This is a genomic window from Pseudomonas sp. NPDC089743 (assembly GCF_044748785.1).
Classification (GTDB): domain Bacteria; phylum Pseudomonadota; class Gammaproteobacteria; order Pseudomonadales; family Pseudomonadaceae; genus Aquipseudomonas; species Aquipseudomonas putida_X.
Genome location: NZ_JBIVGS010000012.1, coordinates 1 through 114,029 on the forward strand (window position 1 = coordinate 1; position 114,029 = coordinate 114,029).

Here is a 114,029-nt window from a genome sequence, read left to right on the forward strand (position 1 = left end):
TTATTGGCCTGATAACTGGCCACCCAGCGTCGAAGCAGACTGAAATCGATACCGAAGTGTTTAGCCACCTTTCGGAAACCGTTGCTGCCATCCAGGTAGGCTGTAATCGCTGTGAGCTTGAATTGCTCGGTGTACTTACCCATAGATCCCCCAAGGGTTGGATTGGTGTCCAACTTCTTGGGGGCAGTCCAAATACGGCGCAAGCCTCAAGAACTGCCGCGGCCCAGTGGGAGCCGGCTTGCCGGCGATTGGGCCGCGAAGCGGCCCCGTCGATCGATCAGGCTGGCACAGCTTCCCGCTCCAGCATCGCCTCGCGGCAACGGGCCAGCTCTGCGATGGTCAGCACTGGCAGGTTGTACTGGCGGGCATACACCGCCACCTGCTCGCCGCGGGCCATGCTGCCGTCGGGGTTCATCAGCTCGCACAGCACCGCTGCCGGGCGCAGGCCCGCCAGGCGAGCCAGGTCCACCGAGCCCTCGGTATGGCCGCGACGGGTCAGCACCCCGCCATCACGCGCCCGCAGCGGGAATACGTGGCCGGGGCTGACGATATGCCGTTGCTCGGCCGTCGAGCGCAAGGCTGCTTCGATGGTGGTGATACGGTCCTGCGCGCTGACGCCGGTGCTCACCCCCTCAGCCGCTTCGATGGTCACGGTGAAGCCAGTGCCGTGGCGAGCCTGGTTGTTCGGCACCATCGGTGCCAGTTGCAGGGCATCGACCGTGGCTTCGTCCAGGCACAGGCAGACGATGCCGCTGCAATCGCGAATCATCATGGCCATGGTCTGCAGCGACAGGTTTTCGGCGGCGGCAACGATGTCTGCTTCGTCCTCGCGGTCGTCATCGTCGAGCAGCAGTACGGGACGGCCGGCCTGGAAGGCGGCGACGGCAGCGGACACATTGGGGAATTGCTGGTGATGCTTGGGGGACATGAAACGCTCCTCGTGAATGATCGATGAACGTCTCGGGGCGAACAAAATGCGCGCGCAAGGGCGCCCTGATGGCCCTTGCCTGACGCCTTCTTTCATCCGGACTATGACCGTCGGCTCTGGAGTTGCACCAGATCTGCTGACCCCCGGCATGGCCGGGGCGCTCGCGGGCTCATCTTTCGATTTACCGCCGGTGGGGACTTTCACCCCGCCCTGAAGACCGGGCAAGCATACCGCACAGTGCTACCCTGCTGACAAGCCGATGATCTGCGACCTTCGGCGTATCAGGGGTGATCGGCTCATGCAACGGCTTCGAGGATATGCCCCAGATTGCCGGCGGCAAGCCCGCCATTACTGATGCGGCGAGGGTGCCGTGCAGGCTTAGCGAGACATATCCTCGATTACGCGTTGCAATGAAGCCGGCAGCATCGGCCCATGCCCAACCCCCGTCAATCGCTCGAAACGCACCTGCAACCCCGGCACCTTGGCCAGGTCCGCCGCCAGCTCTCGCATCGGCCGCTCCACATCGCCTTGCAGCGGTGCCCGCGGGCTCACCGGCTCCTCGCTGCCGCGCATCAGCAAGAGCGTCGGGTGGTTATCACCCATGCGCTCCTGCAAGTTCAGCGCTTGGCGAACGATCGCCCCGTCGTGCCACCATAACGATGGGCTGGCTGCCACATAGTGGCTGAACGCTCCAGGCCGGGTGAACACTGCATGCAACACTGCCAAACCGCCATACGAGTGCCCCCACAGGGTCTGCTGCTGCGGGTCGATGGGCGCTGCGCCGGCCACCATCGGGCGCATGCGTTCGGTAAGCAAATCCAGGAATGCATCCGCGCCACCGCTGGGCAGGTGGGTCAGCGGGTCGCGCTGTTCTGCAAGCCCGGGGATGGCCGGTGTGTAGTCGTAGGTACGGCCTGTTCGCTCGATGCGCTGCTCGGTCTGGTACCCAACCGCCACCAGTAGCGGTGCCTGGCCCGCTGCGAGTCTGCCCAGTAACGCACTGTCCAGGGCACCGAGTGCGGCATTGCCGTCGAGCATCCACAACACCGGGTAACCTGCGGCGGGTGCCGGGCGCTGCGGCTTGCCGATCCATAAGCGGTAATGGCGCTGGCCATCGGCCGAGTCCAGGTCCAGGTGGCTGAAGCGGTAGGCCAGGTCTTGGCGCTGCAGCAGTGAAGTGTCCATCTGCTGCTCGCGCTGCGGCTGTGCCAGGGCAACCGGGGCGGTAAGGGCCAGCGCCAATGCCAGGGACAGGGTGATCTTGCTCATCAGGCGCCTCATCAATGCTTTGCAAGGAGCGCAAGGCGGAAGGGCTCAGATGATAATCAGTCCTGATTGAGCGTAAAGCGCATTAACTTTCTAAACATTGCGAAGCAGCCGGCAGCAACAGGTGCAGGCAAAGCCCGGGGTGACCATTGCTGGCCCACAGCCTGCCGCCTTGCAGTTCGACCGCGCGGCGGGCGATGGCAAGCCCCAGGCCGAAACCTGCGCCGCTGTCGGGCAAGCGCTGGTAAGGCTTGAAGATGCGTTCGAGTTCAGCGTGAGGCACGCCGGGGCCTTGGTCACTCAGGCGCAGGTGCCAGCAGTCGCCCTCGCGCCAGCCATCGAGGCTGACCCGACCATCGGCAGGCGAATGGCGGATGGCATTGCGCATGAGGTTTTCCAGTGCCTGGGCCAGGCTGTCCAGATGGGCCTGCACCACGCATTCCACGCCGAGCGAGCAGGGTAGCCGTGCACGGTCCCAGCCGCTTTCGAAGCAGGCGTCCTGGCATAAGGCTTCCCACACGGAAAGCATCAGTACCGGTTCGGTGCGTAACTGTGGTTGCTCAGTGTCCATCCAGGCGAGGTCCAGGGTGTCCTCGAGCAGCTTCTGCATGTCGTTGACCTCGTGCCCCAGGCGCGCGCGCAACTGCGCGGGCGACAAATCACTGTCGTGGGCGATGCGCAGCCGCGCCAGGGGCGTACGCAGTTCGTGCGACAGGGTACGCAGCAGCAGGCGTTGCTGCTCCAGGCTTTGGCGCAGGCGCCCGGCCATGTGTTCAAAGGCCTGCGCCAGTTCGCCCAATTCATCGCGGCGATCCTGCAGGGGCAGGCCGGGGCTGTCCAGGTCGTCTGCGCGTAAGGCGTCGGCGCGGTCGCGCAAGCGGTTGAGCGGTGCCACCAGATGCCGATAGATCGCCAGGCCCAGTAACAGCGCCAGCAGTGTGGGTGCTACGCCGTGAGTGATGACGTGGGTCCAGGGGGTCAGGCCGGTGGGTAACAGGCGCTCGGGCAGTTGCATTACCAGGCGGCCGCGCTCTGGATGCAGCGGGAACTCGATGCTGACGTAGGGCAGCTCATCCTGCAGGCGCCGGCTCATCGGCCAGTCAGGCTTGCGCATGAAGGTCAGGCGGCTGGCCTCGTCGGCATCCAACGGCGTGGTGCCGAGGCTTTGCAGGTGCGGCCCGATCAGTGCTGCCCAGGTGTTCTCGGCGTGCTGCAGGTGTTTGCGAAAGGCCTCGGCCCCGCTCGCCCCCCCTTGCTGCCAGGCCTGTTCAGCCTGCTGCGCATAGCGCGCCAGATAGTCCTGGTCGGCCTGGGACAGAAAATAACTGCTGCGCTCCACCGACAGGCCCCAGGTCCAGATAAGCCAGGTCAGTAACAGGCAGAAGCTGACTTGCAGCGCGGCCAGCTTCCACAGCAAGGGGTGGCGGCGCATCACAGGCGTTCCGTGTCGACCAGGATGTACCCTTGGCCACGCACGGCCTGTATCTGTACATGCTGGGCACCGATGTCTGCCAGCTTGCGGCGCAGGTTGCACACATGTACGTCCAGCCCGCGGTCCAGGCGGGTGTAGGCGCGGTGCAGTACGGTCTGGTAGAGAAAGGCTTTGCTCAACGCCTCGCCGGGGTGGGCGCTCAAGGTGGCCAGCAAGCGAAACTCAGAGCCCGTGAGGCCGGCAGCCTTGCCGTGGTGAACGACATCCTGATGGTCATGGTCGAGCATCACCTCGCCGGCGTCGGTTGCTGCTACCGGCCTGCGGTCAAAGGCCACCCGGCGCATCAGGGCATCGACCCGCGCGTCCAGTTCCGCCAGGCTGAAGGGCTTGGGCAGGTAGTCGTCCGCGCCCCGGGTAAAGCCACTGATGCGGTCCTGCTCGGCGCCCAGTGCCGACATCAGCATCACCGGCACTGCCTGCTGGCGGCGCAATTCGTCGAGCAGGCTAAGACCGTCCAGGCCAGGCAGCATGATGTCCAGCAATACCAGATCGAAGCCATCGTGTTGCACCGCGTTCAACGCCTGCGGGCCGGTGGCGCAGGCGTTGACCAGAAAGCCCCGCTTCAGGAAGTGGCGCTGGAGGTCCTCACGCAGGCGTGGGTCATCTTCGACGAGCAGGAGTGAGGTTGGCATGGGCGGTCTTTAATGAGAATTCGTATCAGTTGGCGATCATCCCATTGCATGCAGGCTAAGGGCAATCACCCCGTGGCGGGTGCATGTGTTAAGAAGGTTAATCCTGCTGCACCCCCCGTTTTCGTCCGGTATCGTTCGCAAAAAGCAACGTATGTCGTTTGCGATTCAATATCATTTGGGCGAAGGTGTGCCATGAGCAGTTTCAAAGGTGTGGGGAGCCCGCGACGGGCGCGGGGCTGGCTGATGCTGGGGTTGTTGGCGCCGTTTTCATTCTCGGCATTGGCCGAAACGGTAGCCAATGAGGTCGCTGCGGACAGCTCGCTCGACCTGCCGGCACTGACCATCGAAGGCAACCGCCTGTACGACATGCTGCCTTCGGAAGAAACCGGCGGTTACAGCGTCGACGCTGCCACCGTCGGCACCAAGACCCCCGCGTCGCTCAAGGAAATACCGCAGTCGGTCACTGTCTACACCCAGGACTACGTCAAAGACCGCCAGTTCGTGCACCTCGATGACCTGGCCAAGTACACCGCTGGGCTGCGCACCCTGACAAACGATAGCGGGCGCTCGTCGATCTATGCCCGTGGCTACGAGTACAGCGAGTTCAACATCGACGGCCTGCCGGCGCCCATGGCCAGTATTTTCGGCACCGTGCCGTCGCTGGCGGCCTTCGATCGTGTGGAGATCATGCGCGGCCCGGCGGGGTTGTTCAGCAGCACCAGCGAGCTTGGCGGTATCGTCAACATGGTGCGCAAGCGCCCGACCGCCGAATTCCAGGGCCACGTCGAGGCCAGCTACGGCACCTGGGACACCAACCACGAAGAAATCGACCTGGGCGGGCCGCTGGATGATGCAGGCCGGGTGCGTGGGCGCTTCGTGGCCTCGCGGGATGACACCAATGGCGAGGTGGACTACAACGCCAACACCAGCAACAGCTACTACGGCGCGCTGGATATCGACCTTGATGACGACACCCAGCTGTCATTCGGCCTGATTCACGAGGTGAAGAACATCACCCCGCACAACGGCTACCCGGCAACCCTGTCTGGTGAGGTGCCGGATTTCAGCCATTCGAAGTTCCTCGGCGCTGACTGGAACTACTTCGATGGCAAGACCACCGACCTGGTTGCCGAGTTGACGCACCGCTTCGACAACGGTGGTTATGGCCGTATCGCCGCACGTGGCTCGCACCGCGACACGGACTACCTCTATGCCTTTACCGCCACCAATGCCACCACCGGTGCCAACTCCGAGCGTGCCAGTGCCCGGGACTTCACCCAAGACACCTACTCGCTGGACGCCAGCTACAGCCAGCCGTTCGAAACCTTCGGCCAGGTCAGCGAATTCGTGGTGGGTACCGACTACAAGAACTACGACACCGAGTACCTCAACGGCACCACCAACCTGGGGGGCATCAACGTCGGCAGCTACTCGCCGACCCAGTTCGCCAAGCCGTCGCCGAACTACAGCACCGAAACCGGCATGCAGGAGGAAGAGTACGGGCTGTACTCCAAGGTCACCTTCCGCCCGGTCGAGCGTTTGGCGCTGATTGCTGGTGGCCGCTTCAGCTGGTATCGCGGTGATTTCTACACCACTACCCTGAGCACGGGTTCGACTGTCGATGATAACAAGCGCGTGGATGGGCGCTTCACGCCGTACGGTGGCGTCGTCTACGACCTGACCGATACCCATGCGCTGTATGCCAGCTATTCGCAGGTATTCAAGCCGCAATCAGACACCGACAGCAGTGGCCGGGTGCTCAAACCGCGTGAAGGCGAGCAGTATGAGTTTGGCCTCAAGAGCAGTTACTTTGGCGGCGACCTCAATACCCGCGTCTCGGTATTCCGTTTGACCGACGAGAACCGCGCCAGCACCGACTATGACGAGGATGGCGTAGACACCGGGTTTTCTGTCGCATCGGGCAAGACGCGGGTGAAGGGTGCCGAAGTGGAAGTCAGCGGCAAGCTGACGCCGAACTGGGAGGTGCTGGCGGGCTACACCTGGATGGAAACCGAAACCCTCGACGGTGATGCCGAAACCACCTTCTTCATCATGCCGCGCAACCAGGCGTCGCTGTGGAGCAAGTACACCATCAGCCAAGGGCCTTTGACCGGGCTGGCCATTGGTGGTGGCGTCTCGGCGATGAGCAACTTCCATTCCGAGAACGGCGGCGTGCGCATCGATGCGCCGGGGTACGCCACGGTGGATGCGATGCTGTCGTACCCGGTTACCTCGAAGCTGACGGCCACCTTTAACGTCAACAACCTGTTGGACCGTGATTACCTGTCGCGGGTGGGGTCGACGTCGACGTTCAACTTCTATGGGCCTTCGCGCAGCATGATGGTTGGCGCGCGTTATGATTTCTGACGTATTTTCCAGGAAATTGTCAGATTTTTACCGTTGCTTGTAGTCCATTTCTGAAATAGCTTGTTCCCGCCTTTTCGGCATTGCGGTGCTTTTCTCTGCGGCCTAGTCTGGGCCCGTCGTTGCCAAATCAGCGACCGGGCCTGCAAGCCCGCAGACGATTCAGCGCTATCCGGAGTGCCGCGTGTCGGCAGCTTCGGCCAATGGTGGCTGCGTGCTGGAGATCTTCGGATCTGCCGGTTTTCGTCTGTCCGGTCTTGCAGCCTGCACGCAGCCGCCACCCATCAAATGCAAGTGATGTCGTGGTGGTCCATGAGGACACAGACGAGATTACATCATGCTAAAAATTGTCCCCGATCCGCCCCGCGATTCCCATTCCCTTGAAGACACCCTGATCCAGGCCACGGACTATGCGCTGTGCGCCACGACCGTTGTGCACCAGGCACTGCTGCTGCATCCCAAGTCACCGGCATCGGTTTTGATGATGACCTCGCTGCATGAAATGGAGGCGTTACGGGTTTTGCTCGAGTCGGCGCTGATCCAGGTGCAGATGCCCACAGGCCCTCGGACCTTGCATTAGGGCTTGGAAGATTTGCCGCTTGCACCGGCCTCATCGCCGGCTTGCCGGCGATGAGGCCGGGCCGGCCAGCGCAAATTTTAAGGAGATTGAAGAATGACCACTGGCACAACCAGGTTCGACCATAATCGGCCTGATGGATGAGAAACCCATGATGATCTGGGCTTCGCATTACCTCAGTGCCATGGCCAAGGCGCTGATGGATGATGCCGAGCTGGGCATGAAGCATTAAGAGCAGGCATTAAAAAGCCGGCTTGTGGCCGGCTTCTCGGGGACGCTTCCGGCTAATTTATGGTAAGCCGCAACCGCCTTAACTGGATGGCCATCAAAGGCCTGAAAAAGATGGCGAACGTTCGTGTGAAACGTTGCCGAGCCCTCTGGCCTGCGGCTTGCGCCGGTCGGGGCTGAATGTGGCGCGTAGCATACAAGGGCCTGCTCAGGATGCCCAGCAAAAAATGGCACAGTGTGTTTCATTCAGGGCGTTGCCGGCAAAAATGCGACCAGTGGAACACCCAGCCGAGTATCTCCAAGTGCTGTGCCTGGCGCTGGGCCGGGGTGAAGCGTTCCACGGTGTAGTTGCGCCTGTCGTGACTGTGCAGGCACAGGATGCCGTTGTGGCCGAGGCTGAGGCTGTTCACCCGGAGGGTGCCATTGTGCAGCAGGGCATAGGTTTCACCGTCCTTGACCCGGGTCTGGCTGACGTCAATGGCCACTATCGCGTCGGATGGAACCCACGGCGCCATGTTTTGGCTTGGCATGGCCAGGCAAACGACACTATCCATTCCAACGCCCAAGGCCTGCAGCGCTTCAAGCGGCAGTTGCAGGTACTTGCCCTCCAGCGCGACGAGCTTGCCGTCGTGCACTTGCTGAAATGGCACCTGCAACAGCCGGGTAGCCTGGGTCGACAGCAAGGAGAGCGCATTACCAGTATCAGAGGCGGGCTGCAGGGCGCGGCTGCGCAGGATCGAACTGGGGTGTTTGGGGCCTTCGCCACAGCGCAGCCAGCGCCGATGTACGCAGAACAGGTCGGCAAGTTCGTCCAGGCGAGCCAGGGGAATGCCGCGCTTGAACCAGTTGTTCACGTGCTGGGCCGTCAAACCACGCTGGGCGGCGAGATCGGCAGGGGTCAAGCCACACTCGTGGAGGAGGGCCTTGAGGCGGTCACCGGAGGTTTTCATGCACCGGAGTGTACCGGCGGTGTGCCAGTAGGGATACGAACCAGGTGTTGACGTGACGTGTACGAAAATCGCCTAGGTGTAGGATCCTGGATTAGGACCTTGTAGGATTTTTTGCCACTGCGGCACGCACAAAAAACCCCGCCGAAGCGGGGCTTGATGCAAACGGTATCAGCCCTTGTAGGCAGCAACCGATTTGGTGATCGCGGCGCGGGCGGCGTCGGCGCCTTCCCAGCCCTCGATCTTGACCCACTTGCCCTTCTCGAGATCTTTGTAGTTCGCGAAGAAGTGCTCGATCTGCTGGATCAGCAGTGCTGGCAGGTCGGTGTATTCCTTGACGTCGACATACAGCTGCGACAGCTTGTCGTGCGGCACAGCGATGACCTTGGCGTCGCCGCCGCCGTCGTCGGTCATGTTCAGAACGCCGACCGGGCGGGCACGGATGACCGAACCAGGGGCGACCGGGTAAGGGGTAACCACCAGCACGTCCAGCGGATCACCGTCGTCGGCCAGGGTGTTTGGAATGAAGCCGTAGTTGGCCGGGTAGAACATCGGGGTCGCCATGAAGCGATCGACGAACAGGGTATCGCTATCTTTGTCGATTTCGTACTTGATCGGCGCGTGGTTGGCCGGGATCTCGATGGCGACGTAGATGTCGTTCGGCAGGTCTTTGCCAGCCGGAATCTTGCTGTAGCTCATTGGGCAGTGCCCCCGTGTTTGATCAAAAAAGTGGCGGCGATTATAGGCACATTCGGCCAGGGCATGCCACGTCCCACCTGATGCGCGGGCGCATCAGGTGGGGCTTTGGCGATAGTCAGGGTGTTCGTCCTGCAACCGCGTCAGGCGCGCCAGAGGGTCCTGGCGGTAGAACAGCGACAGTTGCCGGTACACCTGTGGATAAGCTTGCTGCAAAAGGTCGGGCGCGCTGAAGAAGTACTCGCTGGTGACGGCGAAGAACTCTGCCGGGTTTTCGGCCGCATAAGGGTCGATGGCCGTTTGCGCTTCAGGGTCGGCGTCCAGCTGGCGGTTGAGGTCGTCATACGCCTGCTGCATGGCCGTGGCCCAGGCTTCGACCTGCATGTCGCTGTGCAGCGGTGGCAGGCCATTGGCATCGCCATTGAGCATGTCGAGCTTGTGCGCCAGCTCGTGGATCACCAGGTTGTAGGCTTCCCAGCCGCCGCTGGCCAGCACCCCGGCCCAGGCCATGATCACCGGGCCCTGCTGCCACGCCTCGCCGCTGTGTTCACCATCCCAGACATGCTCCACGCCACTGGCGTCGCGGTGGCGCTGGGGGCTTTTGAAGTCGTCCGGGTAGAGGATGATCTCGTGAAAGCCCTGGTACCAGTTGAGGTCCCCCAGGTGCAACAGCGGTAGTTGAGCCTGGGCAGCCAGGAACAGGCGTTGCTGATCATCCAGCTCGACGCCGGGCAGGGTGGTCAGGTGCTTGTCGAGCAGGAACAGGATGCACGCATCACGGAGCCGACGGTCTTCATCGTCGCTGATGCCATCGAGCATCGGCAGGCGTTCACGGATCGCCTGCCATTGCTGTGGGTCGACCGGGTAGCGCGCCAGGGTTCGCTTGCGCCGCCAGGCGCTGAAGGACCACATGGCGTTGGTCAGTGTGCCTTGGCGGTGCGGCCCAGGCGCCCGCGCAGCAGGCCTAGGACCATGGGCACCAGCGACAGGAAGATGATGCCGACCACCATCAGCGAGAGGTGCTGCTTGATGAATGGCACGTTGCCGAAGAAGTAGCCGAGGGTCACCAGGCCGCCGACCCACAGCAGCGAGCCTGCAACGCTGAAGGCCAGGAAACGCGGGTAGTGCATGTGGGCGATGCCAGCGACGAACGGTGCGAAGGTACGCAGGATTGGCAAGAAGCGTGCGAGGGTCACGGTTTTGCCACCATGGCGTTCATAGAACTCATGGGTGCGCTGCAGGTAGTCACGGCGGAAGATTTTCGAATTGGGTTTGTTGAACAGCCGTTCACCTGCCGTTCGCCCGATCACGTAGTTGGTACTGTCACCCATGATTGCCGCGGCCATCAGCAGGCCGGCCAGCAGTACCGGGTCCATGCCGCCACCGGCGGCCACAGCGCCGGCGATGAACAGCAGGGAATCACCCGGCAGGAAGGGCATCACCACCAGCCCGGTCTCGCAGAAAATCACGGTGAACAGGATCGCGTAGATCCAGGGGCCGTAATTGGTGACCAGCAGATCAAGGTAGGCATCGAGATGCAGGATGAGGTCCAGCGGGTTGAAATCCATGTACAGCACCTGTGTTCTTGACCCGCAGCGACGGGCGAGCGGACGAGCGGTAGGGTAAATTTTCAGACATGCCAGGAGCGGGCATTATACGGCCAAGTGGCGAGGATGCCCGGAGAGTTTGTAGCGGGGGGTTACTGAGGCGGCCTTTACTGGCCCGATCGCCGGCCAGCCGGCGCTCGGGCCAGTACGGGTCAGTCTTGGCTGATCGGCAAAATGTAGCTTTCGAACTCGGTATCTTTGCGAAAACCGATGGATTCATAGGTCCTCTGCGCTACCTCGTTGTTGGCGCTGGTCGAAACCCGCATGCGCACGGCCTGGGTGTCCTTGGCCATCTTCTTGGCCTCACGGATCAGATGGTCGGCCACCAGCATGCGCCGTGAGTCTTCGGCCACATAGATGTCGTTGAGAATCCACACCCGCTTGAGCGACAGCGACGAGAAGCTCGGGTACAACTGGCAGAAGCCCAGCAGTTTGGCATCGTCATCGTCCGGCAGTGCCAGATAGATGACCGATTCGTCGCGTTTGAGGCGCGTTTCCAGGAATTTGCGCGAGCTGTCCGGGTAGGGCAGTTGCCCATAGAACTCACGGTATCGGACGAACAGCGGGGTGAGCAGGTCGAGGTGTTCCAGGGTTGCCTTGATGATGCGCATGTGCGGCCCTCAGAGTCCATTTGGGAAATAGCGAAATGCCAGCAGCTTTCAATAGCATGCTGCCCAATGCAGGCTAGAAGCGCAATCCGCCGTCCGTGACATGTTTTTTACCCTTCACCGAGTAGGAAATTACCTTTTTGGCCAGGGGTGTTTTCACTGTCGAGGGTATGGACCTGCGCTTCGTCCTTTAAATTCACACCAGACAGCTGTCGGCGGCAGGCCTCGCGCATCAGGTATAGCAGGCGGTGGGCGGCCATGCCGTAGCTCAGGCCTTCGAGGCGAACGTTGGAGATGCAGTTGCGGTAAGCGTCGGTCAGGCCCACCTTTGGCGCGTAGGTGAAATACAAGCCCAGGCTGTCGGGTGAACTGAGCCCGGGGCGCTCACCGATCAGCACCACCGTCATGCGCGCCCCCAGCAGTTGGCCCACTTCGTCGGCCACGGCCACCCGGCCTTGCTCCACCAGCACCACCGGTGCGCTGGTCCAGCCATCGGCGGCGGCCTGCTCCTCGAAACGGGCCAGGAACGGCAAGGTATGGCGATGCACGGCCAGTGCCGAGAGGCCGTCGGCCACCACGATGGCAAGGTCGCAGCCGCCAGGGTTGGCCTGGGCGTGCTGGCGCAACTGTTCCACCGAGTGCTCGTTCAGGCGCCGCCCCAGGTCGGGGCGTTGCAGGTACTGGTGGCGGTCGCTGGCAGCGCTGTGCAATACCAGGCTGTCACGGCCGCGCTGCTTCAATTGTTCGGCCAGGGAACAGTGGTCGAACGCCAGGTGCACGGCATCGCGGGCCTGGGCGTGGGCGAACTGGAAGTCCAGCTGGGCGTCGGTTGGCAGGCTGATGCCGCTGCGGCCCAGGGCGATACGCGCCGGGGTCAGGTTGCGCAGGGCCAGCCAAGGGTTTTCGGGGGTGAGTGTCTGATCCATGGTCACCTCTATGACAGTTGCGCCAAGGCCTGGCGGAACGCCGGTGGCAGGTTGTCGCCAAAGCGCACCCGGCCATCGGCCTGGGTGAAGATGCCGGTGCGCTGCAACCATGCCTCGAACTCAGGCCCAGGTTTGAGGCCCAGGGTCTGGCGCGCATACAGCGCGTCATGGAACGAGGTGGTCTGGTAATTGAGCATGATGTCGTCGGAGCCGGGGATGCCCATGATGAAGTTGATCCCGGCCACACCCAGCAGGGTCAGCAGGGTGTCCATGTCGTCCTGATCGGCCTCGGCATGGTTGGTGTAGCAGATGTCGCACCCCATCGGCACGCCCAGCAGTTTGCCGCAGAAGTGGTCCTCCAGGCCGGCACGGATGATCTGCTTGCCGTTGTACAGGTACTCGGGGCCGATGAAACCGACCACGGTGTTGACCAGAAACGGCTTGAAGTGACGGGCCACGGCATAGGCGCGGGTTTCACAGGTTTGCTGATCGACGCCGTGGTGAGCGTTGGCCGACAGGGCGCTGCCCTGGCCGGTTTCGAAATACATGAGGTTCTGCCCGAGGGTGCCGCGCTTGAGCGACAGCCCGGCTTCGTAACCTTCCTGAAGCACGTTGAGGTTGATGCCAAAGCCGGCGTTAGCTGCCTCGGTGCCGGCAATCGACTGGAACACCAGGTCCAGCGGCACGCCGCGGTTGATTGCCTCTATGGAGGTGGTGACGTGGGTCAGTACACAGGCCTGGGTGGGAATGTCATAGCGCTGGATGATGGCGTCGAGCATTTCCAGCATCGCGCAGATCGAGGCGGTGCTGTCGGTGGCCGGGTTGATGCCGATCATGGCGTCGCCGTTGCCGTACAGCAAGCCATCGAGAATGCTGGCGGCAATCCCGGCCGGCTCGTCGGTAGGGTGGTTGGGCTGCAAGCGGGTCGACAGGCGCCCGCGCAAGCCCATGGTGCCGCGAAAACGGGTGACCACACGGATTTTCTGCGCCACCAGCACCAGGTCCTGTACGCGCATGATCTTCGAGACTGCAGCGGCCATTTCCGGGGTCAGGCCTGGCGCCAGGGCGCGCAGGCTGTCTTCGTTGGCTTCGTCGCTGAGCAGCCAGTCACGCAGGCCACCGACGGTGAGGTGGCTGACCGGGGCGAAGGCCTGGGCGTCGTGAGTGTCGATGATCAGACGGGTCACTTCATCCTGCTCGTAAGGGATCAGCGCTTCGCTGAGGAAGTGGCTGAGTGGGATATTGGCCAGTGCCATCTGCGCCGCCACCCGCTCGCCATCGTTGGCGGCGGCAACGCCAGCCAGGTAATCCCCGGAGCGTGCGGGGCTGGCTTTGGCCATCACGTCCTTGAGGCTGTCGAAACGGTAGACCAGGTGGCCTACCGTGTGTACGAAACTTGCCATACAGAATCTCCAGAGTGCCGCGGGCGTGCCCGCGGCAGGTGTCGGCGATCAGTGCAGGGCCTCTTCGGCCTTCTGGATCGCGGCGAATTCCTCTTCCGGTGTGCCCGCTACCAAGTGGTGGCGGCTGTAGAACGCAAAGTAGGCAATCAATACTGCATAGATCACTGCAGCGCCAATCACCACCCGTGGGTCGACCAGGAAGCCTGCGACCACGGCGATACAGCCCAGCACCAGGGCTACCCCTGAGGTGAAGATGCCACCCGGGGTGCGATAGGGGCGTTCCATCTTGGGCCGGCGGATGCGCAGGGTGATGTGCGCGGCCATCATCAGTACATAAGACAGCGTTGCGCCGAACACCGCAACCAGGATCAGCAGGTCGCCCTGGCCGGTCAGTGACAGGGCGAAGCCAATGATGCCGGGGATGATCAGGGCCAGTACCGGTGCCTTGCTCTTGTTGGTTTCAGACAGTTTGCGCGGCAGGTAGCCCGCGCGGGAAAGGGCGAAGATCTGCCGCGAATAGGCATAGATGATGGAGAAGAAGCTGGCAATCAGGCCGGCCAGGCCAACCAGGTTGACGAAGCCGCCCATCCAGGTGGAGCCGCCATACGCCTTGGACAGCGCTTCTACCAGTGGGTTACCGGAGGCTTTGAGCGCTTCGGAGCCCGCACCGCCCGGGCCTACCACGAGGATCAGCAGGGCAAAGGCCAGCAACACCAGCATGGCGCCAATCAGGCCACGGGGCAGGTCACGTTTCGGGTTCTTGGTTTCCTCGGCTGCCAGCGGCACGCCTTCTACCGCCAGGAAGAACCAGATCGCGTAAGGGATTGCCGCCCACACGCCGACATAACCGAACGGCAGGAAGCTGCTGGCGCCAACCGCGTCGGTCTGGGCGATGTCGAACAGGTTGGCTGCATCAAAATGGGGCACCATGCCCACAAGGAAGACAGCCAGGGCGATGGCGGCGATGGCGGTGATGATGAACATCAGTTTCAGCGCTTCACCCACACCGAAGATGTGGATGCCGATAAAGACGATGTAGAACGCCAGGTAGATCATCCAGCCGCCAATGCCGAACAGGGACTGGCAGTAGGCGCCGATGAACACCGCGATGGCTGCCGGCGCGATGGCGTACTCGATGAGGATCGCCGTGCCTGTCAAAAAGCCGCCCCACGGGCCGAAGGCACTACGGGCAAAGCCATAGCCGCCCCCGGCGGTTGGGATCATCGAGGACAGTTCGGCGAGCGAGAAGCACATGCACAAGTACATGGTGGCCATCAGCAGGGTGGCCAGGAACATGCCACCCCAGCCGCCTTGGGCAAGACCGAAGTTCCAGCCGGCATAGTCGCCGGAGATCACGTAAGCGACGCCCAGGCCCACCAGCAGGACCCAGCCGGCAGCCCCTTTTTTCAGTTCACGCTGCTGGAAGTAGTCCGAACCGACTTTTTCAAAATCGACGGAAGCACCTGCCGGTGTGCCGGAAGATTGATCGCTTGGCATAGTTTCACCTGTTCTTTTTCTTGGTGGCCGGAAGGGTTCCGGCCCTTGGTGATGGGTACTGCAGGAAGCGAGCCATGGGGCTTCAAGCTTCAAGCTTCAAGCTGCAAGCCTCAAGAAAAAGCAGGTCGGCGGTGTACTCGCTTTTTCTTGCAGCTTGCAGCTTGCAGCTTGCAGCTTGCAGCTTGCGGCTTAGAAAAAGCAGGTCGGCGGTGTACTCGCTTTTTCTTGCAGCTTGCAGCTTGCAGCTTGCCGCTTAGAAGAAGCCCAGCGGGTTGATGTCGTAGCTCACCAGCAGGTTCTTGGTTTGCTGGTAGTGGTCGAGCATCATTTTGTGGGTTTCACGGCCTACGCCGGACTTCTTGTAACCGCCGAACGCGGCGTGTGCCGGGTACAGGTGGTAGCAATTGGTCCATACGCGGCCCGCCTTGATGCCACGGCCCATGCGGTAGGCGCGGTTGATGTCGCGGGTCCATACACCGGCGCCCAGGCCGAACTCGGTGTCGTTGGCGATGGCCAGTGCTTCAGCTTCGTCCTTGAAAGTGGTGACGCTGACCACCGGGCCGAAGATTTCTTCCTGGAACACCCGCATCTTGTTGGTGCCTTTGAGCAGTGTCGGCTGGATGTAGTAACCCGTGGCCAGCGCCCCCTCCAGCTTCTCCACCTTGCCGCCGGTCAGCAGCTCGGCGCCCTCGTCCTGGGCAATCTGCAGGTACGACAGGATTTTTTCGAACTGCTGTTGCGACGCCTGGGCGCCGACCATGGTGTCGGTGTCGAGCGGGTCGCCGCGTTTGATCTGCAGCACCTTCTTCATCACCACTTCCATGAACTGCGGGTAAATCGACTCTTGCACCAGTGCGCGTGACGGGCAGGTGCAGACCTCGCCCTGGTTGAAGAACGCCAGCACCATGCCTTCGGCAGCCTTGTCGATGAAGCTCGGCTCAGCCTGCATGATGTCTTCGAAGTACACGTTCGGCGATTTGCCGCCCAGCTCGACAGTCGACGGGATGATGTTCTCGGCGGCGCATTTCATGATGTGCGAGCCAACCGGGGTAGAGCCGGTGAAGGCGATCTTGGCGATGCGCTTGCTGGTGGCCAGCGCCTCGCCAGCCTCGCGGCCATAGCCCTGGACGACGTTGAGCACGCCGGGCGGCAGCAGGTCGCCAATCAGCTCGACCAGCACGGTGATGCCCAGCGGCGTCTGCTCGGCGGGTTTGAGCACCACGCAGTTGCCAGCGGCCAGGGCCGGTGCCAGTTTCCAGGCGGCCATCAGGATCGGGAAGTTCCACGGGATGATCTGCCCGACCACGCCCAGTGGCTCATGAATGTGATAGGCCACGGTGTTTTCGTTGATCTCGGCGGCACCGCCCTCCTGGGCGCGTATGCAGCCGGCGAAATAGCGGAAATGATCGACCGCCAGCGGGATGTCGGCGTTGAGGGTTTCGCGGACCGGCTTGCCGTTGTCCCAGGTTTCGGTGATGGCCAGCACTTCAAGGTTTTGCTCGATGCGGTCGGCGATCTTCAGCAGAACGTTGGAGCGGTCCTGTACCGACGTGCGGCCCCAGGCATCGGCGGCAGCGTGGGCGGCGTCGAGGGCCTTGTCGATGTCTTCGGCAGTGGAGCGGGGGAATTCAGCGATCAGCTTGCCATTGACCGGGGAGGTGTTGTCGAAATACTGCCCCTTGACCGGAGCTACGAATTCACCACCGATGTAGTTGCCGTAGCGGCTCTTGAAGGAAACCTTCGCGCCCTCGGTACCGGGATGTGCATAACGCATGGTGTGTCTCCTGGTTAATTGTGTTTGTTGAGGAGTTGGAAAGCGTAGAGCAAAGGTTGGGCCAGCGTGGGGAGGGCTAGTTGAATCAATGGCTTGCGCGATTTCTTGATGGGCCTGAAGCGGGCGCTGTACCGGGAACGGCACGCGCTGGGTGACACTTTGTACCGTTTGCGACACGCTTGATTGCGGCACATTGCAAAGCCCGGGCGGGTGGAGGATGCTGGCAGGACGCTCTATCTGCGGAGAACAAAAACCCATGCAGAGCCACCACCTCAGTCGTCATGCCCAGCAAGTGCATACCGTTGCCCACGGCGAAGCCGGGGGGGCCGGCAGCGATCCGTCCATTGCCCGCTCCTGGCTGCGATGCCTGGAGGACTACCATCTGGATCCCGAGGTGCTTGCCGCGCCGGTCGTGCTGGAGCACGGCCGCTTGCTCGAAAGCCGTGAGCGCCTGAACCAGGTGCTGAAAATCGCCGACAGTGAAATGAACAGCCTGCACCAGCAGTTATCCGGTGCCGGGCATGCGGTGCTGCTGACCGATGCGCGCGGTGTCATCCTCAACTGTGTCACTGCACCCAGCGAGCGGCGCATCTTCGAACGTGCGGGGTTGTGGTTGGGCGCTGACTGGAGCGAAGCGCGCGAGGGCACCAACGGCATCGGCACCTGCCTGGTGGAGCGCCAGGCCCTGACCATCCATCAGAACGAACACTTTCGCGGCCGGCACACCGGGCTGACCTGTTCGGCCAGCCCGGTGTTCGACCCTCACGGCGAACTGCTGGCAGTGCTTGATGTGTCATCGGCGAGGCCGGATGTTTCGCGCCAAAGCCAGTTTCATACCATGGCGCTGGTCAACCTTTCGGCAAAGATGATCGAGAGCTGTTACTTCCTGCGCCACTTCGAGCAGCAATGGCTGCTGCGCTTTCACCTGCAGGCCGAGTCGGTGGGGTTGTTCAGCGAAGGGCTGCTGGCGTTCGGCGCCGATGGCCGTATCTGCGCGGCCAACCAGAGCGCCCTCAACCTGTTGGGCACTGTCCGGGGCGGGGTACTGGGCAAGCCGTTGGACATGTTCTTTGCCTGTAACCCTGATGAGCTCTTCAGCCGCGCCATGCCCACGGGCAGCCCGGCCTGGCCGCTGTATACACGAGATGGTCGCCAGGTATTTGCCAGCTTGCGCGGGCAGGCTAAGGCGCCGGTGTGGGCGGTGCCGGCTGGTTTGCCCGAAGCCCGGCCCGAGGCCGCCCCGGGCATTTGCCTGATGGACCCGGCGCTGCAGGGTGATTTCCAGCGGGCGCTGCGGGTGTTCGAGCGTGATGTGCCACTGCTGGTGTCGGGCGAGACCGGTTGTGGCAAGGAAGCCTTTGCCCAGGCCGTGCACCAGGCTAGCCAACGGCGCGGCAAACCGTTCGTGGCAGTCAACTGCGCATCGATTCCCGAAAGCCTGATAGAGAGCGAGCTGTTCGGTTACCGCGGCGGCAGTTTTACCGGAGCGCGCAAGGAAGGCATGCGCGGCAAGCTGCTGCAGGCCGATGGCGGCACCTTGTTGCTCGACGAGATCGGTGACATGCCGCTGGCGCTGCAGACCCGTCTGCTACGGGTGCTGGAAGAACGTCAGGTGGTGCCGATCGGTGGTGAGCCGCAAGCGGTCGATGTGCGGATCGTCAGTGCTACCCACCGAGATTTGCTGGAGCGGGTGGAGCTAGGCACCTTCCGCGAGGACCTGTATTACCGGCTCAACGGCCTGGAAGTGGCAATGCCGGCGGTGCGTGAGCGCAGTGACAAGGCTCAGTTGCTGGATGTCCTGTTGCGCCAGGAAGCGCAAGGCCAGGCCATCGAAATCGACCCAAGCGCCCGCCAGGCGCTGCTGGATTATGCCTGGCCGGGCAATGTGCGCCAGATGCGCAATGTGCTGCGTACGCTGGTGGCATTGTGTGAGCACGGGCGTATCGAGTGTGGCGAGCTTCCCGCCGTCATCCTCAAAAAAGCAGGCAAAAGCTGTAGCGCCCCCCAAGAGTCTGGCACCACCCACAAGGTTGGCACCACCCAACAGGCTGGCACCACCCAAGAGGCTGGCACTCCCCCTGTGGGAGCCGGCTTGCCGGCGATGAGGCCGGCACGGTTGGAGGATGCCGAGCGCCAAGCCCTGTTATCCACACTGGAGGCAAACCGCTGGCACCTGACCCGTGTCGCCGAGCAATTGAATATCAGCCGCAATACCTTGTATCGAAAACTGCGCAAACACGGCATCGCCAGGGGCGTCTGAGCGAAACAGCGGGTGCGATTTCCCGCGCCCTGGGCTACCCTGCCTCGAAGTTTTGCGAGGTCGACCATGCACATTCATATTCTCGGTATTTGCGGCACTTTCATGGGTTCGCTGGCGGTGCTGGCCAAGGAGCTTGGCCACCGTGTGACCGGTTCGGACGCCAACGTCTATCCACCGATGAGTACCCAGCTCCAGGCCCAGGGCATCGAGCTGACCCAGGGCTACGACCCGGCCCAGCTGGACCCGGCACCTGACCTGGTAGTGATCGGCAACGCCATGTCGCGGGGCAACCCTGCAGTGGAGTATGTGCTCAACAAGGGCCTGCCTTACGTCTCCGGCCCTCAGTGGCTGGCCGACCATGTGCTGCAGGGGCGTTGGGTGCTGGCCGTGGCCGGTACTCACGGCAAGACCACCACCAGCAGCATGCTGGCCTGGGTCCTGGAGCATGCCGGCATGAGCCCTGGCTTCCTGATCGGCGGCGTGCCGCAGAACTTCTCGGTCTCGGCACGTTTGGGCGATACGCCGTTCTTCGTGGTGGAAGCCGACGAATACGACAGCGCCTTCTTCGACAAACGCTCGAAATTCGTGCACTACCATCCGCGCACAGCCATTCTCAACAACCTAGAGTTCGACCACGCGGACATTTTCCCGGACCTGGCCTCCATCGAGCGGCAGTTCCATCACCTGGTGCGCACCATCCCGAGCGAAGGCTTGGTGATCCACCCGACCACAGAGCAGGCGCTGGAGCGGGTAATCGGCATGGGCTGCTGGACGCCAGTGCAGACCACCGGCGAGGGTGGCCAATGGCAGGCGCGCCTGCTCAGTGCCGACGGCTCGCGCTTTGAAGTGCTGTTCGAGGGCCAGGCACAAGGCATCGTGGACTGGGCCCTGACTGGCCAGCACAACGTTGCCAACGCGTTGGCAACCTTGGCCGCTGCCCGTCATGTGGGGGTCGTGCCGGCCATGGGCATCGATGGCCTGAGCGCGTTCAAGAGCGTCAAGCGGCGCATGGAGAAGGTCGCAGAAGTGCAGGGCGTGACCATCTACGACGACTTCGCTCATCATCCGACGGCCATCGCCACTACCCTGGACGGGCTGCGCAAGCGGGTGGGCGAGGCGCCGGTAATCGCCATCATCGAGCCTCGTTCCAACTCCATGAAGCTCGGCGCGCACCGTGACGGCCTGCCAGAAAGCGTCAATGATGCCGACCAGGTAGTCTGGTATGCGCCCGCCAACCTGGGCTGGGACCTGGCAGCGACCGCAGCGCAGTGCAAGGTACCAAGCGTGGTCGCCGACAGCCTCGAGGCGATCATCGAGCGGGTCAAGGGTCAGGCGCGGCCGGGCACGCATGTGGTGATCATGAGTAACGGCGGCTTTGGCGGCCTGCACGGCAAGCTGGCCGAGGCCCTGAAATGAGCGGGCCGGAACGCATCACCCTGGCCATGACCGGCGCCTCCGGTGCGCAGTATGGCTTGCGCCTGCTCGATTGCCTGGTGCGCGAAGACCGTGAGGTGCACTTTCTCATCTCCAAGGCCGCGCAATTGGTGATGTCCACCGAGACTGACGTACTACTGCCACCCAAGCCGCAGGCCATGCAGGCCTTTCTCACCGAGTACACCGGCGCTGCCGATGGGCAGATCCGCGTATATGGCAAGGAGGACTGGATGTCGCCGGTGGCCTCGGGTTCCGGCGCACCGGCGGCCATGGTTGTGGTGCCGTGCTCGACCGGCACCCTGTCGGCCATCGCCACCGGGGCCTGCAACAACCTGATCGAACGTGCCGCCGACGTAACCCTCAAGGAACGTCGCCAGCTGATCCTGGTGCCGCGGGAGGCGCCATTTTCGACCATCCATCTGGAGAACATGCTCAAACTCTCGCAGATGGGGGCAGTGATCTTGCCGGCGGCGCCGGGCTTCTATCACCAGCCACAAACCATCGATGACCTGGTCGACTTCGTCGTGGCGCGCATTCTCAACCTGCTGAACATCCCACAGGACATGTTGCCGCGCTGGGGCGAACATCATCTTGGGGCGGACGATTGAGGCGGGCTTTGCCTGCCGTGCTGGCCGTCCTGCTGCTCGACGGCTGCGCCACGGTGCGGACGCTGGATGCCAACAAGCCGGGCGCCCCGGTGGTGTATGCCGGCACCCGGCTGGATTTGTACGTGATCAACGGTGGGTGTTGCCCAGAGGACCATTTCGGGGCTCATGCGCCGGCGTATCCACGGTTGGACCTGCCAGGGAGCATGCTGCTCGATACCCTGCTCCTGCCATTATCGTTGCTGACGGCTGCCGGGATCGGTTTCCAGGCCACTGGCGGTCTGTAATGGCCCCAGCACCGGCTTGCCGGTGACAGGGCCTTACAGGCGGGCGCTATTTCTTGCCCAATCTACGCAGTTCATCCGACTCGACAACCCGAATCCCGTCCTCTTCTTCCAGCGCCAGGCGCCACAGCGCCCGCGCCAATGTGCAGGCTTCGATCCCCCGATACTTGCCCGGCATCAACCGCGCAAACGGCGACGCCAGGCGCTCTCCCAGGCGCGGGGCGATACGCTCGCCCAGCAACAGCGAGGGCCTGACAATCGTCAGTTGTGGCCAATCCTGCGCTTTGAGTGCCTCTTCCATCTCGCCTTTGACCCGGTTGTAGAAGATCGACGATTTGGGGTCGGCGCCGATCGCGCTGACCACCAGCAGGTGGCGCGCCCCCATCTCCCGGGCCCGCTTGCTGAAGGCCACCACCATGTCCAGGTCGACGGCGCGAAACGCCTGTTCGGAGCCGGCCTGCTTGAGGGTAGTCCCCAGGCAGCAGTAAGCGATGTCCACGCGCCCGGCCAACTGCGGTAAAAACACCGCAGGGTCGCCGACCGGGTTTTCCAGGTGTGGATGTTCGGCCAAGGGGCGGCGGGTGGGTGCCAGAACGCGGCTGATGGTGGGCTCGTTGAGCAGGCGGTCAAGCAGGTGTTCACCCGTCAGGCCCGTGGCTCCGGCAAGCAGGACATGCTGAGGCGTCAAGTACATGATGTCTCTCCTGTGTTACACACAAGTCTAGTGCGGGGTGGGCCTTTTTTCCTGCCCCTGCGAAGTCGCTTGTGCGGCATTGCGTAAGGCTTTTTCAGCTTGCTGCTGGCGCAGGCGTTGCCAATGTGCCAGTACGGTTGGCGGTGCCCAGATCTGTGGCTCGGAGGCTTCGAAACCTTCCCGCTTCTCCCGTTCGGCAACACTGCTGCGCGCCAGTTCAAACGCTTGTTCGAGGTCGTCGGTCTGGTTCAGCGCCTGGGCGAACAGAGCCTCGCCGAAATAGGTGAAATCAGCCTCTTCCGAGCAGCCGAATGACACCCTGTCGGCCCGAGCGGCCGTCATGATGATTGTCCGCTCATCTTTGAGCGGGGCGATGTAACCCCCGGAATAGCAGGCGGAGATGACGATTACCTTGTCGCGTTCCTTGAGCGGCGCCAGGGCGCTGGCCAGTTCGTCGGCGGACAGGTCGGCCAGCTGCAGGCGTGGCTGGTCGAAGACCAACTGGTGGTCCTGGCTGCCATGGCTGGTCAGGTAGATGAACACCAGGTCCTGCGGGCCGGTGCGCTCGGCCAGTGTGCGGGCGGCACGGGTAAGGTTCTCGCGGGTTGCCATGGGCCTTGAGGACATCTGGTCGCGGTGGTTGACCAGGGTGATCTGGCCATGGGCGCCGAACCGCACCTTCAACAGATTGCTGACGTAATCGGCCTCGCGCAGAAACACACTCTGTTGGCCGTCACCCGCGACCACCAGGCTATACAGCTCAATCGGCGGCGTGGAGCGCGGTACGCGGGCCAGCGCCTGCTCCAGCAGCTTGCCCTGATTGAGCAGCGCCAGTTCCAGCGGGTCGGGAAGCAATTTGCCGTTGTGGTCGCGAACACGCACACCATTGACCCAGTAACCGCTTTGCACCTTGCCACTGGCCAGGGTCAGTTTGCCCCGGCCCTGGTAGGCATCGTTTTCGAAGCCGCCGACATAGTGGCTGCCATCGGGCAGTTGCAGGCTGCCCTGGCCGGCCAGGCGCCAGTCGACGAAGCTGCCCTTGTAGTGACTGCCATCGCTGCCGAGCATTTCCCCTTCGCCAAGCAGCGAGCCGTCCTTGAACTCGCCAATCCACACATCGCCTTCGGCGTTTTCATAGCGGCCACGACCTTCCAGGCGATTGTCCTTGAACTCGCCGATATATTGCTCGCCATCGACGCTTTCGTAGGTGCCGCTGCCCTGCAACAGACCGTCGACGAAGCGGCCGCTGAACTGATTGCCGCTGGCATCGCTGCGTACGCCGGCACCGTTGGGCTTGCCTCTGGCGAACACGCCCTGATAACGGCTGCCATCGGCGAGTTCGAGTTCGCCCGCGCCATGGTACTGATCGTCCTTGAATTGGCCGCGGTAGGTCTGGTCGGCCTGCTTGAGCGTGCCTTCGCCGTCACGTCGGCCGTGGCTGAAGGTGCCGGCGTAATGGCTGCCGGGGGTGGTCAGATCGCCCATGCCCTGGAACAGGCCGGCAGCGAACTGGCCACGATAGATTTCGCCATTGCTGCCATGCCACTCGCCTTGACCATGCCACTGGCCATCCTTGAAGCCGCCGGCGTACCAGCTGCCGTTGGGGTAGTCGATGCGCCCTTCGCCTTGCAGCAGGCCGTCGACCACCTGGCCCCTGTAGCGGCCGCCGTCGGGCAGGCGCGCGTCCGGTGGCAACAGCGATTCGCCATCGCCACAGGCAGCGAGCATCAGGGTAAGGGTGAGAGGTAACAGAGCACGCATGGCCGAATCCGGGCAAAAGTTATGCCGAGTATGCCGCACAATGGGGCGGATGAGACAGCCATGGCAGGGGCCGCGTGGCGGCCCCGAAAACGATCAGACGAAGCAGAGCGAAAGCGGCTCGGCGATATAGGCCGGCTTGTCCTCACCTTCGATCTCCAGTGTCGCGGTGGCCTTGAGCAACCACTGCCCAGGTTTCTTCTCGATCACCTCACCCAGGTCCACCTTCAGGCGCACCTTGCTGTCGACTTTCACCGGCTGAATGAACCGCACGCTGTCGAGCCCATAGTTGACGACCATCTTCAGGCCTTCAGGCAGCACCAGAATGTCTTCCATCAGCTTCGGAATCAGCGACAAGGTCAGGAAACCGTGGGCAATGGTGCAGCCGAACGGTGTCTTGGCCGCTTTGTCAGGGTCGACATGGATGAACTGAAAATCGCCCGTGGCCTCGGCGAACAGGTTGATGCGTTGCTGGTCGATCTTCAGCCAGTCGGAACGTCCCAGTTCCTTTCCAACGTACTGCGAAAGCTCGGTAACCGGTACATAGGGCATCACGACTCTCCAGGTTGTCATTTGGTACGAGAGTGCAAGATCAGCACGGTGCGCAATGACAGTCAAGTTGCCAGCATCGTGGCGAATGCCTGCCCATAGGCTTGCGCGTGCTTATAATGGCCGGCATGCCCAAAGGAGATCCTTATGCTGCTGCGTGGTTTGACCTGGCTGGTGCTGTTCCAGCTGCTGGGTACGGCGCTCAATCATCTGTTGGTGCCGATACTGCCCGGGCCGATCATTGGTCTGTTGCTCTTGTTGTTGTTCCTCATGGCCCGCGGTGAGGTCGGCAAACCCTTGAACGAGGCAGCGAGCAGCCTGTTGCGCTACCTGCCGCTACTGTTGGTACCGCCAGCAGTCGGTGTGATGGTGTATGCCAAGGCTATCGCTGCAGACTTCTGGGCCATCGCCGGCGCTCTTCTGATCTCCTGCCTGGCCACCTTGGTGTTTGTTGGTGTATTGATGCAGAAACTCATGCATCGCCAGGGCAAGCGCGGGGAGCAGCCATGATCCTCGACTGGCAGGGCGCGCTCGATGCGGTTGTCCACCATCCGCTGTTTGGCATTGGTATCACGCTGGGGGCCTACCAGCTCGTGCTGGCCGCCTACGAGAAAACACGCTGGATTTTCCTGCAGCCGGTACTCGTGTCGATGGTCTTGGTGATCGGTGTATTGCTGGTCTGTGGTATCGACTACCGCGAGTACCGCAAGAGCACCGAGATCATGAACATCCTGCTGGGGCCGGCCACGGTGGCGTTGGCCGTGCCGCTCTACCTGAACCTGCGGCGTATCCGTCAGCTGTTCTGGCCGACATTTACTACGCTGGTAATCGGAGGCCTGTTCGCTACGCTCTGCTGCCTGTTGCTGGGCTGGTGGTTCGGCGCTGAACATATGATCCTGATGACCATGGCGCCGAAATCGGTGACCTCACCGATTGCCATGCTCGTGGCCGAGCAAATGGGTGGTGTGGCGGCGCTGGCGGCGGTGTTCGTGTTGATCACCGGAGTGATCGGGGCCATCTTCGGCCCGGCGTTGTTGAGCCGTTTTGGCGTGCATAGCCCCGAGGCGCGTGGCATGTCCCTGGGCGTGACCGCGCATGCCGTGGGTACCTCGGTGGCCTTGCAGGAAAGTGACGAGTGTGGCGCGTTTGCCGCACTGGCGATGAGCCTGATGGGGGTGGCCACGGCGGTGTTCCTGCCGTTGGCGGTCAGCCTGGTGGCTTGAGGAGTTGTGATGACGCTACCGCTGTTTCCCCTCAATACTGTGTTGTTTCCCGGTTGCCTGCTGGATCTGCAGATATTCGAAGCCCGCTACCTGGACATGATTGGCCGCTGCATGAAGCAGGGCACAGGCTTTGGTGTGGTGTGCATCGTCGAAGGCGAGCAGGTCGGCAAGGCGCCACCTGTGGTGGCATCGATCGGGTGCGAGGCGCTGATCCGTGATTTTGTTCAGCAGGACAATGGTCTGCTGGGTATTCGGGTCGAAGGTGTGCGGCGCTTCGAACTGAGCCAGACCGAAGTGCAGAAGGACCAGTTGCTGCTGGGCGAGGTGAATTGGCTGGCGGAGCAGGCGGACAGCCCGCTGACCGATCAGGACGATGACCTGCTGGCCCTGCTGGTGGCGTTGGGTGAGCACCCGATGGTCGAGGCACTGGACATGCCTCGTGATGTCGCGGGGCGCCAGGCACTGGCCAATCAGCTGGCTTATCTGCTGCCGTTCATGGAGGAGGACAAGCTGGACTTGCTGGCGATCGACTCGCCGTCGGAGCGGCTGGCGGAAATCCAGAGGCTGCTGGAGCGGATTCAGGGGGAGTTGTTTGCCTGATCGAGGCTGGTTGCTTTCATGGCCCTATCGCCGGCAAGCCGGCTCCCACCACGACCGCGCAGCTCTTCGGGCCTGCGCTTTACCTGTGGCAGCGACTGGCTTGCTCAACTTCCAAGAGCTGGCGCGATCCCGGTGGGAGCCGGCTTGCCGGCGATAGGGCCGTCCAGCCAATGTCAGTATTGATAACGCTCCAGGGCCAGCGGCAACGCGTGTAGGGCAAAAAAAGCCAACAGCGCGATACACGCCGGTAATACCAGCCACCACACCCGCTGTGGCAATGCATTGAGCGGCTGGCGATGTTGCACCAGCGTCAGGCTGAGCGCGCAGACGCAGCAGGCCAGCAAGGCCCCGGCCAGAATGTCGGTCGGCCAATGCGCTCCCAGGTACACGCGCGACAGGGCTATCGCCAGCGCCGGAATGCACCCCAGCATCACCCAGGTCAGGCGCAAGCGTGGCGGCTGGCCCCGCCCGGCCAGCACGGCCATTACCAGAAAGAACGCAAACGAGGCCGAGCTGTGCCCGCTGGGCATGCTGTAACTGGTCAAGGGGTCGGTCAGTACCTCCGGTCGCGCCCGCGCGAACAGCCATTTCAGCGAGCCATTGGCAATGGCCGTACCCATCAAGGCGCCCCCGGCGAACAGTGCGTGCCGCCACTGCCGGGCGAGCAGCAGCAGGCCGGTGAGCAGCCCGCCCAGGAAAAACTGGGTGCGGAAATCGCCCAAGCGGGTCACCAGCACCACGGTGCCGTCCACCGCTTGGCTGCGATGCTCCTGCACCAGGGTCATCACGCCCTGGTCGAACTCGTGAAAATACGGCCATCCCAGAAACACGCCGGCCAACGCCAAAAAGCTCAAGCCGGCGATCAGCCGCGTTCCGTGGCGCTGGTCGCGTACGCTGCTGTTCAGGCTCAGCCCGATCAGTACCGCCAGGGAGCCTGCGATGATGCCTGCATCCAGCCAGAACCCTTCCGGCAATGGCAGGCGCATGGCCGCCCCGGTGGCCCAGCCCGGCAACAGGTAGGCGACCGACCAGCCGGCACCGGCCAGCACGCTGACCGCGATGAAACGCGGCAACGGCATGTCGAACATGCCCGCGACCATCGGCAGCATCGGCCGCAGCGGGCCGATGAAACGGCCAACCAGCAAGCTGGCGATGCCGTAGCGCTGGAAGTAGGTTTCAGCGCTGCCGATCCATTCCGGGTGGTGGCGTAACAGGGGTAGGCGGCGGATGTTCTGGTGGAAGTACTTGCCGATCGTGTACGACAGGGCGTCACCGAGCAGGCCACCGAGGAACCCCAGCAGCAATGTTTCGCCCAGGCTGAAAGTCCCGCTGCCGGCCAATACTGCGACGGCAAACAGCAGTACCGTACCCGGCACGATGATGCCCGCGATGGCCAGGCATTCGATGCAGGCCACCAGGAAAATTGCCACGCCAAGCCACTGCGGGTTGGCGCTGAGCCAGCCGGTCAGGCTGTCGAGCCATTGGCCCATGGTTCAGCTTCCTTGTTCGAGAATGAAATAGTCTTGCCCTTCGACTTGGCCCCGGCGCAGCGGGTTCCGGGTGCAGAAGCGGGTGTATTCGGCGTCGATGAAACGGTACGGCAGGTGCTCATCGCGGCCATGGGGGATACCCAGGCGCGCGGCCTGGACCACTTTGGGTACGGCGATCGCACAATCCTCCACGTACAGGCGTTCAGGGTCGAAGCGCTGGCCATCCCACTGCGGCACCTTCAGGCCCAAGGCCCGGCACAGCAATGTCTGGCCGGCGCACAGGCGTTCGGCTGGGCGCAGCTTGCCGCTGGCGTCGGGGTTGTTCAACTGCATTTGCGCCAGGCTGTTGGCATCGGAAAGGGCGTCCACCCAGGGGTAGGCCGACTTGATGAGCACTGCATTGCCCGGGCCGTGTGCGCTGAAATTGAGCGAGTCGCCTCCGCGGGCGTAATACATGTAGATATGCCCGCCATCGAGAAACAGCGCCCGGCGTTTCTCTGTGTAGCCAAGCGAGGCATGGCTGCCCTTGTCCGACAGGTAATACGCCTCGGTTTCAATGATCCGAGCGGCCAGCCACAGGTCGCCGTGCCGATGGCGGATGACCTTGCCGAGCAGGGCTTTGGCCAAGACCTGGGCGTCCCGGTCGAAGAAGCTGTCGGGCAAGGCGCGGGCAGGGCAGGAGGGCGTGTCTGGCATGCTGGCGATTCGTGGTGGTGTGGGCGCGGATGATAGCAATGATTGGCTTAATCGAGGCTGAACCAAGACAGTTCGATAAGAGCGGTTACATCTTTCCTACAGATTCTTGTCTGCCATTTTCTACCATCCGCCACCCGCCGCTGGGCGTATACCTGCGCGGCAGTTATAATCAGCCGATTTCCCCTTCGCCAAGACACCGAACCCATGACTGAGTCCGTTCTTGACTACATGACCCGTTTGGGTCGCGCCGCTCGCCAGGCCTCCCGGGTGATCGCCCGCGCCAGCACTGCGCAGAAAAACCGCGCCCTGCAGGCTGCTGCCGATGCACTGGACGCTGCGCGTGCCGAGCTTGCCGCAGCCAACGAACAGGACCTGGCCGCCGGCCGTGCCAATGGTCTGGAGCCTGCCCTGCTCGACCGCCTGGCCCTGACCCCTGCGCGTATCGACGGCATGATCACCGGCCTGCGCCAGGTGGCCAGCCTGCCGGACCCGGTCGGCGCCATCCGCGACATGAGCTATCGCCCGTCGGGTATCCAGGTCGGCAAGATGCGCGTGCCACTGGGGGTGATCGGAATCATCTACGAGTCGCGCCCCAATGTGACCATCGACGCCGCCAGCCTGTGCCTGAAGTCTGGCAATGCCACCATCCTGCGCGGCGGATCCGAGGCCATTCACTCCAACCGCGCCATCGCCACCTGCATTCAGCGTGGCCTGGCAGAGGCCGGCCTGCCGGCCGCCGTGGTGCAGGTGGTCGAGACCACCGACCGTGAGGCGGTTGGCGCGCTGATCAGCATGCCTGAGTTCGTCGATGTCATCGTGCCCCGGGGTGGCCGCGGCCTGATTGAACGCATCAGCCGCGATGCCCGCGTGCCCGTGATCAAGCACCTGGACGGTATCTGCCACATCTACGTCGCCGAGCATGCCGACCTGGACAAGGGCTGGCGTGTCGCTTTCAACGCCAAGACGTACCGTTACGGTATTTGCGGTGCGATGGAAACCTTGCTGGTCGACCAGCGTGTGGCTGAAGGCTTCTTGCCGGAAATGGCCCGCCGCTTCCAGGAAAAAGGCGTCGAACTGCGCGGCTGCGCGCGTACCCGTGAGCTGATCGCGGCCAAGCCGGCCAGCGAAGACGATTGGCACACCGAGTACCTCGACGCCGTGTTGTCGATTCGGGTGGTCGACGGGCTGGAGCAGGCGATCGAGCACATCAACCACTATGGCTCGCACCACACAGATTCGATCATTACCGAACACCAGGGCCAAGCCCGCCAGTTCATGGCCGAGGTGGACTCGGCTTCGGTGATGCTCAACACCCCGACCTGCTTTGCCGACGGCTTCGAGTACGGTTTGGGCGCGGAAATCGGCATTTCCACCGACAAGCTGCATGCCCGCGGGCCGGTCGGCCTGGAAGGCCTGACGTGCGAGAAGTACGTAGTGATCGGCGATGGCCAGCTGCGCGGCCAGGAGTCCTGCTGAGTTGAGCAAGGCCCAGGCAGTCCGGCGCATCGGCATTCTTGGCGGTACTTTCGACCCCGTGCACATCGGCCACCTGCGCAGCGCGCTCGAGGTCGCCGAGTTCATGGGGCTGGAAGAGCTGCGCCTGTTGCCCAATGCCCGGCCGCCGCACCGCGACACCCCGCAAGTGGCCGCCGAAGACCGCCTGGCGATGGTGCGTGAGGCCGTGCAAGGTGTCGAGCGCCTGAGCGTCGATGCCCGTGAGCTTGAGCGCGACAAACCGTCCTATACCATCGACACGCTGGAGTCGGTCCGCGCCGAACTGGGCGCGGAGGACCAGCTGTTTCTGGTGCTGGGCTGGGATGCCTTCTGCGGCTTGCCTGGCTGGCACCGCTGGGAAGAGTTGCTGCAACACTGTCACATCCTGGTACTGCAACGCCCGGATGCTGACGTTGAACCCCCTGACGAGCTGCGCAACCTGTTGGCCGCGCGCTCGGAGAGCGATCCCACCGCCATGTCCGGCCCGGCGGGTAGTATTTCGTTCGTCTGGCAGACACCGCTTGCGGTGTCGGCTACACAGATCCGACAGCTGCTGGCCAGCGGCAGGTCGGTGAGGTTCCTGGTGCCGGACGCCGTACTGGCCTACATCGAGGCGCATGAACTGTATCGTGCGCCTAACTGACGGTGCCCTGTGGGCGCCTCATCCAACGAGTTGAACGAGTTTTATATGAGCAAGCAGAAAATCAACGGCGAAGAACTGGTCAAGCTGACCATCAGCGCGCTGGAAGACGTCAAGGCCCAGGATATCCAGGTCATCGACGTTCGCGACAAACACAGCCTGACCGACTACATGATCATTGCCACAGGTACCTCCAATCGCCAGATCAACGCGATGCTGGAAAAGGTCCGTGAAACGGTCAAGAAAGAAGGTGCACAGCCGCTGGGCGAAGAAGGCAAGGGCGACAGCGACTGGGTACTGCTGGACCTGAACGACGTCATCGTGCATATGATGACCGCCGCTGCCCGCCAGTTCTACGACCTGGAGCGCCTGTGGCTGGGTGCCGAGCAGAGCCGTGCCGCCGATGCCAAGCACCACAGCCCGGAAAACGCCAGCGACTACTTCACCGACAAGCTCAAAGACCGGGAATAAGGAAGCGTCGTGCGTCTGCGCCTGATCGCGGTCGGCTCGCGCATGCCCAAGTGGGTCGAGGAAGGCTGGCATGAATATGCCAAGCGCCTGCCCCAGGAGCTGTCGCTGGAGCTGGTGGAAATTCCGCTCAATACCCGAGGCAAGAATGCCGACGTCGCCCGCCTGATTCGTCAGGAGGGTGAGGCCATGCTGAGCAAGGTGCAGCCGGGGGAGCGCATCGTTACCCTCGAGGTTCACGGCAAGCCCTGGAGTACCGAGCAACTGGCTACCGAGCTGGACCGCTGGCGGCTGGACTCGCGTACGGTGAATTTGATGGTGGGCGGCCCGGAAGGGCTGGCGCCTGAGGTTTGTGCGCGCGCCGAGCAACGCTGGTCGCTGTCGCCGCTGACCTTGCCGCACCCGTTGGTAAGGATACTCATCGGCGAGCAGATCTACCGCGCCTGGACCGTGTTGTCCGGGCACCCTTACCACAAATGAGCCATTAAGCAGTCCGATGTCGCAGCCGATCCGCCTCAAGGACCACGAGAAAGACGCCCGCCTGGTGCGTAACCGCGTCGTGGTCGGCGCCGTGGCGGTCATGCTGCTTGTCTGCGTGTTGATCGCACGCCTGTACTACCTGCAGATCATCCAGTACGACTACCACTCGACGCTGTCGGAAAACAACCGGGTGCACGTGCAACCGATCCCGCCGACTCGCGGGCTGATTTTCGATCGCAACGGGGTGATCATCGCCGACAACAGGCCCAGCTTCAGCTTGTCGATGACCCGCGAACGTGCCGGCAATTGGCAGCAAGTGCTGGATACGATCGTCGAAGTGCTGGAGCTGACAGCCGACGATCGTGCGCTGTTCGAAAAGCGCATGAGGCAGGGGCGACGGCCCTTCGAGCCAGTGCCGATCCTGTTCGAGCTGAACGAAGAGCAGATCGCCCGCGTGGCGGTCAACCAGTTCCGCTTGCCAGGCGTCGAAGTGGTCGCCCAGTTGGTGCGGCATTATCCGCAAGGGGCGCATTTCGCCCATTCGGTAGGGTATGTCGGGCGGATCAACGAGAAAGAGCTCAAAAGCCTTGACCCGGTGAACTACAGCGGCACCCACCATATTGGCAAGACCGGCATCGAACGCTTTTACGAAGACGACCTGCATGGCCAGGTCGGTTACGAGGAAGTCGAGACCAACGCCCGCGGGCGGGTGCTGCGAGTGCTCAAGCGTACCGACCCGAAACCTGGCAAGGACATCGTCCTGAGCCTGGACATCAAGTTGCAGGAAGCTGCCGAAGCCGCCCTGGGTGGGCGCCGTGGTGCGGTGGTAGCGCTCGACCCGCGTAGCGGCGAAGTGCTGGCAATGGTCAGCCAGCCGAGCTTCGACCCGAACCTGTTCGTCACCGGCATCAGTTTCAAGGCCTACGCCGAGTTGCGCGACTCGATCGACCGGCCGCTGTTCAACCGCGTACTGCGCGGCCTGTACCCGCCTGGCTCGACCATCAAGCCGGCGGTTGCCATCGCCGGCCTGGACAGCGGTGTGGTCAATGCCGGCAGTCGGGTGTTCGACCCGGGCTACTACCAACTGCCCAACTACGACCACAAATACCGTAACTGGAACCGCAGTGGTGATGGCTGGGTCGACCTGGATACCGCAATCATGCGCTCCAATGACACCTATTTCTACGATCTTGCCCACAAGATGGGCATCGATCGGCTGTCTACCTACATGAACAAGTTCGGCATCGGGCAGAAGGTTGCCCTGGACATGTTCGAGGAGTCGGCCGGGTTGATGCCGTCGCGGGAATGGAAACGCGCCACCCGCCGCCAAGCGTGGTTCCCCGGTGAAACCCTGATTCTGGGTATCGGCCAGGGCTACATGCAGGCAACGCCGCTGCAACTGGCCCAGGCCACCGCGCTGATCGCCAACAAGGGCGTCTGGAACCGTCCGCACCTGGCCAAGACCATCGAAGGTCAGCCGCCCGTGGACCCGAACCCGATGGAAAACATCATCCTGCGTGACAAGTCCGACTGGGCCAAGGTCACCCACGGCATGGAGCAGGTGATGCACAACGCCCGCGGTACTGCGCGCAAGGCTGCGGCCGGTGCCCAGTACCGCATTGCCGGCAAGAGCGGTACCGCGCAGGTGGTCGCGATCAGGCAGGGCGAGAAATACGACCGCAACAAAATTCAGGAGCGCCACCGCGACCACGCGTTGTTCGTCGCCTTCGCCCCGGCCGACGATCCTAAGATCGTGGTTTCGGTGATGGTCGAGAACGGCGAGTCCGGCTCCGGTGTCGCCGCACCCGTGGTGCGGCAGATCATGGACGCCTGGCTGCTCGACGAGAACGGTCGGCTCAAGTCCGAGTTCGCTCCTGCCACTGTCGCCCAGGAAACGGCCCCGTGAAGAACAATTTCGACCGCATGCTCTCCAGCGAGGACGTAATGCGTCGACGCGCCAGCTTCCTGCAGCGCATCCACATCGACGGCCCCTTGCTGGTCATCCTGTTGATCCTCGCCGCGGGCAGCCTGTTCGTGCTCTATTCTGCCAGTGGCAAAAACTGGGACTTGCTGCTCAAACAGGCCACTTCATTCGGTATCGGGCTGGTGTCGATGTTCGTCATCGCCCAGCTTGAACCACGCTTCATGGCGCGCTGGGTGCCTCTTGCCTATCTCACGGGGGTGCTGCTGTTGGTCGTGGTGGACGTCATGGGCCATAACGCCATGGGCGCCACGCGCTGGATCAACATACCCGGGGTAATCCGCTTCCAGCCCTCGGAGTTCATGAAGATCATCATGCCCGCGACCATCGCCTGGTACCTGTCCAAACGCACCCTGCCGCCTCATCTGAAACACGTGGCCATCAGCCTGGTGCTGATTGGCGTACCGTTCATTCTCATCGTCCGCCAGCCCGACCTGGGTACGGCGTTGCTGATCCTTGCCTCCGGCGCCTTCGTGTTGTTCATGGGCGGCCTGCGCTGGCGCTGGATCCTGAGCGTGCTGGCGGCGACCGTGCCTGTGGCGGTGGCCATGTGGTTCTTCGTCATGCACGACTACCAGAAACAGCGCGTGCTGACGTTCCTCGACCCTGAAAGCGACCCGCTGGGCACCGGCTGGAACATCATCCAGTCCAAGGCCGCCATCGGCTCGGGTGGTGTGTTCGGCAAGGGGTGGCTGCTGGGCACCCAGTCGCACCTGGACTTCCTTCCAGAGAGCCATACCGACTTCATCATCGCCGTGCTCGGCGAAGAATTCGGGCTGATCGGCATCTGCCTGCTGCTGGTCGTCTACCTCTTGTTGATCGGCCGTGGCCTGATGATCACCGCTCAGGCGCAGACCCTGTTCGGCAAGCTGCTGGCAGGCAGCCTGACCATGACCTTCTTTGTCTATGTGTTCGTCAATATCGGGATGGTCAGCGGCCTTTTGCCCGTGGTGGGCGTGCCGCTGCCCTTTATCAGCTATGGCGGAACTTCGTTGGTGACGCTGCTGTCAGCGTTTGGCGTTTTGATGTCGATCCATACGCACCGTAAATGGATCGCACAGGTTTGAAAAAGGTGAAGAATTTGATGCAAGCAGTGCGTAACTGGGCTGCCCGTTTTGCGCCGTGGGTCGGCGCGGTGGGCCTGTTCGCCGCTGTCCAGCAGGCCCATGCCGGCGATTACGACGGCTCGCCTGAGGTGGCCGAATTCGTCGGCCAGATGAGCCGCGACTACGGCTTTGCCAGCGAGCAGTTGATGGGCGTGTTCCGCGAGGTGCAGCGCAAGCAATCGATCCTCGACGCCATATCGCGGCCGGCCGAGCGGGTGAAACCGTGGAAGGATTACCGGCCGATGTTCATCACCGACGCGCGCATCGCCCGCGGTGTGGACTTCTGGCGCCAGCATGAAGCGGTGCTGGCCCGGGCGGAGCAGGTGTACGGCGTGCCGGCGCAGTACATCGTCGCGATCATCGGCGTGGAAACCTTTTTTGGCCGCAACACTGGTAACTACCGTGTGATCGATGCCTTGTCGACCCTGGGCTTCGATTACCCGCCGCGCGCCGAGTTCTTCCGCAAGGAGTTGCGTGAATACCTGCTGCTGGCGCGCGAAGAGCAGCTCGACCCGCTGACTCTCAAAGGTTCGTACGCCGGTGCCATGGGCTTGCCGCAGTTCATGCCGAGCAGCTTTCGCAACTACGCGGTGGACTTCGATGGCGATGGCCACATCAATATCTGGAACAACCCCGACGATGCCATCGGCAGTGTCGCCAGCTATTTCAAAGAGCACGGCTGGGTGGCCGGGCAGGGCGTGGTCATCCGGGCCCAGGTCAGTGGCGCGCGTGCAGACGAAGGCCTGACCACGGGCATCGAGCCAGTGAAGACCGTCGCACAGTTGCAGGCGCTTGGCTGGTCGAGTCATGATGCGTTGCGCGGTGATCTGCCAGTGACCGCCTTCCGGCTGGAAGGCGCAAACGGGCCTGAATACTGGATGGGCCTGAAGAATTTCTACGCGATCACTCGCTACAACCGCAGCGTGATGTATGCCATGGCGGTGCATCAGCTTTCGGAACAGCTGGTCCAAGCACGGGGCGTCAAGTAATGCGCGCAATGAAATCTGCCAATACCTTCAAGTTGCTGGCCTGCATGGCCGTCGGCATGCTGCTGGTCAGTTGTTCCTCCAGCCGGCCGACCCCACAGAAAAGCGGCAATGTGGTTCGTGCGCAGCCCGGCCTGGATATCAACCGTGCTCACAAGGACGGTGCGCCGTGGTGGGATGTGGATGTGAACAAGATCCCGGACGCGACGCCGACCGTGCACACCGGCAATTACAAGGCTAACCCTTACACGGTGCTGGGCAAGACCTACTACCCGATGCAGGACTTCCGCAACTACCGGGCCGAAGGTACCGCCTCGTGGTACGGCACCAAGTTCCACGGGCAGAACACTGCCAACGGTGAGCTTTATGACCTGTATGGCATGAGCGCAGCCCACAAGACCCTGCCGCTGCCTGCCTACGTACGGGTGACCAACCTTGCCAACGGGCGCAGCGTGATCTTGCGGGTCAATGACCGTGGCCCGTTCTACTCCGACCGCATCATCGACCTGTCTTATGCCGCTGCCAAGAAGCTCGGCTATGCCGAGAACGGCACCGCGCACGTGCGGGTCGAAGGCATCGACCCCCAGAAATGGTGGGCCGAGCGTGGCCAGCAGCCGCCCTTGATGCTCAAAGAGCCTCAGGTAGCCCAGACTCAGGCGATTGCGGCCAGCACCGGGCGTGTCGAGCAATGGTCGCCGCCGGCGCAGCAACACGCGGCGCCGGTAGTGCCTGTGCAGGTGGGTGGCAACAATGTGCCGGCAGGCAACGGTGGCAGCTTCTTGCAGGTGGGCGCTTTCGCCAACCCGGATGCGGCCGAGCTGTTGCGTGCGAAGCTGAGCACCATGGTCAGCGCACCGGTGTTCATCAGCTCCATCGTGCGTAACCAGCAGACCCTGCACCGCGTGCGCCTTGGGCCGATCAGCAGCCAGGGCGAAATCCAACAGGCGCAGGACAGCATTCGCCTGGCGAACCTTGGCCAGGCCAAGCTGGTCACAGACTGACCGCGGGTGCGAGCTGCAAGCTTCGAGCTGCAAGCTTTAAGCTGCAAGCTTCAAGCTGCAAGCTGCAAGAAGAAGCCCGGTGCGCGTCGCCTTGGCTTACAGCTTACAGCTTGGAGCTTGGAGCTTGGAGCTTGCAGCTTGCAGCTTGCAGCTCGAGCTGTCTGTTTTGTCATGAATTGCCGCGCGCGGCCATGTACAATGTCGGCTTTTGCCCGCAGCGACACAAAGCCGCACTTCGTGGGCTCGGCCCCGAGCCGCAAAAACTAGACTGACTGGCGCTGGGCACACGACGTGGCCCAGGGAACATCTCAGACCATTAGCGATTTTCGAGAGACGGATGAACATCACCAACCTTGCCAAACGACTTTGCCTGCCCGTACTGCTGATGATCACGCCTGTTGCCATTGCGGCAGAGCAGATGATGCCGGCACCACCGCAACTGGCAGCCAAGTCCTATGTACTCATGGACGCGTCCAGCGGCAATGTGCTGGTCGAAAACAACGGCGACGAGCGCCTGCCGCCGGCCAGCCTGACCAAGCTGATGACCGCCTACATCGCCACCCTGGACATCCGCCGTGGCCAGATCGGCGAGAACGACCCGGTCACCGTCAGCGAGAACGCCTGGCGTACCGGTGGTTCGCGCATGTTCATCAAGGTCGGTAGCCAGGTCACCGTCAGTGACCTGCTGCATGGCATCATCATCCAGTCGGGCAACGACGCATCGGTCGCCTTGGCCGAGCACATCGCGGGCAGCGAAGATGCCTTCGCCGACATGATGAACAAGACTGGCGCCGAGTTGGGCATGTCCAACAGCCACTTCATGAACCCGACCGGCCTGCCGCACCCGGACCACTACTCCTCGGCCCACGACATGGCCATCCTGGCGCGCGCGATCATCAACGTCGACCCGGCTCACTACGCCATCTATTCGCAGAAAGAGTTCCTCTGGAACAACATCAAGCAGCCAAACCGCAACCTGCTGCTGTGGCGTGACAAGACGGTCGATGGCCTGAAGACTGGCCACACCGAAGAAGCCGGCTACTGCATGGTGGCTTCGGCTGTACGCGACGGTCAGCGTTTGATTGCGGTGGTGTTCGGCACCAACAGCGAGCAGTCCCGGGCTGCCGAAACCCAGAAGCTGCTGACTTACGGCTTCCGCTTCTTCGAAACCCAGACCTTCTATCAGAAAGGCACCGAACTGACCCAGGCCCCGGTCTGGAAAGGCGCCACCAGCATCGTCAAAGCCGGGCTGGCCGACGACCTGACTCTGACCATGCCTAAAGGCCAGATGAAGCGTCTGCAGGCTTCGATGACCATGAACCCACAACTCACTGCACCGATCGCCAAAGGTGACGTGATCGGCAAAGTGGAAGTCAAACTGGACGATAACGTGGTTCACAGCGCCGACCTGATCGCCCTCGATGGCGTCGAGGAAGGTGGTTTCATCCGTCGTATGTGGGATAGCATCCGTCTATTCTTCTACGGGTTGTTCAACTGATACGTGACCTGCACGCCCCTGCAATCCAGCGGGGGCGTTGTTGTTGCCACGGCTTACGAGGCCGTTTCCGCCATGAGCGAACCTGACGTCAAGTCGCACAAGATCGAATTCCCCTGCGCCGATTACCCGATCAAGGTCATCGGCGACACCGTTGTCGGCTTCAAGGACATGGTGATCGAGGTACTGAGCAAGCATGCCAAAGTCGACCTTGCCACGCTGGCCGAGCGCCAGAGCAAGGAAGGCAAGTACACCACGGTGCAGTTGCATATCGTTGCCGAGAGCGAAAATCAGCTGCACGATATAAACAGCGCCCTGCGTGCGACCGGCATCGTGAAAATGGTGCTCTGATGTCCCTTCGCCTCGGTTTTCGCGAGCTTGGCCTGCAGCCCTATGAACCGGTGCTGCAAGCCATGCGTCGCTTCACCGAGCAGCGTAGCCCAGACAGCCAGGACGAAGTCTGGCTGGTAGAGCACCCCGCTGTTTTCACCCAGGGCCAGGCCGGCAAGGCCGAGCACCTGCTGGTACCGGGCGATATTCCGGTGGTGCAGACCGATCGAGGGGGCCAGGTGACCTACCATGGCCCCGGGCAATTGGTTGCCTACCTGCTGCTTGATGTGCGCCGCCTGGGCTTTGGTGTACGCGAACTGGTCAGCCGTATAGAGCAGACGCTGATCGAGCTGCTTGCCAGTTACGGTGTCAACGCGGCGGCAAAGCCCGATGCGCCGGGTGTCTATGTCGACGGAGCGAAAATCGCCTCCCTCGGCCTGCGAATCCGCAATGGCCGTTCTTTTCACGGCCTTGCTCTGAACGTGGACATGGACCTTGCGCCATTCCGCCGAATCAACCCCTGCGGGTATGCGGGGCTGGCCATGACCCAGCTGCGTGACCTGGCAGGCCCGATCGAACTCGACGAGGTCAGGACAAGGCTGCGCGGACAGCTGGTCAAGCACCTCGACTATGCTGAGCAGACGACCCTGACGGGCGGAATCGACTGAATATGACAACTGTGCAAGAAGCCGTGCCGAACCTGATACCCACCCAGGATGCCACCCCGCGCCCCGCGCCGAAGAAGGTGGAAGCTGGGGTCAAGCTGCGTGGTGCCGACAAGGTGGCGCGCATCCCGGTGAAGATCATCCCTACCGATGAGCTGCCGAAGAAACCCGATTGGATCCGCGTGCGCATCCCGGTTTCCCCTGAGGTAGACCGCATCAAGCAACTGCTGCGCAAGCACAAGCTGCACAGCGTCTGCGAAGAGGCCTCCTGCCCGAACCTGGGTGAGTGCTTCTCCGGTGGTACTGCCACCTTCATGATCATGGGCGACATCTGCACCCGGCGCTGCCCGTTCTGCGATGTTGGCCATGGCCGGCCGAAACCGCTGGACCTCGACGAGCCGAAAAACCTGGCTGTTGCCATCGCCGACCTGCGCCTGAAGTACGTTGTGATCACCTCGGTGGACCGCGATGACCTGCGTGACGGTGGTGCTCAGCATTTCGCCGACTGCATCCGCGAGATCCGCGCGCTGTCGCCGGGCGTACAGCTGGAAACCCTGGTGCCGGATTACCGTGGCCGGATGGATGTGGCGCTGGAGATCACCGCGCAAGAGCCGCCTGATGTGTTCAACCACAACCTTGAAACCGTTCCGCGCCTGTACAAGGCCGCACGCCCTGGTTCGGACTACGACTGGTCGCTGGACCTGCTGCAGAAGTTCAAGCAGATGGTGCCGCACGTACCGACCAAGTCGGGGCTGATGCTCGGCCTGGGCGAGACGGACGAAGAAGTGATCGAAGTGATGCACCGCATGCGTGAGCATGACATCGACATGCTCACCCTCGGCCAGTACCTGCAGCCGTCGCGCAGCCACCTGCCAGTGCAGCGTTTCGTGCACCCAGACACCTTTGCCTGGTTTGCCGAGGAAGGCTACAAGATGGGCTTCAAGAACGTTGCATCGGGCCCGTTGGTGCGTTCGTCCTACCATGCCGACCAGCAGGCTCACGAAGCCAAGATCAAGCTCTGATCCTGGTTTGAGCCGTACATGCCGATGCACGCTGAAAGGCGGCATCGGCATTTTTGTTTTTGTGCCCAGCGCTGCAAGGAGTTGCGATGAATTGCGCCGAAACGTCTGAACACCGCCTGCCCGCCGCACTGCCGGGCAACGCCTGCTTTGCCATTGTCGCTCCGGCCGGGCCGGCAAGGCTGGATGCGCAAAAGGCTGGCCAGTGGTTTGCCGAGCGCGGCTATCGCTGCCGTATCTACCCTGGAGTTTCGCAGGCCGAGGGCTATCTGGCGGGCTCCGATCAGCAGCGGTTACAGGATCTGCACGATGCCTTCGCTGACCCCAACATCGACGCGGTCCTGTGCATGCGCGGTGGCTACGGCAGCATGCGCCTGCTCGATCAGCTCGACTTCGATCTGATCCGGCGCAACCCCAAGCCGCTGATCGGCTACAGCGATATCACCGCGCTGCACACAGCTATCTACCGCCATAGCGGCTTGATCAGCTTTCATGGGGCGATGCTCAACGCTGACCTGCTCGGCGCGAAGCTGGCGCCGACCGAGTCGTCGCTGATCGCGCAACTGAGTGGCGCGTTAGGGGAGGGCGACGCCATCGTGCACCCGGCCGAATTTGCCTTGAGTTGCGTGGTACCTGGCGTTGCCCGTGGGCGTCTGCTGGGCGGCAACCTGTCGATTCTGGGCGCGACCCTGGGAACGCTGGCGCAGATCGATACGAACGGCTGCATCCTGTTCATCGAGGATGTCAACGAGCCACTTTACCGGGTGGACCGGCTGCTGACCCAATTGCGCCTGGCAGGCAAGCTGGATGGGGTCAAAGGGGTGCTGGTAGGGGATTTCGCCGGGATCACCGTGGCGGCGCTGACGCCCCTGTTGCAAGATATTTTCCGGCCATTGGGCGTGCCGGTGCTGGCAGGGTGGCGCAGCGGGCATTGTGATCCGAATGTGTGCTTACCGCTGGGGGCAGAGGTGGTGCTGGACAGCGAGGCGCAGCGCCTGGTATTGGCGCAGGACCTGTTCAAAGCGTGAGGTTGCAGGGGCGCAAAGCGCCCCCTGGTTTATCAGCGTTGACGCAGGCTATCGAGCAACTTATGCGTCGGGTACCCATCCGCTGGCCAGCCAAAACCCTGCTGCGCATTGCGAATGGCCTTGCGGGTATTGGCGCCGATGATGCCATCGGGGTTGCCCGCATCATGCCCGTTGGCGTTCAGCAGGTTCTGCAATTCCATGCGCTCGCTACGGCTCAGCGGCAGATCATCCTTCGGCCAGCTGCCAGCGATGAAGCCCCAGCCCGAGAAGCGATCGCCCAGCAAGCTCACGGCCAACGCATAGGACGATGAGTTGTTGTACTTGAGAATGGCGCGGAAGTTATCCAGCACCAGGAAGGCCGGGCCACGGGCGCCGGCCGGCAGCAGCAGGGCCGCGGAAAGGTCGTTGCTGCCCATCGGCAGTTTTGTGCCCGCCGGCAGTTTCACACCCAATTGCAACCACTCACTGACGGGTTTGCGCAACGCGCCATCGGCTAACCAGAAGTCGAAGCCTGCCGGTACCTGAACCTCGAAGCCCCATGGCTGACCGCGCTTCCAGCCGGAGCTCTGCAGGTAATGGGCAGTCGATGCCAAGGCATCCGGGGTGCTGTTCCAGATATCGCGGCGGCCGTCACCGTCGAAGTCCACTGCATGGGTGTTGTAGGTGGTGGGGATGAACTGGGTCTGGCCCATGGCGCCGGCCCAGGAGCCACGCATGGCCTCCGGCTGGATGTCGCCGTGCTGGATGATTTGCAGCGCGGCAATCAGCTGATCCTGGGCAAATTGCGGGCGGCGGCCTTCATACGCCAGGGTAGCCAGCGAGCGGATGACCGACTTGCTGCCCTGGAACTGGCCAAAGTTGCTCTCCATGCCCCAGACCGAGACCAGGACCTGACGGTCTACGCCATAGCGCTGTTCGAGGCTGGCCAGTAGTTCGGCATTCTGCTCAAGCAGTTTCTTGCCATTGCGTACTCGCAGTGGCGACAGCGCACCTTCCAGGTATTCCCACACTGGGCGGGTGAATTCGGGCTGGCTGCGGTCTGCCTTGATCACATCCATGTCAGGCGTCACGCCAAGAAACGCACGATCGAAGGTGCTTGCCGAGATGCCCGCCTGCAGGGCTTGCTGGCGGAAGCCGGCCTGCCACTGGGCAAATGTTTGCAGCGGCTGAATTTCGGTGCTGACGTCGGGCGTGGCGCTGGGCAAAGTCACTACCGGCGCAGGCTGGGCGGGGGCCAGCGGCAGGGCGTCGGCGGCGGTGGGTTTTTCCGCGCAGGCGACGAGCAGGATCAAGCTGGAGGCCGCGAGCAGTTGGCGGGATTTCCGGCGGGGGGTAAGACTGAAGGGCATGCACAGATCCAGAATTTCAGGTCAGGTGTCGACCATATCATGCCTGCGCTTTCGATGCTTTCATGCGGCCAAAAAGTAAGAAGCCTCCCAATCTTTCGACTGGAAGGCTTCGCGGCGGTAGCTGCCTTTGCCCTTGTCTGGTCGTTCCTGGCGGCAGCGGAACAAGGGTTGGGCAACGATGGATTTGGCCTTGTTGTGGCCTTGTTTCTTCGGCTTTTTGCTCATGGCGGGGTTCCCGGGCCGGTTGGGTTTCGGGCGGACTCTAGGCCTGTGCAGCAGCCGGGGCCAATTGATTGTGTCAATGGTTTGAGATTCGGGCCTGCAAAGCAGCCCCAACCCTGGCGTCACTCAGGCGGTAGAGCCAATCGCTGCCCGGCCATGAGCAATGACAAGCGTGACAGCCCGGTCCAGGGTGAACCCTCGGCTTGGCCCTTGATCTGCGCATCGATGCGCTGGGCATCTTGCAGCAGCTGCGCCCAGCGCTGCGCCGACAGGCGCTGCAGGGCTTTGCTGACCAGCGGCCGGCGTTTGTCCCACACAGGTGGGCGGGCTTGGCTGAAGGCCTTGTCCAAGGGCACGCCTTGGCTGAACTGCTGCGAAAGCCCTACCAGCAGACGCAGTTCGCGCGCCAGCGCCCAGAGAATCACGGGTGGCTCTACCCCTTCACCGCGCAGGCCTTCGAGCATCCGCAGGGCATGCACAGCGTCGCCATTGAGAATGGCATCGACCAGGCCGAACACGTCGAAACGCGCGCTGTCGGCAACGGCTGCCTGCACCGTCTCGACGGTGACCTGGTTGCCGTCGGCGAGCAATTTGAGCTTTTCGATTTCTTGAGCGGCAGCCAGCAGGTTGCCCTCGACACGTGCCGCGATAAGGTCGACCGCATCACGCTGGGCCGAAAGACCGGCCTGTGCCAAACGCTGGTTGATCCATTGCGGCAACTGCTGGGCATCCACCGGCCAGATCTGGATGAACTGGCAATGGTTGCCCTCGATCAGGGCCTTGCCCCACTTGGTCTTCTGCGCACTGCCATCGAGTTTGGGCAGGCTGACCAGCAGCAGCGTGTCCTCGGCAGGGTTGGCGCAGTATTCCATCAACGCCGCAGCGCCTTTGTCACCAGGCTTGCCCGAGGGCAGGCGCAGCTCCAGCAGCCGGCGTTGGGCGAACAGGGACAGGCTGGCACCGGCCTGAAGCAAGGTGCCCCAGTCGAAACTGGCGTCGGCGCTGAACACCTGGCGCTCGTCAAAACCCTGCTGACGCGCGGCATTGCGTATGGCGTCGGCAGCTTCCTGACACAGCAGCGGATCATCGCCACTGACGACATAGACCGGGGCCAGTGCGCCTTGCAGGTGCTTGTTGAGTTGGGCGGGGGCGAGTTTCATCGGAAACAGGCGGGGCACCGGGGTGCCCCGCACGGGCTTAGTTGCCCGGAATTTCCAGAGGCGATTGCTGCGGCGTTTCTGCCTGCTGGCTGCGCGCGGCCTCCAGCGCAGCAGCTTCGGCCTTGGCGCGTTCGTCGGCATCGCGCTGCAACTGGTCCAGCTGAGCCGGTGTCAGCATTTGCAGGCGCACGACCATGGCGTTGACCAGCTCGCGGCGCATTTCTTCGCGGGCAATGGTGGCTTCCTGGTCGGAGCCGGTGATGTTGCCGCCGTCGCGCACATAGATTTTGCGCACTTCCAGCTTGTCGCTCATCAGTTCCAGGTTGTTCAGGCCCAGGATGCTGTAGCTGAGCACGGTGGTCAGTTCGTACTCGGCAGATTGATTGCTGCTGGCGTAGGACGCTGCGCGCTGGCTCTGCTGTTCGTTGGTCAGTACCAGGCGATACGGCGCGCCGGTGTGCAGGTTGACGCCGCTGCGCTCCAGAACGTCGCGCAGTTGAGTCACGGTCGGGCCGTAGGCATCACGTGCGCTGACGTCCATTTCCTTGACGCTGAGCTCGGAGGTGCCGGTGCCGCGCAGCTGGAAACCGCAGGCGCTGAGCATGATGGCCAGGCCCAATACCAGCAGATTGCGTTTGATCATGTTGTTGCTCCCTTGTGGGCTGATACCGCCCACCCGCACTGGCTGCAGGTGGGCGTTGCCATCAGTTGGCGACGATGTTGACCAGCTTGCCTGGCACTACGATGACCTTGCGGATGGTCAGGCCATCGATGAAGCGCAGGACATTTTCGTTGTTGCGGGCGGCGGTTTCGATTTCTTCGCGGCTGGCGGCCGCAGGCATTTCTACCTGGCCACGCAGTTTGCCGTTGACCTGGACCACCAGGGTTACGGTGTCCTGTACCAGAGCGCTTTCATCGACAACCGGCCAGCCAGCATCGATCACGGCTTGCTCATGGCCCAGCGCGTTCCACAGCGCGTGGGAAATGTGCGGAGTGATCGGGGCCAGCAGCAAGGTGACGGCCTCCAGGCCTTCCTGCAGCAGCGCACGGTCTTGCTCGGTGCCCTGGGGGGCCTTCTCCAGAACGTTCATCACGGTCATCACCTGGGCGATGGCGGTGTTGAACTTGTGGTACTGGCCCACATCGGTGCTGGCCTGCTTGATCGCGGCGTGGATGGCACGGCGGATGACCTTCTGCTCGTCGTTCAGCGCGGCGAGGTCCAGTTTACCCGGCAGGCCCTGGTTGACGTGGCCCTGGGCCAGGCGCCAGACACGGCGCAGGAAGCGGCTTGCACCTTCGACGCCGGAGTCCGACCATTCCAGGCTCATGTCAGGCGGCGAGGCGAACATCATGAACAGGCGGCAGGTGTCGGCGCCGTAGGCGTCGATCATCGATTGCGGGTCGACGCCGTTGTTCTTCGACTTCGACATCTTCTCGGTGCCGCCGATTTCTACCGGCAGGCCGTCGGTCTTCAGGCGTGCGCCAATGATCTTGGCCTTGGCATCGCGCTCGATTTCGACGTCGGCCGGGTTGAACCAGTCTTTGCCACCGTTGCTGGCCACGCGGTAGTAGGTCTCGGCGACCACCATGCCCTGGGTCAGCAGGTTCTTGAACGGTTCATTGGAGGTGACCAGGCCTTCGTCACGCATCAGCTTGTGGAAGAAGCGCGCATAAAGCAGGTGCAGGATGGCGTGTTCGATACCACCAATGTACTGGTCGACCGGCAACCAGTGGTTGGCGGCTTTCGGATCGACCATGCCCTTGTCGTAGTTCGGCGAGGCGTAGCGGGCGAAGTACCAGGACGACTCGACGAAAGTGTCCATGGTGTCGGTTTCACGCTTTGCCGCGGTACCGCATTTCGGGCAGCTGCACTCGTAGAACTCAGGCATGCGCGCCAGCGGCGAGCCAGCGCCGTCCGGTACCACGTTCTCGGGCAGGGTGACCGGCAACTGGTCTTCCGGCACCGGCACATCGCCGCAGGACGGGCAGTGGATGATCGGGATCGGGCAGCCCCAGTAACGCTGGCGGCTGATGCCCCAGTCGCGCAGGCGGAACTGGGTGCGGGATTTGCCCAGTTCCTTGCGGATCAGGGCCGCCTCGATGGCGTCGAAGGCACCGGCGAAGTCCAGGCCGTCGAACTCGCCGGAGTTGATCAGTTGCCCGTGCTCGCCGTAGGCAGCCTGCCATTCGCTGCCGACTTCATCGCCGGCGCTGGTGCGCACCACCGCCTTGACCGGCAGGTTGTACTTGTGGGCGAACTCGAAGTCGCGCTCGTCGTGGGCCGGCACGGCCATCACGGCGCCGTCGCCGTAATGCATCAGTACGTAGTTGGCGACCCAAACCGGCAGTTTTTCACCGGTCAGGGGGTGCTCGACCAGCAGGGAAGTGGGCATGCCCTTCTTCTCCTGGGTGGCCATGTCGGCCTCGGCAACGCTGCCGCTCTTGCACTCGTCGATGAATGCCTGCAGCGCCGGGTTGCCTTGGGCGGCCTGGGTAGCCAGCGGGTGCTCGGCGGCAACGGCGACGTAAGTGGCGCCCATCAGGGTGTCCGGACGGGTGGTGAAGACCTTCAGCGCACCTTCGTGGCCGATGCTGGCCTGATCGTAGGGGAACTGTACCTCCATGCCGCGCGACTTGCCGATCCAGTTGCGCTGCATGGTCTTGACCTGTTCAGGCCAGCCCGGCAGTTCGTCGAGGCTTTCGAGCAACTCGTCGGCGTAGTCGGTGATGCGGAAGTAGTACATGGGGATTTCGCGCTTTTCGATCAGCGCGCCCGAACGCCAGCCGCGGCCGTCGATGACCTGCTCGTTAGCGAGCACGGTCTGGTCGGCCGGGTCCCAGTTCACGGTACCGTTCTTGCGGTAGATGATGCCTTTTTCGAACAGGCGGGTGAACAGCCACTGTTCCCAGCGGTAGTAGTCCGGCTTGCAGGTGGTGACTTCACGTGCCCAGTCGATGGCAAGGCCCAGGCTTTTGAGCTGGGTCTTCATGTAGTCGATGTTTTCGTATGTCCACTTGGCCGGGGCGACATTGTTTTTCATCGCCGCGTTTTCCGCGGGCATGCCGAAAGCGTCCCAGCCCATCGGCTGCAGGACGTTCTTGCCCAGCATGCGCTGGTAGCGGGCAATCACGTCGCCGATGGTGTAGTTGCGCACGTGGCCCATGTGTAGCTTGCCGCTCGGGTACGGGAACATCGATAGGCAATAGTAGGTGTCTTTGCCTGGCTGTTCGGTAACAGCGAACGACTGTTGCTCGTCCCAGAAATGCTGGGCGGCGGCTTCGATATCACGGGGCGTGTATTGTTCGTGCATGGCTACTTTTGGCTGAGAGAGAAGAGACCTTGTTCCAGGCAGCGGAACCTCGCTGCGTCCGGCACTCCGGTGTCGTGAGAGTGAACGCCGTAGCATACAGTAGCGCCGCGCATCGTGGGAAACCCTGATTGAGAATGGCCGCTGGTCGCTGCATCCGGCTGCTTTTGGAAGCAGCGCTAAGCTCAGGTGTGGGGGGAGATATTCTTACCTTCAATGAGGTGAACGGATGGGAGAAACGCAGCTACCCGCAACCAAACCGGAGCTTTACGAACGCCTGATCGACCGTCTTGGCCTGGCCCTGGAAGTGGCCAGAACATCGGTACGATTGCGCGACGAGATGCCAGCCGAACTGGAGTTGCGTGGCCTGAGCCATGCAGAGTTCGAAGTGATCAAGGCTTACCTGGACTCAGTCCCGGGACGCCGTAATGCCTGCGCCGGTAGTTACCCGCAGGCGGAGCCGACATCGGCGAAGATCATCTGGCTCAAGGACAAGAAACGCCCCGCCAAGACGGCGACACCCCGGACGCTGCCACATCGCTAGCCGTTCAGGACGCCCGGCGCAGGCCATCGCGCCCCGGTAATTCAATAAACACTTCACCTGATCGACGCCGGCAGCGCACTTGTTGACCGGCGCCGATCCTCATAGGCTGCACGCCTGCCAAGGAGGTGTAGCCAATGCCGATTCGATTTTTCATCAAACAATGGTTGATGCCGCCGGGCGTCCTGTTCCTGCTGTTGCTCGCCGCCTGGTGGCTGCGCGCCAGGCGCCCGCGGTTGGCCGCGCTGTGCTTCGTGCTGGGGCTGGGTGGGTTGTGGCTGATGAGCCTGCCACTGGTGGTGCAGCAGGGGGCGCGCCTGCTGGAAACCGAGCCTGCGCTGGCACCCGGCGATTGGGCCCGCCTGGCGCAGCGGGCCGATGCCATCGTCGTGCTGGGCGCGGGGCGTGAACGTGGCGATCCGGCGTGGGGCGGTGAGGACCAGCCCTCGGCAACGGCGCTCGAGCGCATGCGTTTTGCCGCGCGGCTGGCCAAGGTGTCGGGACTGCCGGTGCTGACCAGCGGCGGTTTGCACTACGGTACGCCGCCGAGTGAGGCGCGGTTGATGGCAGACCGGCTGCGTGAAGATTTTGCTGTCGAGGTCAAATGGAAGGAAGAGGCCAGCCGGACCACCTGGGAAAATGCCCAATTCAGCGCGCAATTACTCAAGCCTCTGGGTATTGAGCGTGTGGTGCTGGTGACCCAGGCGTGGCACATGCAGCGTTCGCGCTGGAGCTTCGAGCAGGCGGGGTTCGAGGTGGTGCCGGCACCGGTGGGGTTCCTGGGGCGGGACCATGCGCGGCCGTTCGCCGGGTTGCTGCCGGAAAGCCGGGCAATGTGGCAGAGCGGGCAGTTGCTCAATGAAGTGGCAGGCTTGGCGGGGTACCGGTTGTTCTATTGAATCAAGGCGCTCCCGGCCATTTCCGGGAGCGGCCTTGTATCAGCTGATCAGACGGTTTTGGCTATGCGCCCGGCCAGCAGTGCCCAACCCAGCAGCAAGGCGCAGACAATCGCCAGCGGCCACGAACGCCACTGCAGATACGGCGTCAGTTGCTGCATCGGCACCACTTCGCCATACAGCACAGCCCGTTGGAACTGCGGAACCTGGGCCGTGATTCTGCCAAACGGGTCGATCAGGGCGGTGACGCCGTTGTTGGTGGCGCGGATCATCCAGCGGCCTGCTTCCAGCGCGCGCATCTGCGCCATCTGCAGGTGCTGCAGCGGGCCGATCGAGGTGCCGAACCAGGTGTCGTTACTGATGGTCAGCAACAGGTCACTGCGCGCGGCCAAGCCCGCCGCGAATTCGGGGTAGACCACCTCGTAGCAGATGTACGGGGCAATCTGGTAACCCTTGGCCTGGAGCAGTGGCTGGTCTTCTGGGCCGCGGGCGAAGTCCGACATGGGCAGGTTGAAGAACTCGATCAGCCCGCGCAGCATGTCCTGCAGTGGCACGTACTCGCCGAAAGGCACCAGCTTCTGCTTGAGGTAGGTGCCGTCGCCTTCGCCCGTCACGGTCACGCCGTTGTAGTAGCGGCGCTGCTGATGCACCACCTCGCGCACAGGCACGCCGGTGATGAGCGCCGAATGCCGGTCGGCTGCAAAACGCCCCATCACGTCGATGTAGCCTTGGGCCTGGTCCTTGAGGATCGGCACCGCTGTCTCTGGCCAAACCAGCAGATCCACCGGCTTGGAACTGAAGCTCATGTCGCGGTACAGCGCCAGCTGGGCGTCGATGTGGGCCGGGTCCCATTTCAGCTCTTGTTCGACGTTGCCCTGCAAGGCCGCGACCTTGAGTGGCTCACCCGCAGGCTTGGTCCACGCGTGGCCTTTGAGGGCCATGCCGACGACCCAAGGCGCCAGTAGCAACACGACGCCGACAGCGAGGAACGAAGGGCGCGCCCGCAGACGTGGCAGGTTGCACAGCAGCGCCGCGCTCAGGGCCAGGGCGAACGAAATCAGCCACACGCCGCCCAGCGGCGCCAAGCCGGCCAACGGCCCGTCCAGTTGGCTGTAACCGGCATACAGCCAAGGGAAGCCGGTCAGGAACCAGCCACGGAAGGCCTCTTGCAGCAGCCATAGGGCGGCAAAGCACAGCGCATCGGCCAAGGGGGCTTCATTGCGGCGCAGCCAGCGGGCCCACAGCCAGGTGGGCAAGGCAAAGAACCAGGCGAGGGCGGCGAAGAACGCCAGCAGCAGCACGATCGCCAGCAGCGGCGAGGCGCCGCCGTAGGTGTTCATGCTGACGTAGATCCACCAGGTGCCGGCGCCGTACAGGCCGAAGCCGAACCACCAGCCGCGCCACATGGCCTGGCGCGGGGTCAGCTCGCGCAGGCCGAGGTAGAGCACCGCGATGGACAGCAGCGCCAGCGGCCAGATGTCGAATGGCGCCAGGGCCAGAAGGGTAGAGGCGCCGGCCGCCAAGGCCAGCAGGTTACCGGGCCAGCCGGGGCGGGTGATCCAACGCATGTTTGTCCTTAGCGGGTGATCGGGGTCAGGCGCAGCAAGTGTATCCGCCGGCTGTCGGCATTGAGAATACGGAACTTGTAGGTACCGATCTCGGTGGTCTCGTTGCGCTTGGGCAGGTGGCCGAAAGCGCTCATCACCAGGCCGCCAACCGTGTCGAACTCATCATCGGAGAACTCGCTGTCGAAGAACTCGTTGAAGTTCTCGATCGGGGTCAGCGCCTTGACCAGGAAGTCGCCGCTGGGCAGGGGCTTGATGTAGCTGTCTTCTTCGACGTCATGCTCGTCTTCGATGTCGCCGACGATCTGTTCGAGCACGTCCTCGATGGTGACCAGGCCCGCCACGCCGCCGTATTCGTCGATGACGACGGCCATGTGGTTATGGTTGGCGCGGAACTCGCGCAGCAGCACGTTCAGGCGCTTGGACTCGGGCACGAACGTGGCCGGGCGCAGCAGGTCCTTGATGTTGAAGCTGTCGCCGTTCTCCTTGAGGATCAGCGGCAGCAGGTCCTTGGCCAGCAGGATCCCGAGCACATCGTCATGGCTTTCGCCGATCACCGGGTAACGCGAGTGCGCGGCGTCGATGACGGCGGGCAGGAATTCGCGAGGCGACTGGGTAGCCTTGATGCTGATCATCTGCGAACGCGGCACCATGATGTCGCGTACCTGCAGGTCGGCGACCTGAATGGCGCCTTCGACGATGGTCAGCGCTTCGCTGTCGAGCAGCTTGTTCTGATGGGCTTCGCGCAGCAGCTCAAGGAGCTCCTGGCGGTTTTTCGGCTCATGGGCAAAAGCCTGGGTCAGTTTACCCAGCCAGGACTTCTGCCCGTTGCTCGATCGATCTTCGCTCATGGCGGTTCTCGTGATCCTTGCAGTATCAGTGTGTGATTGAATCGTTTTCATCGTCGGCATACGGGTCGGGGTGACCCAGTTCTGCCAGCAATTCCCGTTCCAGCGCTTCCATTTCCTCGGCTTCATCGTCTTCGATGTGGTCGTAGCCCAGCAGATGCAGGCAGCCGTGGATGACCAGGTGCGCCCAATGCGCTTGCAGCGACTTGCCCTGTTCGGCAGCCTCACGCTCGACCACTGGCACGCAGATCACCAGGTCGCCCAAAAGCGGGATATCGAGCAGTTCATCGGGCACATCGGCCGGGAACGACAGCACGTTGGTCGCGTAGTCTTTGTGCCGGTAGGTATGGTTGAGCTCGCGGCCTTCGGCTTCGTCGACCAGACGGATGGTCATTTCCGAGTCGGCGCTGCGCTGGCGCAAGGCCAGTTCGCACCAGGCGCGCAAAGCGGCATCGTCAGGCGTGGCGGCATCCGTGGCGCGTTGCAGGTCAAGTTCAAGCATCTTTGCCGGGCGCCTCGGGCTTGGCCTGGCGGGCATCGAAGCGGTCATAGGCCTCGACAATGCGCTGCACCAGTGGGTGACGAACCACATCTTTGGGTTGGAAGTGGGTAAAGCTGATACCCGGAACGTCCTTGAGCACCTCGATCACATGCGCCAGGCCAGACTTGGTGCCACGTGGCAGGTCGACCTGAGTGATGTCGCCGGTGATCACCGCAGTGGAGCCGAAGCCGATACGGGTCAGGAACATTTTCATCTGTTCGAGCGTGGTGTTCTGGCTCTCGTCGAGGATGATGAAACTGTTGTTCAGGGTACGGCCGCGCATGTAGGCCAGCGGGGCGATCTCGATCACCTGGCGCTCGATCAGCTTGGCCACGTGCTCGAAGCCGAGCATTTCGTACAGGGCGTCGTACAGCGGGCGCAGGTACGGGTCGATCTTCTGGGCCAGGTCGCCAGGCAGGAAGCCGAGCTTTTCGCCGGCCTCGACCGCCGGGCGCACCAGCAGGATGCGGCGCACCTGCTCGCGCTCCAGCGCATCGACGGCGCAGGCCACGGCCAGGTAGGTCTTGCCGGTACCGGCCGGGCCTACGCCGAAGTTGATGTCGTTGCCCAGGATTTCCTTGACGTAACGCTGCTGGTTGACGCCGCGCGGGCGAATGTTGCCTTTGCGCGTGCGCAGGGAAACGCTGACCTCGTTGACTGCCGGGTTTTCGATGTTCTCGACGGTCGATTCCTGCAGGTACAGGTGCACGGTTTCCGGCGACAGCTCGGTGGCCTTGGCCTCGCGATAGAGGCGGCGCAGCAGTTGCTCGGCAGCAGAGGTGGTCTTGGGTTCGCCGATCAGCTCGAATTGATTGCCGCGGTTACGGATCTCGATGGCCAGGCGTTGTTCGATCAGGCGCAAGTGCTCGTCGAACTGGCCGCACAGGTTGGCGAAACGGTGGGCCTCGAAGGGTTCGAGGATGAAGCGATGAGGTTGTATGGGTGCGTTCAAGGTCGTTTTTGGCCGCTCGACGGCAATGATGGTGAACCCAAGAATAACCCTTGAAGGGCAGGGGCGAAAGCACTGAAACGTTCAACGGTATCGGCAGCACAGATCAACGGGCCTGTCTGTTATGATGCGCGCCTTTTCTTACGCATGTGTTATCCCGGCAAACATGAGCAAACGCGAACCCGCCATCTATAAAGTGATCTTCCTCAATCAGGGGCAGGTCTTCGAGATGTATGCCAAACAGATCTATCAGAGCGACCTGTGGGGCTTCCTGGAAATCGAGGAATTCGTTTTTGGTGAGCGCACCCAGATCGTCGTCGACCCGAGTGAAGAAAAGCTCAAGAACCAGTTCGAAGGTGTGATCCGCAGCTTCGTGCCGATGCACACGATCGTGCGCATCGACGAGGTGGAGCGCCTGGGCACGGCCAAGATCAGCGAAGCCAAAGGAACCGGCAATGTGATGCCGTTCCCTGTGCCGATGCCAGAGAAGTAACGCGGATCAGGGGAGTGGCGAGAACGGCGTGCGCCCTTCGGCGCTTTGCAGTTCCAGCAGGTATTTGCGGAAGATCTGGCCGAGTACCTGGGTGGCATGCTCCAGTTCATCGCGGGGCATCTGCTCGGTGACTTCGTCGGCCATGTCCAGCGCATCCTCTGCACCGTTGACCGCCGCCATTTTCAGCAGGATGTAGGCCTGTACGTTGTTGGCCTCGACCCCTTCGCCATGAAAGAACATGCCGCCAAGGCGGTACTGGGCCTGTGCATGGCCTTGCAGCGAGGCTTTTTCGAACCAGTCCAGGGCCAGTTTCAGGTCTTTGGGGGTTTGCGTGTAGTAGTACTCACCCAGTTCGTACTGCGCCTGGGCGTCCCCGGTCGCCGCCATCTGCTCGCAAGCCTTGAGGGCGTTTTGCTGGTCCTCTGGCTGGACATTGAGCGTGCAGCGCCCCGTTGCAGGAATCAGCAACGAGTTACCGCCCTCCGCCAGTGCCAGCAGGGGCTGAAGAAGCAACAGGCAGCCCAGGGCAAGGGCGCGGCCGGTGCGGTTCATGGGGATCGACATACCTCTGCAAAGCTACGGCCAATGTCTCTGGTGGCACATTATGGGATAAGCAGCGCCAACCTTACAAAGTTTTACTCGAATTTATGTGCCGGTGGGGAAAGTTGCGGGTGTGGCCGGGCATTTATTGCCAGAGCGCTTCGCCCGATTGCCCGGCGAAGCGCTCTGGCCGCGCTTTACTTCAGTGCGGCAAATGCCCGCTCAGCCGCGTCCAGGGTGATCTGCAGCTCCTTGTCACCGTGTGCGATGGAGGTGAAGCCGGCCTCGAAGGCGCTAGGTGCCAGGTAGACGCCACCGTCGAGCATCAGGTGGAAGAAGCGCTTGAAGCGCTCGGCATCGCTGGCCATCACGTCATCGAAGGTGACGATATCGTCGGCGCCACTGAAGTACAGGCCGAACATGGCACCTGCCTGGGTCGTCACGAACGGCACGCCAGCGGCATCTGCACGCTGCTGCAGGCCGTCGAGCATGCGGCTGGTGAAGTCGCTCAGCTCGTCGTGGAAGCCTGGGCGGCTGATCAGTTTCAGCGTGGTCAGGCCTGCGGCCATGGCCAGCGGGTTACCCGACAGGGTACCGGCCTGATACACGGGGCCCAGCGGGGCGATGCAGCCCATGATCTCGCGCTTGCCGCCGAAGCAGCCGACCGGCATGCCACCGCCGACGATCTTGCCGAAGGTCGACAGGTCCGGGGTGATGCCGTAGTAGCCTTGGGCGCCGCCCAGCGAGACCCGGAAGCCGGTCATCACTTCGTCGAAGATCAACACCACGCCGTGCTTGTCGCACTGCTCGCGCAGGCCTTCGAGGAAGCCAGGCGCTGGCGGTACGCAATTCATGTTGCCGGCCACGGGCTCGACGATGATGCAGGCTACGGTCTGGCCGACCTCGGCCAGGGTCTTCTCGACAGCAGCGATGTCGTTGAACGGCAGGGTCAGGGTGTGCTTGGCGAAGTCCGCTGGCACGCCTGCCGAGCTTGGCACGCCCTGGGTCAGCAAGCCGGAGCCGGCCTTGACCAGCAAGCTGTCGGAGTGGCCGTGGTAGCAGCCTTCGAACTTGATGATGGCGTCGCGGCCGGTGTAACCACGGGCCAGGCGGATCGCGCTCATGGTGGCTTCGGTGCCGGAGCTGACCATGCGCACCATTTCCATGGAGGGCACCAGCGAGCAGACAAGGTCTGCCATCTCGGTTTCCATGGCGGTCGGCGCGCCGTAGGACAAGCCGTGCTGCAACTGGTTGCGCACCGCGTCGAGCACCTGTGGGTGGCCGTGGCCGAGGATCATCGGCCCCCACGAACCCACGTAGTCAACATAGCGCTTGTCGTCTTCGTCGACGACATAGGCGCCTTCGGCATGCTTGAAGAACAGCGGGGTGCCGCCGACGCTCTTGAAGGCGCGGACCGGCGAATTGACGCCACCTGGGATGTGCTTCTGGGCTTGGGCGAACAGGGATTCGGAACGGGACATGGGATCTTCTCTTGAAATCAGGAAGCGAACAGGGCGTTGAAGGCGCGGGCGCGGCGAGTGACTTCCTGCGCGCTGTCGGCACCGAACAGGCCATGGATCACCGCCAGCAGGTCGGCACCGTGGGCGACCAGAGGGGCGGCGTTGTCGAGGGTGATGCCGCCGATCACGGCGATCGGCAGTTTGACCTGGGCCCGGGCCTGCGCCAGCAGGCCAACATCGGCGGCGGGTGCACCGGGCTTGGTCACGGAATTGAAGAAACGGCCAAAGGCAACGTAACTGGCGCCTTCGCTGGCGGCCTGGGTGGCCAGGTCGAGGCTGGCGTGGCAGGTCGAGCCAATGATGGCCTGGCGGCCCAGCAGGGCACGGGCCGGGGTCAAGGGGCCGTCAGTCTGCCCCAGGTGCACACCGACGCCCAGGCGCGCCGCCAGTTCGGCATCGTCGTTGATGACCAGCTCGGTGCCGTAGCGTTCGCAGAGCTTGAGCAATGCTTGGGCTTCGCGCAGTCGGCGGCCGTCATCATCGCTTTTATCGCGGTACTGCAGCAGGCGCACGCCGCCTTCCAGTGCCGCCTCGACATGGGACAGGAAACGGCCGGCGAGCAGCTGGCTGTCGGTGATTGCATACAGACCGCGTAGCTTCATCAGAAAGCCTCGTATCAGGAGCAGAAATCCAGGGGCAGACGGCGCGGGACGAACTGGCCCTTGCCCAGCTGCTCGGCGTCACGCAGGGTGCGCCAGGTGTAGTCGAGGGCACTGCGCACTGCGCTTTGCAGGTGTTCGCCCAAGGCCAGGCGGCCGGCCAACGTGCTGGCCAGGGTACAGCCCGAGCCGTGGTAGCTGCCAGGCAGGCGCTGGCAGGTCCAGGTATGACGCTGGCCATCGCGGCTGTACAGGCGGTTGTGGATTTCTTCTTCGTCGCCGTGGCCACCGGTGATCAGCAGGTGTTTACAGAACGGCAGCAATTTTTCGGCGCACTCGTCTGCGCTACCGTCAGGCAGCTCGGCAAGGATGCGTGCCTCGGGCAGGTTCGGTGTGGCAATGGCGGCCAGCGGCAACAGGCGCTCGCGCACGGCATAGCCGACCTCGTCCTTGCCCAGCCGGCCACCGCCACCGGCGCGCAGCACCGGGTCGCAGACCACCGGCAGGTGTGGGTGGGCAATGAGCAGTTCGGCGACGGTATCGACCATTTCGATCGAGCCGAGCATGCCCAGCTTGACCGCGGCGACCGTGGAGTCGGCCAGTACGGCATTGGCCTGGGCCAGCACCCACTCACGGTCGAGCACGCGGAAGTCGGAAACGTTGACGGTATCCTGTACGGTCAGGGCGGTCACCGCGGGTGCGGCATGACAGCCTTGGGCGATCAGGGCTTCGATATCTGCCTGCAAGCCGGCACCGCCACTTGGGTCGTGGCCGGAGAGACAGAGGACAACGGGGCGGGAGCTGTAGGTATTCATGGTCGGCGAGCTTACCACCAAACCCATTTGTACGGATCGTCCTACAAACGGATTTTGTTGATCGATAGGTCAGCTTTCGGTTTCTTCATGGCCTGAAAGTATCGATCTAGAGCCTTTTTAGCCTAAATCAAGATGGCCCGTTGTTAGCCTTCAAAGCTATGCTAGAGTGCTCGGATAACTCGATAAACGGGCTTTGCCGGAATTCGTCGTCTCATAGGGATAGGGGGCCATTGCGACGTGTCCGGACACGCCATGCTGGGGCCGTATGCGCTATTTGCTGATTTTGCTTCTGGGCTGCTTGCCCGTGATGGCCACTGCGGTCGATTTCGACGACTCCACCCGGTACCTGCCGCTGGGCAGCACCATGCAGGTCTATGAAGACCGCAATGGCAGCGCCAGCATCGCTCAGGTTACCGCGCCCACCTTCGCCAACCGTTTTCGCCCACACCATGAACACGTGCTGAACGCCGGCTATTCGACTTCGGTGTTCTGGCTCAAGGTCGATTTGCGCTACCTGGCCTCGGCGAACGCCGCACCGCGCCAATGGTTGCTGGAGCTGGCGTACCCGCCGCTGGATCACCTCGAGCTCTATCTGCCGGGTGCCGATGGTACCTACCGCCTGGCACAGCGTACCGGCGATGCCTTGCCCTACGCCAGCCGTCAGATTCTCCAGAACAACTACCTGTTCGAACTGCCGCTGCAGCCCAACCAGGCGACCACCGTGTACCTGCGCCTGCACAGCCAAGGCTCGGTACAGGCGCCATTGGCGTTGTGGTCTGCCGAGGCCTACATGGAAGAGCAGCCCACTCGCCTGTATATGCTGGGGATGATCTACGGGGTCTTGCTGGTGATGCTGGTGTACAACCTGTTCATCTTCCTCAGCGTGCGGGACGTCAGCTACCTCTATTACATCCTCTATATTGCCTCGTTCGGCCTCTACCAGGTGTCGGTCAACGGCGCAGGGGTGGCGTACTTCTGGCCGGACAGCCCCTGGTGGGCGAATGCCGCCACGCCGCTGTTCATCGGTGCGGCCGGCTTGTTCGGTTGCCAGTTCGCCCGCCACTTCCTGCGCTTGGGCACGATCAGCCGAGGGTTCGACCGCCTGCTGCAGTTATTGATGCTTGGCGCAGTGCTGGTGATGCTGCTGGCGGTGAGCATGCCCTATGGCATCGCCTTGCGTATGGCCACGGTACTGGCCCTGCTGTTCACCGTCAGCATTTTCGCCGCGGGGCTTTATGCCTGGGTACGCGGCCTGCGGGTGGCGCGCTGGTTCATCATTGCCTGGACGGCGTTCCTGCTGGGCGGGCTGGTCAACACCCTGATGGTGCTGGGTTACCTGCCCAATGTGTTCCTGACCATGTATGCCAGCCAGCTCGGTGCGGCGCTGGAAGTGGCGTTGCTGTCCCTGGCGCTGGCCGATCGTATCAACAGCATGCGCGAGCAGCAGGCACAGACCCTGCGTGATACCGGGCGCACGCTGGAACAACTGAACCAGCAGTTGGCCAGGAGCAACCATCTGAAGGATGAGTTCCTCGCCACGATCACCCACGAACTGCGCACCCCGATGAACGGTGTGATCGGCTCGCTGGAGCTGATGCACACCTTGCCGCTGAGCGCCGAGATGGCCCAGTACCACCGCACGGCGGTGGGCTCCGCGCAGAACATGATGGACATGGTCGACGATATTCTCACCCTCACCGAGTTGCAGGCCGGCCGCCTGCGCCTGCAGGCGGCGCCGTTCAGCTTGCGGCGCATGCTCCAGGAGCTGCGGGCCGGCTATGCCGGAACGGCGCTGGGCAAGGGGCTGTACCTGAGCCTGGACATTCCCGCCGAGCTGCCGGACGAACTGCTGGGCGATGCGCACAAACTGGCGCGTTGCCTGGGGTGCCTGGTGGACAACGGCCTCAAGTTCACCCACCAGGGTGGGGTGATGATCCAGGTGCGTGGCCGTCGTCTTGGGCCAGGCAGCCTGGCGCTGACCTTCACCGTCAGTGACAGCGGCATCGGCTTCGATGACCTGGACCAGGCGATCCTGTATCAGCGCTTCTTCCAGGTCGATGGCTCGATGACCCGTCGATATGGCGGGTTGGGCATTGGCCTGTCGATCTGCCGGCAGATGGGCGAGGTGCTGGGCGGCCAGCTGGTGCATGAGTCTACGCGGGGGCTGGGTAGCCGGTTCGAGTTGAGCCTGGAAGTGGCGATAGCGCAGGTGCAGATCCCGGCGGGGAGGGCGGTGTCGGGCAGTTCACGGCTCTGATGGCACAACGGTGTAGCCCCTGCCAGGGGTTGCACTGCGCCCTCTGCTCGGCCCGCCCACAGTTGACCGGGTGACCCCTGCGGGCAATTCAAATCACACGTTTAGTCACTATTGTCACTTTGTCTGCCCAGCGGTGAGTGCTTCACTGGACTTCTCAGCCCTACACGGCCTCCAGGAGCTCCCCATGAACCTGCACCAGTACGCTGAAACCCACGAAGTCACCAACCAGCCGCCATCGCTCGACGGTGCCAACCTGTACCGCCTGGACCTGCCACTGCAGGAGTGGTCGCGGCGTTTCGGGGCCGGCTGGGCCGAATCGCGGATCGATGCCTATGGTGCCTTGGCCGGTGGGCCGCTGATGGCCGCGGGCTTTCTGGCCAACGCGAACAAACCCGTGTTCAGCAGCCATGACCGCTACGGTCACCGCATCGACCTGGTGGAGTTCCACCCCGCCTACCACGAGCTGATGCGCACGGCCGTCGAGCACGGCCTGCCCGCGTTACCCTGGGCCGAGCCGCGCCCCGGTGCCCATGTAGCCCGGGCATCGATGACTTACCTGCACAGCCAGGCAGAAGCCGGTACCGGTTGCCCGCTGACCATGACCTTTGCCGCTGTGCCGGCGCTCAGGCTGCAGCCTGAGCTGGCCGAGTACTGGTTGCCGAAGGTTCTCGCCCGCGAATACGACCCGCGCAACGTCGGCGATCGCCACAAGGCGGGCGTGACCATCGGCATGGCCATGACAGAAAAGCAGGGCGGTACCGATGTGCGCGCCAACACCACCCGCGCCTATCCTGTCGGCAGCCCGGGGCCGGGTCAGGCCTACGAGCTGGTTGGGCATAAATGGTTCTGCTCGGCGCCAATGTGCGACGCCTTCCTGACACTGGCGCAGACCGACAAAGGCTTGAGCTGTTTCCTGTTGCCACGCCATCGCCCGGATGACAGCCGCAACCAGTTCTACATCCAGCGCCTGAAGAACAAGCTTGGCAACAGCTCCAATGCTTCCAGCGAAGTGGAGTTCCGTGGCGCGCTGGCCTGGATGGTCGGTGAGGAGGGGCGGGGCGTGCCGACCATCATCGAGATGGTGGCCATGACCCGCTTCGACTGCATGGTCGGCTCAAGCGCCCTGATGCGCCAGGCCTTGACCCAGGCCACCCACCACTGCGCACACCGCAAGGTCGGCGGCCGGGTGCTGAGCGAGCAGCCGCTGATGCAGAACGTGCTGGCCGACCTGGCGCTGGAAAGCGAAGCGGCCCTGGCCCTGAGCCTGCGCATGGGGCAAGCGCTGGAGCAACTCGATGACCCGCAGCAGGCGCACTTCGCCCGGTTGGTCACGGCGGTGGGCAAGTACTGGATCTGCAAGCGCGCGCCGGCGATGATCAACGAAGCTGCCGAGTGCCTGGGCGGTGCCGGTTATGTCGAGGACAGCATCCTGCCGCGCCTGTACCGCGAAGCACCGGTCAATTCCACCTGGGAGGGCTCAGGCAACGTCCAGTGCCTGGATGTGCTGCGGGCACTGTCCAAGGAGCCGGGTGTGCTCGATGCGCTGTTCGCTGAACTGGGCGATGGCCATGGCGATCCACGGCTGGCCGCGCACATCGGCAACCTCAAGGGTGCGTTCACCGATACGAGTGACATCCAGTATCGTGCCCGGCAGCTGACCGAGGACATTGCCCTGGCGCTGCAGGCCAAGCTGTTGCTGGAGGCGGGTAACAGCTCTGTCAGCGATGCCTTCATCGGCAGCCGGCTGGCCGGCGGCGGCCGCGTTTACGGGGCGTTGCCGCGGGGCGCCGATGTTCAGGCACTGGTTGCACGGGCCACGCCTGGCTGGCCCGGCTGACAGGGGATGTTTTTACTGGCGAAGGCAGGCAAGATGGCTGACATGCATGTCCAGACAGGAAGCACAGTGTGAGCCAAGCCTTTGTAGTCGTTGATACCCCCGAACAGGCCGTCGACCGTCTGGCGGCCTTGCATGAACAGGCCACCGGGGCCCTCAGCCAGGCCCTCAAGCGTTACCTGAAAGACCGCACCGAGCCGGACGCCGACGAGCGCGCCGTCTACCGCTACCCGGCGTTGCGCCTGACCTACTACAGCCACGGCGAAGTCGCCGCCACCACCCGTGCCTATGCCAAGGTGCAAGTGGCGGGCACCTACAGCGTCACGGTCACCCAGCCTGCGGCATTTCGGGGTTATCTGCTCGAGCAGTTGCGCCCTTTGATGCAGGACTACACCGTGACCGTCGAGGTCGGTGTCAGCGAACAGAACATCCCGTACCCCTACGTGGTCGACCAGGGCGATGAGCTGGCGGGCAGCGGCATCACTGCCGCCGAGCTGGCGCGGGTATTCCCCAGCACCGACCTGTCTGCCGCCACTGACGACATCGCCGACGGCCTGTGCGACTGGGGCAGTGCCGAAACCCTGCCGCTGGCGCTGTTCGACGCTGCCCGCGTGGACTTCTCACTGCGCCGCCTGGTGCACTACACCGGCAGCGACTGGCGCCATGTGCAGCCTTGGATCCTGCTGACCAACTACCACCGTTATGTCGACCAGTTCATCAGCCACGGCCTTGAACAGCTGCGTGACGACCCGCGCTTCGTGCGCATGGTGCTGCCGGGCAACGTGTCGATCGAAAAAGGCATGGACCACGGTGAGGCGCAGGCCCTGGTGGCCAGCGTGGTCTGGCACCGCTATCAGATGCCGGCGTATCACCTGATCGCCGCTGACGGTGACGGCGTCACCCTGGTCAACATCGGTGTCGGCCCGTCCAACGCCAAGAACATCACCGACCACCTGGCCGTGCTGCGTCCGCACTGCTGGCTGATGATCGGCCACTGCGGGGGCCTGCGCCAGTCGCAGACCATCGGTGACTATGTGCTGGCGCACGCTTACATGCGCCGCGACGGTATTCTTGACCGGGTGGTGCCGCCGAACATCCCCATCCCGGCCCTGGCCGAGGTGCAGCTGGCGCTGCAGGAGGCGGCAGCCCAGGTGACCGGCGAGCGTGGCGAGGAGTTGAAGAAGCGCCTGCGCACCGGCACCGTACTGACCTACGACGATCGTAACTGGGAGCTGCGCTGGGCCCAGGAACGGCCACTGATCAACCTGTCGCGAGCGGTGGCGGTAGACATGGAGAGCGGTACCATCGCCGCCCAGGGGTATCGCCTGCGGGTGCCATACGGCACCTTGCTGTGCGTGTCCGACAAACCGCTGCACAGCGAAATCAAGCTGCCCGGTTCGGCCAATGCCTTCTATAACCGCGCGGTCAGCCAGCACTTGAAGATCGGCATTGCCGCCCTCGACCTGCTGCGCACCGAGCTCAACTCGCTGCACTCGCGTAAACTGCGCAGCTTCGATGAGCCGCCGTTCCGCTGAGGATCCATGCCACTGCCACCCCGTTCCAAGCCGCGCCACCCCAAGGCGCGGCCCGCCGGCCCAAGGCGCCAGCCCAAGGCACCGCCGGCTGAGCCGCGCCTGGTGCTGTTCAACAAGCCGTTCGATGTGCTGACCCAGTTCAGCGACGGCGATGGCCGTGCCACGCTCAAGGATTACATCGATATCCCTGGTATTTACCCGGCCGGTCGGCTGGACCGTGACAGTGAAGGTTTGCTGCTGCTGACCAATGACGGCGGTTTGCAGGCCCGCATCGCCGACCCCAAGCACAAGCTGGCCAAGACGTACTGGGTGCAGGTGGAAGGCGAGCCCAGCGATGAGCAGCTAAAGCGGTTGCGCGAGGGTGTAGAGCTCAATGACGGGCCGACCTTGCCGGCCGAAGCTCGGCGCCTGGAGGAACCCGAACTGTGGCCGCGCAACCCGCCGGTCCGCTTTCGCAAGAGCGTGCCCACAAGTTGGCTGGAGCTGGTGATTCGCGAGGGGCGTAACCGCCAGGTGCGGCGCATGACCGCGGCGGTCGGCTTGCCGACTTTGCGCCTGGTGCGTGTGCGGATCGGTGACTGGGCGCTGGATGGGCTGGAGCAGGGGTGTTGGCGCGAGGTGCCGGCCAAGCTTTAATGCTCGCTGGCATCATCGCCGGCAAGAGGGCCCTGCAGAACATGCGCAGGCCTTGGCATCCATGGGCGCCAGCTTGCCGGTGATCAGGCTTGGGAGGGCGCTACACCCCTTCCAGAATCCCCACGACCACGGTCTTGATGATAAAGGCCAGCACCCCCAGCCCCAGCACGAAGAACAGGATCATCGTGCCAAACCGCCCGGCCTTGGATTTTTTTGCCAGGTCCCAAACGATGAAACCCATGAAACCGATCAACACGGTGACCAGGGTGATCATCATCCACTCTTCGAATACAGCCGGATCCATCAGTGTTCTCCAGGCAGGCTCAGCAGCCAATCAACGAAGGTGGGTCAGGGGCAGTTCGGTGCTCGCCAGCACCTGATTGAGCACGAAGCTCGAGCGCACGCTGGTGACGCCTTCGATGCGGGTCAGGCTACCCAGGAGCAGCTTCTGGTAGTGATCCATGTCCGGTACCACCACCTTTAGCTGATAGTCGGCATCCATGCCGGTGACAAGGCTGCATTCGAGCACCTGTGGCAAGTTGCGGATGGCCGCCTCGAAGGTCTCGAAACGCTCCGGGGTGTGCCGGTCCATGCCGATCAGCACGTAAGCCGTCAGGCTCAGGCCGAGCTTTTTGCGGTCTAGCAGGGCGACTTGCCGCGAGATATAGCCGTCGTCTTCCAGTTGCTTGACCCGACGCGAGCAGGGGGAGGGCGACAGGCCAATACGTTCGGCCAGCTCCTGGTTGGAAATGCGCGCATCGCGCTGCAATTCGGCGAGGATGCTCAGGTCGTAGCGGTCAAGCTTGCTCATGGAAAAGGCCTTTTCTGATCGGATTGCGGTGAATTATCGATCCAGGGTTAAAAATTGCGCAAGTGCTATTTATCTGAGCAATCTTCGCAATCCGCTGCCGCCCCCTGTCACGTATCTTTATCAACAGAATCACTGCCCGGACATCAGTCCACGGCGACGCGCCCTAGGCGGGCGGTCGCGGCCAGCCATCCAACAGGATCCGCCAGGCCCCCGGGCTACGTACCTCCACAAGAGCGTATGAGGTGAGCCGGCGCCACAAGTGCCGAGCACGGACGACAATTCTCAAAGGGAGGCCACAAGGCCTCCCTTTTTTCATGGCCGCGATTTCATCTGTTTGTCCGTTACAGGCGCGGTAGACTGGCAGCGTGCCGTTATCTTTACCGTGAGGAACAACATGAAGTCGCGCATCTGGCAGTTGGCAGGTGTTGGTTTGCTTGGCGTGAGCATCTGTCTGGGGGCGCAGGCCCAAGGCCCTGACGATGGGCATGGTGGCAATGGCCGGCAGGATCCCAACGGCAGTTACGAAGGCCGTTCGCCGCTCAACTCGCGCGATGAAGTGCATCAGACCCAGCCCGCCCGCCAGGGCTACTATCAGGATATTCCCCGGCGCAATGCCGATTACCGGCACTGGGAGGCCGGCGGCCCTGGGCAACGGCCGGGTGGCGACTGGCAGGGGCGGCCGGATGGCCATGGCAATGGATGGGGGCCGGGGCCGCAGTATCGCCCTGGGCACAGAGTCGAGCGTTTCCCGGACCGCTACTGGAAAGTGCCGTACCGTGGGCAGGACTATTTCTACTCAGGCGGTTACTGGTACCGACCGCAGGGCGGCAGCTACATCGTGGTCGCCCCGCCTTACGGGGTGCGGGTCGGCTACCTGCCCTCCTATGCACGTGAAGTGTGGGTCGGGGGTGCCCTGCTTTTCCTGGTTGCCGATACGTATTACCAGTACCTGGCAGACAGCCGCGAGTACGTGGTGGTCAGCCCCCCTGCCGTCGCGCCGGCCCCGGTGGCGCAAGCCCCTTCAGGCACTGCATACGATGTGGTGGCCTACCCAATGCACGGGCAAGGCCAGGAGCAACAGGACCAGGACCGCTACCAGTGCCATCGGTGGGCGGTGAGCGAGTCCAACTTCGACCCCGCCACCGCACCCAGCGCACCCCCGGCCAACGTTGCAGACCACTATCGGCGGGCGCTGGGGGCCTGTTTCAGTGGCCGGGGCTACAGCATCAATTGACCTTCAGACGGGGTCGGCATGCACCATCACATCCGCCTGTGGATAACGCTGGCGGATGACCTCTGAAGCCTGTACGCACAGGGCATGTGCCTCGTGCAACGGCAACTGCCCTGGTAGTTCCAGATGCAGTTGCACGAACCACTGATTGCCCGACACCCTGGTGCGCAGGTCATGTACACCTTTGACCCCGGCAATGCCCAGCACCAGTTCGACCATGCCCTCGCCGATGTCGCCGGGCAGCTCCTTGTCCATCAGGATTGCCGTGCTTTCCCGGGCGATCTGCAGTGCACTCCACAGGATGTACAGCGCGATACCCAGGCCAAACAGCGCGTCCAGTTGCGGCCAGCCGTAACGCGCCAGCAGCAAGGCCAGCAGGATGCTGCCATTGAGCAGCAGGTCAGAGCGATAATGCAGCGAGTCAGCACGCACCGCCGTTGAGCCTGTCACGCGAATGACCTTGCGTTGCAGCGCCAGCAAAGCGAGCGTCAGTACCAACGACAGCAGCATCACGCCGATGCCGATGGCGGTATCACCCAAGGGTTGTGGCGATTGCAGACGCTCGGCGGCCTGAACCCCGATCAGTACCGCACTCACACCGATGAACACGGCCTGGGCCATGCCTGCCAAGGCCTCTGCCTTGCCGTGGCCGAAGCGATGGTCATCGTCAGCCGGGCGCAGCGCATAGTGCACCGCGAGCAGGTTGAGGAACGAGGCGACCGCGTCCAGCGCCGAATCGGTCAGCCCGGCCAGCAGGCTGACCGAGCCACTCAACCACCAGGCCACGGCCTTGCTCAGCACCAGGATGCTGGCCACCGCGAGCGACGCGCGGGTGGCCAGGCGTAGCAGGCGCTCGTTTTCCGCCGAGGTGATCATGCCGTGGGGGGCTTCCTTGCAGGTATCAGGCTGCCGGCACCAGGCCGAACGCTGCCAGTTGCTCGACGCTGCCGCGATGCTGGATCAACCGTGGGTCGTCCAGCGGCAGGCGCTGGCCCAGCTCGCTTTCGAGAATGGCTTGCAGCTTGAGGTTGTCGACCTTGCCATCAGGCTTGATGGCCTCGCGCAGTTTCTCTGGCGCTACCTGTGCCGTGGTGCCCCCGGGGTAGTAGATGGCGCCGGTGGCGAAGTCGACACCGAAGGCAATCAGGCCTGGGATCACGTAGAACAGAATACCGATGGCATCGAGGGCGACGATTACCGGGTCGACCTTGCCTTCGATCTGCCCGCGGCGATCAGGGTAGAACAGCGTGCCACAGGCCGTCAGCTGGGTCAGCAAGGTGGCGATGAGGGCGCCACCGATGACGCGGGATGGGATGCGCATTTGAATCTCCGAAGAAAGTTGCCACAAGGTGGACGATACGCCGGCACCTGATGCTAAGACCATGATAGAGCAGGCTGGGTTCGCCGTTATACTCGCCAGACTGTTCGAGGACCACCATGATTTCTTTACCAATCGATGTTGCCCTGCCAGCTTTGCGCCACGCCCTGGAAAACCGTCACGAAGCGGTGCTCGAGGCCCCGCCCGGCGCCGGCAAGACCACCCGTGTGCCGCTGGCGCTGTTGACTGAAACCTGGCTGGCCGGGCAGACCATCGTGATGCTGGAACCCCGCCGCCTGGCCGCACGCGCGGCGGCCGAACGGCTGGCCAGCGAGCTGGGTGAAAAAGTCGGCGAGACCGTGGGCTACCGCATTCGCCTGGACAGCAAGGTCGGGCCCGGTACGCGTATCGAGGTGGTCACCGAAGGCATCCTGACCCGCCGGTTGCAGGCAGACCCTGCGCTGGAGGGTGTCGGGCTGCTGATCTTCGACGAGTTTCACGAACGCAGCCTGGATGCCGACCTCGCCTTGGCGCTGAGTCTCAATGGCCGTGAACTGCTGCGCGATGATCCGCCGCTGAAAATTCTGCTGATGTCCGCAACCCTGGAGGGCGAGCGCCTGTCCCGGCTGCTCGACGACGCGCCGGTGATCAGCAGCGAGGGCCGCATGCACCCGGTTGATATTCGTTGGGGGCGGCCGTCCCAGCCTGGGGAATTCATCGAGCCACGTGTGGTGGACTGTGTGCTAGAGGCCTTGGCCGATCAGCCTGGCAGTGTGTTGGTGTTCCTGCCCGGCCAGGCTGAGATCCGCAGGGTTCACCAACGTTTGCAGGCGTCATTGGCCGAGCGCCCGGACATTCTGCTTTGCCCCTTGCATGGCGAACTCGACCTCAATGCCCAGCGTGCCGCCATCGATCCGGCGCCCCAGGGCCTGCGCAAGGTCGTGCTGGCCACGAACATCGCCGAGACCAGCCTGACCATCGACGGCGTACGCGTAGTGATCGATGCCGGCCTTGCCCGGGTACCGCGTTTCGACCCTGGCAGCGGCATGACGCGCCTGGACACCCAGCGTATCTCCCGCGCCAGTGCGACCCAACGGGCTGGCCGTGCCGGGCGCCTTGAGCCGGGCGTGTGCTACCGCCTGTGGTCAGAGGCCCAGCACGATCAGTTGGCAGCACATGGCAGTGCCGAAATCCTCCAGGCAGACCTTGCTGGCCTGGCGTTACAGCTTGGTCGATGGGGTGTTACGCCTGACCAGTTGCGCTGGCTGGACCAGCCGCCAGCGGCGGCCTATTCGCAGGCGCAAGACCTGCTCGCGCGGCTTGGCGCTTTCAAGATGGGCACCCGCGAAAACCTCAGTGAACACGGCCAGGCCATGGCCGAGCTTCCGGCCCACCCGCGTATCGCTCACCTGCTGCTGCGCGGCCATGACCTGGGCTTGGCCGCGATGGCCTGCGATGTCGCCGCCTTGTTGGGCGAGCGCGACATCCAGCGCGCAGGGGGCGCCGACCTGCATAGCCGGCTGGCACTGATCAGCGGTGACAGCAAGGTCAGCCGTGACGGCCAGGGCAGTGTGCAGCGTGCCCGACAGTTGGCCCGCCAGTACCGGGGGCTGCTGCGCGGCAAGGCCAGCTCGGCGGTTGCCGATCCCGAGCATCCACGCTGGCTCGGCGCCCTGCTGGCGTTGGCTTATCCCGACCGGGTCGCCCAGCAACGTCGCGAAGGCGGGGCCGAGTATCGCCTGGCCAACGGCCGTGCTGCCTTGTTCGCCGAGGCCGATGCACTGATGAAATGCCCGTGGTTGGTCATCGCCGACCTGGGCAGCCGCCAGGGGCAGCGGGAGGAGCGGATTTACCTGGCTGCCGAATTCGACCCGGCACTGCTCGACGAGGTGCTGGCCGAGCAGGTCGAGCGTGTCGACATTCTCGACTGGGACGAGCGCGAGCAGGTGTTGCGTGCCGAGCGTCAGACCAAGGTCGGCGAATTGGTACTTAGCCGTGAACCGCTGCCTGGGCTCAATGATGAGGCCCGCGCCAAGGCACTGCTGGGCCTGGTGCGGCGCAAAGGCCTGAACCTGCTGAGCTGGACGCCAGAGTTGCGCCAGTGGCAGGCGCGCATAGCGCTGTTGCGCCAGCTTGACCTGGAAAAAGACGGCCATAGCGAGTGGCCGGACCTAAGCGACGAGGCGCTGCTGGGCAGCCTGGAGCACTGGCTGCAGCCTTATCTGGGCAAGGTATCGCGGCTGAGCCATTTCGCCGCCCTGGACCTGCCGTCGATCTTGCGTAACCTGTTGCCCTGGCCGCTGCCCCAGCGCCTGGACGAATGGGCGCCAGCGCACCTGGCTGTGCCGTCGGGGTCGAGTATCCGCCTCGACTACAGTGAAAACCCGCCAATCCTCGCCGTGCGCCTGCAAGAGCTGTTCGGCCTGGCTGACACGCCGCGCATCGCCCAAGGTCGCCAGCAGGTCAAGCTGCACCTGCTGTCGCCAGCACGGCGGCCGGTGCAGGTTACACAGGACCTGGCCAACTTCTGGCGGACCACCTATGCAGATGTGAAGAAGGACCTCAAGGGTAGATACCCCAAGCATTACTGGCCCGACGACCCGCTTGTGGCTGAGGCAACCGCGCGGGCCAAACCGCGCGGTACCTGAACGCCCTGCTTTCAGGTGCCCTGCTGGCGAAACAGGTACCGCATGTCGCCGATTGTTTGACGTCAGGATGATGGCTCTTTAGTATCGCCAGCTTTTTCGCATCGCCGTCTCGCTTTCGAAGGATCGAACATGTTTTCCCCCTCTGTGGCTCAGCGTGCCTTTGGCTGGCTGCTGTGTACCTGGCTCGTCACCTGTGTCCACGTGGCCAGTGCGGCGCCGTTCAGCACCCCAGGCGACCAAGACCTCATTCGTGACCGTCAGAACCGACTGCTGGAAGAGCAGCAGCGGCGTCTGGAACAGCTCAAGGAACTACCCGGCAAAGGCAGCGATACGGGCACCTCGGCCAGGCCCGCCGACAGCCGCTGCTTCCCGATCCAGGACATTGAGCTGGAGGGGGCCGATGCCCTTTCCAACACGGAACGCGAGCGCCTGCTCAAGCCTTACCTTGGTCAGTGCTTGGGCGTGACGCAGCTCAATGGCCTGCTAAAGGTCATCACCGATCTTTACATCCAGAAAGGCCTGGTCACCAGCCGCGCCTACCTGCCGCAGCAGGATCTCTCCACTGGCCATCTGAAAGTCATCGTGGTGGAGGGCCGTCTCGAAGGCCTGAAACCGGCCGAAGGCAGCAGGCTTTCGGCCCGTGAACTAAACATGGCCTTCCCCGGCAGCGCCGGCGATCTGCTCAATCTGCGGCAGGTCGAGCAGATGGTCGATCAGCTCAACCGCCTACCTTCCAATCAGGCACAAATGGAGCTGACCCCTGGAAAGGCGGTGGGCGGCAGTGAGGTGGTGGTACGCAACAACCCGCAAAAGCCCTGGCGCGTCGGTTTGTCACGCAGCAATGACGGGCAGCGCAGTACCGGCGAGCAGCAGTGGGGCAGCAGCCTGGAATGGGACAGCCCGCTGGGGCTGGCTGATCAGTTGGTGCTGCGCGGCAGCCACGACGCCATCAGCGACCACCAGAAGACCTCACGCAGCGCCATGCTCTACTACAACCTGCCGTTCGGCTGGTGGAACCTCAGCTACAGCTATAGCCAGAGCGAGTACCGGGCCTTGGCCAAGGCTTCCGGCTTTGACTTCAAGCAAGATGGTGACAGCCAGAACCACCAACTGCGCCTGGAGCGGGTGATTCACCGCGATGCTCAGAGCAAGACCTCGCTCAACACCGGCCTCAGCTACCTGCGTACCAACAACTTCATAGAAGACAGCAAGCTGGATACCAGCAGCAACCGCCTGAGCGAAATGCAGTTCGGCATCAACCACGGCCGTCGCATCGGCGGCGCGTTCGTCAACGTGGACTTGGGCATGCAGGACGGCATCGGCGCTTTCGATGCCCAACGCGAAGACCAGCGCGACGCAGCTGGGAATCGCCAGGCCAATGCCCGCTACCGCAAGTACACCGCCACCGTCAGTTACCTGCAGCCGTTCAAGCTGGCCGGCGAGTCACTGGTGTTCAGCAGCCTGGCAACCGGCCAGCGTAGTGAAGACCTGCTGTTCAGCCCGCAACGCATGAGCCTGGGCAGCCAGTCATCGATTCGTGGCTACAAGGACCAGAGCCTTAACGGAGACAGCGGTTACTACTGGCGTAACGATTTGCGCTGGAGCCGGCAGGTGGAGTGGGCGTGGCTGCGGCCGATGCTGGCTGAGTATGGCCTGGGGCTGGCCTACGACGTCGGTGCCATTCGCCACGACCGCTACAACAGCGGGCAGAGCGGGCGCTTGTCCAGCGATGCCATCGAACTGTTCGCCCGCGGCGAAAACGTATCCGCCAGCGTGACCTTTGCCCACTCCCTCGAGCGGCCAGCGGCCATCGAAGCGCGAGAAACGCCGATCTACTTCCGCCTGGATATCTACCTTTAATACCGCTTGCCGAGGACCGACATGGACGTATGTCAATTCAATTTCCTGGCTCGACTGCCTTCGTCCGAGCTGAAGTCGCGCGCCACCTTCTGGGGCCTGTCCAAACGCGGATTGGCGTTCATGTTGGCCAACATGATGTTTTGGCACCCATTGGTGGCCATGGCGGACGGCATCGTCGTCAACGGCAGCGCCACCAACCTCGGCCAGGCCGGCAACGGCGTACCCATCGTCAACATCGCGACCCCCAGCGGTTCAGGGTTGTCGCATAACAAGTTCAGCGACTACAACGTCGGCCAGCAGGGCGTGATCCTCAACAACGCCACCGGCCGCACCCAGTCAACCCAGCTGGGCGGCATCATCCTCGGTAACAGCAACCTCAAAGGCCGTGCGGCCAGCACCATCCTCAACGAAGTCAACGGCGGCAACCCGAGCCAGCTGAAGGGCTACACCGAAGTGGCCGGGCAGTCGGCACATGTCATCGTCGCCAACCCCTACGGCGTCACCTGCAACGGCTGCGGCTTCATCAACACGCCAAAGGCCACGCTGACCACCGGGAAGCCGGTAGTCGAGAACGGCCAGTTGCAGCGTTACCAGGTCGAGCAGGGCAGCGTCGCCATCGAAGGCGCCGGGCTCAATGCCGGCAACGTCGACCAGTTCGAGATCATCACCCGCAGTGCCCGGGTCAATGCCGAGATCCAAGCGCGGCACCTGGCCGTGGTGGCCGGTAGCAACGACGTCGATGCCCAGACCTTGGCCGCCACCGCGCGGGCCAGCGACCCGGCCCAGGCCCCGCAACTGGCAATCGACTCCTCGGCGCTGGGCGGCATGTACGCCGACACCATCAAACTGGTGGGCACCGAGGCCGGCGTCGGGGTGAAACTCGACGGCAAACTGATGGCCAGCGGCGGCGATATCCAACTCGATGCCAACGGTCAATTGCGCATGGCTGAAGCCACAGCAGCCAAGGGCTCGGTGGCGATCACCGCCGGCCAGCTCGATGCTCAGGGCGCGGTGTATGCAGGCAACCAGTTGAACGTACGCACCCAGGGTGACCTGGACAACCGCCAGGCTCTGGCGGCCGGGCAGGGCATCAGCCTCGACAGCGGGGGGCGCCTGAGCAACCACGGCATCATCGAAGCCGGCGTGAACGCCGACAACAGCCGCAACGGCACCGGCGATGTGCGGCTGAAGGCTGGGCAGGTCGACAACCAGGGCCACAGCATAGTGGCCAGCCGCGACCTGAGCATCAGCGCCAAGCAGACCCTGAACAACCAGGGCGGTACCCTTAGCGCGCAGCGTCAACTGAACGCCAGCGCCAGCACCCTCGACAACCGCAACGCCGGGCGCGTGCTGAGTGGCGGCCAGGCCGACCTCGCCGCCTCAAGCCTGCTCAACAGCCAGGGCGGGCTGGTCGATGGTGCAATGGTAGTCAACGCCAAGGCCGGCCAATTGGACAACGCCGCTGGCACTGTACGCGCCGGTCAGCACTTAGACCTGACGGCCAGTGGCGCTGTGAATAACCGCGGTGGCCAGCTCACCAGCCAAGGCACCCTGGCCCTCAAGGCCGGCCAGGTGAGCAACATCGACGCTGGGCGTATCGCCAGCAACCAGGCGCTGACTGCCAGTGTTACCGGCCTCGACCAGCACAGCGGTGGCCATCTGACCAGCGTCAGCGCGTTGAGCCTGGACCTGAACAAGGGCCACCTGAACAACCAGGGCGGTCTGATCAATGCGCCGCGCCTGACCCTTAACAACCTCGACAGCGTGGACAACCGTCAGGGCGAAATCTCCAGCGCCCAGGCGTTTGCCCTGGTGGCGCGCAGCCTCGACAACAGTCTCGGCAAACTGCTCGGCAATCAAAACCTGACCCTGCACCTCGACCAGGCCATGATCAACCGTGGAGGCCTGATTTCCGCCAGTGGTATCGATGCGCGCGCCGCTAGCCTGGATAACCAGGACGGTACCCTGACCAGCCGCGCCAACCTGGTGATGCAGGTGACCGGTGCCAGCAACAACCAGGCGGGGGAAATTTCAGCCGCCGGCACTACCACCCTCAAAAGTGGCAGCCTGGACAACCGCAGCGGTCAGGTGACCGGCGATGCAGCCTTGCAGGTCGCGCTAGGCGACGCCCTGGACAACCGCCAGGGCCTGCTCGGCTCTGCTGGCGGCATCGACCTGGAGGCCGCTAGCCTCGACAACCGCGACGCCGGTACTGTCGTCAGTGACGCGGGGCTGAATGCGCGAATCGCCGGGGTGCTCGACAACCAGCAGGGCGATATCAACGTCAAGGGCACCCTTGACCTGCACGCCAGCACTCTCGACAACCGCGCCGGCAAACTGCGCGCTGGCCAGCAGGCGAGCTTGAATGTCGAGCAACTCGACAACCGCCAGCAAGGCCTGCTGAACAGCTTGGCGGCGCTCAGCTACCAAGGCGCGCAGCTGGACAACCGTGGCGGCCTGCTCAGCGCTGGCGGACCTGTAAGCCTGCAGGGCGACCGCCTGGACAACAGCGGCGGGCGGGTTTCCAGCCAGCGCACCTTGGTGGCCCAGCTCGGCCAGGCCATCAACCAAGGTGGTGAACTGGTCGCGCAGGGCGGCCTGCTGCTGGCCGGCAGCAGCCTGGACAATCGCAGTAATGGCCTGGTCGCTAGTACCAGCGCCTTGCAACTGAATGTGACGCAAATCGACAACCGTGGCGGGGAGATATCCACGACCCAAGGCGTGACCCTGCAAGGCACCCGTCTGGACAACAGCGACAGTGGCAAGGTGCTGGCCGGTACCGCCTTGAAACTGCAGGTGGCCGAGGTGCTCAACCGCAATCTCGGCCTGTTGTCCGCCACAGGGTCGCTGGATCTCACCGGCTATAAACTGGACAACGGCCAAGGTCGTCTGGTCAGTGGCGGCAATCTGGACATCGGACTGGGCGGCGCGCTCGCCAACCAGCAAGGGCTGATCAGCGCCGAAGGGCGCCTTGGCGCCAGCGTCGGCAGCCTGGACAACAGCACCGGCAAGCTCTCCAGCGCCGCCGACCTGGTGCTGAACAGTGCGGGCGTACTACTGAACCGCAACGGCTCGATCACTACCGACGCCGGGCTGGCACTGACCAGCCACACCCTCGACAACGGGCAGGCCGGTGTACTCAGCAGTAAAGGCGCGGCCAGGGTAGTGACCGGCACCTTCGACAATGGCGAGGGTGCGCAGTTGGTCAGTGGCGACCGCCTCGACCTTAAGGCTGGTCAGCTCAACAATGGCCAAGGCAGCCGTATCGCCAGTGAGAAAGCACTGGTTGCCAACGTCACCGGCCTCGCCCAGAACGGCGGTCAGCTGTTCAGCAAAAGTGCGCTGACCCTCGACCTCAACCACGGCCTGCTGAACAACCGGCAGGGCCTGATCAACGCGCCGGTGTTGATGCTGAACAACCTTGCCGATGTTGCCAACCAGCAAGGCGAAATCTCCAGCGCCCAGGCTTTCACGTTGGCGGCCCGCAGCCTGGACAATAGCAATGGCCGGCTGATCGGCCAGCAAGACCTGACCCTGCGCATCAGCCAGGCGCTGAACAACCTCAAGGGGCTGGTGTCGGCCAATGGCCTGGACTTGCACAGTGCCAGTCTGGACAACCGCCAAGGCTTGATCAGCAGCCGCGCTGGCGAGTCACTGATGGTCGATGGCGAGCTGCTCAACCAGGGTGGCACGCTGATCGCCGATGAGCGTCTGGACCTGCAAGCCGGCAGCCTGGCCAACCTGCAGGGGCAGGTTTCTGCAGGCAGCGAGCTGCAAGCGCTGGTCGGTGCCCTCGATAACCAAGCCGGTGTGCTGGTGACTTCCGGGCGCCTGAAACTCAGTGGCGATACCCTCGACAACCGCCAGGGTGGCCTTGTCGGCGCGACCCAGGGGCTGGACCTGCAGGTCGCCGCGGTGGATAACCGCGGCGGCGAACTGTCGGGCAAGGCGGACGTCACCCTCGTTGGCAGCCGCCTGGACAACAGCGACGGGGGCAAGGTACTGGCCGGCGGCAAGTTGCAGATGGCCATCGCCGAAGTAATCAACCGCAGCCAAGGCTTGCTCTCGGGCAAGGCCGGCGTCAGCCTTAGCGGCGACAGGCTGGACAACGCCGGTGGCCTGCTGCTCAGTCAGCAAGCCCTGGATGCGACCATGCAAGGCGAGTTGGACAACCGCCAGGGCCTGATCAGCGCCGAGGCCACCCTGAGCCTGGCGAGTGAGCAACTCGACAACCGCAGCGGCAGTATTTCCAGCGCCGGTGCATTGACCCTCAAGCACACCGGCAAGGTCCTCAACCAGGATGGCGAGCTGGTCACCGATGCCGCATTGCGACTCGACGCGGCTGAGCTCAGCAACACCGACCAGGGCATCATCAGCGCCAAAGGGCCGGCCAGCATTGCGGCCAGCAGCCTCGACAACAGCCGCAAAGGCCGTATCGACAGCGGCGCGAGCCTAGGCTTGAGCACTGGCCAGCTAAGCAACCGCGACGGTGGGCGCATCGCCAGTGAGGGCACCCTTGAGGTCAACGCCACCGGCCTCGACCAGCAAGGTGGCCAGCTGTTCAGCAATAGCGCCCTGACCGTAGATCTGAACCATGGCCAGCTGGACAACCGCCAGGGGCTGATCAACGCCCCGTTGCTGATGCTCAAGAACTTCGACGGGGTGAACAACCAGGGCGGTGAAATCTCCTCGGCCCAGGCCTTCACCCTGGCCGCTCGCAACCTCGACAACGGCAGCGGCAAGTTGCTCAGCAACCAGTCGCTGACCCTGCGTATCGACCAGGCCCTGAGCAACATCAAGGGCCTGGTCGCCGCGGCGTCCCTCGACACCCGCGCTGGCAGCCTGGACAACACGGGCGGCACGCTGACCAGCCGTGGCGACCTCGGCCTGCAACTGGCCGACAGCCTGAACAACGGCCAGCAAGGCCTGATCAACGCCGCCGGGCTGCTGGGCATTGCGGCCCGCTCGGTCGACAACCAGGCGGGGTCGCTGCTGGGCAATGCCATCCGCGTCGACTTCGGCAGCGCCACCGGTGACCTGAACAACGACGGCGGTCTGATCACCACCGATGGCGCGCTGGCCCTCGACCATTTGCGCGACCTGAGTAACCGCAACGGTGAAATTTCCACTCGCCAGGCCCTCGACCTGACCGGCCGCAATCTGGACAACAGCGCCGGCAAGCTGATCAGCAGCGGCCAGTTGAACGTCACGGCCGAGCGCCTGACCAACCAGGGCGGACTGGTCTCGGGCTGGCAAGGCCTGGGCATGAGTCTGGGCAGCCTGGACAACCGCAACCAGGGCACACTGTCCAGCCGCAACGGTGCGCTCGACGTCCAGGTCAGCGGCGAGTTACAGAACAGCGCTGCTGGCGCGCTGGTCAGCCAGCACGCCCTGAGCGTGACTGCGGCGAACCTCGACAACAGCGATGGCGGCATCCTTTCCAGCGCTGGCGATCAACGCCTGACCGTCAAGGGCCTGCTGAACAACGCCCAGGGTGGCCTGATCGACAGCGGCGCAACACTGGCCCTCAATGCCATGGCCTTGGGCAACGCTGCCGGCAGCATCAGCGCCCAGCAGGCGCTCGATGTGAAGGCCAGCAGCCTGGGCAACAGCGGCGGCAGCCTGATCGGCAACGCCGCCGTTACCCTCAAGCTGCTCGGCACACTGACCAACCGCAACGGCAAGCTTGCCAGCGCCGGCCCCCTGCGTATCGAAAACGCCACCCAGGTTGACAACCAAGGCGGCCAAATCGCCAGCCAAGGCCTGCTGAGCCTGTTCGCCAGCGCCCTGGACAACCGTAATCGCGGCACCGTGGCGGCCAACCAGCAGCTGACCGTGGCAGTGGCCGGGCAGCTGCTCAACAGCGCTGATGGCCTGATCTACAGCCAGAACGGTGGTGCGGACATACGTGCCGCCAGCCTGGGCAACGCCAAGGGCACCCTGCAGAGCCAGGGCGCTTTGCAGCTGGTGACCGGCGATGTCGACAACCAGAGTGGCCGCATCCTGGCCGACGCCGGTGATCTCGACGTCACTGCCGACAACCTGGACAACCGCGGTGGCGTGTTGTCCAGCCTGCAGGGCAAGCTGAGCACCGACCTGCGTGGCGTACTGAAAAACGGGTACGACCTGAACAACAACCGCCAGGGCGGTATCACCCAGGCCCAGGCCCTGGACCTCAAGGCACTGGGCGGCATCGATAACTATGGCGGGCGCATTTCGGCGCAGGCCGGCGATACGCGCGTCACCACCGCCAACTTCGACAACCGCAATGGCGGCCTCTACGCCCAAGGGCTGGTCAAGGTCACGGGTGGCAACTTCGACAATAGCGGCGATAACGATGGGCAGATCGCAGGCCAACGCATCGACCTCGACCTCAGCGGCGCGCTGAACAACCGCCTGGGCATCATCGAGAGCGATAGTACCCTGGCCATCAAGGCCGCCAGCCTCGACAACCAGACAGGCCAGTTGCGTGCACTGGGCACCAGCGGTGCCACGCGTTTCCAGATCGGTGGGCAGTTCGACAACCGCAACGGCACCCTGGAAACCGCCAACAGCGACCTCGGGTTCACGGTCGGCAGTTTCCTCAACGCTGGCGGCAGCCTTCTGCACGTTGGTAGCGGCAACTTCGACATCAGTACCGCCAACGTCACCGGCGCCGGCGGCAGCATCGTCACCCGCGGCGGCTTGACCCTCAATGCCGCCAGCTGGAGCAACAGCAACGTCATCCAGGCCGGGCGCCTGACTGTGAACGTCGGCAACTTCAGCCAGACCGCCAGCGGCCAGCTGCTGGCCAGCCAGACACTGGTCGGCAGCGGCAGTGACTGGAGCAACGATGGCCTGATCGCCAGTGACGGCAGCCTCAGCCTCAACCTGGGTGGCACTTACGCCGGCAACGGCCGGGTGAGCAGCCGCGGCACCCTCGGCCTGGATGCCGGGCAGCTCAATCTGGGGAGCGCCGGCAGCATCGCCGGGGGCGGTGCCACCAGCGTCTTGGTGGCAGGCCAGCTGAACAACGCCGGGCGCCTGACTTCGGCGGCCGGGCTAACAGTCGGCGCGGCTGGCATCGGCAACCAGGGCACCCTGGGCGCAGGCCAGGCTCTGACCGTAACCACCGGCGCGCTTGTCAACAGTGCCAATGGCCTGATCTTCAGCGGCCAGGACATGGGCCTGCGGGTCGACAGCCTGACCAACAGCTACGCCGACATCTACAGCCTCGGCAGCCTGACCGTCGACCGCGATGGCCAGGGCAACCTGGCCAGCAGCATCATCAACAGTTCCGGCTCGCTGCAGAGCGACCTGTCGATGAGCCTGACAGCGAGCACTATCCACAACGTGCGGGCGATCCTGCAGACCGACAACAAGGGCATATACACCGCCCGTGTCGGCGAGGTGGCATGCATCGAGGGTTACAACGCCGGCGACTGCAGCGGCAAGCGCAACCACGTATGGGAAATCGTCCAGCGCGACAAGTTCGACGTCATAGCGGCCAGTGCCGCTTCCAGCATCGCCACGGGGGGTAACCTCACCATCAACGGCGGTGACCTGCTCAACAGCAGCAGCACCATCGGCGCGGCCGGCAACCTGGTGGCCACGGTCGCCAACCTGACCAACACTGGCGTGGAAACCGGCGAAACGGAGACCACCCGTATCCTGCGCTCGCAGCGCACCAACAATGCGGGCTCGCTGTATTCGCTGGCCAGCTCGATCACCAGCAAATACTGGTATGAGAGCGCCGGTTATGACGCCGGCAATCTGGGCGGGTTGCAAGCTGACCTGGCCAGGTTCATCGGCATGACCGAAGCGGAACTGGTAAGCCTTGGCAGCACCCGCCAGCTGGCTGCTGGCGACCAGAGCTATGCCGCCGTCATGCAGGCCAATGGTGCCGTGAGCATCACTGCCGGCAACGGCATCAGTAACAGCGTCGTGCGCCCGGGCTATGCCTACATCGGCAGCGGTGCGCGCACCGACACCACGGCGCCGGGGACGGCGTTCTCCACCCGTATCACCCTAAACCAGCAGCTGCCGCCAGACCTCGCCCAGCAGCAGGTCAACCCGCTGGCGCTGCCAGGCTTCAGCTTGCCCACAGGGCAGAATGGCCTGTTCCGCCTTAGCAGTGAAGCCGGCAGTGCAGCGGCCACCGGTCCGCAAAGCTGGAGCATGGGTGGCGCGAGCGTGGGCCTGGCGCAGCGCCAGCAGCCGTTGCCGCTGGCCCAGGGCCGTACCGTCAACGTCGCCGCTGCCGACCAGGTGGCGGGCAGCAGTACCGCGCTGAGCACGGCCGAGCGCACCCAGGCGAACATTGCCGGCAATGCCAGCACCGTCGACACCCGACTGCCCGACAGCACTGGCGGTGCCGCGCTGCCAGGCCGCTCGGCGGTGGACGACAGCATCAGCCAGGCCCCGGCGCTCACTGCCCAAGGCCCGATCAGTATCGAGCGCGTACAAGGCCTGCCGGACAGTAGCGCGCGCAGCAACCCGCAAAAATACCTGATCGAAACCAACCCGGTGCTCACCGACCTCAAGCAGTTCCTGAGCTCCGACTACCTGCTGGCGAACCTTGGCTACAACCCGGACGAAAGCGCCAAGCGTCTGGGCGATGGCTTCTACGAGCAAAAGCTCATCCAGCAGGCCGTGGTGGCCCGCACCGGGCAGCGCTACATCGATGGCCAGACCAGCGACGAGCAGTTGTTCAAGTACCTGATGGACAACGCCCTTCAGAGCAAGCAGCAGCTGAACCTGGCGGTGGGTGTGAGCCTGACGTCCGAGCAGGTGGCGGCGCTGACCCACGACATCGTCTGGCTGGAAACCGCCGAGGTGAACGGCGAACAAGTGCTGGTGCCGGTACTCTATCTGGCTCACGGCAACGACCGCCTGGCGCCCAACGGTGCGCTGATCGCCGGCAACGACGTCAGCCTGATCGCCGGCCAGAACCTCGACAACGTCGGCACCCTGCGCGCCAGCAACAACCTGTCGGCCCAGGCCGGCAACGACCTGGTCAACAGCGGCCTGGTGGCAGCCGGCAACCGCCTTGACTTGCTGGCCGGCAACAACCTGGTGAACAAGGCCGGCGGCATCATCGCCGGACGCGATGTCAGCCTGTCCGCTGCGCAGGACGTAATCAACGAACGCACCCTCACCTCCCACCAGAGCAGCAACGGCAGCTACGCCCAGCAGCGCGACTTCGTCGACACCGCCGCCCGGGTGGAAGCCGCGAACAACCTGGCGATCAACGCCGGTCGCGACCTGAATAACGACGGCGGCGTGCTCAGCAGCGTTGCCGACACCAGTCTCAAGGCCGGGCGCGACGTGCTGCTGGGCTCGGTCGAGCAGGTGGTGGTCAACGACCGCGGCGTGCGCCACACCGACAGCAGCGTGACCCAGAACGGCTCGAGCGTGCAGGCCGGACGCGACCTGACCGTCAGCGCCGGGCGCGATATCAGCGCGGTGGCCAGTGCGATCGAGGCTAAGCGGGATGTGGCGATGTCCGCGACCGGAGATCTGCAGCTGTTGGCGGCTGCCGACGAGCAGCACTCGGCGAGCAAGACGCGCAAAGTCACCAGCCAGGAGGACCATGTCCAGCAGGTGGGCAGCACCGTGTTGGCGGGCGGCAACGTGGCCTTGAAGGCGGGCGAAGATCTTGTCTTGAGCGCCAGCCGTGTGACGGCAGGCGACGAGGCTTACCTCTACGCCGGTAATGATGTGAACCTGGTGGCTGAGGAGAACAGCGACTACAGCTACTACCGCAAGACCAAGACCAGTCACTCTGGGCTGTCCAGTAGCCAGAAGACCCGTATCGACAGTTCCAGCGCCACCACTCAGCAGGGTTCTTCCGTCAGTGGTGACACGGTGAATGTGCTCGCCGGCCAGGATATTGGCGTGTCGGGCAGCAGCATCGTCTCGACCAATGACACCAGCCTCACGGCGGGCGGCAACATCCTGATCGAAAGCGCGACCGAAACCTACGAGCAAAGCCATTCGAGCTCGAAGAAGAAGTCGGGTTTGCTAAGTAGCGGCGGCATCGGCTTCACGCTGGGTTCGACCAGCCTGGAAAACACCTCGGCCAGTACCAGCCAGAGCGCCAAGGCCAGCACGATTGGCAGCGTGCTGGGCAATGTCTCCATCGAGGCAGGCAAGGGCCTGGGCATCAAGGGCTCGGAGGTAATCGCCGGCAAAGACATTACGCTTGTCGGTCAGGACGTGGAGATCGTTGCAGCCGAAAATCACAATACCAGCGAGCAAACTGCCAAGAGCAAGAGCAGCGGCCTGACCCTAGCCTTGTCCGGTACGGTTGGCAGCGCGGTCAATACTGCTTACCAGACCACCAAGCAAGCGGCCGAGGAAGACGACAGTCGGCTCTCCGCCTTGCAAGGTATCAAGGCCGGCCTGACGGGTGTCCAGGCCTGGCAGGCCGCCCAGCAGAATGGCGGCATGACAGCGGATAACGCTGGTCAGTTCGTTGGTGTCGCCATCTCGCTGGGTGCGCAGAAATCGAGCTCGCGCCAGACCCAGGAGCAGACCGTCAGCCAGGGCAGCAGCCTCACGAGCGGCAATGATCTGACAGTCGTGGCCACCGGTAACGGGGCTGGCAGCGGGGGAGATATCCGAGTCCAGGGCAGCCAGCTCAAGGCCGGCAACGACCTGCTGCTGTCCGCCGAGCGCGATATCCAGCTCGAGGCGGCGGCGAATACGCAGAAGCTCGATGGCAAGAACAGCAGCGGCGGTGGGGCCGTTGGTATCAGTATCGGTGTGGGTTCCAGCAATGCGGGTCTCAGCATCTTCGCCAGTGGCAACAAGGGTGTTGGTAACGAGAAAGGCAATGGCACGACCTGGACCGAAACCACGCTGGACGCCGGCAATGAGGCGACCCTCCTCAGCGGGCGTGATACTGCGCTCAAAGGCGCGCAAGTCAACGCCGCGAAGATCACCGGCGACGTGGGGCGTGACCTGACGCTGCAAAGCCTGCAGGACACCGACAATTACAAGTCCAAGCAAACCAATGTCAGCGGTGGCTTGAGCGTCACCATCATCGGTGCGGGCGGAGCGAGCGGCAGTCTCAGCGTCAGCAAGAATAAACTCGACTCCAATTACCAGAGCGTGCAGGAACAGACCGGGCTGTTCGCCGGTAAGGGTGGTTACCAGATCGATGTTGGCAAGCACACCCAGCTCGATGGCAGCGTCATTGCGAGCACCGCGCAGGCCGACAAAAATCGCCTGAGCACCGGTACCTTGGGCTGGAGCGATATCGAGAACCAGGCCCAGTTCAAGAGCCAGATGGCCAGTGCCAGCGTCAGTAGCGGCAACGGTGCTTCGTCGGGTTTCACCAGCAACATGCCAAGCGGCACGCTGATCGCCTACAACCACGATGGCAGTGCCAGCGGTACCACATCCTCGGCCATTTCCGAAGGCACTCTGGAAATCCGCGACCCGGGCCAGCAGAAGCAGGATGTCGCTAGCCTCAGTCATGACGCCGAGCATGCCAATGGCAGCATCAGCCCGATCTTCGATAAAGAGAAAGAGCGACGGCGCTTGCAGCAAGTGCAGCTGATTGGCGAGATTGGCACCCAGGTTTCGGACATCGTCCGCACCGAGGGCCAGCTCAAGGCCGACAAAGAGGCGCGTGCGGAACTTGAGGCGGGCGGGATCCAAGCACCGGGTGAAGGGGCGAGCGAACAGGACCGCAAGAACTATCAAGAGAAGCTGGTCGCTACCGATGCTTACCAGCGGATCATGGGCAAGTACGGCACCAGTGGTGATTACCAGCGCGTGACTCAGGCGGTGACAGCGGCACTGCAAGGGCTGGCAGGTGGTGATATTGGTTCGGCGCTGGCAGGCGCATCGGCGCCTTACCTTGCGCAGGTGATCAAGAAATCCACTGGCGACAATGAGGCACTCAACGTCATGGCCCACGCCGTGCTGGGTGCCGTCGTCGCCCAAACGCAGGGCAATTCGGCGGTAGCCGGCGCAGCAGGCGCGGCTGGAGGAGAACTGGCTGCACGCCTGATCACCCAGCAATTGTATGGCACCAGCGACAGCAACGCTCTCAGTGAGGAGCAGAAGCAGACCGTCTCAGCGCTGTCGACGCTGGCGGCCGGGCTTTCCGGTGGGCTGGTGGAAGGCAACAGCGCGGGGGCCATTGCAGGTGCTGGCGCGGGCCGCAATGCGGTTGAAAACAACCTGTTGGCGAACAAGTACGGCATTGAACGGCTGGATGCAGCCAGCCGGGCGCTGTATGAAAAGCTCAAGGCTGCTGGCATTGGCAGTGTTGATGAGCTGCATGAGCGGTTCAAAGCCTGTGGAGGCAATGGCGACTGCGAGGCTGGTATTCGTGATGCGTACCGGCAGCAGGATAAACAGGCTGGGGAAAAGCTCGTTGAGCTGTACCAGAGCGGCAGGCTGAGCAAAGCGGAATACGACCTTCTGGTAACGGATTACGCCCTTGCGATGATGAAAGGGGCCGTGGATGCGCAGAAGAGCGACCCGGACGCGAGCTTCCTTGATGTGTATGCGCTGTCGGGCGCGGATTGGTCGCCGATGGGCGTGGTCGCGAACCCGTATGTGAAGGCGATCAGATCGAGTGAGCTGATTGCGCAATGGAGGCAGCAAGGGTTAAGTGAAGAGCAAATCAATGAGCGGGCCCGTCAGGATGGGTTGCTCGGCTCGACGTTGGCGCCAGTGGATGTGCCAGGGATCATCAAGCTTGTCGATGAAGGTGCTACGCGAGAGAATGTCGTACAGTTAGCGACGGCCTTGATTTTAGGTAAGGTTGCTAGTGGTCCAAAAGGGGGAGCAACGCTATCAAATGATGTTTTAGTCGAAGCGCGTATTGGCAATGGTACGAAGGGGCAAGGTAGCGGAAATAAAGTAGACCAACTTCCGAACCAACAAGTTGTTGGGGCTGACGGAAAACCAATACCGGTGTACTCAGAGAAGCCCAATGGCCCTTATGCCACACAAGAATTTCCATCGACTCCAGTTGCTCATGGTTTTCCCGATATTGTCGATAATTATGCAAGCAGCGCGACTAAGTTTTCACTCAACAACGGCTCGTCGCTTTACCAAGCATCAGGTAGCTACAATGGTGTAGCGGGTAGGTTTGAATGGATTGTAGATCCGAAGTTGGGCGGTGTAACACACAGAATGTTCGTGCCAAATGGAACTGTTAACGGTATACCGGTGAAACCATGATTCAAGCAGTCTTTGAACGAATTGCCAAACATGGCTTGACTGACTGGGCCGTTGTGCTCCAGGGCGTCTGTGGTATTCCTTGTATTTTGGGACGCTTGCCAGCGTTTTGTGTGGAAAATTTTGCAACCGCTGAACTTGAAAAGGTGGCTGGGAATAATCCCTTGCTTGATGTGATTGTTAGCTTGGCTAACGATAGTGATCTGCCTTTATCTGAGCTATGCCCGCTGTTGCAAAAAGTGAGTGAGTTTCAAAATGCGGATATGCAACGAGCCAGGAAAATATGGCGAGCTGTTGCGTTGGAAGAACTTCTAACAAACCTAGACCCGGACCCGCTCTATGGGTTGATAAAATTTTCTGAGTTTTGGTCAAGTTGGGAGTGGCCTGCTGACGCTCCACTGTCGATGACTCCTGGTGCGATGACTTTACCAGAGCATCAATACCACTCTGCATCAAACTATGATTACGTTGTTCATGAACATGAGCAATGGTTGAAAGATGAACTGGCTGTTTTGAACTGTAGAAAAGTTCCGACCTGATCTGTCAATCTCGACACCGGCCTTGCACCGGTGTTTTTATCTGTCACTGCAAGATTTCCCTTCCTTCGCTGCTCGCCTTGGTCGTTGCGGCGTGCGCCAAGCAGCCTATGCCCTAAAACTGCTGCAATCGGAAGGCGAATTGACCATTGCCAGCACCGGCAAGGACGAGGCCACCGGCAACCTGATCACCAAGCAATACACGGTCAAAGGCCCGGTAATGCTGATGCTCACCACCACCGCGATCGACGTGGACGAAGAGTTGCTCAACCGTTGTTTGGTGCTGACCATCAACGAAAGCCGCGAGCAAACCGAAGCGATCCATGCCGTCCAACGCAAAAAAAAACCCTCGATGGCCTGCTGGCCGACGCTGAAAAACAGGCGATTACTCGCCTGCATCAGAACGCCCAACGGCTGATTAAAACCGTGGCGGTGGTCAATCCGTTTGCTGATCAACTGACGTTCCTTTCGGACAAAACCCGGACTCGGCGTGACCACATGAAGTACCTGACGCTGATTCGCTGCATTGCCTTGCTGCATCAGCATCAACGCCCGATCAAACACGTCGAGCATCGCGGCAAATCCCTGGCCTACATCGAGGTCACGAAGGGCGACATCGTGTTGGCCAACCGGCTGGCCCACGACATTCTTGGTCGCACCCTGGACGAACTACCGCCGCAAACGCGGCGGTTGCTGGAGCTGTTGCAAGGCTGGGTCGAGGCCCGAAGTCAGGCGCAGGGACTCAAAGAAAAAGAGTTTCGATTCGGTCGCAAGGACGTGCGCGAGGCCACTGGCTGGGGGCATACCCAGTTGAAAATCTACTTGGGCCGACTGACCGAACTGGAATACCTGCTGCTGCACCGCAAGGGGTTAGCCCATGAATACACCCTCACGTATGACGGCAAAAGTGGCAACCAACCGCACCTGATGGGCTTGATCGATGCCGACCAACTCGACAACACATCCGCTCGGTCGGGGGGTTCAGAAAAGCGGTCGGACTCAGGTCGGGCCATGGTCGGTAGTCAGTCGGACACCCTGAACCACACGCAAAGCCACGCGGCTTCTGGTCTTGAGGCCGAAGCGGTCGGCCTGAATCAAAAACCACTGATCCAGCCGCCACAAAAAAACCACTCCGCGTTGTCCCGCGCCGTCTAAGTCGAGGTGGATATGCCGAAAAAAGGCGAGAGCAAAAAACTGCGTGTGTCGGAACAAATTATCGGCCCGCTGGGCGATCCCGGCAGCCTGTATTTTCAGATGAAACAGTTCCTGCAATACCAGCGCGAACGTGGTTATTCAGAGCGCACCGTGGGCAACCACGAAAGCCTGTTGATTGCGTTTATCCGCTGGTGTGACGAACGCGGTTTGACCCGTCCACAGGAAATCACCCGACCGATCTTAGAGCGCTACCAGCGTCATCTTTTTCTCTACCGAAAAGCCGATGGTGAAGCTTTGTCAGCGCGTAGTCAGACGGTGCGCATTACGCCGATTCGAGTCTGGTTCAAGTGGCTGACCAAAACCAACCGCATCCTGTACAACCCGGCTTCCGACCTTGATCTACCGAGGATGGAACAGCGTTTGCCGAAACACATCCTCAGCGGCGACGAAGCCGAACGCATCCTGAATGTGCCGGACACCCAAACCCCGACCGGTATCCGCGACCGGGCCATGCTGGAAACCCTCTAAAGCACCGGCATGCGCCGCATGGAGTTGATCGGTCTGAACTGGAGCACTATCGACTACGAACGCGGCACGGTGATGATTCGCCAGGGCAAGGGCAAAAAAGACCGGATGATTCCCATCGGCGAACGGGCCTTGGCCTGGATCAGCAAATACCGCGACGACGTTCGGCCCCATTTTTTCTTAGGCCAAGACGATGGCACGTTGTTTTTGACCCAGCAGGGCGAAGGGTTCAGCCCCAATCGGCTGACGCAACTGGTGCGTGAACACATCGAAAAAGCCAACATCGGTAAGCGTGGCAGTTGCCATTTATTCCGCCACACCATGGCTACGCTGATGCTGGAGAACGGTGCCGATATTCGTTTCATCCAGGCCATGCTCGGGCATGTCAGCCTGAACACCACGCAGATTTACACCCAGGTCAGCATTCGGGCGCTCAAGGACATTCACACAGCCACTCATCCGGCACGCTTGCAACGGCAACATTCGGCCAGTGAAACCATGCCTGAAACCCAGCCAGATGACCCCGTCACAGCCCTGTTAACCGCCTTGGACGCCGAAGCAGATGAAGAGCGCGATCAGGCCTGACAAATACCAGACAAACGCATGTGCCAGGAATCATCAAGCTTGTCGATGAAGGTGTTACGCGAGAGAATGTCGTACAGTTAGCGACGGCATTGATTTTAGCTAAGGTTGCTAGTGGCCCAAAAGGGACAGGGAGTGCTTTCGGTAATGCAGAAAGAGGAATGTTGATGCAAGCTAATTTTGCTGAGAACAGAATTAAGTCCGGCCGCACCTTTAGTCCCGATGGGCAAAAAATATATTCTGACTTGGCTGGTAAGCCGAGCAAGACGGTGGATGATTTGGCCGGTGCGACTCAAGGTTGGAACCATTAAACCTAGCTTCCCGTTGACTATGTGGATATGAATGGCTCTCGCCTTATTTTGAATACACGAACTTCTACGGCACTTGAGCAGGCCGGGATCCCGCGTAGTCAGTGGTTTGGGCGAGATCAAACGGGTGCCTAGGCTTATCCGGGCAAGACATCTAATGATTTGGCTGCAGTTCAGTTTAGAAATAATAAACTGCCCGCCGACAGGCGCAGAAAAACCAAGGTCGGTACGCCCATGAAAATTGGTCAACCAAAGTTGGTCCTGAATCCGTATGAGTGGCTGCCAGGGTACGGTGAGTCAAAAGTATCATTCCGCTCCATAGGGGCGGATGTGATACTAGATATTGAATACGAGAGAGATGTGCCAGGTGCTGAGGGCGCTGATGCTGTGCAGGGTTTAAGGCGGGAAATAGTTTTTAAATCTGTGCGCGCCTTTATTCGGATGACTTTTCCCGGAAGTATGTTTTTTGAGTTTTATGGTGACTCAAGTAAATTTGGTCTGGGTGAGCTAACAGAATTTATGGCTTCAGAGTGGGTTAGCTCTAGTATGGAGGTATGTGGTTCTTTGTCTGATGGCAGTTCGTCAGAGGTTAGGCACTTCAGCATCCAGTTCCTATCAGAGAATGTTGCATTTCATGTGTTGGCTGAAGCTGTCTCTTTATCAGATGAGCAGCTGTTTTTTTGACTCGAAAGTAAATTTAATTGGCACATGGGCAGTTAACCAAACCCCATTCTGTGCCTGAAATAACTTGAAGCCCTGTTGGTGCATCCGCAGGGCTTCAATTTTTAGTACCACAGGCTTTCCATAGCGCTACCCAACCGCAATAGCAGTTGGCATGTCTTGCGATAGGTGCACATGGTTGCCAGAGCCTGCGATCAACCCTTGCTGCAAAATTGACTCTAGGAAGCATCCGCACGCACGGCACTGCTTCAAAGACGTGCCGGACATCTTCCAGCATCCGATGCTGGCCTTGCGTGATGACCGAACGGACTACGGCGAAGAGCGCTGGATCAGCATCGGCTGGATCAAGGTGCTGTTCGGCGTGGTTGTGTACACCGAGCGGCGGGGCGATGTGGTTCGCATCATCTCTGCCCGAAAAGCCACCAAACAGGAGGCCAAACGCTATGTCGAAAGCATCGAAAACTGACTGGTAACGCCTGGCCAAGCTGGACGACCAGGGCATCGACACCGGCGACATGCCCGAGCTGGGCGATGATTTCTTTCGCCGCGCCGAGCTGCGCGTCCCGGTGAAACAGGCGGTGACCATCCGCCTGGATGCCGATGTGCTGGAGTGGTTCAAGGGCCAGGGCGCGGGCTACCAGACGCGCATCAACCAACTGCTACGCCGCTACGGGCAGGCTCAACAGAGCCGCCCGCCACGGTGATGAACCTACTGGACCGGACGCCCCCCTGGTAGCTGACGACCAAGGCTCAGGCAACCTGCTGGAGGAGGAACGTGAGCGTTTCACCCTCTTTCGTGTTGATCAGGTACATGGGATGCCTGCTGTGATGAGGGGTGTCCGCGATCGCGCCGGCACGGTAGCCCTGGTGATCACGCAGGTAGCAGATCAAGCCATGTTCCGTGAGCTCCAGCGGTTCGATCTTCCAGTAATCGGTGACTTCTGCCCGCTGGTAGAAGCCCAGGTATCCGTTCAGGCTCAGGCCAAGCTTTTTGGGGGGCTGCGCCGGGCCGCTGAGGCTGATGTGATGGTGCAGACGGTCTTGCGTGCTCGAGTCGAAGGTGAAGTCCAGGCGTATGGAGGCCTGGTCGCCCCCAGCCATGAGCCAGTCGTCCTGCGGTGTGATCCCCCAGTGCCATTTGTCGCGGCGGGTGCTCAAGCGAAGGGGGACATACCTGTCGGTGGCCATTGCGTACAGATGGCCACTGAACGACCTGGCGTACCTGCTCTGAATTTCCGGGTCCATGTGCGAACCTCCAAGGTGGGTGGGATCGGCACCTTAATCTCCCGGGCAGGCCACGCTGGAGTCTGAACGCTTTCCTTCAGGTGTCGCTCTTGCTCTCCAGCAGCATGAACAGGCGGTACAGCACCACGGTGCTGAACAACTGCAGGAAGCCGAGCAGGCTGGCCGTGGCCAGCTCCAGGGCGGGAGCCGGCTCGGGGAAGGCAATCAGCAGCAGCCCGTCGATCAGCCAGATCGGTGCCAGCACCCCAAACACGCAGAGCATGATGCGCATGAAATGCCCAGTGGTCATGCGTGCGCTTTCGCGCATCGATTGCACCACCGGCAGGCCGCGCAGCACTAGCAGGTACTCGGCGAACACCAGGTTGATCATGATCCAGACCCCCGGGAAGACCAGCAGCATCAGCCCCGCCAAGATCAGTAGCGAGCTGATCATGATCAGCAGTGCCATCTGCGGCCATAGCTGCATGGCGCGGGCAAACAGCTCACGCTTGGGGATGTCCTGGCCGTTGCTGCGGGTATCGAGGTAAAGAATCAGCGCTGCACTGTAAAGCGGATAGAACAGCAGGCTCACCAGCATGCTGTAGGACAGTGAGGCCTGGTCGCCCAGCTGCCGCATCATCAGTTGGGTCACCAGGGCTTCGAGTACGATCAGCGGCAAGCACAGCGCAATGATGTTTGCCAGGTGGCGGCGGAAGAAGTACAGGGAGTCGCGAAAAACGCTCAGCGGATTCATCGGTCAACATCGCATGGCAGTAAAAGCAGGGGCCTAACTTTAGCCCAGAGCAGCCATTTGCTGAAAAAAGTTTCACCGTGCCAGTGATTGAATCCGCTGCCTGCGCGCCCCATCTTTGACATGTCCGATGTCCCGCTTCCCATGAGGTAGCCAATGAACACTGAAGAGCAAACCCTGATCGATGGCCTGTTTGGCCGCATCAAACAAGCCGAAGACCCCAGCCAGCCGCGTGATGCCCAGGCCCAGGCGCGCATCGAGGAACACCTGCGCGAGCAGCCGGCGGCGCCTTACTACATGGCCCAGGCGATTTTGGTTCAGGAGGCTGCGCTCAAGCGCCTGGATGAGCAGAACAAGCAACTGGAAGCCGAGCTCAAGCAGGCTCGTGCCCAGGCAGAGGCTTCTCGCAACAGCAGCGCCAGCAGTGGTGGCTTCCTCTCCAGCATCTTTGGCAACAGCGGGCGTAACCCCCAGCCTGCCCAAGCATCGCAGCAGCCCCAGCGGCCTGCCGCGCCGGTCGCTTCGGCAGGCGGTTGGCGTGAGCCGAATGCACCGGGTTTCTCCCAGCCGCAGGCTGCGCAACCGGGTTTTGGCGCCGCGCCGGCTCGGGGTGGTGCCAGCAGCTTCCTTGGCGGTGCGATGCAGACCGCCGCCGGCGTGGCCGGTGGTGTGTTGCTGGCACAAGGCATCAGCAGCCTGTTCAACCACCATTCGCAGCCTGAAGAAGTGGTCGAGGTGATCAAGGAAGAGCCGGCGCCGGCCAGTGATACCGGTGGCTGGAATGACCAGGACGCGCAGCCGCAGGTGGCCGACAACGGTGGCTGGGGCGCTGATCAAGGTGGGTACGCCGATACCGATTACGGCAGCGATGATGGCGGCTTCTTCTCGGACGACGACACCTTCGTCTGATCGCTCTGGCATACTGCTGGCATTTCCGGGGGCGCACTGCGCCTCCTCAGCCGAGGGTATGTAGTGAAGAAAATCGCACTGTTCGCCGATGTGCAAAACCTCTACTACACCGTGCGCCAGGCCCATGGCTGCCACTTCAACTACACCGCGCTGTGGTCTGAAGTCAGCCGCGAGGGTGAGATCGTCGAGGCGGTGGCCTATGCCATCGACCGCGGGGACAGCAAACAGCAGCAGTTCCAGCAGATCTTGCGCAACCTTGGTTTCGACGTGCGCCTCAAGCCGTTCATCCAGCGCAGCGATGGCTCGGCCAAGGGTGACTGGGATGTGGGGATTACCCTGGATGTGATCGATGCCGCCAGCCGTGTCGATCAGGTGGTGCTGGCTTCGGGTGATGGTGATTTCGACCTGCTGCTGGAGCGAGTGATTCAGCGCCATGGCGCCGAGGCGGTGGTCTACGGCGTGCCGGGTTTGACCGCCATGTCGCTGATAAGAGCGGCCAGCCGCTATGTGCCGATCGAAGGGCGTTTGCTGTTGAAGCATTGAGGGTTGCTGACGCCTGAGCGCCATTGCGCCGCATGCCCCTGCCATGACGCAAATTGTGCCGCCCAATTAATCCTGTTTTGTAACTTAATCTTGGCGGCGAGGCTCCCTAAACTCATTCCCCCGTAAACGGATTTCGAGTTTTGCCATGCCTGCCTCCCGCCGCTTCCCGATAGTGCTGATTGGTGCCTTCCTGGCCTTGTACCTGGTCTGGGGCTCCACCTACCTTTTCATCCGCATCGGTGTGGCGTCCTGGCCGCCGATGCTGATGGCCGGGGTGCGATTCCTTATCGCCGGTGGCCTGCTCTATGGGTTTTTGCGCTGGCGCGGGGTGCCGGCGCCGACCTGGCCGCAATGGCGTGCGGCAGGTGCGGTGGGTTTTCTGCTGCTCAGTTGCGGCAATGGTGGCGTAACGGTTGCAGAGCATGCTGGCGTTGCCTCTGGCGTCGCTGCGCTGGCCGTGGCCACGGTGCCGCTGTTTACCTTGGTGTTTGGCCTGCTGTTCGGCCATCGCAATTCGCGCCTGGAGTGGGCGGGCATCGTCCTCGGGCTGGTTGGCATCGGCCTGCTCAACCTTGGCTCTAACCTGCAGGCCAGCCCCATCGGGGCGGCGCTGATACTGTTTGCGGCTGCCGCCTGGGCGTTCGGGTCGGTCTGGAGCAAGAGCCTGCCGCTGCCCCAGGGCCCCATGGCCAGTGCGGCCGAGATGCTGGTCGGTGGCGCGGTATTGTTGCTGGGCAGCGCCCTGTCGGGCGAGCGCATGACCCAGATGCCCACAGCGGCAGGCTGGGGAGCATTGGCTTACCTGGTGTTGTTCGGCTCGATCCTGGCATTCAGCGCCTACATGTACCTGCTCAAGCATGTGCGCCCGGCGGCGGCCACCAGCTATGCCTATGTCAACCCGGCGGTGGCGGTGTTGCTTGGTATCGTCTTTGCCGGTGAGCAGATCGGCGCAGAGGAATGCCTGGCGATGGCGGTGATCATCAGCGCCGTGGTGCTGATCGGCCTGCCGCAGTGGCGCAAGCCCGCGCTGCCTGCTGCATCGCTTGAAGGCGAAACCTGCAAGTAGGCCGGGGTGTTGCGGTAAACTTGCCGCCTTCGCTGAACCCCCTGACGGTATTGCCATGAATTTCGCCAAACTCGGCCTGATCGAACCGTTGCTGCGCACCCTGCAGCAACTGGACTACACCACCCCAACCCCGGTCCAGGCCCAGGCCATCCCCGCCGTGCTGGCCGGCCGCGACCTGATGGCCGCGGCTCAGACCGGCACCGGCAAGACCGCAGGCTTTGCACTGCCTGTGCTGCAGCGCCTGGCCCTGGAAGGGGAAAAGGTCGCCAGCAACTCGATCCGTGCGCTGGTGTTGGTCCCGACCCGCGAACTGGCCGAGCAGGTGCACAACAACGTGCGCGAATATGCCGAAAACCTGCCGCTGAGCACGTACGCGGTGTATGGCGGGGTCAGCATCAACCCGCAGATGATGCGCCTGCGTCGTGGCGTCGACCTGCTGGTGGCTACCCCGGGCCGCTTGCTCGACCTGTTTCGCCAGAACGCGGTGAAGTTCAACCAGGTGCAAACCCTGGTGCTGGACGAAGCTGACCGCATGCTCGACCTGGGTTTTGCCGAAGAGCTGCAGTCGGTCTACGCGGCACTGCCGCGCAAGCGCCAGACGCTGCTGTTCTCCGCCACCTTCTCCGACCAGATCCGCATGCTGGCAGGGCTGGCGCTCAATGACCCGCTGAGCATCGAGGTCAGCCCGCGCAACGCTGCTGCCACCACGGTCAAGCAATGGCTGGTGCCGGTGGACAAGAAGCGCAAGGTCGACCTGTTCTGCCATCTGCTGCGCAAGCAGCGCTGGACGCAGGTACTGGTGTTCGCCAAGACGCGCAACGGCGTTGACCAGCTGGTGGAGCGGCTGCTGGGCGAGGGGGTGAACGCCGACGGCATTCACGGCGACCGCCCGCAAGCTACGCGTCAGCGCGCGCTGGACAGCTTCAAGGCCCGCGAGGTCCAGGTACTGGTCGCCACCGACGTCGCCGCCCGCGGCCTGGACATCGACGACCTGCCGTTGGTGGTCAACCTCGACCTGCCGATCGTCGCCGAGGATTACGTGCACCGTATTGGCCGCACCGGGCGTGCGGGTAACAAGGGCGAGGCAATCTCGCTGGTGTGCGCCGATGAGGTGCAGCAGTTGGCAACGATCGAGACGCTGATTCGCCAGACCTTGCCGCGCCACGAAGAACCGGACTTCATCCCCGATCACCGGGTACCGATGACCGATGCCAGTGGCCAGGTGATCAAGAAGCCGAAAAAGCCCAAGAAGCCGAAAGAGAACAGTGCCAAGCGCGGGCTGGGGCGCTGGATGGACAGTGGCGACGAGGCCCCGGTCAAGGCAGTGCGCAAAGTGCCGAGCTTCAACACCGGCCCGAAAAAGCGCAAGCCCTGAGGGATTGGGGCCGCCAAGCGGCCCCGCACCCTGTCAGGCAGAACGCGCCAGCCAATCGGCCGCCGCCCGCCCGGCCCGCAACCCACTGGCAAAGCACGCCGTCAACAGGTACCCCCCGGTCGGCGCTTCCCAGTCCAGCATCTCGCCGGCGCAGAACACCCCAGGCATCCCCTTGAGCATCAACCCCTCATCCAGCCCCTCGAAGCGCACGCCACCGGCACTGCTGATCGCCTCGTCCAGCGGCCGGGTGCGTACCAGCGTGATCGGCAGTGCCTTGATCGCTCGCGCCAGCGCAGCCATATCGGCAAACGTCGCCTGATCGGTCAGTTCACGCAGCAGTGCCGCCTTCACCCCGTCGATGCCCAGCTGGCTATGCAGGTGCTTGGCCATCGACCGTGAACCGCGCGGTTTGGCCAGGGCCTGGGCAATTTTGTCCACAGGCTTGTCCGGCAGCAGGTCGAGCAGCAGCGTTGCCTGGCCTTTCTGGTTGATGGCTTCGCGCAGCGGTGCCGACCAGGAATATACCAGGCTGCCTTCGACCCCCTGTGCGGTGAGGATGAACTCGCCTTTGCGCGGCGCCTTACCGGGTACGCTCAGGGCAATGTTCTTCAGCGGCGCGCCGGCGAACTTGTCCTTGAGCAGCGCACTCCAGCCTGCCACTTCAAAACCGCAGTTGCTCGCCTGCAGCGGTGAGATATCCACAGCCCGCTCGGCCAGCAGGGGCTGCCAGGCGCCATCCGAGCCAAGCCTGGCCCAGCTGCCACCACCCAACGCCAGTATCAGCACGTCGGCCTTGACGTTCAGTTCACCCTGTGGATAACCGAGCCGCAGGGTGCCATCGAGATTCCACCCTAGCCAGCGGTGGCGGGTGTGGATAACTACCCCACGGTCGCGCAGGCGCTTGAGCCAGGCGCGCAGCAACGGCGCGGCTTTCATGTCGGTGGGGAACACCCGTCCCGAGGTGCCGACGAAGGTTTCGATGCCCAGGCCGTGAATCCACTGGCGCAGGGCATCGGCATCGAAGTCCTGCAGCAGCCGGCCAATCGCGTCCTGGCGCTCGGCATACCGAGCAACGAACTGTGGATAAGGTTCCGAGTGGGTGATGTTCATGCCGCCGACACCTGCCAGCAGAAACTTGCGACCCACCGATGGCATGGCGTCGAACACCTGCACGGCTAGGCCTTGCTGGGCCAGCGCTTCGGCGGCCATCAAACCGGCAGGGCCCGCGCCGATGACAACGGCGAGGGGAGGGGATGCGGGGTGTAGATCGGGCATGGTGGGTGACGGGCTGTGGAAAAGTTGCCCATTCTAGCGCAGCAGGGCATCGGGAAGCACTGAACAAAAAATGATCAGCCTGCTGCAGGCCACGCGGGCATTGGGCTGCAGCCGCTTTCACTCAGCTTATCCACAAGCGGTTCCACAGTCATTGTGAACAACTGATGACCTTGGCCGCGCTGTGGTGAAGGATGCCGTGGCGCCGCGCCAGCGCTTGCCGGTCCTTGCTGTAGCCACCGCCGATCACCCCGACTACCGGGATATCCCGCCCCAGGCAGTGGCGCATGACATGTTCGTCGCGCGCAGCCAAGCCAGCATCGGTCAGCTGCAGGTAACCGAGGGCATCGTCTTTGTGCACGTCCACCCCGGCGTCATACAGCACCAGGTCGGGTTGATACAGCGGCAGCAGGTAGTTGAGCGCGTCTTCCACCACCTTCAGGTAGGCGGCATCGCCCATGCCTCGCGGCAGCGGAATGTCCCAGTCGCTTTGGGCCTTGCGCGCCGGGAAGTTTTGTTCGCAGTGCAACGACACGGTGATGGCGTCCGGGGTGTCTTGCAGGATGCGCGCGGTGCCGTCGCCCTGATGCACATCGCAATCGAAGATCAGTACCCGGTGCACCCGCCCGGCCTCGAGCAGGTAGTGGCTGATCACGGCCAGGTCATTGAAGATGCAGAAACCGGCAGGGTGGTCATGGTGGGCGTGGTGGGTACCGCCGGCCAGGTGGCAGGCAAGGCCATGCTGCAGCGCCATTTCAGCGGCCAGCAGCGAGCCGCCCACCGCACGCACGGTGCGCCGCGCCAAGGCCTCGCTCCAGGGCAAGCCCAGGCGGCGCTGGTCCTCGCGCGACAGTTCGCCGTGCATGTAACGCTCGATGTAGTCGCGGTCGTGGGCCAGGGCGAGAATGTCGTTGGGGCAGATTTCCGGGCGCAGCAACGCCTGGTCGGTGGTCAGCCCGCTTTCGACCAGGTGGTCGCGCAGCAGGCGGAACTTGTCCATGGGGAAGCGATGCTCGGGTGGAAACTCCGGGCTGTAGTCATCGTGGTAGATCAGCGGCAACGGCATGGTGGGTTCGCAATCGGGGCCAGTGCTGATCTTGCCAGTTGTTGGGTTGTGGGTAAAAGTGCTGTGCCGCGCCTACGCTTGAACCTGTAGCACGGCAAAACCGGAGCACGCCCCATGACCCCCATCCTTGAACTGGAAAGCGCCCGCCTGGTGTTGCGCCAATGGCATGACGACGACCTGCGCGAGTTCGCCGCCATGAGCGCCGACCCGCAGGTGATGCGTTATTTTCCAGCGCCCATGACGCGGCTGGAGGCGGCGGCACTGATCGGCAGGATCCGTGGCCATTTCAACGAATACGGCTTCGGCCTGTGGGCCCTGGAGCGCAAGGACAGCGGCGCCTTCATCGGCATGACCGGCCTGCTCAACGTCAACTTCGATGCGCCGTTCACCCCGGCCGTGGAAATCGGCTGGCGCCTTGCCCGGCGGCACTGGGGCCTGGGCTTTGCCAGCGAGGCGGCGTGGACCTGCCTGCGGTGTGCGTTCGCCCAATTGCGCCTGGAGGAGGTGGTGTCGTTCACGACCGAGGCCAACCTGCCGTCGCAGAAGGTCATGCAGGCCATCGGCATGGTGCAGGACCTGCAAGGCAGCTTCGACCACCCACGCCTGCCCGAGGGGCACCCGCTGCGGCCCCACGTGCTCTACCGCATCGACCGGCCCCGCTGGGAGCAGACCCTGCGCGCTGAATGAGCGGTCATGCGCGGTGCCGATGACAAACCCTGTATCATTTGCCTTCATGAAAGCGCCGTAGAGCTGTGATGCCTTGCTAGGAGAACCCCCGATGAGTCATGTGTTGGACGACCTGGTCGACCTGTTGAGCCTCGAATCGATCGAGGAGAACCTGTTCCGTGGACGCAGCCAGGACCTGGGCTTCCGCCAGCTGTACGGTGGCCAGGTGCTGGGCCAGTCACTGTCGGCGGCTAGCCAGACGGTCGAGGACGCGCGTCATGTGCATTCGCTGCACGGCTACTTCCTGCGCCCGGGCGATGCCAGCCTGCCGGTGGTCTATTCGGTCGACCGTGTGCGCGATGGCGGCAGCTTCAGCACCCGGCGCGTGACGGCCATCCAGAAGGGCCAGACCATTTTCACCTGCAGTGCGTCGTTCCAGTACGACGAGGAAGGTTTCGAGCACCAGGCGCAGATGCCTGATGTGGTCGGGCCAGAGAACCTGCCGAGCGAGGTCGAACTGGCCCGCGCCATGGCTGACCACCTGCCTGAGCGCATTCGTGACAAGGTGCTGTGCGCCAAGCCGATCGAGATACGCCCGGTCACCGAGCGTGACCCGTTCAACCCCAAGCCCGGCGACCCGGTGAAGTACGCCTGGTTCCGCGCCGACGGCAACCTGCCGGACGTGCCGGCGCTGCACAAGTACCTGCTGGCCTATGCCTCGGACTTCGGCCTGCTGACCACCTCGCTGCAGCCCCATGGCAAATCGGTGTGGCAGCGCGACATGCAGATCGCCAGCCTCGACCACTCGTTGTGGTTCCACGCCAACCTGCGCGCCGATGAGTGGCTGCTGTACGCCACCGACAGCCCCTGGGCCGGCAATGCCCGTGGGTTCTGCCGGGGCAGTATCTACAACCGTGCGGGGCAGTTAGTGGCGTCGTCTTCGCAGGAAGGTTTGATCCGTCATCGCAAGGACTGGGCATGAGCCTGGCCGATATCCGCAACTGGGTGTTCGACATGGACGGCACCCTCACCGTGGCGGTGCACGATTTTGCCGCCATTCGGGAGGCGCTGGAGATACCGCCCGAGGACGACATCCTCACCCACCTGGCGGCATTGCCTGCGGCACAAGCGGCCGCCAAGCATGCCTGGCTGCTGGAGCACGAGCGCGACCTGGCGGTTGCCTCGACTGCAGCGACCGGTGCCGTGGAGCTGGTGCGGGAGCTGGCCGGGCGTGGGTGCCGGTTGGGCATTCTTACCCGTAATGCGCGTGAGCTGGCGCATGTCACGCTGGAGGCGATAGGCCTGGCGGATTGCTTTGCCGTCGAGCACGTGCTCGGTCGTGACGAAGCGGCGCCCAAGCCCAGCCCAGATGGCTTGCTGAAGATCGCCAGTGCCTGGGGTGTGGCGCCGAGCGAGTTGGTGATGGTGGGTGACTACCGCTTCGACCTGGATTGCGGGCGAGCGGCCGGGGCGCGCACGGTGCTGGTGAACCTGCCGGATAACCCCTGGCCGGAACTGGCGGACTGGCATGCGGCGGACTGCCGGGCGTTGCGGGCGTTGCTGGGCTGAGCGCTGAGGTGTATGGCACCGGCTTTGCCGGCGATGGGGCCGTTACTGACTATGCTCACCCCCAGTCTTTTTCTCAAATGGAGAACCAGCCATGACCCATAAAGCCATTTACGTGCAACCCGGCGGCGGTTACGACAAGGTCGAAGTCGGCACTTGCGAGGCAGCTGCGCCCAAGCCCGGCGAGATCACCGTGCGCCTGCACGCCAGCTCCCTCAACTACCACGACTTTGCCGTGGTCAGCGGCATGTGGGGGCCAAGCGAGCGGCGCATCCCCATGGCCGATGGCGCCGGCGAAGTGACCGCTGTCGGGGCGGGCGTCAGTGAGTTCAAGGTAGGCGACAGCGTGGTCAGCACCTTCTTCCCGGACTGGCTCGATGGCCAGGCACTGGTCGAAGGCTTCGCCAGCGTGCCGGGCGACGGCATCGACGGCTACGCCCGTGAACAGGTCACCGCCCGCGCGACCGCCTTCACCCTCGCGCCCAAGGGCTACAGCCACGCCGAGGCCGCCACCCTGACGACCGCCGGCCTCACGGCCTGGCGTGCGCTGATGAGCGACGACCACCTCAAGCCAGGTGACACCGTGCTGGTGCAGGGCACCGGCGGGGTATCGATCTTCGCCCTGCAGTTCGCCAAGCTGGCAGGCGCCACGGTCATCGCCACCTCATCCAGCGATGCCAAGCTCGAACGCCTCAAGGCCCTCGGCGCCGACTACCTGATCAACTACAAGAGCACCCCGGCCTGGGGCGAGAAGGTGCGTGAGCTCACCGGCAACCGTGGCGTCGATCATGTGATCGAGGTGGGCGGGCCGGCGACGCTGGAGCAGTCGATGATTGCCGCACGGATCGGCGGCCATGTGTCATTGATCGGCATTCTTACCGGTGTCGCCGGGCAGCTGCCGCTGGTTCAGGCGCTGGTTCGGCAGATCCGGCTGCAGGGTGTGCTGGTGGGTAGCCGCGCGCAGCAGCAGGCGATGGTTCGGGCGATCGACGCCAACGGCTTGCTGCCTGTTGTGGACAAGCATTTCGAGCTGGAACAGATCGTCGAAGCGTTCCGCTACCAGGAGAGCAACCGCCACTTCGGCAAGATCTGCCTGACCTGGTAACCCCCGGCCTCAGTCCGGCAACAAGCGGTCCCGGCTGTTGGACAGGTGCAGGCAGATCGCCGCCCGCGCCGCATCCGGGTCTTGCCGGCCGATGGCGTTCAGAATTGCCTCATGTTCCAGATTGGCCAGGTAGGCATGGCGCGCCAGGTTGGCCCCGGCGCGCTCGGCGATGGCCATGCGGTTGCGTGGAATCAGACCATTGCCCAGCTGCGCCATCATCTCGCTGAAATACAGGTTGCCGGTGGCTTCGGCGATCAGCAGGTGAAAGCGGCGGTCCGCTTCGATGCAGCTGTCACCGGCCGCAGCGAGGTCCTGATAATCGTCCAGCGCCTGGCGCATGCGTGCCAGGTGTTGGTCGTTACGGCGCACGGCGGCGAGGGCGGCTGCCTGGCCTTCGAGGCCGATGCGCAGTTCCAGCAGGTCGCGCACGCTGGCAGCATTCTCCACGCCCACCCGCAACCCGGCCTGCGCCGGGCGCGCCATCACGAACGTACCAATCCCGTGGCGCGGCTCTACCAGGCCCGAGGCCTGTAGCTTCGACAGGGCTTCACGCACGACGGTGCGGCTGACCCCGTGCTCGCGCACCAGGGTGTTTTCCGACGGCAGCTTGTCGCCCGGCTTGATGGTGCCCAGCAGGATCTGCTGGGTCAGGCTGGAGACCAGGTCGTGGGCACGGCTGTGGCCAGTTTTGCGGGGTTGCTGGGGCATGGGTCGATCCGGCTATCGAGTTAGCTTGTACGACAAGTTAGCGGATAAAATTTTTTTCTGCCTGTTTTTTCGCGGCCAGGAGTCAGCTCGAAATTGATTTTCGATGTTGAATCGATGATTTTGCTGGTTTTATCAGCTTGTATTTTGCGTTTTTAACGACAATCACCATCTTGTCGTACAACTTCGCCGCGCCTATGCTCTGCCCACTGTCATGTCAGACCACCTCGACCCGCACAAAAACAATTAGTGGGAGATACACAAGTGAACGACACCCTCGATCCGTCTGCCCGTAACGGCAACGACGTGCTGGCCAGTGCCGTGGCCAAGGTCAAGCGCCATGTGCTGCCGCTGTTCGTGATCATGTTCATCGTCAACTACCTCGACCGCGTCAACATCGGCTTCGTCCGGCCTCACCTGGAAAGCGACCTGGGCATCAGCGCTGCGGCCTATGGCTTCGGTGCCGGGCTGTTCTTCATCGGCTATGCGCTGTTCGAAGTGCCCTCGAACATGCTGTTGCAGCGCGTCGGCGCCCGCCTGTGGCTGACCCGCATCATGTTCACCTGGGGGCTGGTGGCCACGGCCATGGCCTTCGTGCAGAACGAAACCCAGTTCTACGTGCTGCGCTTTTTGCTCGGTGTTGCCGAGGCCGGTTTCTTCCCTGGGGTGATCTATTACTTCACCCGCTGGCTGCCAGACGCCGAACGCGGCAAGGCGATTGCCATCTTCCTCAGCGGCTCGGCGCTGGCCTCGCTGATCTCCGGCCCCCTGGCCGGGGCGTTGATGCAGATCCAGGGCCTGGGCATGCATGGCTGGCAGTGGATGTTGTTCATCGAGGGCATGGCTTCGGTCACGCTGTGCTTCTTCGTGTTCTTCTGGCTCGACTCCAAACCGCACGACGCCAAGTGGCTGAGCAAGGTCGAGCAGGACGCGCTGGTCGATACCATCGACCGCGAGCAACGTGAGCGCGAGGCCATCGGCACCGTCAAGGTATCGTCCTGGAGCCTGCTCAAGGACCGCCAGATCGTGCTGTTCTGCCTGATCTACTTCTGCATCCAGCTGACCATCTACGCTGCGACCTTCTGGTTGCCCAGCATCATCAAGCGCATGGGCGACCTGAGCGACCTGCAGGTCGGCTTCTTCAACTCCATCCCGTGGCTGATCTCGATCCTGGCCATGTACGCCTTCGCCGCTGGCTCCTCACGCTGGAAGTTCCAGCAGGCCTGGGTGGCTGCTGCCCTGGTGATCGCCGCCATCGGCATGTTCATGTCGACCACGGGCGGGCCGGTGTTCGCCTTTGTCGCGGTGTGCTTTGCCGCTATCGGTTTCAAGTCGGCCTCGTCGCTGTTCTGGCCGATCCCCCAAGGCTATCTGGACGCGCGCATCGCTGCGGCGGTGATCGCCCTGATCAACTCGGTGGGCAACCTGGGCGGCTTCGTCGCGCCCACCACCTTCGGCTTGCTCGAGCAGCAGACCGGGTCGATCCAGGGCGGCCTTTACGGCCTGGCCGTGACCTCGGTGCTGGCGGCCATTGCAGTGTTCTTCGTGCGCACCCGCCCAAAGGGTATCCCCTCACATGACCTCAAGGCCCCTTCGGCCTTGGGCCAGACCCACTGATGACTGCGAGACAACAACCATGAACATGCAGACGACTCCCGCTCTCCACACCAGCACCCCAGTGGTCACCGACCTGCGCGTGATCCCGGTTGCCGGCCACGACAGCATGCTGCTCAACCTCAGTGGCGCCCATGGCCCGTTCTTCACCCGTAACGTGGTGGTACTGCGTGACAGCGCCGGTAACACGGGCCTTGGCGAAGTGCCCGGCGGCGAGAAGATCCGCCAGACCCTGGAAGATGCCCGTAGCCTGGTGGTCGGCCAGCCCATCGGCCACTACCAGCGTGTGCTCAATGCCATGCGCCAGACCTTCGCCAACCGCGATGCGGGCGGGCGCGGCCTGCAGACCTTCGACCTGCGCATCACCGTGCATGCGGTGACCGCCATCGAATCGGCGCTGCTCGACTTGCTTGGCCAGCACCTCGATGTGCCCATGGCCGCGCTGCTCGGCGAAGGCCAGCAGCGCGAGGCGGTGAAGATGCTCGGCTACCTGTTCTACATCGGTGACCGCCAGCAAACCGATCTGGCTTACCGCAACGAGGCCGACGCCGATGATGATTGGTTCCGCCTGCGTCACGAGAAGGCACTGACCCCTGAGGCCGTGGTACGCCTGGCTGAGGCTGCCAAGCAGCGCTATGGCTTCAGCGACTTCAAGCTCAAGGGCGGCGTGCTGCGTGGCGAAGAGGAAATGGAGGCGGTGACCGCGCTGGCCGAGCGCTTCCCCGAAGCGCGTATCACGCTAGACCCCAATGGCGCCTGGTCTCTGAAAGAGGCAATCGCGTTGTGCCGTGACAAGCACCACGTGCTGGCCTATGCCGAAGACCCGTGCGGCGCCGAGAACGGCTATTCGGGGCGTGAGGTGATGGCCGAGTTCCGCCGTGCCACCGGTTTGCCTACCGCCACCAACATGATCGCCACCGACTGGCGCCAGATGGGCCACGCGATCCAGTTGCAATCGGTGGACATCCCCTTGGCCGACCCGCACTTCTGGACCTTGCAGGGTTCGGTACGGGTGGCGCAGATGTGCAATGACTGGGGCCTGACCTGGGGTTCGCACTCGAACAACCACTTCGACATTTCACTGGCGATGTTCACCCAGGTGGCCGCGGCGGCGCCGGGCGAGATCACAGCTATCGATACCCACTGGATCTGGCAGGACGGCCAGCGCCTTACCCGCGACCCGCTGCGCATCGTCGACGGCCATGTGCGCGTGCCAGAGCGGCCAGGGCTGGGTGTTGAGCTGGATGAAGACCAACTGGCCAAGGCCCATGAGTGCTACCGCAGCATGGGCCTGGGCGCGCGGGATGATGGCGTGGCGATGCAGTTCTTGGTTCCGGGCTGGACGTTCGATAACAAGCGGCCTTGCCTGGTGCGCTAAGGCGCAGGGCCCCATCGCCGGCAAGCCGGCCCCACAAGGACCCCACTGCTTTCGAGGCATGGCGTTGTCCACCACCCTGGTGCTGGCCAATTACGGCGAGGGTAACGGCAGTCATCGCCCTGATGACCTTGGCGTTCTTCGGCAAGGGCCTGGCGGCCGTCGGTTGGGCGGTGCTGTCGGATGTGGCGCCGAAGAAAATGGTTGGCCTGTGCGGTGGCGTGTTCAACGGCATCGGCAACATTGCCGGCATCGTCACCCCGCTGGTGATCGGCTATGTGGTGGCCAGCACCGGCGCCTTCCACAACGCACTCTGGTTCGTAGCCGCCCATGGCGTGCTGGGGATCTTCGCTTACCTGTTGCTGGCCCGCCGCTTTGAACGGACGGGGCAGGCGTAGGCAGACGCCTGAGCAGCAGAGGCCCCGGGAGACCGGGGCCTTTTTTTTTGTGCGCCGGCTACGCATATTCAGATGAAAAACAAAACCCTCAAATGGCCATCAGGCGTGTCTGGGCATGCCATTCACGACATCTGACGCCTAGGGGAAAGCGCTGTCGTGATCGAACAGTTGCGGGGCGTTCTCGTGTAATTTGCCGCAGCCTCAGGCGGCTTAAATGAACCCCGAACCGCACTGACGCCCAGCGCTGTGATGCGCCCCAAAAATCAACAACAGTGGTGTCGACTCATTGAATCCAAAGGAGATATTTTCGCCTACGCCTGCCCGTCCTTCCTTGTGTCAGCAAAAAGAGAACAACATCAATGAACACCGTGGGAACTGATGGCAACCTTGCTCAAGGTTTCAAGCCACGTCATGTAACGATGCTGTCCATCGCGGGCATCATCGGTGCCGGTCTTTTCGTCGGTTCCGGGCACGCCATCGCGGCGGCCGGGCCAGCTACCATTATTTCTTACTTCGTGGCCGGGACCCTGGTGGTGCTGGTCATGCGCATGCTCGGCGAAATGGCCGTCGCGCATCCTGATACCGGTTCGTTCTCCACCTATGCCGACCAGGCCATCGGCCGCTGGGCCGGCTACACCATCGGCTGGCTGTACTGGTGGTTCTGGGTGCTGGTGATCCCGATCGAAGCACTGGCCGCCGGGCATGTGCTCAACGCCTGGTTCCCCCAGGTGGACAGCTGGATCTTCGCCCTCGCGTCCGTGCTGCTGCTGGCGTGCACCAACCTGTTCAGCGTGGCCAAGTACGGTGAGTTCGAGTTCTGGTTCGCCATTCTCAAAGTCACGGCCATCCTTTGTTTCATCGGCTTGGGCTTTGCCGCCCTGATGGGCTGGTTGCCCAACCGCGAAGTCAGCGGCTTGAGCGGCTTGATGAGCGCCTATGGCGGCTTTGCGCCCAACGGCTGGTCTGCCGTGATCGGTGCGTTCATCACCGTGATGTTCAGCTTCATCGGCACCGAAGCGGTGACCATTGCCGCCTCCGAATCCAGCGACCCGTCGCGCAACATCGCCAAGGCCACGCGCTCGGTGATCTGGCGCATCAGCACCTTCTACATCCTGTCGATCTTCGTGATCATCTCGATCGTGCCGTGGAACGACCCGCAGCTTGCGGTGGTGGGTTCCTACCAGCGTGCGCTGGAAATCATGAACATCCCCAATGCCGCCTTCATGGTCGATTTGGTGGTGCTGGTGGCCGTGACCAGTTGCATGAACTCGTCGATCTATATCGCTTCGCGGATGATGTACTCGCTGGCCAAGCGCGGTGATGCACCGGCCTTCCTCAACAAGACCTCCAAGGTCGGCGTGCCACGCGCTGCCGTGTTCGGTAGCACCCTGATCGGCGCGGCCATCGCCATCCTCAACTATTTCGCACCCAAGGGTGTGTTCGAGTTCCTGCTGGCCAGCTCTGGCGCGATTGCGCTGCTGGTGTACATGGTCATCGCCATCTCTCAGTTGCGCATGCGCCGCCGCCTGGAGCGTGAAAACGCGGAACTGAAGTTCCGTATGTGGCTGTTCCCTTGGCTGACCTGGGCGGTGATCATTTTCATTGCCGGGGCGTTGGCGGTGATGATGTATACGCCCGAGCATCGGGCGGAGGTGAGTTCGACCTTGGGCCTGGCGATCTTCATTTCCTTCCTTGGCATCGTCACCACGCGCGGGCATGAGCGGCAAGTGGCCGGAGCGCGCTCGCTCGGTTGAGCAACGGCGCCCACGCCGCCCCAGTGGCCGGGTCTACCGGCCGCTGGTGGCCCCATCGGTGTGATGTATCCGTGCCATCAGTTTTTTCGTACACTCCGCTCATCCAGCTCGCAAGGGAGTGTGCAACATGTGTCGTGGGATTCGACTGGCTTTGGCCTTGAGTATGTTGCACCTGCCATTGGCACTGGCCGCGCAGGCGCCAGCCGACCCGCTGCTGGATGCGCCGAGCGCCAGCGATGCAGGCGCCGAGCAAAGCGCCCGTGGCGTGTTGCGTGCGCGTCATCAGGCCGTGCTGGCCAGTGAGCTGGCCGGGCGCATCGTCGAGATGCCATATGCCGATGGCGAGGCTTTCAAGAAGGGCAGCACCCTGGCGCGCTTCGACTGCTCGGCCTACCAGGCCCAGCTCAATGCCGCCCAGGCGGCGGTGCGCGCAAGCCGCGAAGAGCTCAACCACAACCGGCAACTCGCCGCACTGAAATCGGTGGGGCAGTTCGAGGTGTCGCTGGCTGAGGCCAAGCAAGCCCAGGCCCAGGCCGAAGCCCAGGTCTACCAGGTGCAGGTCAAACGCTGTGTGGTCACCGCCCCGTTCGATGGACGAGTGGTACAGCGCCGTGCCCAGCCCCACGAAAGCGTCGCCAACGGCGCCCCGCTGCTGGAGGTGGTGGACAACCGTTCGCTGGAAATCCAGTTGCTGGTGCCCTCGCGCTGGCTGGCCAGGCTCAAGCCCGGGCAAAGCTTTCAGTTCACCCCGGACGAAACCGGCCAGCCGTTGGGGGCCACGGTCAAGCGTGTGGGCGCGCGAATCGATGAAGGCAGCCAGACGCTGCTGCTGATCGGAGAACTGCCCAGCGACACCCACGGTTTGCTGGCGGGCATGAGCGGTACGGCCCACTTTGCGCAGCAGCCATGACCGCCGCTGCCCATGGTACGGCGGAGCGCGCCTTTGCCTTGTTTCTGGGGCTCCAGCGCCAGGCGCGCCAGGCCAGCACTAGCGAGCAGTTGGCCTATGCCATGGTCAACGACGGCCAGGCGATGTTTGCTTTTCGCCATGCCGCGTTACTGATCGCCGGCAAGGTGCAGGCGCTGACCGGCATCAGCGTGGTGGAAGCCAATGCACCGTTCGTGGCCTTTGTCGAACGTGCCGTGGGCAAGCTGCAGGCTGCCGGTGTCGCTGGACAGGCCGGTGAGGTCGACCCCAGCGTGCTGGATGCCCAGATACTCGCCGACTGGCAGGCGTTGTCGGCAGGGCAAGCCTTCTGGTTGCCGTTGCACGACCGCAAGGGTGAAGCCTTCGGCGGCTTGTGGCTGGCCCGCGAGCAAGCGTTCAACGCCGCCGAGCAGGCTTTGCTGGTGCAGCTGGGAGAAACCTATGCGCATGCCTGGCAGGCCCTGAACCCGGTACGCCCATGGCGCCTGCGCTGGCCGCGGCGGCGCTTGCTGGCCGTGCTGGCGGTCGCCCTGCTGGTGTTGTTGCTGCCGGTGCGCCAGTCGGTGCTGGCGCCGGCCGAGGTGGTGCCGCGTGGTGGCTGGGTGGTGGCGGCGCCGCTGGAGGGTGTGGTGGCTGAGTTCCTGGTCAAGCCTAACCAGCGTGTGGCGGCCGGGGATTTGTTGGTGCGCTTCGATGCCACCGCCCTCAAGGCCCAGGCCGATGTGGCCGCACGTACCTTGGGCGTGGCGGAGGCCGAACTCAAGGTCAGTACCCAGCGCGCCTTTACCGATGCCGATTCCAGCGCGCGCCTGGATTTGCTGGCCGCTCGCGTCGAACAGAAGCGCGCCGAGCTCGACTATGCCCGCCAGTTGCTGGCGCGCAGCGAAATCCGCGCCGAACGTGACGGCATTGCGGTGTTCGCCGATGTAGAGCGCTGGACCGGCAAACCGGTGCAGACCGGCGAGCGCCTGATGCAACTGGCCGACCCCGAGCAGGCCGAGCTGCGCCTGGAGTTGCCGGTCGGCGATGCCATCGCCCTGCAGCCGGGGGCCGAGGTGGCGCTGTTCCTCGACAGCGACCCCCTGCATCGGCACGTGGCGAAGCTCGAACGCGCCGCCTACGAGGCCCAGACCACCGCCGCCGGGCAGCTTGCCTACCGGCTGGATGCGTCATTCGTCGAGGCCTCACCACGCATCGGCCTGCGCGGTACTGCCAAACTCTACGGCGAACGCGCGCCGTTGGCCTATTACCTGCTGCGCCGGCCTCTGGCGGCCCTGCGCCAAGGGCTGGGCCTGTAATGTTGCCGGCGCTGCGTGCGGACCTGCAGCTCTCACCTGCGGCACCAGCGTTTGACGGTGCCCCGCAATGGACCTTGGCCGACCCATTGCGCGGCCGTTATTTCAAGCTAGGCGCGGCCGCGGTGCGCTTGCTTCGCCACTGGCCGCTGGGTGAGCCGCAACGGGTGCTGGCAGCTGCCAATGCCGAGCCGGGCCTGCCTCTGGAGCCCCGGGAGGTGGAGGACCTATTGGCGTTTCTCGGCCACCACGACCTGCTCAGCGCCAACGACCCCAAGCAGCGCCAGAGTTATGCCGTGAAGGCCGCCGCCAGCCAACAGGGCCTGTGGCAGAAAGCGTTGCACCAGTACCTGTTCTTCCGCATCCCGCTGTGGCGCCCGGATGCCTTTCTCAACCGTACCTGGCCGCTGCTCGAACGCCACGGTGGCTGGCTGCTGCGTTTTGGCCTGCCGGCGCTGCTGGTGCTTGGCCTGTTCCTGGTGATTCGCGACTGGTCGCGCTTCATCGCCACGTTCCCGCACCTGTTCAGCCTCGGCGGCATGCTCGCCTTTGGCCTGGCCCTGGCGTTGGCCAAGCTTTGCCACGAGTTCGGCCATGCCTACATGGCCAAGCGCGCCGGCTGCCGTGTGCAGAGCATGGGGCTGGCGTTCATGGTGCTGCTGCCGATGTTCTACACCGATGTCAGCGATGCCTGGCGCGTCAGCGACCGGCGCTCACGGCTGCTGATCGATGCAGGTGGGGTGTTCGCTGAACTGGTGCTGGCGGTGTTGGCGCTGCTGGCCTGGTCGCTGCTGCCCGATGGGCCGCTGCGCACCGCCGCGTTCATGCTGGCCAGTGCCACGTGGATCACCACCTTGCTGGTCAACCTGAACCCGTTCATGCGCTTTGACGGGTACTTTCTGGTCAGTGACCTGTTAGGGGTGGAAAACCTGCAGCAACGCGCCTTCGCCCTGTGCCGGTGGCGCCTGCGTGAGGCGTTGTTCGGCTATGGCGAGACGATGCCGGAGCCGTGGCCACCGCGGATGCGCAAGCGCCTGCTGATCTGGGGCTATTGCGCCTGGATATGGCGTGCACTGTTGTTCTTTGGTATCGCCCTGGCGGTGTATCACCTGTTCTTCAAGGTGCTGGGTATTTTCCTGATGCTGGTGGAACTGGTGTGGTTCATCGGCTTGCCGGTATTCAAAGAGCTGCAGCAGTGGTGGCTGCGCCGTGACCAGGCCCAGCCGCGCAAGACGCTGGCGCTGGGCCTGGGGTTGATGCTGCTGTTGGTGCTGCTGGCCGTGCCCTGGCGCGGTGCCGTGGAGGTGCCAGCGATGCTTGAGGCATCGCGGGTGAGCGCCTTGCATGCGCCGGTGGCGGCGCGGGTGAAGCAGTTGCAGGTGCACGATGGCCAGACGGTCGCCCAGGGGCAGTTGCTGCTGGAGCTGGAATCGCCTGACCTGGATTCGCGCCTGAAGATCGTGCGCCGCGAAATAGACATTCTGCAGTTGCTGTTGCGCCGTCAGTCCGGGCGCAGCGCCACCGCCAGTGATGCCGGGGTGCTCGAGCAGCAACTGGCCGAGGCAGTGGCCGAGTACCGGGGCCTGGCTGCCCAGCGTGAACGCTTGCAATTGCGCGCGCCGGCGGCGGGCGTGTGGCGCGACATGCCTCGGGACCTGCAGGCAGGGCAGTGGGTCAATACCGGCCAGCCCCTGGGGCGGGTGGTCGAACCGGGGGTGCGCCTGCGTGGTTACCTGGGTGAGGCCGATTTGTGGCGCGTGGCCGCTGGCAGTGAAGGGCGCTTCATTGCCGATGACCCGGCGCGGGCGGCCTTGCCCGTGCGCGTGGAGCAGGTAGACGCTACCGGCGTTGCCGCGCTGGACCTGCAGGCGCTGGCGTCTGACCGGCATGGCCCGGTGGCCGTGCGCCGCGATGGGCAACAACGTGCCCAGCCGCTGCAGGCGCAGTACGGGGTGCGCCTGAGCCCGCGGGTGGACGTGGCTGATGTGGCCCAACCGTTGCGTGGGGTGGTGGTGCTCGAAGGCGCTCGCGAGTCGCTGCTGGGCGCGGCCTGGCGCAGATTGGCGGCCTTGGGCGTGCGCGAAAGTGGTTTCTAGGGCGAATTCACCACAAGGAGCAGTCATGAGCGAAATCTCGCTGCCGCTATGTTCCCGGCTGCCGCTTGCCATCGACCTGCCGGCATTGCTGCAGGCGCTGGAACGGGTGCAGGCAGGGGCCTGGCAGGCGCATTTCAACCGTGGTTATCACGAGGGCGACTGGAGCGGTGTGGCGCTGGTCAGTGCCGAGGATGCCCCTGTGCCGCTTGCACCCGGCCGCGGCGCGCCGGTGAAGCTGGCCTGGTGGCACCAGGAGACGGCGTGGCAGGCCGCGCTGGCGCCATTTCGCGCGACACTGCAGGCCGCACGCCTGCTGCGCCTGGGGGAGGGCGCGCGAATTCACGAGCACCGCGACCCTGACCTGGGGCGCCCTGGCGGCTGCCTGCGCCTGCATGTGCCACTGCTGAGCCCACCTGGCGTTGAGTTTATCGTCGACAGCCTGCAGGTCCCCATGCAGGCGGGCGAGTGCTGGTTCGTCGACCTGTCACGTGCGCATCGGGTGCACAACCCCGGCCCCGGTGAGCGTATCCACCTGGTGCTCGACTGCTTGCCCGACACCTGGCTGCTCGGGTTGATCGCCCAAGGGCGGGCGCTGACCCCGGCTTTGAGCCCGGGGCGGGCAGCGCAGGCATTCGAGCGCTTGCGTGAGCACGTGGCGCATGACCCTGCCCTGGCAGCCAAGCTGCAGGTATTGGACGACCCACGGGCCTTCGTGGCAGCGGCCATTGCCCTCGGCGCACCCCTGGGCCTGGTGTTTTCCGAAGCCGAGGTGCTCAGTGCCATGCGCCAAGGCAAGCAAGCATGGAGCGATCAATGGCGAATCTGAATGCCTCGGGCAGTTTTCACGGCTGGATGCCCATTCGCCTGTGGCGTGAGCAGGGTGAGTGGCGCCTGGACTGGTGCTGGTTTGGCCAGCAGGCCCTGACCAGGCCGTTTTTCCGAGACGACGTCGATCAGGCGTTGCGCCTGCCGTTCAACCAGGCCCTGCGCCGTAACACTAGCTTGCAGGCACTGCTGGACTGGCAGGAGAGCAGCCCAGGCCTGGCACCCTCGGTGCTGGTGTTCCATGCCTCGCGCTGTGGCTCCACCCTGATCGCACAACTGATGGCCAGCCAGGCGCACAACATCGTGCTCAGTGAGCCGCCACCGTTGGACAACCTGCTCAGGGCACCGCTGCAGGACCCAGAGGCCAGGCACTGGCAGGCCGAAGGCGTGCGCGCACTGCTTTCAGCCTACGGCCAGCGGCGCCTAGGCGAGGAGCGCCGGTTGGTGATCAAGCTCGATGCCTGGAACGTGTTCGAGGCGCCCTTGCTGGCCGAACTTTACCCCGACGTGCCGCGGATCTTCCTCTATCGCGACCCGCTGGAGATCGTGGTCTCGCAGTTGCGCCAGGCCGGCATGCACCGCGTGCCGGGCCTGCTTGGCACGTCGGCGCTGGACACCTTGCTGGGCAGCGCCGAGGGCACGGACACGGTGCAATACACCTGCCGGGTAGTGGGTGAGATCCTCAAGGCCGGCCTGCAGCTATGCCGGGAGCATGGCGGCATTGCCGTCAACTACAGTGAACTGCCTGAGGCCATCTGGGGGCGCCTGGCCCCAGTGTTCGGCGTGATGCCGGGCGATGTGCCGTCGTTGCGGGAAGTGGCCGCGTTCGACGCCAAGCAACCGGGCATGAACTTCAGTGCTGACAGCCAGCGCAAGCGAGCGCAAGCCAGCGAGCACGTGCTTGAAGGTGTGCGTCAATGGGCGTTGGAACCCTATAACTGCTTAGAATTCATACGCTTGCATAACGCCTGAAAACTGGCGTCAAAAGGCTTGGAACAGCTGTTTGAGAAAACTGTGTAAATCGCCCTGTTCGGTAGTGGCGATTTGCCCCGACAATCGACTACGCTAAACGCCATCGTGTAGGACAATTCACTTGGATGTGCCCCCCACCAAGGGGTAACTACAGCAGGGAAGCGTGACTCGATGCCGACATCTGAAGTGCTTCTGCGCCCCGTGGTGGACGCTGACCAAGTGTTTCTGCGTGCCTTGTACGCTACCAACCGGGCCACCGAAATGGCCACGCTGGCGTGGGACCAGGCAACGATCGAGCATTTTCTCGACCAGCAGTGGCGTGCCCAGCACCTTCATTACCAGGCGCAGTACCCCGACGCCTGCTTTCTGATCATCGAAACCGCCCACGAACCTATCGGCCGTGCATCCCTGCACTGGGCCGACAGCCACCTGCAGATCATCGATATGGCCCTGTTGCCCGCCTGGCAGGGCCAGGGTATCGGCACACGTCTGCTGCGCCAGTGGCTGGCACAGGCTGACCGCCAGGGCCAGAGCGCCGGTTTGCACGTCATTGCCCACAGCCCGGCCGTGCGCCTTTACCAGCGCAGTGGCTTCGAAGTGGTCGACGACAATGGCCTGTACCTGAAGATGCATCGTTCCTGAACCCCTTTAACGGGCCGCCCGGTCCGCCTTGCAGATAGTCATAGGAGAGCAGCAAATGGATCCGTTTCTCGGTGAGATCAAGATGTTCGCAGGCACTTTCGCGCCACGCGGCTGGGCATTCTGCCAAGGCCAGTTGATGAGCATTGCCCAGAACAACGCGTTGTTCGCACTGCTTGGCACCACATATGGCGGTGATGGCCGCACCACCTTCGCCCTGCCCGACCTGCGCGGCCGCGGGCCAATCGGTTTCGGCACCGGGCCAGGCCTGGACAACGTGGTGCAGGGTGAAGCTGCCGGTGCCAACGAGGTCACGCTGTTGCAGCCGAACATGCCGATGCAGCAGGCGATGATCCCTGCGCAGACCGTCTCGGTGGCCATACCGGCGGTGGAAGGCGATGCCAACGCTTCGGCACCTTCGTCTGGCAACGTGCTGGCCAAGTCTTTTGACAGTTCGGGTGCAGGGACGGCGGCGGATATCTATTCCAGTGACACGCCCAACACCAGCCTCAAGCCGTTCAACGTCACGGTGCCTCAAACCACCGTCAACCTCGGTGGTGGCTCGCTGCCGGTGTCTGTGCAGAACCCCTACCTGGGCATGAACTTCATCATCGCCCTGGAAGGCATCTTCCCGAGCCGTAACTGAGTCAAGGCCGTGCAGGGCACTGCGGGGGCATCTCGGCGCCCCGCGGTGCAACAGGGTTTTCAACAAGGATGCGCCATTGCCTGGCGCAGTGACAGGATCAACCAGCCCAAGGGCTGAATGAGGTCGGCATGGCATTCTGGAAGCGAAACAAGAAGAACCAAAACCCCAGCGTTTCCATGAGCCGGCCGAGCCTGATTCAGGCCTTGGAACCCCGCATGATGTTCGATGCTTCGGTGGCCGTGGTCGCCGATCAGGGCGCCCAGGCCGCAGAGGCAGCCACTGCCACTGCCACGGCCACCAGCAAGGACACCGCTACCGCCAGCGATACGGCCAGCACCCAGGACAGCGCCAGCCACGAAAGCGCGCAGCAGGCCGCACCCGCGACGGCGCCGGCTACCCTGGCCGCCGAGCGCCACGAAGTGGTGTTCGTCGACTCCGCCGTCAGTGACTACCAGAAGCTCATCGCCGGCCTGCCCGCCGGGGTCGAGGTGGTGGTGCTGGAGAACGGCAAAGACGGTTTCAAGCAGATCGCTGATTACCTCGACGGCCGTACCGATGTCACGTCCATCGACATCATCAGCCACGGCGACAGCGGCTATGTGTACCTGGCCGGCAACGCCATCTGGGCCAACCAGCTGGCCAGCCATCAGGCCGACCTGGCGCGCATCGGCGCCAGCCTGGCCGAGGGTGGCGACATCCGCTTTTTCGCCTGCAACACCGGCCAGGGCAGTGATGGCCAGCTGTTCGTTGATGAAGTGGCAAGGCTGAGCGGCGCCGATGTAGGCGCGTCTGCCGACTCGACCGGCAACCGCGCCGGCGAGGACTGGGAACTGGAAACCGTCTACGGCGTGGTCGCTACGGGCGTTGGCGTGCAACGTGGTGACCTGACGGCGTTCAATACGTCGCTGGCGACCATCACGGTAACCGACACCGATGCCTCGTCCGTTCAGGCCAACGGCTTGGTCTCGCTGGCCGAAGCGATCCAGGCCGCCAACACCGACGCCTCGGTGGACGGCTCTGCCGCTGGCAGTGGCAGCGACATCATCGTGTTCCATCAATCGCTGAGTGGCCAGACCATCCGCTGGTCCACCGCTTCGGCGTTGCTGGTCACCAGCAACATCACCATCAACGGTGATGTGGATGGCGACGGCCGAGGCGACATCATCCTCAGTGGCGACGTCAACAACAACGGTGTGCGTGATGCCACCGAGGCGTCGGGGCTGCAGAGCAACAGCGGCGGCGTGCTGACGGTGCGCAACCTTGATTTTCGTGAGTTCTCGGGCAACCTCGTCGGTGGCGCGATCCGTGCCAACAGTGGCTCGATCACCATTGAAGATTCGAACTTCCAGAACAACGCCGGTGCAGTGATCAACTCGGCGACCACTGTCGGCTCCGCGGTAGTGGTGCGCAACACCACCATTCATGACAACAGCGGCAGTATTGTCGGGGCCACCGGGATGTCATCGCTGGTGCGCTTGGGTGGCGCCAACAACCATGTGTTGGAAAACGTGGCGATCTACAACAACACCGGCACCTACGCTGCGACCGGCACCGTCGCCGGGG

At 63.1% G+C, this 114,029-nt stretch carries 103 protein-coding genes, 2 pseudogenes and 1 riboswitch (1 of these 106 running past the window's edge); of the genes and pseudogenes, 63 read left to right on the forward strand and 42 right to left on the reverse strand.

The genetic code is table 11. The annotated features are described in order from the left end of the window. The 5 genes from ACIPZC_RS19170 to ACIPZC_RS19190 form a co-directional block, all read right to left on the reverse strand. Positions 1–143: transposase (locus ACIPZC_RS19170; RefSeq protein WP_400625795.1), on the reverse strand; the 143-nt coding region annotated here is incomplete at its 3' end. A 134-nt stretch (positions 144–277) separates the two neighbouring features. Next, on the reverse strand, positions 278–928 hold the full coding sequence (ribB, locus tag ACIPZC_RS19175) for a 3,4-dihydroxy-2-butanone-4-phosphate synthase (RefSeq protein WP_267820662.1): 651 nt from the start codon (positions 926–928) through the stop codon (positions 278–280). 80 nt (positions 929–1,008) lie between these two features. Next, a riboswitch (FMN riboswitch) is annotated at positions 1,009–1,150 on the reverse strand. Positions 1,151–1,306: 156 nt separating this feature from the next. Beyond that, positions 1,307–2,197 (reverse strand): alpha/beta hydrolase, encoded by an 891-nt coding sequence (locus ACIPZC_RS19180; protein ID WP_400628821.1) that lies wholly within the window; start codon positions 2,195–2,197, stop codon positions 1,307–1,309. A gap of 82 nt (positions 2,198–2,279) precedes the next feature. Then, the gene (locus ACIPZC_RS19185) at positions 2,280–3,626 is read right to left on the reverse strand and encodes a histidine kinase sensor domain-containing protein (RefSeq protein ID WP_400628823.1); all 1,347 of its coding nucleotides are present in this window, start codon (positions 3,624–3,626) and stop codon (positions 2,280–2,282) included. Further along, positions 3,626–4,318 carry a response regulator transcription factor gene (locus ACIPZC_RS19190; RefSeq protein ID WP_241803972.1) on the reverse strand — a complete coding sequence of 231 codons (693 nt, stop codon included), beginning with the start codon at positions 4,316–4,318 and terminating at the stop codon, positions 3,626–3,628. Before ACIPZC_RS19190 ends, ACIPZC_RS19185 begins: the two co-directional genes overlap by 1 nt. A gap of 192 nt (positions 4,319–4,510) precedes the next feature. On the opposite strand from ACIPZC_RS19190, the gene ACIPZC_RS19195 reads away from it, so the two are divergent. From ACIPZC_RS19195 to ACIPZC_RS19205, 3 genes and pseudogenes are all read left to right on the forward strand, one after another. Next, positions 4,511–6,685: a TonB-dependent siderophore receptor gene (locus ACIPZC_RS19195; RefSeq protein ID WP_241803971.1), complete on the forward strand. Its 2,175-nt coding sequence runs from the start codon at positions 4,511–4,513 to the stop codon at positions 6,683–6,685. Positions 6,686–7,019: 334 nt separating this feature from the next. Beyond that, positions 7,020–7,262, forward strand: coding sequence for a hypothetical protein (locus tag ACIPZC_RS19200; protein WP_241803970.1), 243 nt, complete (start codon positions 7,020–7,022; stop codon positions 7,260–7,262). A 118-nt stretch (positions 7,263–7,380) separates the two neighbouring features. Next, positions 7,381–7,491, forward strand: a pseudogene (locus ACIPZC_RS19205) (DUF3077 domain-containing protein); the annotation flags it as partial. A gap of 238 nt (positions 7,492–7,729) precedes the next feature. Here the strand turns inward: ACIPZC_RS19205 and ACIPZC_RS19210 are convergent. The 9 genes from ACIPZC_RS19210 to ACIPZC_RS19250 form a co-directional block, all read right to left on the reverse strand. After that, entirely contained in the window at positions 7,730–8,437 is a 708-nt protein-coding gene (locus ACIPZC_RS19210) for a helix-turn-helix transcriptional regulator (protein ID WP_400628826.1), read from the reverse strand. A 168-nt stretch (positions 8,438–8,605) separates the two neighbouring features. Further along, positions 8,606–9,133 (reverse strand): inorganic diphosphatase, encoded by a 528-nt coding sequence (gene ppa / locus ACIPZC_RS19215; protein WP_003255365.1) that lies wholly within the window; start codon positions 9,131–9,133, stop codon positions 8,606–8,608. A gap of 93 nt (positions 9,134–9,226) precedes the next feature. Continuing rightward, positions 9,227–10,042, reverse strand: a complete 816-nt coding sequence (locus tag ACIPZC_RS19220; RefSeq protein ID WP_267820674.1) for a zinc-dependent peptidase — start codon at positions 10,040–10,042, stop codon at positions 9,227–9,229. Positions 10,043–10,050: 8 nt separating this feature from the next. Beyond that, a complete protein-coding gene (locus ACIPZC_RS19225) occupies positions 10,051–10,698 on the reverse strand; it encodes a DedA family protein (RefSeq protein ID WP_267820676.1) in 648 nt (215 codons plus the stop codon). A gap of 191 nt (positions 10,699–10,889) precedes the next feature. Further along, positions 10,890–11,348 (reverse strand): N-acetyltransferase, encoded by a 459-nt coding sequence (locus tag ACIPZC_RS19230; RefSeq protein ID WP_012312531.1) that lies wholly within the window; start codon positions 11,346–11,348, stop codon positions 10,890–10,892. A gap of 107 nt (positions 11,349–11,455) precedes the next feature. Then, positions 11,456–12,271, reverse strand: a complete 816-nt coding sequence (gene eutC, locus ACIPZC_RS19235) for an ethanolamine ammonia-lyase subunit EutC (RefSeq protein ID WP_400628829.1) — start codon at positions 12,269–12,271, stop codon at positions 11,456–11,458. 8 nt (positions 12,272–12,279) lie between these two features. Next, complete coding sequence (locus tag ACIPZC_RS19240; protein WP_267820680.1) at positions 12,280–13,674, reverse strand: ethanolamine ammonia-lyase subunit EutB; 1,395 nt, start codon at positions 13,672–13,674, stop codon at positions 12,280–12,282. 48 nt (positions 13,675–13,722) lie between these two features. Continuing rightward, entirely contained in the window at positions 13,723–15,171 is a 1,449-nt protein-coding gene (gene eat, locus ACIPZC_RS19245; RefSeq protein WP_400628831.1) for an ethanolamine permease, read from the reverse strand. Between the two features lie 253 nt (positions 15,172–15,424). Then, the gene (locus tag ACIPZC_RS19250; RefSeq protein WP_267820682.1) at positions 15,425–16,945 is read right to left on the reverse strand and encodes an aldehyde dehydrogenase family protein; all 1,521 of its coding nucleotides are present in this window, start codon (positions 16,943–16,945) and stop codon (positions 15,425–15,427) included. A gap of 256 nt (positions 16,946–17,201) precedes the next feature. Between ACIPZC_RS19250 and ACIPZC_RS19255 the strand changes: the two genes are divergently transcribed. The 4 genes from ACIPZC_RS19255 to ACIPZC_RS19270 all read left to right on the forward strand — a co-directional run bounded on the left by ACIPZC_RS19255 (position 17,202) and on the right by ACIPZC_RS19270 (position 21,531). After that, on the forward strand, positions 17,202–19,205 hold the full coding sequence (locus tag ACIPZC_RS19255) for a sigma-54-dependent Fis family transcriptional regulator (protein ID WP_400628833.1): 2,004 nt from the start codon (positions 17,202–17,204) through the stop codon (positions 19,203–19,205). 66 nt (positions 19,206–19,271) lie between these two features. After that, positions 19,272–20,621 carry a UDP-N-acetylmuramate:L-alanyl-gamma-D-glutamyl-meso-diaminopimelate ligase gene (gene mpl / locus ACIPZC_RS19260; protein WP_241803961.1) on the forward strand — a complete coding sequence of 450 codons (1,350 nt, stop codon included), beginning with the start codon at positions 19,272–19,274 and terminating at the stop codon, positions 20,619–20,621. Continuing rightward, positions 20,618–21,247 (forward strand): flavin prenyltransferase UbiX, encoded by a 630-nt coding sequence (ubiX, locus tag ACIPZC_RS19265; protein ID WP_039603651.1) that lies wholly within the window; start codon positions 20,618–20,620, stop codon positions 21,245–21,247. Before mpl ends, ubiX begins: the two co-directional genes overlap by 4 nt. Continuing rightward, positions 21,244–21,531, forward strand: coding sequence for a YceK/YidQ family lipoprotein (locus tag ACIPZC_RS19270; RefSeq protein ID WP_400628836.1), 288 nt, complete (start codon positions 21,244–21,246; stop codon positions 21,529–21,531). Before ubiX ends, ACIPZC_RS19270 begins: the two co-directional genes overlap by 4 nt. 46 nt (positions 21,532–21,577) lie before the next feature. On the opposite strand, the gene ACIPZC_RS19275 is transcribed toward ACIPZC_RS19270, so the two are convergent. The 3 genes from ACIPZC_RS19275 to ACIPZC_RS19285 all read right to left on the reverse strand — a co-directional run bounded on the left by ACIPZC_RS19275 (position 21,578) and on the right by ACIPZC_RS19285 (position 24,532). After that, positions 21,578–22,222: an oxidoreductase gene (locus tag ACIPZC_RS19275; RefSeq protein WP_012312540.1), complete on the reverse strand. Its 645-nt coding sequence runs from the start codon at positions 22,220–22,222 to the stop codon at positions 21,578–21,580. Positions 22,223–22,249: 27 nt separating this feature from the next. Then, positions 22,250–23,983, reverse strand: coding sequence for a C13 family peptidase (locus tag ACIPZC_RS19280; protein WP_241803959.1), 1,734 nt, complete (start codon positions 23,981–23,983; stop codon positions 22,250–22,252). 93 nt (positions 23,984–24,076) lie between these two features. Beyond that, positions 24,077–24,532 carry a MaoC family dehydratase gene (locus tag ACIPZC_RS19285; protein WP_241803958.1) on the reverse strand — a complete coding sequence of 152 codons (456 nt, stop codon included), beginning with the start codon at positions 24,530–24,532 and terminating at the stop codon, positions 24,077–24,079. 144 nt (positions 24,533–24,676) lie between these two features. Between ACIPZC_RS19285 and ACIPZC_RS19290 the strand changes: the two genes are divergently transcribed. The 3 genes from ACIPZC_RS19290 to ACIPZC_RS19300 are packed head-to-tail and all read left to right on the forward strand — an operon-like array spanning position 24,677 to position 26,352. Beyond that, entirely contained in the window at positions 24,677–25,039 is a 363-nt protein-coding gene (locus ACIPZC_RS19290; protein ID WP_241803957.1) for a CidA/LrgA family protein, read from the forward strand. Next, entirely contained in the window at positions 25,036–25,752 is a 717-nt protein-coding gene (locus ACIPZC_RS19295) for an LrgB family protein (protein WP_400628839.1), read from the forward strand. The genes ACIPZC_RS19290 and ACIPZC_RS19295 overlap by 4 nt, the downstream gene beginning before the upstream one ends. Before the next feature lie 9 nt (positions 25,753–25,761). Beyond that, a complete protein-coding gene (locus ACIPZC_RS19300) occupies positions 25,762–26,352 on the forward strand; it encodes an LON peptidase substrate-binding domain-containing protein (protein ID WP_241803955.1) in 591 nt (196 codons plus the stop codon). A gap of 173 nt (positions 26,353–26,525) precedes the next feature. On the opposite strand, the gene ACIPZC_RS19305 is transcribed toward ACIPZC_RS19300, so the two are convergent. Then, entirely contained in the window at positions 26,526–27,842 is a 1,317-nt protein-coding gene (locus ACIPZC_RS19305) for a bifunctional DedA family/phosphatase PAP2 family protein (RefSeq protein ID WP_241803954.1), read from the reverse strand. A 3-nt stretch (positions 27,843–27,845) separates the two neighbouring features. After that, complete coding sequence (locus ACIPZC_RS19310) at positions 27,846–28,538, reverse strand: DNA-3-methyladenine glycosylase (protein ID WP_400628842.1); 693 nt, start codon at positions 28,536–28,538, stop codon at positions 27,846–27,848. Between the two features lie 204 nt (positions 28,539–28,742). Here ACIPZC_RS19310 and ACIPZC_RS19315 point away from each other — a divergent pair, with 204 nt between their 5' ends. The 13 genes from ACIPZC_RS19315 (at position 28,743) to ACIPZC_RS19375 (ending at position 41,231) form a co-directional block, all read left to right on the forward strand. Next, positions 28,743–30,014, forward strand: a complete 1,272-nt coding sequence (locus ACIPZC_RS19315) for a glutamate-5-semialdehyde dehydrogenase (RefSeq protein ID WP_400628844.1) — start codon at positions 28,743–28,745, stop codon at positions 30,012–30,014. Continuing rightward, complete coding sequence (gene nadD / locus ACIPZC_RS19320) at positions 29,983–30,675, forward strand: nicotinate-nucleotide adenylyltransferase (RefSeq protein ID WP_400628846.1); 693 nt, start codon at positions 29,983–29,985, stop codon at positions 30,673–30,675. Before ACIPZC_RS19315 ends, nadD begins: the two co-directional genes overlap by 32 nt. Positions 30,676–30,720: 45 nt before the next feature. Next, a complete protein-coding gene (gene rsfS, locus ACIPZC_RS19325; protein ID WP_241803950.1) occupies positions 30,721–31,143 on the forward strand; it encodes a ribosome silencing factor in 423 nt (140 codons plus the stop codon). Positions 31,144–31,152: 9 nt separating this feature from the next. Further along, a complete protein-coding gene (gene rlmH / locus ACIPZC_RS19330) occupies positions 31,153–31,620 on the forward strand; it encodes a 23S rRNA (pseudouridine(1915)-N(3))-methyltransferase RlmH (RefSeq protein ID WP_008090421.1) in 468 nt (155 codons plus the stop codon). A gap of 16 nt (positions 31,621–31,636) precedes the next feature. After that, positions 31,637–33,526 carry a penicillin-binding protein 2 gene (gene mrdA, locus ACIPZC_RS19335; RefSeq protein ID WP_400628849.1) on the forward strand — a complete coding sequence of 630 codons (1,890 nt, stop codon included), beginning with the start codon at positions 31,637–31,639 and terminating at the stop codon, positions 33,524–33,526. 38 nt (positions 33,527–33,564) lie between these two features. Then, entirely contained in the window at positions 33,565–34,668 is a 1,104-nt protein-coding gene (rodA, locus tag ACIPZC_RS19340; protein ID WP_400628956.1) for a rod shape-determining protein RodA, read from the forward strand. A 17-nt stretch (positions 34,669–34,685) separates the two neighbouring features. Further along, on the forward strand, positions 34,686–35,696 hold the full coding sequence (gene mltB, locus ACIPZC_RS19345) for a lytic murein transglycosylase B (protein ID WP_400628851.1): 1,011 nt from the start codon (positions 34,686–34,688) through the stop codon (positions 35,694–35,696). Next, the gene (locus ACIPZC_RS19350; protein WP_241803947.1) at positions 35,696–36,694 is read left to right on the forward strand and encodes a septal ring lytic transglycosylase RlpA family protein; all 999 of its coding nucleotides are present in this window, start codon (positions 35,696–35,698) and stop codon (positions 36,692–36,694) included. Before mltB ends, ACIPZC_RS19350 begins: the two co-directional genes overlap by 1 nt. Positions 36,695–37,031: 337 nt before the next feature. Then, a complete protein-coding gene (locus tag ACIPZC_RS19355; RefSeq protein WP_400628853.1) occupies positions 37,032–38,192 on the forward strand; it encodes a D-alanyl-D-alanine carboxypeptidase family protein in 1,161 nt (386 codons plus the stop codon). 72 nt (positions 38,193–38,264) lie between these two features. Further along, complete coding sequence (locus ACIPZC_RS19360; RefSeq protein ID WP_012312556.1) at positions 38,265–38,540, forward strand: DUF493 domain-containing protein; 276 nt, start codon at positions 38,265–38,267, stop codon at positions 38,538–38,540. Then, positions 38,540–39,187 (forward strand): lipoyl(octanoyl) transferase LipB, encoded by a 648-nt coding sequence (gene lipB, locus ACIPZC_RS19365; protein WP_241803944.1) that lies wholly within the window; start codon positions 38,540–38,542, stop codon positions 39,185–39,187. Before ACIPZC_RS19360 ends, lipB begins: the two co-directional genes overlap by 1 nt. Before the next feature lie 2 nt (positions 39,188–39,189). Beyond that, on the forward strand, positions 39,190–40,206 hold the full coding sequence (lipA, locus tag ACIPZC_RS19370) for a lipoyl synthase (RefSeq protein ID WP_027592615.1): 1,017 nt from the start codon (positions 39,190–39,192) through the stop codon (positions 40,204–40,206). Between the two features lie 86 nt (positions 40,207–40,292). Continuing rightward, complete coding sequence (locus ACIPZC_RS19375) at positions 40,293–41,231, forward strand: LD-carboxypeptidase (RefSeq protein WP_400628856.1); 939 nt, start codon at positions 40,293–40,295, stop codon at positions 41,229–41,231. Positions 41,232–41,263: 32 nt separating this feature from the next. On the opposite strand, the gene ACIPZC_RS19380 is transcribed toward ACIPZC_RS19375, so the two are convergent. The 5 genes from ACIPZC_RS19380 to leuS form a co-directional block, all read right to left on the reverse strand. Continuing rightward, complete coding sequence (locus tag ACIPZC_RS19380; protein ID WP_241803942.1) at positions 41,264–42,580, reverse strand: lytic murein transglycosylase; 1,317 nt, start codon at positions 42,578–42,580, stop codon at positions 41,264–41,266. A 60-nt stretch (positions 42,581–42,640) separates the two neighbouring features. Beyond that, a complete protein-coding gene (gene arfA / locus ACIPZC_RS19385) occupies positions 42,641–42,805 on the reverse strand; it encodes an alternative ribosome rescue factor ArfA (protein WP_241803941.1) in 165 nt (54 codons plus the stop codon). A 119-nt stretch (positions 42,806–42,924) separates the two neighbouring features. Then, positions 42,925–43,962 carry a DNA polymerase III subunit delta gene (gene holA / locus ACIPZC_RS19390; protein WP_400628859.1) on the reverse strand — a complete coding sequence of 346 codons (1,038 nt, stop codon included), beginning with the start codon at positions 43,960–43,962 and terminating at the stop codon, positions 42,925–42,927. 37 nt (positions 43,963–43,999) lie between these two features. Beyond that, a complete protein-coding gene (gene lptE, locus ACIPZC_RS19395; RefSeq protein ID WP_241803939.1) occupies positions 44,000–44,605 on the reverse strand; it encodes an LPS assembly lipoprotein LptE in 606 nt (201 codons plus the stop codon). Between the two features lie 61 nt (positions 44,606–44,666). Continuing rightward, positions 44,667–47,273, reverse strand: a complete 2,607-nt coding sequence (gene leuS / locus ACIPZC_RS19400; protein ID WP_400628861.1) for a leucine--tRNA ligase — start codon at positions 47,271–47,273, stop codon at positions 44,667–44,669. A gap of 226 nt (positions 47,274–47,499) precedes the next feature. Here leuS and ACIPZC_RS19405 point away from each other — a divergent pair, with 226 nt between their 5' ends. Both ACIPZC_RS19405 and ACIPZC_RS19410 read left to right on the forward strand, forming a co-directional pair. Continuing rightward, complete coding sequence (locus ACIPZC_RS19405) at positions 47,500–47,814, forward strand: hypothetical protein (protein WP_241803937.1); 315 nt, start codon at positions 47,500–47,502, stop codon at positions 47,812–47,814. A 134-nt stretch (positions 47,815–47,948) separates the two neighbouring features. Continuing rightward, positions 47,949–48,710, forward strand: coding sequence for a YdcF family protein (locus tag ACIPZC_RS19410; RefSeq protein WP_400628863.1), 762 nt, complete (start codon positions 47,949–47,951; stop codon positions 48,708–48,710). A gap of 47 nt (positions 48,711–48,757) precedes the next feature. On the opposite strand, the gene lnt is transcribed toward ACIPZC_RS19410, so the two are convergent. The 4 genes from lnt to ACIPZC_RS19430 are packed head-to-tail and all read right to left on the reverse strand — an operon-like array spanning position 48,758 to position 52,613. Beyond that, entirely contained in the window at positions 48,758–50,275 is a 1,518-nt protein-coding gene (gene lnt / locus ACIPZC_RS19415; RefSeq protein WP_400628865.1) for an apolipoprotein N-acyltransferase, read from the reverse strand. A gap of 8 nt (positions 50,276–50,283) precedes the next feature. Continuing rightward, a complete protein-coding gene (locus ACIPZC_RS19420; protein WP_241803934.1) occupies positions 50,284–51,123 on the reverse strand; it encodes an HlyC/CorC family transporter in 840 nt (279 codons plus the stop codon). Positions 51,124–51,148: 25 nt separating this feature from the next. Further along, positions 51,149–51,622, reverse strand: coding sequence for an rRNA maturation RNase YbeY (ybeY, locus tag ACIPZC_RS19425; RefSeq protein ID WP_012312569.1), 474 nt, complete (start codon positions 51,620–51,622; stop codon positions 51,149–51,151). Continuing rightward, positions 51,615–52,613: a PhoH family protein gene (locus ACIPZC_RS19430; RefSeq protein ID WP_241803932.1), complete on the reverse strand. Its 999-nt coding sequence runs from the start codon at positions 52,611–52,613 to the stop codon at positions 51,615–51,617. Before ACIPZC_RS19430 ends, ybeY begins: the two co-directional genes overlap by 8 nt. A 163-nt stretch (positions 52,614–52,776) precedes the next feature. Between ACIPZC_RS19430 and ACIPZC_RS19435 the strand changes: the two genes are divergently transcribed. After that, on the forward strand, positions 52,777–53,103 hold the full coding sequence (locus tag ACIPZC_RS19435) for a DUF1820 family protein (RefSeq protein WP_400628868.1): 327 nt from the start codon (positions 52,777–52,779) through the stop codon (positions 53,101–53,103). A gap of 6 nt (positions 53,104–53,109) precedes the next feature. On the opposite strand, the gene ACIPZC_RS19440 is transcribed toward ACIPZC_RS19435, so the two are convergent. The 4 genes from ACIPZC_RS19440 to ACIPZC_RS19455 all read right to left on the reverse strand — a co-directional run bounded on the left by ACIPZC_RS19440 (position 53,110) and on the right by ACIPZC_RS19455 (position 56,577). Further along, entirely contained in the window at positions 53,110–53,655 is a 546-nt protein-coding gene (locus ACIPZC_RS19440; protein ID WP_241803930.1) for a tetratricopeptide repeat protein, read from the reverse strand. 185 nt (positions 53,656–53,840) lie between these two features. Beyond that, positions 53,841–55,124: a glutamate-1-semialdehyde 2,1-aminomutase gene (gene hemL / locus ACIPZC_RS19445; RefSeq protein ID WP_012312573.1), complete on the reverse strand. Its 1,284-nt coding sequence runs from the start codon at positions 55,122–55,124 to the stop codon at positions 53,841–53,843. Between the two features lie 17 nt (positions 55,125–55,141). Continuing rightward, positions 55,142–55,765: a thiamine phosphate synthase gene (gene thiE / locus ACIPZC_RS19450; protein WP_267820739.1), complete on the reverse strand. Its 624-nt coding sequence runs from the start codon at positions 55,763–55,765 to the stop codon at positions 55,142–55,144. A 14-nt stretch (positions 55,766–55,779) separates the two neighbouring features. Further along, positions 55,780–56,577 (reverse strand): hydroxymethylpyrimidine/phosphomethylpyrimidine kinase, encoded by a 798-nt coding sequence (locus ACIPZC_RS19455; RefSeq protein ID WP_241804121.1) that lies wholly within the window; start codon positions 56,575–56,577, stop codon positions 55,780–55,782. Between the two features lie 265 nt (positions 56,578–56,842). On the opposite strand from ACIPZC_RS19455, the gene ACIPZC_RS19460 reads away from it, so the two are divergent. The 4 genes from ACIPZC_RS19460 (at position 56,843) to ACIPZC_RS19475 (ending at position 62,839) form a co-directional block, all read left to right on the forward strand. Further along, positions 56,843–58,834: a 7TM diverse intracellular signaling domain-containing protein gene (locus ACIPZC_RS19460; RefSeq protein WP_400628871.1), complete on the forward strand. Its 1,992-nt coding sequence runs from the start codon at positions 56,843–56,845 to the stop codon at positions 58,832–58,834. Between the two features lie 184 nt (positions 58,835–59,018). Next, entirely contained in the window at positions 59,019–60,671 is a 1,653-nt protein-coding gene (locus ACIPZC_RS19465) for an acyl-CoA dehydrogenase family protein (protein ID WP_400628873.1), read from the forward strand. Positions 60,672–60,739: 68 nt separating this feature from the next. Continuing rightward, positions 60,740–62,203, forward strand: coding sequence for an AMP nucleosidase (gene amn, locus ACIPZC_RS19470; protein ID WP_267820745.1), 1,464 nt, complete (start codon positions 60,740–60,742; stop codon positions 62,201–62,203). Positions 62,204–62,209: 6 nt separating this feature from the next. Further along, positions 62,210–62,839: a pseudouridine synthase gene (locus ACIPZC_RS19475; RefSeq protein ID WP_400628876.1), complete on the forward strand. Its 630-nt coding sequence runs from the start codon at positions 62,210–62,212 to the stop codon at positions 62,837–62,839. Positions 62,840–62,939: 100 nt separating this feature from the next. Here ACIPZC_RS19475 and ACIPZC_RS19480 read toward each other — a convergent pair whose 3' ends face one another. Both ACIPZC_RS19480 and ACIPZC_RS19485 read right to left on the reverse strand, forming a co-directional pair. Beyond that, positions 62,940–63,143: a DUF2788 domain-containing protein gene (locus ACIPZC_RS19480; protein ID WP_241803924.1), complete on the reverse strand. Its 204-nt coding sequence runs from the start codon at positions 63,141–63,143 to the stop codon at positions 62,940–62,942. Between the two features lie 30 nt (positions 63,144–63,173). Beyond that, positions 63,174–63,650 (reverse strand): Lrp/AsnC family transcriptional regulator, encoded by a 477-nt coding sequence (locus tag ACIPZC_RS19485; protein ID WP_003249795.1) that lies wholly within the window; start codon positions 63,648–63,650, stop codon positions 63,174–63,176. Between the two features lie 394 nt (positions 63,651–64,044). Between ACIPZC_RS19485 and ACIPZC_RS19490 the strand changes: the two genes are divergently transcribed. Beyond that, complete coding sequence (locus ACIPZC_RS19490; RefSeq protein ID WP_400628879.1) at positions 64,045–64,884, forward strand: DUF6515 family protein; 840 nt, start codon at positions 64,045–64,047, stop codon at positions 64,882–64,884. Positions 64,885–64,887: 3 nt separating this feature from the next. Here the strand turns inward: ACIPZC_RS19490 and ACIPZC_RS19495 are convergent, their stop codons facing one another. Further along, a complete protein-coding gene (locus ACIPZC_RS19495; protein WP_400628881.1) occupies positions 64,888–65,757 on the reverse strand; it encodes a cation diffusion facilitator family transporter in 870 nt (289 codons plus the stop codon). A 25-nt stretch (positions 65,758–65,782) separates the two neighbouring features. Then, positions 65,783–66,202: a polyribonucleotide nucleotidyltransferase gene (locus ACIPZC_RS19500; RefSeq protein ID WP_241803920.1), complete on the reverse strand. Its 420-nt coding sequence runs from the start codon at positions 66,200–66,202 to the stop codon at positions 65,783–65,785. A gap of 116 nt (positions 66,203–66,318) precedes the next feature. Here ACIPZC_RS19500 and hrpB point away from each other — a divergent pair, with 116 nt between their 5' ends. The 10 genes from hrpB to ACIPZC_RS19550 all read left to right on the forward strand — a co-directional run bounded on the left by hrpB (position 66,319) and on the right by ACIPZC_RS19550 (position 87,679). Next, complete coding sequence (hrpB, locus tag ACIPZC_RS19505; RefSeq protein WP_400628883.1) at positions 66,319–68,847, forward strand: ATP-dependent helicase HrpB; 2,529 nt, start codon at positions 66,319–66,321, stop codon at positions 68,845–68,847. Between the two features lie 129 nt (positions 68,848–68,976). Beyond that, complete coding sequence (locus tag ACIPZC_RS19510) at positions 68,977–70,707, forward strand: ShlB/FhaC/HecB family hemolysin secretion/activation protein (protein WP_400628885.1); 1,731 nt, start codon at positions 68,977–68,979, stop codon at positions 70,705–70,707. Between the two features lie 21 nt (positions 70,708–70,728). Continuing rightward, the gene (locus tag ACIPZC_RS19515) at positions 70,729–83,892 is read left to right on the forward strand and encodes a hemagglutinin repeat-containing protein (protein ID WP_400628887.1); all 13,164 of its coding nucleotides are present in this window, start codon (positions 70,729–70,731) and stop codon (positions 83,890–83,892) included. Next, positions 83,889–84,428, forward strand: coding sequence for a DUF2247 family protein (locus ACIPZC_RS19520; RefSeq protein ID WP_400628889.1), 540 nt, complete (start codon positions 83,889–83,891; stop codon positions 84,426–84,428). The genes ACIPZC_RS19515 and ACIPZC_RS19520 overlap by 4 nt, the downstream gene beginning before the upstream one ends. 91 nt (positions 84,429–84,519) lie before the next feature. Beyond that, positions 84,520–84,843: a hypothetical protein gene (locus ACIPZC_RS19525; RefSeq protein ID WP_400628891.1), complete on the forward strand. Its 324-nt coding sequence runs from the start codon at positions 84,520–84,522 to the stop codon at positions 84,841–84,843. Between the two features lie 80 nt (positions 84,844–84,923). Further along, entirely contained in the window at positions 84,924–85,580 is a 657-nt protein-coding gene (locus ACIPZC_RS19530; RefSeq protein WP_400628893.1) for a hypothetical protein, read from the forward strand. 12 nt (positions 85,581–85,592) lie between these two features. After that, positions 85,593–86,108: a phage integrase N-terminal SAM-like domain-containing protein gene (locus tag ACIPZC_RS19535; RefSeq protein WP_400628895.1), complete on the forward strand. Its 516-nt coding sequence runs from the start codon at positions 85,593–85,595 to the stop codon at positions 86,106–86,108. Between the two features lie 9 nt (positions 86,109–86,117). Continuing rightward, complete coding sequence (locus ACIPZC_RS19540) at positions 86,118–86,690, forward strand: tyrosine-type recombinase/integrase (protein WP_400628897.1); 573 nt, start codon at positions 86,118–86,120, stop codon at positions 86,688–86,690. 20 nt (positions 86,691–86,710) lie between these two features. Continuing rightward, positions 86,711–86,998: a hypothetical protein gene (locus ACIPZC_RS19545; protein ID WP_400628899.1), complete on the forward strand. Its 288-nt coding sequence runs from the start codon at positions 86,711–86,713 to the stop codon at positions 86,996–86,998. Positions 86,999–87,229: 231 nt separating this feature from the next. Then, the gene (locus ACIPZC_RS19550; protein ID WP_400628901.1) at positions 87,230–87,679 is read left to right on the forward strand and encodes a hypothetical protein; all 450 of its coding nucleotides are present in this window, start codon (positions 87,230–87,232) and stop codon (positions 87,677–87,679) included. On the opposite strand, the pseudogene ACIPZC_RS19555 reads toward ACIPZC_RS19550, so the two are convergent. Further along, a pseudogene (locus ACIPZC_RS19555) lies at positions 87,656–87,901 on the reverse strand (RNA 2'-phosphotransferase); the annotation flags it as partial. The gene ACIPZC_RS19550 and the pseudogene ACIPZC_RS19555 overlap by 24 nt on opposite strands. On the opposite strand from ACIPZC_RS19555, the gene ACIPZC_RS19560 reads away from it, so the two are divergent. Then, on the forward strand, positions 87,888–88,142 hold the full coding sequence (locus ACIPZC_RS19560; protein ID WP_400628959.1) for a BrnT family toxin: 255 nt from the start codon (positions 87,888–87,890) through the stop codon (positions 88,140–88,142). The pseudogene ACIPZC_RS19555 and the gene ACIPZC_RS19560 sit on opposite strands and share 14 nt — an antisense overlap. 10 nt (positions 88,143–88,152) lie before the next feature. Then, positions 88,153–88,380, forward strand: a complete 228-nt coding sequence (locus ACIPZC_RS19565) for a BrnA antitoxin family protein (protein ID WP_400628961.1) — start codon at positions 88,153–88,155, stop codon at positions 88,378–88,380. 46 nt (positions 88,381–88,426) lie between these two features. Here the strand turns inward: ACIPZC_RS19565 and ACIPZC_RS19570 are convergent, their stop codons facing one another. Then, positions 88,427–88,921, reverse strand: coding sequence for a hypothetical protein (locus tag ACIPZC_RS19570; RefSeq protein WP_267820759.1), 495 nt, complete (start codon positions 88,919–88,921; stop codon positions 88,427–88,429). Between the two features lie 76 nt (positions 88,922–88,997). After that, positions 88,998–89,654, reverse strand: coding sequence for a YciC family protein (locus ACIPZC_RS19575; protein WP_267820761.1), 657 nt, complete (start codon positions 89,652–89,654; stop codon positions 88,998–89,000). A gap of 153 nt (positions 89,655–89,807) precedes the next feature. Here ACIPZC_RS19575 and ACIPZC_RS19580 point away from each other — a divergent pair, with 153 nt between their 5' ends. The 4 genes from ACIPZC_RS19580 (at position 89,808) to ACIPZC_RS19595 (ending at position 93,544) form a co-directional block, all read left to right on the forward strand. Next, positions 89,808–90,560 (forward strand): DUF2076 domain-containing protein, encoded by a 753-nt coding sequence (locus tag ACIPZC_RS19580; protein ID WP_400628904.1) that lies wholly within the window; start codon positions 89,808–89,810, stop codon positions 90,558–90,560. Between the two features lie 63 nt (positions 90,561–90,623). After that, the gene (locus tag ACIPZC_RS19585; RefSeq protein WP_012312588.1) at positions 90,624–91,103 is read left to right on the forward strand and encodes an NYN domain-containing protein; all 480 of its coding nucleotides are present in this window, start codon (positions 90,624–90,626) and stop codon (positions 91,101–91,103) included. Positions 91,104–91,248: 145 nt separating this feature from the next. Next, the gene (gene yedA / locus ACIPZC_RS19590; protein ID WP_267820765.1) at positions 91,249–92,169 is read left to right on the forward strand and encodes a drug/metabolite exporter YedA; all 921 of its coding nucleotides are present in this window, start codon (positions 91,249–91,251) and stop codon (positions 92,167–92,169) included. 55 nt (positions 92,170–92,224) lie between these two features. Then, the gene (locus ACIPZC_RS19595; protein WP_241803891.1) at positions 92,225–93,544 is read left to right on the forward strand and encodes a DEAD/DEAH box helicase; all 1,320 of its coding nucleotides are present in this window, start codon (positions 92,225–92,227) and stop codon (positions 93,542–93,544) included. A gap of 33 nt (positions 93,545–93,577) precedes the next feature. Here ACIPZC_RS19595 and ACIPZC_RS19600 read toward each other — a convergent pair whose 3' ends face one another. Then, on the reverse strand, positions 93,578–94,819 hold the full coding sequence (locus ACIPZC_RS19600) for a TIGR03862 family flavoprotein (protein ID WP_400628907.1): 1,242 nt from the start codon (positions 94,817–94,819) through the stop codon (positions 93,578–93,580). A 148-nt stretch (positions 94,820–94,967) separates the two neighbouring features. Further along, positions 94,968–95,882, reverse strand: coding sequence for a histone deacetylase (locus ACIPZC_RS19605; RefSeq protein WP_400628909.1), 915 nt, complete (start codon positions 95,880–95,882; stop codon positions 94,968–94,970). A 114-nt stretch (positions 95,883–95,996) separates the two neighbouring features. Between ACIPZC_RS19605 and ACIPZC_RS19610 the strand changes: the two genes are divergently transcribed. The 4 genes from ACIPZC_RS19610 to ACIPZC_RS19625 all read left to right on the forward strand — a co-directional run bounded on the left by ACIPZC_RS19610 (position 95,997) and on the right by ACIPZC_RS19625 (position 99,219). Further along, positions 95,997–96,569, forward strand: a complete 573-nt coding sequence (locus tag ACIPZC_RS19610) for a GNAT family N-acetyltransferase (RefSeq protein WP_241803888.1) — start codon at positions 95,997–95,999, stop codon at positions 96,567–96,569. Positions 96,570–96,660: 91 nt separating this feature from the next. Then, positions 96,661–97,530: an acyl-CoA thioesterase II gene (tesB, locus tag ACIPZC_RS19615; RefSeq protein WP_241803887.1), complete on the forward strand. Its 870-nt coding sequence runs from the start codon at positions 96,661–96,663 to the stop codon at positions 97,528–97,530. Beyond that, entirely contained in the window at positions 97,527–98,117 is a 591-nt protein-coding gene (locus ACIPZC_RS19620) for an HAD family hydrolase (RefSeq protein WP_267820776.1), read from the forward strand. Before tesB ends, ACIPZC_RS19620 begins: the two co-directional genes overlap by 4 nt. A 91-nt stretch (positions 98,118–98,208) precedes the next feature. Further along, positions 98,209–99,219, forward strand: coding sequence for an NAD(P)-dependent alcohol dehydrogenase (locus tag ACIPZC_RS19625; protein WP_400628912.1), 1,011 nt, complete (start codon positions 98,209–98,211; stop codon positions 99,217–99,219). 9 nt (positions 99,220–99,228) lie between these two features. Here the strand turns inward: ACIPZC_RS19625 and ACIPZC_RS19630 are convergent, their stop codons facing one another. Then, on the reverse strand, positions 99,229–99,927 hold the full coding sequence (locus ACIPZC_RS19630; RefSeq protein ID WP_400628914.1) for a FadR/GntR family transcriptional regulator: 699 nt from the start codon (positions 99,925–99,927) through the stop codon (positions 99,229–99,231). Positions 99,928–100,188: 261 nt separating this feature from the next. Here ACIPZC_RS19630 and ACIPZC_RS19635 point away from each other — a divergent pair, with 261 nt between their 5' ends. The 12 genes from ACIPZC_RS19635 to ACIPZC_RS19690 all read left to right on the forward strand — a co-directional run. Further along, positions 100,189–101,541, forward strand: a complete 1,353-nt coding sequence (locus tag ACIPZC_RS19635; RefSeq protein WP_400628916.1) for an MFS transporter — start codon at positions 100,189–100,191, stop codon at positions 101,539–101,541. A 19-nt stretch (positions 101,542–101,560) separates the two neighbouring features. After that, positions 101,561–102,916 (forward strand): glucarate dehydratase, encoded by a 1,356-nt coding sequence (gene gudD, locus ACIPZC_RS19640; protein WP_400628918.1) that lies wholly within the window; start codon positions 101,561–101,563, stop codon positions 102,914–102,916. Positions 102,917–103,038: 122 nt separating this feature from the next. Then, positions 103,039–103,311, forward strand: coding sequence for a hypothetical protein (locus ACIPZC_RS19645; protein WP_400628920.1), 273 nt, complete (start codon positions 103,039–103,041; stop codon positions 103,309–103,311). A gap of 359 nt (positions 103,312–103,670) precedes the next feature. Continuing rightward, a complete protein-coding gene (gene gabP / locus ACIPZC_RS19650) occupies positions 103,671–105,065 on the forward strand; it encodes a GABA permease (protein WP_400628922.1) in 1,395 nt (464 codons plus the stop codon). Between the two features lie 163 nt (positions 105,066–105,228). Continuing rightward, positions 105,229–105,975 carry an efflux RND transporter periplasmic adaptor subunit gene (locus ACIPZC_RS19655; protein ID WP_400628963.1) on the forward strand — a complete coding sequence of 249 codons (747 nt, stop codon included), beginning with the start codon at positions 105,229–105,231 and terminating at the stop codon, positions 105,973–105,975. Beyond that, on the forward strand, positions 105,972–107,291 hold the full coding sequence (locus tag ACIPZC_RS19660) for an efflux RND transporter periplasmic adaptor subunit (RefSeq protein WP_400628924.1): 1,320 nt from the start codon (positions 105,972–105,974) through the stop codon (positions 107,289–107,291). Before ACIPZC_RS19655 ends, ACIPZC_RS19660 begins: the two co-directional genes overlap by 4 nt. Then, on the forward strand, positions 107,291–109,384 hold the full coding sequence (locus ACIPZC_RS19665; RefSeq protein ID WP_400628926.1) for a biotin/lipoyl-binding protein: 2,094 nt from the start codon (positions 107,291–107,293) through the stop codon (positions 109,382–109,384). The genes ACIPZC_RS19660 and ACIPZC_RS19665 overlap by 1 nt, the downstream gene beginning before the upstream one ends. 25 nt (positions 109,385–109,409) lie before the next feature. Then, complete coding sequence (locus tag ACIPZC_RS19670) at positions 109,410–110,210, forward strand: aspartyl/asparaginyl beta-hydroxylase domain-containing protein (protein WP_400628928.1); 801 nt, start codon at positions 109,410–109,412, stop codon at positions 110,208–110,210. Beyond that, positions 110,198–111,181, forward strand: coding sequence for a sulfotransferase family protein (locus tag ACIPZC_RS19675; protein ID WP_400628930.1), 984 nt, complete (start codon positions 110,198–110,200; stop codon positions 111,179–111,181). The genes ACIPZC_RS19670 and ACIPZC_RS19675 overlap by 13 nt, the downstream gene beginning before the upstream one ends. Positions 111,182–111,352: 171 nt before the next feature. Further along, the gene (locus ACIPZC_RS19680; RefSeq protein WP_400628932.1) at positions 111,353–111,823 is read left to right on the forward strand and encodes a GNAT family N-acetyltransferase; all 471 of its coding nucleotides are present in this window, start codon (positions 111,353–111,355) and stop codon (positions 111,821–111,823) included. Between the two features lie 55 nt (positions 111,824–111,878). Beyond that, positions 111,879–112,466: a phage tail protein gene (locus ACIPZC_RS19685; protein ID WP_400628934.1), complete on the forward strand. Its 588-nt coding sequence runs from the start codon at positions 111,879–111,881 to the stop codon at positions 112,464–112,466. Positions 112,467–112,594: 128 nt separating this feature from the next. Then, positions 112,595–114,029, forward strand: partial view of an Ig-like domain-containing protein gene (locus ACIPZC_RS19690; RefSeq protein ID WP_400628936.1) — the start only. It continues 6,854 nt past the right edge of the window; the window shows 1,435 of its 8,289 coding nt (coding positions 1–1,435); its start codon is at positions 112,595–112,597; the stop codon falls past the right edge of the window.

Bases quoted from the DNA above. Each gene is read 5' to 3' on its own strand.
- ACIPZC_RS19355 (WP_400628853.1), top strand. From the start codon at position 37,032: ATGAACATCACCAACCTTGCCAAACGACTTTGCCTGCCCGTACTGCTG.
- ACIPZC_RS19680 (WP_400628932.1), top strand. From the start codon at position 111,353: ATGCCGACATCTGAAGTGCTTCTGCGCCCCGTGGTGGACGCTGACCAA.
- thiE (WP_267820739.1), bottom strand. From the start codon at position 55,765: ATGAAGCTACGCGGTCTGTATGCAATCACCGACAGCCAGCTGCTCGCC.
- ACIPZC_RS19225 (WP_267820676.1), bottom strand. From the start codon at position 10,698: ATGGATTTCAACCCGCTGGACCTCATCCTGCATCTCGATGCCTACCTT.
- ACIPZC_RS19480 (WP_241803924.1), bottom strand. From the start codon at position 63,143: ATGGATCCGGCTGTATTCGAAGAGTGGATGATGATCACCCTGGTCACC.
- ACIPZC_RS19465 (WP_400628873.1), top strand. From the start codon at position 59,019: ATGAACCTGCACCAGTACGCTGAAACCCACGAAGTCACCAACCAGCCG.
- ACIPZC_RS19670 (WP_400628928.1), top strand. From the start codon at position 109,410: ATGAGCGAAATCTCGCTGCCGCTATGTTCCCGGCTGCCGCTTGCCATC.
- ACIPZC_RS19200 (WP_241803970.1), top strand. From the start codon at position 7,020: ATGCTAAAAATTGTCCCCGATCCGCCCCGCGATTCCCATTCCCTTGAA.
- mltB (WP_400628851.1), top strand. From the start codon at position 34,686: ATGCAAGCAGTGCGTAACTGGGCTGCCCGTTTTGCGCCGTGGGTCGGC.
- ACIPZC_RS19180 (WP_400628821.1), bottom strand. From the start codon at position 2,197: ATGAGCAAGATCACCCTGTCCCTGGCATTGGCGCTGGCCCTTACCGCC.
- lptE (WP_241803939.1), bottom strand. From the start codon at position 44,605: ATGATCAAACGCAATCTGCTGGTATTGGGCCTGGCCATCATGCTCAGC.
- ACIPZC_RS19665 (WP_400628926.1), top strand. From the start codon at position 107,291: ATGTTGCCGGCGCTGCGTGCGGACCTGCAGCTCTCACCTGCGGCACCA.
- ACIPZC_RS19210 (WP_400628826.1), bottom strand. From the start codon at position 8,437: ATGAAAACCTCCGGTGACCGCCTCAAGGCCCTCCTCCACGAGTGTGGC.
- ubiX (WP_039603651.1), top strand. From the start codon at position 20,618: ATGAGCGGGCCGGAACGCATCACCCTGGCCATGACCGGCGCCTCCGGT.
- ACIPZC_RS19610 (WP_241803888.1), top strand. From the start codon at position 95,997: ATGACCCCCATCCTTGAACTGGAAAGCGCCCGCCTGGTGTTGCGCCAA.
- ACIPZC_RS19580 (WP_400628904.1), top strand. From the start codon at position 89,808: ATGAACACTGAAGAGCAAACCCTGATCGATGGCCTGTTTGGCCGCATC.
- ACIPZC_RS19350 (WP_241803947.1), top strand. From the start codon at position 35,696: ATGCGCGCAATGAAATCTGCCAATACCTTCAAGTTGCTGGCCTGCATG.
- ACIPZC_RS19475 (WP_400628876.1), top strand. From the start codon at position 62,210: ATGCCACTGCCACCCCGTTCCAAGCCGCGCCACCCCAAGGCGCGGCCC.
- rsfS (WP_241803950.1), top strand. From the start codon at position 30,721: ATGAGCAAGCAGAAAATCAACGGCGAAGAACTGGTCAAGCTGACCATC.
- ACIPZC_RS19440 (WP_241803930.1), bottom strand. From the start codon at position 53,655: ATGAACCGCACCGGCCGCGCCCTTGCCCTGGGCTGCCTGTTGCTTCTT.
- ACIPZC_RS19305 (WP_241803954.1), bottom strand. From the start codon at position 27,842: ATGGGCCAATGGCTCGACAGCCTGACCGGCTGGCTCAGCGCCAACCCG.
- ACIPZC_RS19485 (WP_003249795.1), bottom strand. From the start codon at position 63,650: ATGAGCAAGCTTGACCGCTACGACCTGAGCATCCTCGCCGAATTGCAG.
- ACIPZC_RS19380 (WP_241803942.1), bottom strand. From the start codon at position 42,580: ATGCCCTTCAGTCTTACCCCCCGCCGGAAATCCCGCCAACTGCTCGCG.
- ACIPZC_RS19230 (WP_012312531.1), bottom strand. From the start codon at position 11,348: ATGCGCATCATCAAGGCAACCCTGGAACACCTCGACCTGCTCACCCCG.
- eutC (WP_400628829.1), bottom strand. From the start codon at position 12,271: ATGGATCAGACACTCACCCCCGAAAACCCTTGGCTGGCCCTGCGCAAC.
- holA (WP_400628859.1), bottom strand. From the start codon at position 43,962: ATGAAACTCGCCCCCGCCCAACTCAACAAGCACCTGCAAGGCGCACTG.
- ACIPZC_RS19375 (WP_400628856.1), top strand. From the start codon at position 40,293: ATGAATTGCGCCGAAACGTCTGAACACCGCCTGCCCGCCGCACTGCCG.
- mpl (WP_241803961.1), top strand. From the start codon at position 19,272: ATGCACATTCATATTCTCGGTATTTGCGGCACTTTCATGGGTTCGCTG.
- ppa (WP_003255365.1), bottom strand. From the start codon at position 9,133: ATGAGCTACAGCAAGATTCCGGCTGGCAAAGACCTGCCGAACGACATC.
- ribB (WP_267820662.1), bottom strand. From the start codon at position 928: ATGTCCCCCAAGCATCACCAGCAATTCCCCAATGTGTCCGCTGCCGTC.
- ACIPZC_RS19250 (WP_267820682.1), bottom strand. From the start codon at position 16,945: ATGCGTTATGCACATCCCGGTACCGAGGGCGCGAAGGTTTCCTTCAAG.
- ACIPZC_RS19405 (WP_241803937.1), top strand. From the start codon at position 47,500: ATGGGAGAAACGCAGCTACCCGCAACCAAACCGGAGCTTTACGAACGC.
- ACIPZC_RS19460 (WP_400628871.1), top strand. From the start codon at position 56,843: ATGCGCTATTTGCTGATTTTGCTTCTGGGCTGCTTGCCCGTGATGGCC.
- ACIPZC_RS19675 (WP_400628930.1), top strand. From the start codon at position 110,198: ATGGCGAATCTGAATGCCTCGGGCAGTTTTCACGGCTGGATGCCCATT.
- tesB (WP_241803887.1), top strand. From the start codon at position 96,661: ATGAGTCATGTGTTGGACGACCTGGTCGACCTGTTGAGCCTCGAATCG.
- ACIPZC_RS19660 (WP_400628924.1), top strand. From the start codon at position 105,972: ATGACCGCCGCTGCCCATGGTACGGCGGAGCGCGCCTTTGCCTTGTTT.
- ACIPZC_RS19275 (WP_012312540.1), bottom strand. From the start codon at position 22,222: ATGTACTTGACGCCTCAGCATGTCCTGCTTGCCGGAGCCACGGGCCTG.
- hemL (WP_012312573.1), bottom strand. From the start codon at position 55,124: ATGTCCCGTTCCGAATCCCTGTTCGCCCAAGCCCAGAAGCACATCCCA.
- ACIPZC_RS19255 (WP_400628833.1), top strand. From the start codon at position 17,202: ATGCAGAGCCACCACCTCAGTCGTCATGCCCAGCAAGTGCATACCGTT.
- ACIPZC_RS19455 (WP_241804121.1), bottom strand. From the start codon at position 56,577: ATGAATACCTACAGCTCCCGCCCCGTTGTCCTCTGTCTCTCCGGCCAC.
- ACIPZC_RS19500 (WP_241803920.1), bottom strand. From the start codon at position 66,202: ATGCGCATCCCATCCCGCGTCATCGGTGGCGCCCTCATCGCCACCTTG.
- lnt (WP_400628865.1), bottom strand. From the start codon at position 50,275: ATGCGTTGGATCACCCGCCCCGGCTGGCCCGGTAACCTGCTGGCCTTG.
- ACIPZC_RS19550 (WP_400628901.1), top strand. From the start codon at position 87,230: ATGAAAATTGGTCAACCAAAGTTGGTCCTGAATCCGTATGAGTGGCTG.
- eat (WP_400628831.1), bottom strand. From the start codon at position 15,171: ATGCCAAGCGATCAATCTTCCGGCACACCGGCAGGTGCTTCCGTCGAT.
- ybeY (WP_012312569.1), bottom strand. From the start codon at position 51,622: ATGCTTGAACTTGACCTGCAACGCGCCACGGATGCCGCCACGCCTGAC.
- ACIPZC_RS19420 (WP_241803934.1), bottom strand. From the start codon at position 51,123: ATGAGCGAAGATCGATCGAGCAACGGGCAGAAGTCCTGGCTGGGTAAA.
- ACIPZC_RS19535 (WP_400628895.1), top strand. From the start codon at position 85,593: ATGCCGAAAAAAGGCGAGAGCAAAAAACTGCGTGTGTCGGAACAAATT.
- ACIPZC_RS19570 (WP_267820759.1), bottom strand. From the start codon at position 88,921: ATGGACCCGGAAATTCAGAGCAGGTACGCCAGGTCGTTCAGTGGCCAT.
- ACIPZC_RS19195 (WP_241803971.1), top strand. From the start codon at position 4,511: ATGAGCAGTTTCAAAGGTGTGGGGAGCCCGCGACGGGCGCGGGGCTGG.
- ACIPZC_RS19295 (WP_400628839.1), top strand. From the start codon at position 25,036: ATGATCCTCGACTGGCAGGGCGCGCTCGATGCGGTTGTCCACCATCCG.
- ACIPZC_RS19315 (WP_400628844.1), top strand. From the start codon at position 28,743: ATGACTGAGTCCGTTCTTGACTACATGACCCGTTTGGGTCGCGCCGCT.
- mrdA (WP_400628849.1), top strand. From the start codon at position 31,637: ATGTCGCAGCCGATCCGCCTCAAGGACCACGAGAAAGACGCCCGCCTG.
- leuS (WP_400628861.1), bottom strand. From the start codon at position 47,273: ATGCACGAACAATACACGCCCCGTGATATCGAAGCCGCCGCCCAGCAT.
- ACIPZC_RS19510 (WP_400628885.1), top strand. From the start codon at position 68,977: ATGTTTTCCCCCTCTGTGGCTCAGCGTGCCTTTGGCTGGCTGCTGTGT.
- ACIPZC_RS19515 (WP_400628887.1), top strand. From the start codon at position 70,729: ATGGACGTATGTCAATTCAATTTCCTGGCTCGACTGCCTTCGTCCGAG.
- yedA (WP_267820765.1), top strand. From the start codon at position 91,249: ATGCCTGCCTCCCGCCGCTTCCCGATAGTGCTGATTGGTGCCTTCCTG.
- ACIPZC_RS19185 (WP_400628823.1), bottom strand. From the start codon at position 3,626: ATGCGCCGCCACCCCTTGCTGTGGAAGCTGGCCGCGCTGCAAGTCAGC.
- hrpB (WP_400628883.1), top strand. From the start codon at position 66,319: ATGATTTCTTTACCAATCGATGTTGCCCTGCCAGCTTTGCGCCACGCC.
- ACIPZC_RS19625 (WP_400628912.1), top strand. From the start codon at position 98,209: ATGACCCATAAAGCCATTTACGTGCAACCCGGCGGCGGTTACGACAAG.
- ACIPZC_RS19310 (WP_400628842.1), bottom strand. From the start codon at position 28,538: ATGCCAGACACGCCCTCCTGCCCTGCCCGCGCCTTGCCCGACAGCTTC.
- ACIPZC_RS19620 (WP_267820776.1), top strand. From the start codon at position 97,527: ATGAGCCTGGCCGATATCCGCAACTGGGTGTTCGACATGGACGGCACC.
- ACIPZC_RS19655 (WP_400628963.1), top strand. From the start codon at position 105,229: ATGTTGCACCTGCCATTGGCACTGGCCGCGCAGGCGCCAGCCGACCCG.
- ACIPZC_RS19605 (WP_400628909.1), bottom strand. From the start codon at position 95,882: ATGCCGTTGCCGCTGATCTACCACGATGACTACAGCCCGGAGTTTCCA.
- ACIPZC_RS19220 (WP_267820674.1), bottom strand. From the start codon at position 10,042: ATGTGGTCCTTCAGCGCCTGGCGGCGCAAGCGAACCCTGGCGCGCTAC.
- nadD (WP_400628846.1), top strand. From the start codon at position 29,983: ATGGCCAGCTGCGCGGCCAGGAGTCCTGCTGAGTTGAGCAAGGCCCAG.
- ACIPZC_RS19530 (WP_400628893.1), top strand. From the start codon at position 84,924: ATGAAGTACCTGACGCTGATTCGCTGCATTGCCTTGCTGCATCAGCAT.
- ACIPZC_RS19300 (WP_241803955.1), top strand. From the start codon at position 25,762: ATGACGCTACCGCTGTTTCCCCTCAATACTGTGTTGTTTCCCGGTTGC.
- ACIPZC_RS19645 (WP_400628920.1), top strand. From the start codon at position 103,039: ATGACCTTGGCGTTCTTCGGCAAGGGCCTGGCGGCCGTCGGTTGGGCG.
- ACIPZC_RS19540 (WP_400628897.1), top strand. From the start codon at position 86,118: ATGCGCCGCATGGAGTTGATCGGTCTGAACTGGAGCACTATCGACTAC.
- ACIPZC_RS19410 (WP_400628863.1), top strand. From the start codon at position 47,949: ATGCCGATTCGATTTTTCATCAAACAATGGTTGATGCCGCCGGGCGTC.
- ACIPZC_RS19360 (WP_012312556.1), top strand. From the start codon at position 38,265: ATGAGCGAACCTGACGTCAAGTCGCACAAGATCGAATTCCCCTGCGCC.
- ACIPZC_RS19280 (WP_241803959.1), bottom strand. From the start codon at position 23,983: ATGCGTGCTCTGTTACCTCTCACCCTTACCCTGATGCTCGCTGCCTGT.
- ACIPZC_RS19190 (WP_241803972.1), bottom strand. From the start codon at position 4,318: ATGCCAACCTCACTCCTGCTCGTCGAAGATGACCCACGCCTGCGTGAG.
- lipB (WP_241803944.1), top strand. From the start codon at position 38,540: ATGTCCCTTCGCCTCGGTTTTCGCGAGCTTGGCCTGCAGCCCTATGAA.
- gabP (WP_400628922.1), top strand. From the start codon at position 103,671: ATGAACACCGTGGGAACTGATGGCAACCTTGCTCAAGGTTTCAAGCCA.
- gudD (WP_400628918.1), top strand. From the start codon at position 101,561: ATGAACATGCAGACGACTCCCGCTCTCCACACCAGCACCCCAGTGGTC.
- ACIPZC_RS19490 (WP_400628879.1), top strand. From the start codon at position 64,045: ATGAAGTCGCGCATCTGGCAGTTGGCAGGTGTTGGTTTGCTTGGCGTG.
- ACIPZC_RS19685 (WP_400628934.1), top strand. From the start codon at position 111,879: ATGGATCCGTTTCTCGGTGAGATCAAGATGTTCGCAGGCACTTTCGCG.
- ACIPZC_RS19520 (WP_400628889.1), top strand. From the start codon at position 83,889: ATGATTCAAGCAGTCTTTGAACGAATTGCCAAACATGGCTTGACTGAC.
- ACIPZC_RS19435 (WP_400628868.1), top strand. From the start codon at position 52,777: ATGAGCAAACGCGAACCCGCCATCTATAAAGTGATCTTCCTCAATCAG.
- ACIPZC_RS19240 (WP_267820680.1), bottom strand. From the start codon at position 13,674: ATGGCAAGTTTCGTACACACGGTAGGCCACCTGGTCTACCGTTTCGAC.
- ACIPZC_RS19600 (WP_400628907.1), bottom strand. From the start codon at position 94,819: ATGCCCGATCTACACCCCGCATCCCCTCCCCTCGCCGTTGTCATCGGC.
- arfA (WP_241803941.1), bottom strand. From the start codon at position 42,805: ATGAGCAAAAAGCCGAAGAAACAAGGCCACAACAAGGCCAAATCCATC.
- ACIPZC_RS19290 (WP_241803957.1), top strand. From the start codon at position 24,677: ATGCTGCTGCGTGGTTTGACCTGGCTGGTGCTGTTCCAGCTGCTGGGT.
- ACIPZC_RS19495 (WP_400628881.1), bottom strand. From the start codon at position 65,757: ATGATCACCTCGGCGGAAAACGAGCGCCTGCTACGCCTGGCCACCCGC.
- rodA (WP_400628956.1), top strand. From the start codon at position 33,565: ATGCGTCGACGCGCCAGCTTCCTGCAGCGCATCCACATCGACGGCCCC.
- ACIPZC_RS19285 (WP_241803958.1), bottom strand. From the start codon at position 24,532: ATGCCCTATGTACCGGTTACCGAGCTTTCGCAGTACGTTGGAAAGGAA.
- ACIPZC_RS19630 (WP_400628914.1), bottom strand. From the start codon at position 99,927: ATGCCCCAGCAACCCCGCAAAACTGGCCACAGCCGTGCCCACGACCTG.
- lipA (WP_027592615.1), top strand. From the start codon at position 39,190: ATGACAACTGTGCAAGAAGCCGTGCCGAACCTGATACCCACCCAGGAT.
- ACIPZC_RS19595 (WP_241803891.1), top strand. From the start codon at position 92,225: ATGAATTTCGCCAAACTCGGCCTGATCGAACCGTTGCTGCGCACCCTG.
- ACIPZC_RS19575 (WP_267820761.1), bottom strand. From the start codon at position 89,654: ATGAATCCGCTGAGCGTTTTTCGCGACTCCCTGTACTTCTTCCGCCGC.